The sequence below is a fragment of the Caulobacter hibisci genome (assembly GCF_016135805.1).
Classification (GTDB): Bacteria; Pseudomonadota; Alphaproteobacteria; order Caulobacterales; family Caulobacteraceae; genus Caulobacter; species Caulobacter hibisci.
Map to the genome: position 1 here is coordinate 1 of NZ_JADWOX010000004.1, position 113,179 is coordinate 113,179.

General features: G+C 67.8%; 96 protein-coding genes and 1 pseudogene (1 of these 97 cut by a window edge). 52 read left to right on the top strand and 45 right to left on the bottom strand.

Annotation, left to right across the window (positions count from 1 at the left end; all coding sequences use genetic code 11):
* Positions 1-372: 372 nt before the first annotated feature.
* Complete coding sequence (gene aspS / locus I4Q42_RS07740; RefSeq protein ID WP_198575495.1) at positions 373-2,211, top strand: aspartate--tRNA ligase; 1,839 nt, start codon at positions 373-375, stop codon at positions 2,209-2,211.
* Positions 2,212-2,290: 79 nt separating this feature from the next.
* Here aspS and I4Q42_RS07745 read toward each other — a convergent pair whose 3' ends face one another.
* A complete protein-coding gene (locus tag I4Q42_RS07745; protein ID WP_198575496.1) occupies positions 2,291-2,788 on the bottom strand; it encodes a pentapeptide repeat-containing protein in 498 nt (165 codons plus the stop codon).
* 83 nt (positions 2,789-2,871) lie between these two features.
* Positions 2,872-5,604 (bottom strand): TSCPD domain-containing protein, encoded by a 2,733-nt coding sequence (locus I4Q42_RS07750; RefSeq protein ID WP_198575497.1) that lies wholly within the window; start codon positions 5,602-5,604, stop codon positions 2,872-2,874.
* A gap of 222 nt (positions 5,605-5,826) precedes the next feature.
* On the opposite strand from I4Q42_RS07750, the gene I4Q42_RS07755 reads away from it, so the two are divergent.
* Both I4Q42_RS07755 and I4Q42_RS07760 read left to right on the top strand, forming a co-directional pair.
* The gene (locus I4Q42_RS07755) at positions 5,827-6,222 is read left to right on the top strand and encodes an NADH:ubiquinone oxidoreductase subunit NDUFA12 (protein WP_198575498.1); all 396 of its coding nucleotides are present in this window, start codon (positions 5,827-5,829) and stop codon (positions 6,220-6,222) included.
* 1 nt (position 6,223) lies between these two features.
* Entirely contained in the window at positions 6,224-6,883 is a 660-nt protein-coding gene (locus I4Q42_RS07760; protein ID WP_198575499.1) for a DUF2155 domain-containing protein, read from the top strand.
* Here I4Q42_RS07760 and aat read toward each other — a convergent pair.
* The 4 genes from aat to I4Q42_RS07780 all read right to left on the bottom strand — a co-directional run bounded on the left by aat (position 6,820) and on the right by I4Q42_RS07780 (position 9,943).
* The gene (gene aat, locus I4Q42_RS07765; RefSeq protein WP_198575500.1) at positions 6,820-7,473 is read right to left on the bottom strand and encodes a leucyl/phenylalanyl-tRNA--protein transferase; all 654 of its coding nucleotides are present in this window, start codon (positions 7,471-7,473) and stop codon (positions 6,820-6,822) included. The genes I4Q42_RS07760 and aat overlap by 64 nt on opposite strands.
* Before the next feature lie 131 nt (positions 7,474-7,604).
* Entirely contained in the window at positions 7,605-8,948 is a 1,344-nt protein-coding gene (gene accC, locus I4Q42_RS07770; RefSeq protein ID WP_198575501.1) for an acetyl-CoA carboxylase biotin carboxylase subunit, read from the bottom strand.
* Between the two features lie 5 nt (positions 8,949-8,953).
* Complete coding sequence (gene accB / locus I4Q42_RS07775) at positions 8,954-9,460, bottom strand: acetyl-CoA carboxylase biotin carboxyl carrier protein (protein ID WP_198575502.1); 507 nt, start codon at positions 9,458-9,460, stop codon at positions 8,954-8,956.
* 39 nt (positions 9,461-9,499) lie between these two features.
* On the bottom strand, positions 9,500-9,943 hold the full coding sequence (locus I4Q42_RS07780) for a type II 3-dehydroquinate dehydratase (protein WP_198575503.1): 444 nt from the start codon (positions 9,941-9,943) through the stop codon (positions 9,500-9,502).
* Positions 9,944-10,021: 78 nt separating this feature from the next.
* Between I4Q42_RS07780 and thiS the strand changes: the two genes are divergently transcribed.
* The 3 genes from thiS (at position 10,022) to I4Q42_RS25930 (ending at position 11,481) form a co-directional block, all read left to right on the top strand.
* Positions 10,022-10,222: a sulfur carrier protein ThiS gene (gene thiS / locus I4Q42_RS07785; RefSeq protein ID WP_058346516.1), complete on the top strand. Its 201-nt coding sequence runs from the start codon at positions 10,022-10,024 to the stop codon at positions 10,220-10,222.
* A gap of 232 nt (positions 10,223-10,454) precedes the next feature.
* Positions 10,455-11,270, top strand: coding sequence for a thiazole synthase (locus I4Q42_RS07790; RefSeq protein ID WP_198575504.1), 816 nt, complete (start codon positions 10,455-10,457; stop codon positions 11,268-11,270).
* Positions 11,271-11,343: 73 nt separating this feature from the next.
* A complete protein-coding gene (locus tag I4Q42_RS25930; RefSeq protein ID WP_232792967.1) occupies positions 11,344-11,481 on the top strand; it encodes a hypothetical protein in 138 nt (45 codons plus the stop codon).
* A gap of 62 nt (positions 11,482-11,543) precedes the next feature.
* Here I4Q42_RS25930 and I4Q42_RS07795 read toward each other — a convergent pair whose 3' ends face one another.
* The 3 genes from I4Q42_RS07795 to I4Q42_RS07805 form a co-directional block, all read right to left on the bottom strand.
* On the bottom strand, positions 11,544-12,296 hold the full coding sequence (locus I4Q42_RS07795; RefSeq protein ID WP_198575505.1) for a DsbA family protein: 753 nt from the start codon (positions 12,294-12,296) through the stop codon (positions 11,544-11,546).
* A 26-nt stretch (positions 12,297-12,322) separates the two neighbouring features.
* Positions 12,323-13,735, bottom strand: a complete 1,413-nt coding sequence (locus tag I4Q42_RS07800; protein ID WP_198575506.1) for a M48 family metalloprotease — start codon at positions 13,733-13,735, stop codon at positions 12,323-12,325.
* A 154-nt stretch (positions 13,736-13,889) separates the two neighbouring features.
* Positions 13,890-16,634 (bottom strand): Rne/Rng family ribonuclease, encoded by a 2,745-nt coding sequence (locus I4Q42_RS07805; protein WP_198575507.1) that lies wholly within the window; start codon positions 16,632-16,634, stop codon positions 13,890-13,892.
* 542 nt (positions 16,635-17,176) lie between these two features.
* Between I4Q42_RS07805 and I4Q42_RS07810 the strand changes: the two genes are divergently transcribed.
* From I4Q42_RS07810 to prfB, 3 genes are all read left to right on the top strand, one after another.
* Entirely contained in the window at positions 17,177-18,373 is a 1,197-nt protein-coding gene (locus I4Q42_RS07810; RefSeq protein ID WP_198575508.1) for an N-acetylmuramoyl-L-alanine amidase family protein, read from the top strand.
* A gap of 245 nt (positions 18,374-18,618) precedes the next feature.
* Complete coding sequence (locus tag I4Q42_RS07815; RefSeq protein ID WP_198575509.1) at positions 18,619-21,000, top strand: penicillin-binding protein 1A; 2,382 nt, start codon at positions 18,619-18,621, stop codon at positions 20,998-21,000.
* Between the two features lie 119 nt (positions 21,001-21,119).
* Positions 21,120-22,242 (top strand): peptide chain release factor 2 gene (prfB, locus tag I4Q42_RS07820; protein ID WP_198575510.1). Its coding sequence is split into 2 segments (ribosomal slippage): positions 21,120-21,188 and positions 21,190-22,242, totalling 1,122 coding nucleotides; the frame shifts between segments, so codons are not numbered across the junction.
* A gap of 80 nt (positions 22,243-22,322) precedes the next feature.
* On the opposite strand, the gene I4Q42_RS07825 is transcribed toward prfB, so the two are convergent.
* The 4 genes from I4Q42_RS07825 to tyrS all read right to left on the bottom strand — a co-directional run bounded on the left by I4Q42_RS07825 (position 22,323) and on the right by tyrS (position 26,051).
* Positions 22,323-22,820: a bactofilin family protein gene (locus tag I4Q42_RS07825; protein WP_198575511.1), complete on the bottom strand. Its 498-nt coding sequence runs from the start codon at positions 22,818-22,820 to the stop codon at positions 22,323-22,325.
* Positions 22,801-23,952: a M23 family metallopeptidase gene (locus tag I4Q42_RS07830; RefSeq protein ID WP_198575512.1), complete on the bottom strand. Its 1,152-nt coding sequence runs from the start codon at positions 23,950-23,952 to the stop codon at positions 22,801-22,803. The genes I4Q42_RS07825 and I4Q42_RS07830 overlap by 20 nt, the downstream gene beginning before the upstream one ends.
* 226 nt (positions 23,953-24,178) lie before the next feature.
* Positions 24,179-24,643, bottom strand: coding sequence for a peroxiredoxin (locus tag I4Q42_RS07835; RefSeq protein ID WP_198575513.1), 465 nt, complete (start codon positions 24,641-24,643; stop codon positions 24,179-24,181).
* A 76-nt stretch (positions 24,644-24,719) separates the two neighbouring features.
* Entirely contained in the window at positions 24,720-26,051 is a 1,332-nt protein-coding gene (tyrS, locus tag I4Q42_RS07840) for a tyrosine--tRNA ligase (protein WP_198575514.1), read from the bottom strand.
* A gap of 193 nt (positions 26,052-26,244) precedes the next feature.
* Here tyrS and I4Q42_RS07845 point away from each other — a divergent pair, with 193 nt between their 5' ends.
* On the top strand, positions 26,245-27,348 hold the full coding sequence (locus I4Q42_RS07845) for an anhydro-N-acetylmuramic acid kinase (RefSeq protein WP_198575515.1): 1,104 nt from the start codon (positions 26,245-26,247) through the stop codon (positions 27,346-27,348).
* Between the two features lie 148 nt (positions 27,349-27,496).
* Here the strand turns inward: I4Q42_RS07845 and I4Q42_RS07850 are convergent, their stop codons facing one another.
* Together I4Q42_RS07850 and I4Q42_RS07855 are read right to left on the bottom strand one after the other, a co-directional pair.
* A complete protein-coding gene (locus tag I4Q42_RS07850) occupies positions 27,497-28,777 on the bottom strand; it encodes an NAD(P)/FAD-dependent oxidoreductase (RefSeq protein WP_198575516.1) in 1,281 nt (426 codons plus the stop codon).
* Positions 28,778-28,943: 166 nt separating this feature from the next.
* Entirely contained in the window at positions 28,944-29,597 is a 654-nt protein-coding gene (locus I4Q42_RS07855) for an alpha/beta hydrolase (RefSeq protein WP_198575517.1), read from the bottom strand.
* Between the two features lie 195 nt (positions 29,598-29,792).
* On the opposite strand from I4Q42_RS07855, the gene I4Q42_RS07860 reads away from it, so the two are divergent.
* The 9 genes from I4Q42_RS07860 to I4Q42_RS07900 are packed head-to-tail and all read left to right on the top strand — an operon-like array spanning position 29,793 to position 36,788.
* Positions 29,793-30,245, top strand: a complete 453-nt coding sequence (locus tag I4Q42_RS07860; RefSeq protein ID WP_198575518.1) for an Rrf2 family transcriptional regulator — start codon at positions 29,793-29,795, stop codon at positions 30,243-30,245.
* On the top strand, positions 30,242-31,378 hold the full coding sequence (locus I4Q42_RS07865; RefSeq protein ID WP_198575519.1) for a cysteine desulfurase family protein: 1,137 nt from the start codon (positions 30,242-30,244) through the stop codon (positions 31,376-31,378). The genes I4Q42_RS07860 and I4Q42_RS07865 overlap by 4 nt, the downstream gene beginning before the upstream one ends.
* Positions 31,378-32,847, top strand: a complete 1,470-nt coding sequence (gene sufB / locus I4Q42_RS07870) for a Fe-S cluster assembly protein SufB (protein ID WP_198575520.1) — start codon at positions 31,378-31,380, stop codon at positions 32,845-32,847. The genes I4Q42_RS07865 and sufB overlap by 1 nt, the downstream gene beginning before the upstream one ends.
* Positions 32,844-33,041 carry an Imm27 family immunity protein gene (locus I4Q42_RS26580; protein ID WP_198575521.1) on the top strand — a complete coding sequence of 66 codons (198 nt, stop codon included), beginning with the start codon at positions 32,844-32,846 and terminating at the stop codon, positions 33,039-33,041. The genes sufB and I4Q42_RS26580 overlap by 4 nt, the downstream gene beginning before the upstream one ends.
* Entirely contained in the window at positions 33,041-33,790 is a 750-nt protein-coding gene (sufC, locus tag I4Q42_RS07880; RefSeq protein ID WP_198575522.1) for a Fe-S cluster assembly ATPase SufC, read from the top strand. The genes I4Q42_RS26580 and sufC overlap by 1 nt, the downstream gene beginning before the upstream one ends.
* Positions 33,787-34,812 carry a Fe-S cluster assembly protein SufD gene (gene sufD / locus I4Q42_RS07885; RefSeq protein WP_198575523.1) on the top strand — a complete coding sequence of 342 codons (1,026 nt, stop codon included), beginning with the start codon at positions 33,787-33,789 and terminating at the stop codon, positions 34,810-34,812. Before sufC ends, sufD begins: the two co-directional genes overlap by 4 nt.
* Entirely contained in the window at positions 34,809-36,029 is a 1,221-nt protein-coding gene (locus I4Q42_RS07890) for an aminotransferase class V-fold PLP-dependent enzyme (RefSeq protein ID WP_198575524.1), read from the top strand. The genes sufD and I4Q42_RS07890 overlap by 4 nt, the downstream gene beginning before the upstream one ends.
* A 4-nt stretch (positions 36,030-36,033) precedes the next feature.
* Positions 36,034-36,384: an SUF system Fe-S cluster assembly protein gene (locus tag I4Q42_RS07895; RefSeq protein ID WP_198575525.1), complete on the top strand. Its 351-nt coding sequence runs from the start codon at positions 36,034-36,036 to the stop codon at positions 36,382-36,384.
* Positions 36,385-36,395: 11 nt separating this feature from the next.
* Positions 36,396-36,788, top strand: coding sequence for a HesB/IscA family protein (locus I4Q42_RS07900; protein WP_198575526.1), 393 nt, complete (start codon positions 36,396-36,398; stop codon positions 36,786-36,788).
* An 86-nt stretch (positions 36,789-36,874) separates the two neighbouring features.
* Here I4Q42_RS07900 and I4Q42_RS07905 read toward each other — a convergent pair whose 3' ends face one another.
* From I4Q42_RS07905 to I4Q42_RS07920, 4 genes are read right to left on the bottom strand one after another with little or no spacing between them, the layout of a single operon-like run.
* Complete coding sequence (locus I4Q42_RS07905; protein ID WP_198575527.1) at positions 36,875-37,432, bottom strand: CDP-alcohol phosphatidyltransferase family protein; 558 nt, start codon at positions 37,430-37,432, stop codon at positions 36,875-36,877.
* Between the two features lie 22 nt (positions 37,433-37,454).
* Positions 37,455-37,814 carry a hypothetical protein gene (locus I4Q42_RS07910; RefSeq protein WP_198575528.1) on the bottom strand — a complete coding sequence of 120 codons (360 nt, stop codon included), beginning with the start codon at positions 37,812-37,814 and terminating at the stop codon, positions 37,455-37,457.
* Positions 37,815-37,819: 5 nt separating this feature from the next.
* Positions 37,820-38,608 carry a lysophospholipid acyltransferase family protein gene (locus I4Q42_RS07915; RefSeq protein WP_198575529.1) on the bottom strand — a complete coding sequence of 263 codons (789 nt, stop codon included), beginning with the start codon at positions 38,606-38,608 and terminating at the stop codon, positions 37,820-37,822.
* A 13-nt stretch (positions 38,609-38,621) separates the two neighbouring features.
* Positions 38,622-39,182 carry a TetR/AcrR family transcriptional regulator gene (locus tag I4Q42_RS07920; protein WP_198575530.1) on the bottom strand — a complete coding sequence of 187 codons (561 nt, stop codon included), beginning with the start codon at positions 39,180-39,182 and terminating at the stop codon, positions 38,622-38,624.
* Between the two features lie 108 nt (positions 39,183-39,290).
* Between I4Q42_RS07920 and I4Q42_RS07925 the strand changes: the two genes are divergently transcribed.
* The 3 genes from I4Q42_RS07925 (at position 39,291) to I4Q42_RS07935 (ending at position 44,123) form a co-directional block, all read left to right on the top strand.
* Positions 39,291-40,265 (top strand): glycosyltransferase family 9 protein, encoded by a 975-nt coding sequence (locus I4Q42_RS07925; protein WP_198575531.1) that lies wholly within the window; start codon positions 39,291-39,293, stop codon positions 40,263-40,265.
* Complete coding sequence (locus tag I4Q42_RS07930; RefSeq protein ID WP_198575532.1) at positions 40,265-40,651, top strand: DUF6165 family protein; 387 nt, start codon at positions 40,265-40,267, stop codon at positions 40,649-40,651. The genes I4Q42_RS07925 and I4Q42_RS07930 overlap by 1 nt, the downstream gene beginning before the upstream one ends.
* Before the next feature lie 268 nt (positions 40,652-40,919).
* Complete coding sequence (locus I4Q42_RS07935) at positions 40,920-44,123, top strand: TonB-dependent receptor (RefSeq protein WP_198575533.1); 3,204 nt, start codon at positions 40,920-40,922, stop codon at positions 44,121-44,123.
* A gap of 131 nt (positions 44,124-44,254) precedes the next feature.
* Here I4Q42_RS07935 and I4Q42_RS07940 read toward each other — a convergent pair whose 3' ends face one another.
* Together I4Q42_RS07940 and I4Q42_RS07945 are read right to left on the bottom strand one after the other, a co-directional pair.
* The gene (locus I4Q42_RS07940; RefSeq protein WP_198575534.1) at positions 44,255-45,058 is read right to left on the bottom strand and encodes an enoyl-CoA hydratase/isomerase; all 804 of its coding nucleotides are present in this window, start codon (positions 45,056-45,058) and stop codon (positions 44,255-44,257) included.
* A gap of 152 nt (positions 45,059-45,210) precedes the next feature.
* Entirely contained in the window at positions 45,211-46,272 is a 1,062-nt protein-coding gene (locus I4Q42_RS07945) for a GGDEF domain-containing protein (protein ID WP_198575535.1), read from the bottom strand.
* 180 nt (positions 46,273-46,452) lie between these two features.
* Between I4Q42_RS07945 and I4Q42_RS07950 the strand changes: the two genes are divergently transcribed.
* Positions 46,453-47,910 carry a coniferyl aldehyde dehydrogenase gene (locus I4Q42_RS07950; RefSeq protein ID WP_198575536.1) on the top strand — a complete coding sequence of 486 codons (1,458 nt, stop codon included), beginning with the start codon at positions 46,453-46,455 and terminating at the stop codon, positions 47,908-47,910.
* Positions 47,911-48,092: 182 nt separating this feature from the next.
* Here I4Q42_RS07950 and I4Q42_RS07955 read toward each other — a convergent pair whose 3' ends face one another.
* The 8 genes and pseudogenes from I4Q42_RS07955 to I4Q42_RS07990 form a co-directional block, all read right to left on the bottom strand.
* On the bottom strand, positions 48,093-48,365 hold the full coding sequence (locus tag I4Q42_RS07955; protein WP_198575537.1) for an aa3-type cytochrome c oxidase subunit IV: 273 nt from the start codon (positions 48,363-48,365) through the stop codon (positions 48,093-48,095).
* A gap of 104 nt (positions 48,366-48,469) precedes the next feature.
* Positions 48,470-50,077 carry a DEAD/DEAH box helicase gene (locus I4Q42_RS07960; RefSeq protein WP_198575538.1) on the bottom strand — a complete coding sequence of 536 codons (1,608 nt, stop codon included), beginning with the start codon at positions 50,075-50,077 and terminating at the stop codon, positions 48,470-48,472.
* A 350-nt stretch (positions 50,078-50,427) separates the two neighbouring features.
* Positions 50,428-50,838 (bottom strand): plasmid stabilization protein, encoded by a 411-nt coding sequence (locus I4Q42_RS07965; RefSeq protein WP_232792968.1) that lies wholly within the window; start codon positions 50,836-50,838, stop codon positions 50,428-50,430.
* Between the two features lie 29 nt (positions 50,839-50,867).
* Positions 50,868-51,392, bottom strand: a complete 525-nt coding sequence (locus I4Q42_RS07970) for an SRPBCC family protein (protein WP_198575539.1) — start codon at positions 51,390-51,392, stop codon at positions 50,868-50,870.
* Positions 51,393-51,453: 61 nt separating this feature from the next.
* Positions 51,454-52,685: pseudogene (locus I4Q42_RS26585) on the bottom strand (RNA polymerase sigma factor).
* Between the two features lie 351 nt (positions 52,686-53,036).
* On the bottom strand, positions 53,037-55,178 hold the full coding sequence (locus tag I4Q42_RS07980) for a TonB-dependent siderophore receptor (RefSeq protein ID WP_198575540.1): 2,142 nt from the start codon (positions 55,176-55,178) through the stop codon (positions 53,037-53,039).
* A 183-nt stretch (positions 55,179-55,361) separates the two neighbouring features.
* Positions 55,362-56,222 carry an endonuclease/exonuclease/phosphatase family protein gene (locus tag I4Q42_RS07985; protein ID WP_198575541.1) on the bottom strand — a complete coding sequence of 287 codons (861 nt, stop codon included), beginning with the start codon at positions 56,220-56,222 and terminating at the stop codon, positions 55,362-55,364.
* Between the two features lie 9 nt (positions 56,223-56,231).
* Positions 56,232-56,990, bottom strand: a complete 759-nt coding sequence (locus I4Q42_RS07990) for a DeoR/GlpR family DNA-binding transcription regulator (RefSeq protein WP_198575542.1) — start codon at positions 56,988-56,990, stop codon at positions 56,232-56,234.
* Positions 56,991-57,178: 188 nt separating this feature from the next.
* On the opposite strand from I4Q42_RS07990, the gene I4Q42_RS07995 reads away from it, so the two are divergent.
* From I4Q42_RS07995 to I4Q42_RS08020, 6 genes are all read left to right on the top strand, one after another.
* Positions 57,179-59,986 (top strand): TonB-dependent receptor, encoded by a 2,808-nt coding sequence (locus I4Q42_RS07995; RefSeq protein ID WP_198575543.1) that lies wholly within the window; start codon positions 57,179-57,181, stop codon positions 59,984-59,986.
* Positions 59,987-60,157: 171 nt separating this feature from the next.
* Positions 60,158-61,558: an alkaline phosphatase PhoX gene (locus tag I4Q42_RS08000; protein ID WP_198575544.1), complete on the top strand. Its 1,401-nt coding sequence runs from the start codon at positions 60,158-60,160 to the stop codon at positions 61,556-61,558.
* 300 nt (positions 61,559-61,858) lie between these two features.
* On the top strand, positions 61,859-63,550 hold the full coding sequence (locus tag I4Q42_RS08005; protein WP_198575545.1) for a Mu transposase C-terminal domain-containing protein: 1,692 nt from the start codon (positions 61,859-61,861) through the stop codon (positions 63,548-63,550).
* A gap of 11 nt (positions 63,551-63,561) precedes the next feature.
* Positions 63,562-64,467, top strand: coding sequence for a TniB family NTP-binding protein (locus tag I4Q42_RS08010; RefSeq protein WP_198575546.1), 906 nt, complete (start codon positions 63,562-63,564; stop codon positions 64,465-64,467).
* Positions 64,464-65,480 (top strand): TniQ family protein, encoded by a 1,017-nt coding sequence (locus I4Q42_RS08015; RefSeq protein WP_198575547.1) that lies wholly within the window; start codon positions 64,464-64,466, stop codon positions 65,478-65,480. Before I4Q42_RS08010 ends, I4Q42_RS08015 begins: the two co-directional genes overlap by 4 nt.
* A 90-nt stretch (positions 65,481-65,570) precedes the next feature.
* A complete protein-coding gene (locus I4Q42_RS08020; RefSeq protein ID WP_198575548.1) occupies positions 65,571-65,924 on the top strand; it encodes a hypothetical protein in 354 nt (117 codons plus the stop codon).
* 43 nt (positions 65,925-65,967) lie between these two features.
* Here the strand turns inward: I4Q42_RS08020 and I4Q42_RS08025 are convergent, their stop codons facing one another.
* On the bottom strand, positions 65,968-66,375 hold the full coding sequence (locus I4Q42_RS08025; RefSeq protein WP_198575549.1) for a MerR family transcriptional regulator: 408 nt from the start codon (positions 66,373-66,375) through the stop codon (positions 65,968-65,970).
* Positions 66,376-66,443: 68 nt separating this feature from the next.
* Between I4Q42_RS08025 and I4Q42_RS08030 the strand changes: the two genes are divergently transcribed.
* From I4Q42_RS08030 to I4Q42_RS08095, 14 genes are all read left to right on the top strand, one after another.
* On the top strand, positions 66,444-67,166 hold the full coding sequence (locus I4Q42_RS08030; RefSeq protein ID WP_232792969.1) for a cation transporter: 723 nt from the start codon (positions 66,444-66,446) through the stop codon (positions 67,164-67,166).
* A gap of 104 nt (positions 67,167-67,270) precedes the next feature.
* A complete protein-coding gene (locus I4Q42_RS08035) occupies positions 67,271-67,540 on the top strand; it encodes a hypothetical protein (protein WP_232792970.1) in 270 nt (89 codons plus the stop codon).
* Between the two features lie 56 nt (positions 67,541-67,596).
* Positions 67,597-68,823: a TolC family protein gene (locus I4Q42_RS08040; protein WP_198575551.1), complete on the top strand. Its 1,227-nt coding sequence runs from the start codon at positions 67,597-67,599 to the stop codon at positions 68,821-68,823.
* An 8-nt stretch (positions 68,824-68,831) separates the two neighbouring features.
* Positions 68,832-70,055: an efflux RND transporter periplasmic adaptor subunit gene (locus tag I4Q42_RS08045; protein ID WP_198575552.1), complete on the top strand. Its 1,224-nt coding sequence runs from the start codon at positions 68,832-68,834 to the stop codon at positions 70,053-70,055.
* Positions 70,045-70,503: a hypothetical protein gene (locus tag I4Q42_RS08050; protein ID WP_232792971.1), complete on the top strand. Its 459-nt coding sequence runs from the start codon at positions 70,045-70,047 to the stop codon at positions 70,501-70,503. Before I4Q42_RS08045 ends, I4Q42_RS08050 begins: the two co-directional genes overlap by 11 nt.
* Positions 70,500-73,742, top strand: coding sequence for a CusA/CzcA family heavy metal efflux RND transporter (locus tag I4Q42_RS08055; protein WP_198575554.1), 3,243 nt, complete (start codon positions 70,500-70,502; stop codon positions 73,740-73,742). Before I4Q42_RS08050 ends, I4Q42_RS08055 begins: the two co-directional genes overlap by 4 nt.
* Before the next feature lies 1 nt (position 73,743).
* On the top strand, positions 73,744-74,085 hold the full coding sequence (locus I4Q42_RS08060; RefSeq protein ID WP_198575555.1) for a DUF190 domain-containing protein: 342 nt from the start codon (positions 73,744-73,746) through the stop codon (positions 74,083-74,085).
* 68 nt (positions 74,086-74,153) lie between these two features.
* A complete protein-coding gene (locus I4Q42_RS08065; RefSeq protein WP_198575556.1) occupies positions 74,154-75,053 on the top strand; it encodes a cation diffusion facilitator family transporter in 900 nt (299 codons plus the stop codon).
* Positions 75,050-75,517, top strand: a complete 468-nt coding sequence (locus I4Q42_RS08070; protein WP_198575557.1) for an SRPBCC family protein — start codon at positions 75,050-75,052, stop codon at positions 75,515-75,517. The genes I4Q42_RS08065 and I4Q42_RS08070 overlap by 4 nt, the downstream gene beginning before the upstream one ends.
* A gap of 48 nt (positions 75,518-75,565) precedes the next feature.
* On the top strand, positions 75,566-75,913 hold the full coding sequence (locus I4Q42_RS08075; protein ID WP_198575558.1) for a DUF190 domain-containing protein: 348 nt from the start codon (positions 75,566-75,568) through the stop codon (positions 75,911-75,913).
* Between the two features lie 16 nt (positions 75,914-75,929).
* Positions 75,930-77,957 (top strand): heavy metal translocating P-type ATPase, encoded by a 2,028-nt coding sequence (locus I4Q42_RS08080; RefSeq protein WP_198575559.1) that lies wholly within the window; start codon positions 75,930-75,932, stop codon positions 77,955-77,957.
* 155 nt (positions 77,958-78,112) lie between these two features.
* Positions 78,113-82,111: a DUF4365 domain-containing protein gene (locus I4Q42_RS08085; protein WP_198575560.1), complete on the top strand. Its 3,999-nt coding sequence runs from the start codon at positions 78,113-78,115 to the stop codon at positions 82,109-82,111.
* A 141-nt stretch (positions 82,112-82,252) separates the two neighbouring features.
* Positions 82,253-84,565, top strand: coding sequence for a P-loop ATPase, Sll1717 family (locus I4Q42_RS08090; protein ID WP_198575561.1), 2,313 nt, complete (start codon positions 82,253-82,255; stop codon positions 84,563-84,565).
* A 99-nt stretch (positions 84,566-84,664) separates the two neighbouring features.
* Positions 84,665-85,681 (top strand): tyrosine-type recombinase/integrase, encoded by a 1,017-nt coding sequence (locus I4Q42_RS08095; RefSeq protein ID WP_232792972.1) that lies wholly within the window; start codon positions 84,665-84,667, stop codon positions 85,679-85,681.
* A gap of 17 nt (positions 85,682-85,698) precedes the next feature.
* On the opposite strand, the gene I4Q42_RS08100 is transcribed toward I4Q42_RS08095, so the two are convergent.
* The 8 genes from I4Q42_RS08100 to I4Q42_RS08135 all read right to left on the bottom strand — a co-directional run bounded on the left by I4Q42_RS08100 (position 85,699) and on the right by I4Q42_RS08135 (position 96,085).
* Positions 85,699-85,944, bottom strand: coding sequence for a hypothetical protein (locus tag I4Q42_RS08100; protein WP_198575562.1), 246 nt, complete (start codon positions 85,942-85,944; stop codon positions 85,699-85,701).
* Between the two features lie 230 nt (positions 85,945-86,174).
* Positions 86,175-86,876 carry an IclR family transcriptional regulator gene (locus I4Q42_RS08105; RefSeq protein WP_198575563.1) on the bottom strand — a complete coding sequence of 234 codons (702 nt, stop codon included), beginning with the start codon at positions 86,874-86,876 and terminating at the stop codon, positions 86,175-86,177.
* A gap of 10 nt (positions 86,877-86,886) precedes the next feature.
* The gene (gene rhaT, locus I4Q42_RS08110) at positions 86,887-87,942 is read right to left on the bottom strand and encodes an L-rhamnose/proton symporter RhaT (protein WP_198575564.1); all 1,056 of its coding nucleotides are present in this window, start codon (positions 87,940-87,942) and stop codon (positions 86,887-86,889) included.
* A 6-nt stretch (positions 87,943-87,948) separates the two neighbouring features.
* On the bottom strand, positions 87,949-91,221 hold the full coding sequence (locus I4Q42_RS08115; RefSeq protein WP_198575565.1) for a glycosyl hydrolase: 3,273 nt from the start codon (positions 91,219-91,221) through the stop codon (positions 87,949-87,951).
* A 52-nt stretch (positions 91,222-91,273) separates the two neighbouring features.
* Positions 91,274-91,483: a hypothetical protein gene (locus I4Q42_RS08120; protein WP_198575566.1), complete on the bottom strand. Its 210-nt coding sequence runs from the start codon at positions 91,481-91,483 to the stop codon at positions 91,274-91,276.
* 4 nt (positions 91,484-91,487) lie between these two features.
* The gene (locus I4Q42_RS08125) at positions 91,488-92,807 is read right to left on the bottom strand and encodes a glycoside hydrolase family 1 protein (RefSeq protein ID WP_198575567.1); all 1,320 of its coding nucleotides are present in this window, start codon (positions 92,805-92,807) and stop codon (positions 91,488-91,490) included.
* Between the two features lie 39 nt (positions 92,808-92,846).
* Positions 92,847-93,785 carry an alpha/beta hydrolase gene (locus tag I4Q42_RS08130; protein ID WP_198575568.1) on the bottom strand — a complete coding sequence of 313 codons (939 nt, stop codon included), beginning with the start codon at positions 93,783-93,785 and terminating at the stop codon, positions 92,847-92,849.
* Positions 93,785-96,085 carry a TonB-dependent receptor gene (locus I4Q42_RS08135; protein ID WP_198575569.1) on the bottom strand — a complete coding sequence of 767 codons (2,301 nt, stop codon included), beginning with the start codon at positions 96,083-96,085 and terminating at the stop codon, positions 93,785-93,787. Before I4Q42_RS08135 ends, I4Q42_RS08130 begins: the two co-directional genes overlap by 1 nt.
* Positions 96,086-96,376: 291 nt before the next feature.
* On the opposite strand from I4Q42_RS08135, the gene I4Q42_RS08140 reads away from it, so the two are divergent.
* The gene (locus I4Q42_RS08140; RefSeq protein ID WP_198575570.1) at positions 96,377-97,282 is read left to right on the top strand and encodes a LysR family transcriptional regulator; all 906 of its coding nucleotides are present in this window, start codon (positions 96,377-96,379) and stop codon (positions 97,280-97,282) included.
* Positions 97,283-97,379: 97 nt separating this feature from the next.
* Here I4Q42_RS08140 and I4Q42_RS08145 read toward each other — a convergent pair whose 3' ends face one another.
* Positions 97,380-97,583 carry a hypothetical protein gene (locus I4Q42_RS08145; RefSeq protein ID WP_198575571.1) on the bottom strand — a complete coding sequence of 68 codons (204 nt, stop codon included), beginning with the start codon at positions 97,581-97,583 and terminating at the stop codon, positions 97,380-97,382.
* A gap of 64 nt (positions 97,584-97,647) precedes the next feature.
* Positions 97,648-97,785, bottom strand: coding sequence for a hypothetical protein (locus I4Q42_RS08150; RefSeq protein ID WP_198575572.1), 138 nt, complete (start codon positions 97,783-97,785; stop codon positions 97,648-97,650).
* A 267-nt stretch (positions 97,786-98,052) separates the two neighbouring features.
* Between I4Q42_RS08150 and I4Q42_RS08155 the strand changes: the two genes are divergently transcribed.
* The 7 genes from I4Q42_RS08155 to I4Q42_RS08185 all read left to right on the top strand — a co-directional run bounded on the left by I4Q42_RS08155 (position 98,053) and on the right by I4Q42_RS08185 (position 104,268).
* A complete protein-coding gene (locus I4Q42_RS08155; protein ID WP_198575573.1) occupies positions 98,053-99,300 on the top strand; it encodes an amidohydrolase family protein in 1,248 nt (415 codons plus the stop codon).
* On the top strand, positions 99,300-100,112 hold the full coding sequence (locus I4Q42_RS08160; RefSeq protein WP_198575574.1) for an alpha/beta hydrolase family protein: 813 nt from the start codon (positions 99,300-99,302) through the stop codon (positions 100,110-100,112). Before I4Q42_RS08155 ends, I4Q42_RS08160 begins: the two co-directional genes overlap by 1 nt.
* Positions 100,112-101,656: a bifunctional 3-(3-hydroxy-phenyl)propionate/3-hydroxycinnamic acid hydroxylase MhpA gene (gene mhpA, locus I4Q42_RS08165; RefSeq protein WP_198575575.1), complete on the top strand. Its 1,545-nt coding sequence runs from the start codon at positions 100,112-100,114 to the stop codon at positions 101,654-101,656. Before I4Q42_RS08160 ends, mhpA begins: the two co-directional genes overlap by 1 nt.
* A complete protein-coding gene (locus tag I4Q42_RS08170) occupies positions 101,644-102,096 on the top strand; it encodes a GlcG/HbpS family heme-binding protein (protein WP_198575576.1) in 453 nt (150 codons plus the stop codon). The genes mhpA and I4Q42_RS08170 overlap by 13 nt, the downstream gene beginning before the upstream one ends.
* Positions 102,097-102,106: 10 nt before the next feature.
* Positions 102,107-102,982: a VOC family protein gene (locus I4Q42_RS08175; RefSeq protein WP_198575577.1), complete on the top strand. Its 876-nt coding sequence runs from the start codon at positions 102,107-102,109 to the stop codon at positions 102,980-102,982.
* Between the two features lie 33 nt (positions 102,983-103,015).
* Positions 103,016-103,858, top strand: a complete 843-nt coding sequence (locus I4Q42_RS08180) for a fumarylacetoacetate hydrolase family protein (RefSeq protein ID WP_198575578.1) — start codon at positions 103,016-103,018, stop codon at positions 103,856-103,858.
* Between the two features lie 167 nt (positions 103,859-104,025).
* Positions 104,026-104,268, top strand: coding sequence for a hypothetical protein (locus tag I4Q42_RS08185; protein WP_198575579.1), 243 nt, complete (start codon positions 104,026-104,028; stop codon positions 104,266-104,268).
* Between the two features lie 126 nt (positions 104,269-104,394).
* Here I4Q42_RS08185 and I4Q42_RS08190 read toward each other — a convergent pair whose 3' ends face one another.
* The 3 genes from I4Q42_RS08190 to I4Q42_RS08200 form a co-directional block, all read right to left on the bottom strand.
* Complete coding sequence (locus tag I4Q42_RS08190) at positions 104,395-104,823, bottom strand: DUF2147 domain-containing protein (RefSeq protein ID WP_198575580.1); 429 nt, start codon at positions 104,821-104,823, stop codon at positions 104,395-104,397.
* A gap of 160 nt (positions 104,824-104,983) precedes the next feature.
* Entirely contained in the window at positions 104,984-105,463 is a 480-nt protein-coding gene (locus I4Q42_RS08195) for a protein activator of alkane oxidation PraB (protein ID WP_198575581.1), read from the bottom strand.
* 204 nt (positions 105,464-105,667) lie between these two features.
* A complete protein-coding gene (locus tag I4Q42_RS08200) occupies positions 105,668-108,619 on the bottom strand; it encodes a TonB-dependent receptor (RefSeq protein WP_198575582.1) in 2,952 nt (983 codons plus the stop codon).
* A gap of 192 nt (positions 108,620-108,811) precedes the next feature.
* Here I4Q42_RS08200 and I4Q42_RS08205 point away from each other — a divergent pair, with 192 nt between their 5' ends.
* Complete coding sequence (locus I4Q42_RS08205) at positions 108,812-110,488, top strand: FAD-binding dehydrogenase (protein ID WP_198575583.1); 1,677 nt, start codon at positions 108,812-108,814, stop codon at positions 110,486-110,488.
* Positions 110,489-110,491: 3 nt separating this feature from the next.
* Here the strand turns inward: I4Q42_RS08205 and I4Q42_RS08210 are convergent, their stop codons facing one another.
* Complete coding sequence (locus I4Q42_RS08210) at positions 110,492-112,219, bottom strand: AMP-binding protein (protein ID WP_198575584.1); 1,728 nt, start codon at positions 112,217-112,219, stop codon at positions 110,492-110,494.
* Positions 112,216-113,179, bottom strand: the 3' portion of a protein-coding gene (locus I4Q42_RS08215) for an acetyl-CoA C-acetyltransferase (RefSeq protein WP_198575585.1). Its footprint extends 323 nt past the window's final position; 964 of the gene's 1,287 nt are visible here — the last part of the coding sequence; the start codon falls outside the window, past its right edge; its stop codon occupies positions 112,216-112,218. The genes I4Q42_RS08210 and I4Q42_RS08215 overlap by 4 nt, the downstream gene beginning before the upstream one ends.

A 113,179-nucleotide genomic window follows, 5' to 3' on the forward strand; every position in this document is an offset into this window, starting at 1 on the left:
TGGCTTCGTCGAAACGGTATTCAAAACTCACATATCCGGGCGCAGCCCGGACGCCCCGCGCCCTCTCCATCCCCTCAGCGGTTCACCGCGTGAGCATGAGAAGTCGCGCGTCTAAGGAACCTCCCCCCGTGGGGGAGGCGGCCGAAGGCCGGTGGGGGGACGTTCTCAGCTTCCGAGGCGTCGGCCAATTTCGCACCAACTCCCCCCCACCGATCGCTGCGCGATCGCCTCCCCCACAGGGGGAGGTTCCTCGCGAGTGGCACCACCTTCTCCCGCAAGGGGAGAAGGATGAAACTCGCCAGAATCCTTGACATAAACGCCCCCGCATGCGCCTTTCCGCGCCTTGCAAATCAACGCGTTTCAAAGCCTTTCATGACCACGATGCACGCCTATCGCACCCATAACTGCGGCGCTCTTCGGGCCAGCGACACCAACGCCAATGTGCGTCTGTCGGGCTGGATCCACCGCAAGCGCGACCACGGCGGCCTGGTCTTTATCGACCTGCGCGACCACTACGGCCTGACCCAGCTGGTGCTGCACCCGGAGACCCCGGGCTTCGCCATCGTCGAGCGCCTGCGCGCCGAGAGCGTCATCCGCGTCGATGGCCAGGTCGTGGCCCGCGACGCCAGCGTCGTGAACCCCAACCTGCCGACCGGCGAGATCGAGATCCGCGTCACCGACGTCGAGGTGCTATCGACCGCCGACGAGCTGCCGCTGCCGGTCTTCGGAGAGCCGGACTATCCGGAAGAGATCCGCCTCAAGCACCGCTATCTCGACCTGCGCCGCGAGACCCTGCACAAGAACATCGTGCTGCGCTCGCGGGTGATCCAGTCGATCCGCAACCGCATGTTCGCCCAGGGCTTCAACGAGTTCCAGACGCCGATCCTGACGGCCAGCTCGCCGGAAGGCGCGCGCGACTTCCTGGTGCCCTCGCGCCTGCACCCCGAAAAGTTCTACGCGCTGCCCCAGGCGCCCCAGCAGTTCAAGCAGCTGCTGATGGTCTCGGGCTTCGACCGCTATTTCCAGATCGCCCCGTGCTTCCGCGACGAAGACCTGCGCGCCGACCGCTCGCTCGAGTTCTACCAGCTCGACGTCGAGATGAGCTTCGTGACCCAGGAAGACGTGTTCGCGGCCATCGAGCCGGTGATGCACGGCATCTTCGAGGAGTTCGGCTCGGGCAAGCCGGTCTCGCCGATCAGCGAGGCCCACACCTTCACCAACGACTTTGGCCAGACCTTCGAGCACAAGGGCTTCGAGCGCCTGACCTATGCCCAGTCGATGGCCTGGTACGGCAGCGACAAGCCGGACCTGCGCAACCCGATCAAGATGGCCGACGTCTCCGAGCACTTCCGTGACGGCGGGTTCGGCCTGTTCGCCAAGATCCTCGGCGCCGACGCCAAGAACGCCATCTGGGCCATCCCGGCCCCGACCGGCGGCAGCCGCGCCTTCTGCGACCGCATGAACAGCTGGGCCCAGGGCGAAGGCCAGCCGGGCCTCGGCTACGTGTTCTGGTCGGAAGACCAGGGCGCCTGGGGCGGCCCGATCGCCAAGAACCTGGGTGAACCCACCCAGGCCCTGATGGAAAGCCTGGGCCTGGGCCAAGGCGACGCCGCCTTCTTCGTGGCCGGCGATCCAGCCGTGTTCGCCAAGTTCGCGGGTCTGGCCCGCACCCGCGTCGGCACCGAGCTGAAGCTGGTCGCCGAGGAGCAGTTCAAGTTCTGCTGGATCGTCGACTTCCCGATGTTCGAGTGGAACGAGGACGAGAAGCGCGTCGACTTCTCGCACAACCCGTTCTCGATGCCGCAAGGCGGTCTGGAAGCCCTGGAAGGCCAGGATCCCCTGACCATCCGCGCCTTCCAGTACGACATCGTCTGCAACGGCTACGAGCTGTGCTCGGGCGCGATCCGGAACCACAAGCCCGAGATCATGCTCAAGGCCTTCGAGCTGGCCGGCTACGGTCCTGAAGTGGTCGAGGAGCAGTTCGGCGGCATGCTCAACGCCTTCCGCTTCGGCGCCCCGCCGCACGGCGGTCTGGCCCCCGGCATCGACCGCATCGTCATGCTGCTGGCCGAGCAGGTCGCCATCCGCGAAGTCATCGCCTTCCCGCTGAACCAGCAGGGCCAGGACCTCCTGATGAACGCCCCGGCCAACGTGCTCGACAAGCAGCTCAAGGAACTGCACATCCGCACCGCCCCGCCGATCAAGGTGTAAGGCGGTCTACAACGCTCAAAAAGGAAGCCCTCCGGCCGCAAGGCTCGGAGGGCTTCTTCGTTTTGGAAGGGAATAGGGCTTAGCGGCAGCGCGGGATCGACAGGCCGCGCGGCAGGGTCGTCGAGGCGTCGCCGCAGGCGCGGTTCAGCTGGGCTTGCGAAAGGCCGACGGCCCGGTCCATCTCGGCGCCTGAGAAGTTGACGCCCGACAGGTCGGCGCCGGCGAAGCTGGCCCCTTCCAGATAGGCGCCGACGAAGGTGGCGTTGGTCAGGTTGGTCCGGGCGAAGCTGGCGCCGCCGAACACGCCGCCATAGGCGTTGACGTCGCGCAGGTCGCCGCCGGTGAAGCGGGTGCGGCCCATCACCGCCAGCGACAGGTCGGCCTGGCGCAGGCGGGCGCCGGCCAGGTTCTTGCCCTTCAGGGTCAGGCCCGACAGGTCGGCCTGGAAGAGGTTGCACTTGGGGCAGTCGGCCCCGCGGCGCACGCGCTCGATCTGGCCGGCGTTCTGCGCCAGGGCGGGACCGGCCAGGGCCAGGGTCGACAGCGCGGCGGCGGCGAGGAGGGCCTGCGGTTTCATTTCGGCACGCGTCCTTGGCGAAGAGAGGGGCCACATACGAGGCTTGCCGTCATCGCAGCAAGCCCCGCGCCAAAAACTGGGCGTCAGCCGCGCGGAGAAGGCCGCTCGGCCTGGCCGTTGCAGCTTTCGCAGACCACCAGCCCGCCCTTGCGGCTCAGGGCGACGTCGCCGCAGGCCGGGCAGATGTCGGCCTGGTCGGCCGCCGCGTTGGTCTTGGCCTCTTCGCCCTTGCGGCGTCCGAAGGCGGCGAAGACCAGATTGTCGGGCGTGGCGCCGCGCGAGAAGCCCTTGGAAATGAACTTCGAGGCGGGCAGGGGCGCGGGATCCTCGGTCTCGCCCTCGGCTTCGGCGGTGGTCTTGCCCCGGCCCAGGCCGTCGGCGTCGAACTCCTGCGGGTCGCCGTTGGCCAAGTCGTCGCGGCCCAGATAGGAGACGCCTAGTTCACGGAAGATATAGTCGAGGATCGAGGTCGCCGACTTGATCGAGTCGTTGCCCGTCACCGGCCCGGCCGGCTCGAACTTGGTGAAGACATAGGCGTCGACGAACTCGTCCAGCGGCACGCCGTGCTGCAGACCCAGCGACACGGCGATGGCGAAGTTGTTCATCAACGACCGGAAGGCGGCGCCTTCCTTGTGCATGTCGATGAAGATCTCGCCGACCTCGCCGTCCTCGTATTCGCCGGTATGCAGGTAAACCTTGTGACCGCCGACGGCCGCCTTCTGGATATAGCCCTTGCGGCGGTCGGGCAGCTTGCGGCGCTCGCGCCGGCGCTCGACGACCTTCTCGACCACCCGCTCGGTGACGATCGGCTCCGGCGGCCGGGCGCGCGGCGCTTCGGCGGGGGCTTCGGGCAGGGCGAGGGTGAAGCCGACCGGGGCCTTGGCGCGCGACAGCCGCAGGGCGCGGACGCCGGCGCGGGCGGCCGAGGCTTGCAGCCGCAGCAGGTCGCTGGGGCGGGCGTCGAACGGCGCGACCAGGGCCAGCGGCGACGGCGCGCAGGCGAAGGCCTCGACGGCGGCCGTGAAGGCGATGCGGTCGGCCTGGCTCGGCGCCTCGAAGGCGCGGAACAGGGCCTGGGCGTCCGGCGTCAGGGCGGGGCAGTCATGAACCTGTCCGGTCCCGACGGCGTGAGCTTGCGCCGCGGCGATGATCTCCGGCGCGAAGCCGGCGAAGGCCAGGGTGTCGAACGCCGCATCGGCCAGGGCCTCGGCGGGCGCGCCCAGAACGTCGCTGAGGAAATCCGCGCCGACGACGGCGGGAGCGAAGGCCGCGCGCAAGTCGCCGGTCGAACGCAGGGCCGCTTCGGCCAGGCCGATCTCGTGGCCGGTGAAGCCGACGGCGGCCAGGGCGCGATGGTCCAGGCCCGGCGCGTCTTCCAGCGAGCCGGCGCCCAGGGCGTGCAGCCGCGCGGCGTCGAGATCGCCGCCGACGGCGAGCAAGGCGGCTTGCGCCGCGCCCGACAGTTGGCGCACGGCCACGCCGTCGAGGGTCTCGGCTGCCTGAACGAGGCTCCAGGCGCCGTCCAGGCCCGGCTTGGCGCCCAGGCGCAGGGCGGTCTCGGCCTCCTCGAAGGCGGCGACGATCCCGGTCCCGCGCAGGCCATGGGCACGCACGGCGATCACGGCGTGTTCCAGCGCGGCGGCGGCCTCGACGGCCAGGGGCGCGTCTAGCTTGGCGGCCAGAGCGGCGCGATCGGCGAGGGCGGTCGTGATGCGCTGACGATCGGCGGTGAAGCTCTCGGCGGCGCCGAGGGCTTGGGCGACCTCGGCCGAGGCGGCCAGGGCCTCGCCGGCGGCCAGGGCCCACAGCGCGGCGGCGGCTTGCTGTCCGGCGAGCGTGGCGGGCGACAGGCCCTGGGCGAGCAGCCAGTCGCCGACGCCGGCCAGGCTCAGCGCTACGGCGCCGTCGGCGGGACGTTCCAGTTCGAGGGCCACTGTCCACAGGCGAACGACGTGGCGGAAGCCCGCCGCGTCGAAACCTTCGTCGCCGAGGAAGACGGCGGCGTTGACGGCGACCCGGGCGGCCGCGCCGGCGGACAGGTGATCGGCGTCGGCGGGCGACAGGGCCAGCACCAGGGCGCCAGTCTCCCAACTGGCTCGTGCGGCCAAGGCCGAGGCGTCATCGCCGGCGGCGACGTCGGCCGGTTCGGCCAAGCCTAGAAGCGGTGTCGGACGGGCCGGCTCGCGCAGCGGCGTGGAGAAGCCGGCGGCGCCGGCCGAAGCGACGGCGTCGGCGATGCTGGCGTCGCTGGCGCCGGCCAGACGTGCGCGCTGGGCGGCGCGGGTCAGGGCGACGTTGCGGGCGGGATCGGCGCAGGCCCGGGCGTCGCCCTCGCAGCGCAGGACGGCGTCGGACACGGCGGTCAGGGCCGCTTCCAACTGGGCGGCGGCTTCCAGCGCCAAGCGGCCGGCGCGAGCCTGGCTGACATGCTCGGCGGCGGCGGCGCGGAACTCGATGGCCGAGATCGGCAGGGGCGCGGGCAGGGGGGGGGCCGCCCCGGCGGGCGCTGCCAGACCGGCGAGCAGGCTGTCGACCAGATCTGCAGCGAAGGCGCGGGCGTCGTTTTCCGAGGCGAACAGGCCAGCCTCGCGACCGGCCTTGGCCAGGCGCGCGGCATAGCGCTCGGGGGCGCCGTCCAGCGCGATTTCCGGATCGGCTTCGCCCGGCGCGGCCGTGTCGGCCCAGTCCAGCCAGGCCTCGACGCGCGCGTCGGTCCAGCCCAGCGGAGCCAGGGTTTCGACGAAGCGGTCGGGCCGCTCGATCTCGCGCAGGTCGATTTCCGGCGCTTGGCCGGTGAGGAGTCGTTCAAAGCGCATGGGCCGATTCCGCGGCGGGTGCTTCGTCATGGTGTCAACCCTAAACCGTGGGTCGGTAACCATCAATAGATGTTGGGGCTGTCCACACGCCTGTCCACAACATCTTGAAGTCGCGTGTCGCGTCGCCTCGGCTGGACGCTGGCGGCGCGGCGACCTATAGTCCGCCCGCTTCGCGCCGCGCTTTTTCGGTCGCGAAGGCCTTTGCCAGATGGATGCCGCGCAGTGCTGAAAGCGATCTTCACGTGGTGGAATGGTGCGACCCTGGGTCAGCGCTTCCACATTTCCCGTCGGGGCGTGTTCGTGGGTCAGGACGAATTCGGCAACCGCTACTTCGAAGCCCGGGACAACAAGGACAGCTACGACGACCGCAAGCGTCGTTGGGTGATCTATGACGGCTATGCCGAGGCGTCCAAGGTTCCGCCCGATTGGAGCGGCTGGCTGCACTACACCTTCGACGAGCCGCCGACCGAAGTTCCGCTGAAGCGCCGCGCCTGGGAGAAGGACCACCTTCCGAACCTGACCGGCACCGTCCACGCCTGGCGTCCGAAGGGCGCCATCGGCCGCGGCGGCGAGCGCGCCGTCGCCACCAGCGACTATCAGTCCTGGTCGCCGGAATAAGATGAGCCTCAAGCGGCGCAGCCTGCAGGGCGCGGCGATCCTGGTCGCCGCAGTCCCGTTCGCCGTCGGCGCCGCCTGGGCGCTGCAGGCCGCTCCGCAGCAGGCGCGGCAGGTGCAGCAGCCGCCCGTGGCCGTGACGCCGCCAGCGGCCCAGCCGGCTCCGGTCGCTCCGGCGCCCAAGCCGGTCCAGCAGGCCGCGCCGACCACCGTCGCGCCGCCGCCCGAGCCTTCGCCGCCGCCGGCCGCCGAGCCCGTGCCGGCCAAGCCCGTCGCCACCGCTCCCGCCAAGCCCGTCGAGCCCGCCAAGCGCGGCCGCTATGGCGTGGCCATCATCCAGGCGCTGGACAAGGTCACGACCGAGACCATGCGCTTCGAGGTCCCGGTGGGGCAGCCGATCCGTTACAAGACACTGGTCTTCACGGTGCGGGCCTGCGAGGCCACGGCCGCCGACGAGGTCGCGCCCGACCAGATCGCCTACCTGACCATCGACACCCAGCCGAAAGCCCTGCCGGGGCGCGCCGCGCCGCCCGGACGCCAGGTGTTCAAGGGCTGGATGTACGCCAGTTCGCCGGGCCTGAACCCGCTAGAGCATCCGGTCTATGACGCCTGGCTTATCGCCTGCAAGACGTCGGCCCCGGTCGCGGCCGGTCCCAGCAAGTAGAAGTCGGATTCAGCCAGCAGGGCCTTGGACAGCCGTCGCTTGTAGTCGGCGCGCGAGATCTCCTGCGTGCCGAACTGCGCCAGGTGGTCGGTGATGAACTGGGTGTCCAGCAGCTTGTAGCCGCCGACCAGCAGCCGGCCGACCAGGTGCACCAGCGCCACCTTGCTGGCGTCGCGGGCGGTAGAGAACATGCTCTCGCCGAAGAAGGCCGCGCCCAACGAGACGCCGTAGAGCCCGCCGACCAACTGCCCGTCCTTCCAGCACTCGACGCTGTGGGCGCGGCCGGCGGCGTAGAGCATGCCGTACATCTTCTGGATCGGGGCGTTGATCCAGGTCTCCAGCCGTCCGGGACGCGAGGAGGCGCAGGCCTCGACCACGGCGTCGAAGGCGGTGTCGACGCGGACCTCGAAGGGCTCGCCGCGGACGGTGCGGGCCAGGCGACGGGGCACGTGCATGGCCTCGAGGGGCAGCACGCCGCGCCATTGCGGGTCTATGAGGAAGAGGCGCTCGTCATGGCGAGCGTCGGCCATGGGAAAGACGCCGCGTTCGTAGCAGGCGACGAGGTCGTCGAGGCCGAAGGCGTCGTCCATGGGCGGTTCAGTCGATCCTTGAGCCTTCAGAGCGTGATGGCCGCCGAAACCGGCATTCCCTTTCGGCGATCACGCTCCGAGCGTCATCCGCCGGCTCCCGGTGTGCGGGAGCCGGCGAAGACATTAAGGCCTCAGCCCTGCGACTTGATCCAGCGTTCCAGCCAGTGGATGTCGTAGTCGCCGGCCAGGATGTCGGGCTGCACCAGGAGGTCCTGGAACAGCGGGATCGTGGTCTCGATGCCGCCGACGACCATTTCGCCCAGGCAGCGCTTGAGTCGCGCGATGCACTCCTCGCGGTCGCGGCCGTGGACGATCAGCTTGCCGATCAGGCTGTCGTAGTAGGGCGGGATCGCATAGCCGGTGTAGATCGCCGAATCGAGGCGAACGCCCAGACCGCCGGGGGCGTGGAAGTCCGTCACCGTGCCCGGCGAGGGCGTGAAGGTGCGGGCGTTCTCGGCGTTGATGCGGCACTCGATGGCGTGGCCTTCGAAGACCACGTCTTCCTGCGTGAACGACAGCGGCAGGCCCGCGGCGATGCGGATCTGCTCGCGTACCAGGTCGATGCCGGTGATGGCTTCGGTGACTGGGTGTTCGACCTGCAGGCGGGTGTTCATCTCGATGAAGAAGAACTCGTCGTTCTCCCACAGGAACTCGATGGTGCCGACGCCGAGGTAGCCGATGGCCTTGACCGCATCGACGACGATCTTGCCGATCTTGGCGCGACCTTCGGGCGACAGGGCCGGCGAGGGGGCCTCTTCCAGCACCTTCTGGTGGCGGCGCTGCAGCGAGCAGTCGCGTTCGCCCAGGTGCACCACGTTGCCGTGGCTGTCGGCGATGACCTGCAGCTCGATGTGGCGCGGCTTCTGGAGGTAGCGCTCCATGTAGACCGTGTCGTCGCCGAAGGCGGCGCGGGCCTCGGCGCGGGCGGTGGCCACGGCCTCGGCGAGGTCTTCACGGGTCTGGGCGACCTTCATGCCGCGACCGCCGCCGCCGGAGGCGGCCTTGATCAGGACGGGGAAGCCGATCTTGTCGGCGGCCTCGAAGGCCTCTTCCTCGGTCGAGACGCCGCCGTCCGAGCCGGGAACGACCGGGATGCCGGCGTCCTTCACGGCCTGCTTGGCGGTGATCTTGTCGCCCATCATCCGGATGTGCTCGGGCTTGGGACCGATGAAGGTGAAGCCGTGCGCGCCGACGATCTCGGCGAAGCGGGCGTTCTCCGACAGGAAGCCGTAGCCCGGGTGAATCCCTTGCGCGCCCGTGATCTCGGCCGCGGCGATGATCGACGGGATGTTGAGATAGCTCTTGGCGGCCGAGGCGGGGCCGATGCAGACGCTTTCGTCGGCCAGGCGCACCCACATCGAGTTGCGGTCGGCCTCGGAGTGGACCGCCACGGTGGCGATGCCCATTTCCTTGCAGGCGCGGTGAACGCGGAGCGCGATCTCGCCCCGGTTCGCGATCAGGATCTTGTCAAACATGATCGTTACTCGATGACGACGAGCGGCTCGCCGAACTCGACGGGCTGGGCGTCGGCGACCAGGATCTCGACGATCTTGCCAGCCTTGGGGGCGCTGATCGGGTTCATGGTCTTCATGGCTTCGACGATCAGCAGGGTCTGGCCGGCGTTGACCGTGTCGCCCACCTTGATGAAGGCGTCGGCGCCCGGCTGCGGCGAGAGATAGGCGGTGCCGACCATCGGCGACTTCACCGCGTCGCCACGGACGGCGGCGGGCGCCGGGGCGGCGGCTGGGGCTTCGGCGGCGGGCGCGGCCGGGGCGGCCAGCGGGGCGGCGACAGCGGCCGGCGCGGCCTGGACGTAGGTGGCGACCGGGGCGGCGGTCAGTTCGCGGGCGACGCGGATCTTCAGGCCGCCGTGCTCGACCTCGATCTCGGTCAGGCCGGTGTCCTTCAGGATGTCGGCCAGCTTGCGAACCAGGCGGGCGTCGATCGACGGGGCTTCGACCGTCTCGGGGGCCTTCGGATTGGACATTGACTCGTACCTTATGGTTCTGGGCCGGGAGCGCGGACGTCAGTCGGCGCTGATCAGTCCGGCGGCGGCCTCGATGGCCAGTTCATAGCTTGCAGCGCCGAAGCCCGAGACCAGGCCCGTCGCGGCAAGCGAAACGAAGGTGTGGCGACGGAACTCCTCCCGCGCCGCAGGGTTCGACAGGTGACACTCGATGACCGGGATGTTCAAGGTCTTCAGGGCGTCGAGGAGGGCGATGGAGGTATGTCCATAACCCGCCGGATTGATCACGAGCGCGCTGGCCTCGGTGCGAGCCTCCTGCACCCAGTCGATCAGCACGCCTTCGTGATTGCTCTGCCGGAACACGACGGAAAGCCCCCTGGCCGCGGCCCGCGCTTCGCAGCGCTTGCGCACGTCGTCCAAGGTGTCCTTGCCGTAGATCTCGGGCTCCCGCGTTCCCAACAGGTTGAGATTGGGCCCGCTCAGCACATGGATCGGTTTGACCATTCGGCTCCGCCGTCGATTCCGGAGGTCTTGTATAGCCGGTTCCCTCGCGTCACAAGCATGCCTCGCTTCGGAGGTGAGATGAGACTTCTACTGAACGGCGAAGACCGCCAATTCGACGGCGTCGCCAGCATCGCCGATCTGGTGGCCGCCCTTGGCCTGGACGCGCGCAAGGTGGCGGTCGAACGCAACCTCGAGATCGCCCCGCGCTCGCTCTATGCGGATACGGCGCTGGCGGACGGGGACCGGATCGAGATCGTGACGTTCATCGGGGGGGGGTGATTTCCAGGTCCTTCTCCCCTTGCGGGAGAAGGTGGCGACGAAGTCGACGGATGAGGGGTTTCTAGGATGGGAGACGCTCCGCCCCGCCTGACCACTGCACGCGGCTTTGAGATCTGAGAGACCCCTCACCCGACCTGCTTCGCAGGCCACCCTCTCCCGCAAGGGGAGAGGAAACGGGTGGCGGAACCTCTACGGATTTGAATCCGCGCCTGCCCAGGCGTAAACCGGCCGGATGAACGCGCACGTCTCCCCCGAATCCGCCGCCCCGGCCGCTGAGGCTGAAGAAACCTGGACCGTCGCCGGCCGCACCTTCCGCTCGCGCCTGATCGTGGGCACCGGCAAGTACAAGGACTATGCGACCAACGCCGCCGCCGCCCGCGCGGCCGGGGCCGAGATCGTCACCGTGGCGGTGCGCCGGGTGAACCTCACCGATCCGAACCAGCCGCTGCTGGTCGACTACGTCAAGCCGAGCGAATTCACCTATCTGCCTAACACCGCGGGCTGCTTCACCGGCGAGGACGCCGTGCGCACCCTGCGCCTGGCCCGCGAGGCCGGCGGCTGGGACCTGGTGAAGCTGGAGGTGCTGAGCGACCCCAAGACCCTCTATCCGGACATGGAAGAGACCCTGCGCTCGCTGAAGCTGCTGGTCTCTGACGGCTTCCAGGTGATGGTCTACTGCTCGGACGACCCGGTCTACGCCCGCAAGCTGGAAGAGGCCGGCGCGGTGGCGATCATGCCGCTGGGCGCGCCGATCGGCTCGGGCCTGGGCATCCAGAACCGGGTGAACCTGCGGATCATCGTCGAGAACGCAGGCGTGCCCGTGCTGGTCGACGCCGGCGTCGGCACGGCCTCGGACGCGGCCATCGGCATGGAGCTGGGCTGCGACGCCATCCTGATGAACACCGCCATCGCCGAGGCCAAGGACCCGATCCGCATGGCCAAGGCCATGAAGCATGCGGTGATCGCCGGGCGGGAGGCCTATCTGGCCGGGCGGATGCAGAAGCGGCTCTACGCCGATCCGAGCTCGCCGCTTGGCGGGTTGATCTAGCTTAAGCCAAAGTTCCCCAAATCTCGTCATCCCGGAAACGGCGAAGCCGTTATCCGGGACCCAGGGGCGGAGAGTGCAGCAGTCGGGTTCTTCGCCCAAGGAATTGCAGGCGTTCCGCGGCGGCCCCTGGGTCCCGGCTCTTCGCTTCGCTGCGGCCGGGATGACGATGGAATTGTTGGATGAAGAGGGGGCCAAACTCAGCGGCGGCTGAAAACGGCCCCCCTCCGTCCGCTTCGCGGACACCTCCCCCAGAGGGGGAGGATCTAAAGGGCCTCACCCCTTTTTCTTGGCAGCCATCCGCGCTTCCTCGATGGCCAGCTTCAGCGCCTGCATGTCGGCGCCGGGGATCATCTTGTCGCCGACGATGAAGGCCGGGGTGCCTTCGATGTGGAGGGCCTGGGCCAGGCCCTGGACGTCCTGCAACTGCTGGGTGACCGTCTGGGCCTGGCCGTCGGCCTTGGCCTTCTCGACGTCAACGCCGGCGGCCTTGGCGATGCGGGTCACGGCGGCCTCGTCGAGGCTCTTCTCGGCCATCATGCCCTTGTAGACGGCCAGGGTCTTGCCCTGCTGCTGGGCGCCGATGGCCATGCGGGCGGCGATCTCCGAATCAGGGCCGAAGATCACGAACTCCTTGAAGACGAAGCGGACGTCGGGGTTCTTCTCGATGATCTCGACGATCTGCGGCGCGGCCAGCTTGCAGTAGCCGCACTTGTAGTCGAAGAACTCGGTGACGGTGATCGTCCCGTTGGGATTGGCCACGAAGTCGCGCGGATCGCGCTCGATGGCCTGGCGGTGCTGGGAAATCGCGCCCAGCGACTTGGCCCGGGCCTCGGCCTCCTGCTTCTCCTGCAGCTTGGCGCTGACTTCCAGCAGCACCTCGGGGTGCTCAAGCAGATAGGCGCGGACCTTCTTGCCGAAGGCTTCATCGACCTTCGGGGGCGCGCTTTGCGGCTGGCTGCAGGCGGCCATGCCGGCCGACAGGACGAGACCGGCGACGGCGAGGGCGAGAGGACGGCGAGGGGACATTCAGATCTCGATATGACAGGCGGGGGTCAATTCAGGCCTTCCTTGGCGAGCGCCTTGAGGTCCTGGTCGCTGGGCTTGGAGGCCAGCACGATGTCGGTGGCGCGCCGCCACTCGGGGGTGTCTTTCCGCAGCAGCTCGCGAGCGCGCATGGCGAACACCCGGGCCTCGCGCACGGCGCCCAGGTTGAAATACTGCTCGGCGGTGGCCAGGCGGGCGTCGCCGTCCTTGCCCTGCTTGTCGTAGGCCTGGGCCAGCAGGCGCCAGGCGACGGCGTTGTCGCCTTCATTGACCAGGGCGCGCTTCAGCTCGCCGACGCCTTCCTCGATCTTCTTGGGGTCGTCGAGGCCGATCAGGGTCTGGCCCAGATTGATGCGCAGCAGGGCGGCGTCGGGCTTCAGCGCCACCGAGCGGCGCTGGGGCTCCTCGGCCTGGGGCACGCGGTTGAATTCGAACAGGATCTGGCCCTTGAGCTCCCACAGATAGGGGTTCTTCTCGTTCTCCGAGATCAGGGCGTCGAGGATGCGCAGGGCCCGGTCGGGCTCCTTCATCTGGTAATAGGCGATGGCGCGAGCGTAGCGAGCCGGGAAGCCGCGGTCGCTTTCCTTGTACTTGATCAGGGCCGTCTGCGGGTTGATGAAGCCCTCCAGCTTGGCCTTCATGATCTCGTGCTCGGCCAGCTCGTCGGGGCTGTCGACGGCGTCGTAGTGCGGCAGGCGCTCGACCTTGGCCCGTAGCGCGTCGATGCGGTCGGACGACAGCGGGTGGCTGCGGAAATAGGCGAAGCGCCGCGACTGGTCGAAGACCTCCTGGTAGCGGAAGTTGTCGAAGAACTCGACGAGGCCGCGGCCCGACTGGCCGGTGGTCTCCAGGAAGTTGGCGCCGGCCTGGTCGGCCCGGGATTCCTGTTCGCGGCTGTAGCCCAGGGCGCCCAGGGTGCCGAAATAGCTGGCGTTGCCGAACAATACCGCGCCGGCGTCGGGCGCGCCGGCCAGGGCGGCCAGGACGCCCAGGCCCATGGTCAGGATCATCGGCTTGAGGCCGGCCTTCATCATCTCGTCGGAGCGCAACGGGTGGGCGCCGGCCAGGTGCCCGGTTTCGTGGGCGATGACGCCCTTCAGCTGGTTGGGCGTCTCGGTCTGCAGGATCAGGCCGGTGTTGAGGCCCATCATCAGGCCCTGGGTGGCGAAGGCGTTCAGTTCCTTGTCGCCGACCAGCAGAATGCGCACGGTCTTGGGATCGAGGCCCGCCGCCGCATAGATCGGGTCGGCCTCGCGGTGCAGGATCTCTTCGATCTCGGTGTCGCGGATCAGCGACATGCCGTCCTGGGCGTGGGCCGCGCTGATCGGGGCCAGGGTCGCGGAAAGCGTCGCGGTCAGGAGCGCCAGGGCGGAAAGGCCGGCGCCGAAGGTCTTGCCGACCGCCCTCGTGCGGGACGTCATCGATGGTCTCCTGGTCGCGCCCCCGCGCCGTCCGGCAGACTAACGCGCTTCGAGTGGACTTCGCAAAGGCGAGGCTTGTCTAGGCGTTGGATATAGGCGCGAACCGCGGCGACGCCATGGCGCCGCCGCGGTCGTTTTGTTGCCGATCCGTCGATCAGCCGCGACGCCACCAGCCGCGCTTGGGAGCGGCCGGCGGGGTGGTGATCTCGGCCGGGTCGGGCTCGGCGGGCGCCGGGGCCGGTTCGGGCTCGACGGCGGCCGGTTCCGGCGCGGCGACGGCTTCGACGACGGGCTCGGGAGCCGCTTCGACGACCGGTTCGGCCACCGGTTCAGGGGCGGCCTCGACGGGCGCTTCGACAGGCTCGGCGGCGATCGAGGCGGTTTCCGCGACGACTTCGGCCAGGGCTTCGGTCGGAGCGTCGGCGATCGCGGCTTCCAGAGCCTCGGTCGCTTCCGCGCCTTCGCCGGCGCCTTCAGCGGCGCCCTTGCGGCCGCGGCTGCGCGAACGGCGCGGCTTCTTGGCGGGAGCGGCTTCGGCGACTTCCGGCAGTTCGACCCAGACGTCGGCGGGCGGGCCCTCGATCACCGGCGGCTCGAGCACCAGCGGGGCGACGTCCTCGACGGCGACCGGAGCGATCGGCGTCTCGGCGGCCGGCTGGCGGTCGCGGCCACGACGGCGGTCGCGGCGCTCCGAACGCTCGGGGCGGTCCTGGCGCTCGGGACGCTCGGCGGCTTCCGGACGGTCCTGGCGCTCGGCGCGCTCGGGACGCTCGGTCCGTTCCGGACGCTCGCCGCGGTCGCGACGGCCTTCGCCGCCACGGGCTTCCAGGGCTTCCGGATCGTGCCAGACATACGGGTTGTCGCCGAACGGGACGCGCGGACGGGTCCAGACATAGGCGTCGGCGGTGCGATCGCCGTCCTCGCGACCGCCGCGACGGCCGCCACGGCGACCCCGACGGCGGCGGCGGCGGCGCGATTCCTCATCGTCGCCATCGACGTCGCCTTCCGCGTCGAACTCGGCCTCGGCGTCTTCGCCGGCGGCCTCTTCGGTGGTCTCTTCCTCGTCGCGACGGCCACGACGGCGGCGCTTGTTGCGACGACCGCCGCGCTCTTCGTCCGAGCGGGCCTTGCGCGGGGCTTCGTCCTCGTCCTCGTCCTCTTCGGACTCGTCGGAGACGATCTCTTCCTCGTCTTCGTCCTCGTCCTCGAACACTTCGTCGAAGGCGGGATCGGGCTCGTAGGCGACCGGCGGCGGGGTGAAGCGCTCGCCCAGCTCGGTGCGCTCGATCTCGTGCTCGGCCTGACGCAGGCCGTCATCGACCAGCACGGTCACGAACAGGCCGTGGGTCTGCTGCAGGCGCAGCAGGTAGGCGCGCTTTTCGTTGAGGATGTAAATGCCGACGGCGCGGCTGACCTTCAGCACCACCGAGCCGCTGCCCTTCAGGGCCTCGATCTCGACGGCGCGCAGGGCGGCCAGGGCGCTCGATTCGACCGAGCGGACGCGGCCGGTGCCTTCGCAGTGCTCGCAGACGTGGGTGGTGCCTTCCAGCACGCCGGTGCGGCGACGCTGGCGGCTGATCTCCATCAGGCCAAAGCCCGAGATCTTGCCCATCTGGATGCGGGCGCGGTCGTCCTTGAGGGCGTCCTTGAGGACCTTCTCGACCGTGCGGTTGTTCTTGCCTTCATCCATGTCGATGAAGTCGATGACGATCAGGCCGGCCAGGTCGCGCAGGCGCAGTTGGCGGGCGGCTTCTTCGGCCGCTTCGATGTTGGTCTTGAGGGCCGTGGCCTCGATGTTGCGCTCGCGCGTGGCCTTGCCCGAGTTGACGTCGATGGCGACGAGGGCCTCGGTCTGGTTGATCACCAGATAGCCGCCGGAGCGCAGCGGCACGACCGGGGAATAGATCTGGGCCAGATGGTCCTCGATCTTGTGCTTGACGAACAGCGGCGCGGCTTCCCGGTACGGGAACACCTTCTTGGCCTGGCTGGGCATCAGCATGCGCATGAAGTCGCGCGCTTCCTTGTAGCCGGCCTCACCCTCGACCCAGATGCCGTCGAGGTCCTTGTCATACATGTCGCGGATGGCGCGCTTGACGAGGTCTTCCTCCTCGTAGATCAGCGCCGGCGCGACCGAGTGCAGCGTGTTGTCGCGGATGTTCTCCCACAGACGCAGCAGGTATTCGTAGTCGCGCTTGACCTCGGCCTTGGTGCGCTTGGCGCCGGCCGTGCGGACGATCAGGCCCATGCCCTGCGGCACGTCCAGGCTCTGCACGACGCTCTTGAGGCGCTTGCGATCGGTGATGGCCGTGATCTTGCGGCTGATGCCGCCGCCGCGGGCGGTGTTGGGCATCAGGACGCCGTAGCGGCCGGCGAGCGACAGGTAGGTGGTCAGGGCCGCGCCCTTGTTGCCGCGTTCTTCCTTGACGACCTGGACCAGCATGATCTGCCGGCGGCGGATCACTTCCTGGATCTTGTACTTGCGCATCAGGCGGCGCTTGCGGCGCGCCAGTTCTTCTTCGACGTCGTCGTCTTCGTCGTCGATGGCGTGATCGTGGTCGTCCTCGTCGTCACCGCCCGAGGCGCGGCGCGAGACCGGAGCGTCATCCTCGTCGTCGTGCGAATCATCGCGCATCAGCGCTTCGCGGTCGGCGACCGGGATCTGGTAGTAGTCGGGGTGGATCTCGTTGAAGGCGAGGAAACCGTGACGGTTGCCGCCGTATTCGATGAACGCAGCCTGGAGGCTGGGTTCAACGCGGGTCACCTTGGCGAGATAGATATTTCCTCGAAGTTGCTTGCGGGTCTGGCTCTCGAAATCGAATTCTTCAACCCGCGAACCGTCCACCACCACCACACGCGTCTCTTCGGCGTGGGCGGCGTCGATCAACATCTTCTTCGACATATAGGGAATCTCCACGGCGCGCGGCGGACGCGAGGCCCGGGCGCCGATATGAATGAGGGGCGCGCGCATCGCAGACCGCGACTTCGCCGGAGCGAAGTTCGAAGGGCGGTTGCCAGAGGCGATCGGGTGCGGCGCAGCCCATGGGGTTTCGTTTGTTTCCTTTGACGCGCCGGATGGCGCGGATCGGATGACGCGTCGTCGCCGGGAGCGGCGAAAGGCCCGACGCGGGGCCCTTGTTGGGCTCGGGTTGCCGAGACATCGTCCCAGGCCGGCCGTCGCCCGCAAACTCAAAGTCCGGCGGCTCCGGCGTGGGGGACGCATGGGGCGCGTCCGACATTTGGGAACCGCTCACGCAAAGCGCTGCGTCTGACGACGTCGCTCAGCGTACGGCGCCACTCTAGCAAGAACGCAATGCAAATGAAAAGCGCCGTGGAGCACGCGGCGAAATTGATGAAAGAAACGGTTTCCTTAACGGTTTTGCTACCCGTCCATGGAGATATGGCTAATTGCTTTTGTCGTGAGCGCCACCAGGCTGGGCGGGTATGCGTAAGGTCGTCATCGGAGCTGCGAGAACGGGTTGGGCGAAGGCGGCATTGATCGTCGGCGCGCTGGCGCTCGCCGGCGTGGCCGTGGCGACCGTGCAGGGCCCCGCGCCGGCCGCGGGCGTGCAGAAGGTCCGCTTCGGCGGCGACCGCGCCGAGACCCGAGTCGTCATCGACCTGGACCGCGCGGCCGTCGGCAAGCTGATCGGCGACGGCGAAGCCGCCAACCGCATCATGGTCGGCCTGCCCAACGTCACGGTTTCGGGCGACCTGCAGGGCGCGGGCCACGGCCTCGTTGACCGCTGGGTCATCGACGAAGCCGGCGGCGGCGCACGCCTTTCCCTCGATCTTTCCTCGAAGGCCGTCGTCAAGCGCCGCTTCCTGCTTCCGCCGGCCGACGGCGCGACGGCCTATCGCTATGTCATCGACCTGGCCGCCAGCGATCCGGCTTCGGCCACCGCCGCGGTCATGCGCCCGACCACCGTGTCGACCCCGGCCAAGCCCTCGGGCCTGAAGCTGAAGAAGACGATCGTCATCGACGCCGGCCACGGCGGCAAGGATCCGGGCTCGGCCGGCGCCAACACCAACGAGAAGGACGTCACCCTGGCCGCGGCCAAGGCGCTGAAGACCAAGCTGGAAAAGACCGGCCGCTTCAATGTCGTCCTGACCCGCGACACCGACACCTTCATCCCGCTGGAATCGCGCGTGCAGATCGCCCGCCGCGCCGATGCGGACCTGTTCATCTCGCTGCACGCCGACTCAGGGCCCGATGTCGGCACCCGCGGCGCCAGCGTCTACACCCTGTCGGAAAAGGGCGCTGAGCGCGCCGCCCGGGTGCTGGAGAAGGACGACTGGCTGATGAAGGCCAGCCTGCCGGGCCGTGACCGCGCGGTCGGCCAGATCCTGCTGGACCTGTCGCAGCGCGCCACCAAGAACCGCTCGGCCGCCTTCGCCGAGACCCTGCTGGAAAAGGTCGGCGACGAGACCGTGCTGCTGCGCCGCAGCCACCGCGACGCCGGCTTCATCGTGCTGCTGGCTCCCGACGTTCCGGCCGTGCTGCTGGAAATGGGCTTCATGACCAATGTCGAGGACGAGAAGCTGCTGAAGAGCGCTTCGGGCCGCGAACGCCTGATGGGCGCGGTCGCCGGCTCGATCGAAACCTACTTCGCCGCCCAGACCCGGATGGCGGCCCGCTGAGGGGCGCAGGCGTTCGGCTTCGATCGCGCACTTCTTGTAGAAGTCATCGCCCGCTTCATGCGGGCGACCCAAGTCGACCCAGCTATATCCCTGACACCCCGCTTGGGTCGCCCGGACAAGCCGGGCGATGACCTTTTGGAAGGGGCAAGCAGCGGGCAGGGGCGTTGGCGCCTCGCCCGATGCGGGTTACAGCCATCCTTGAATGATTTGAGCGCGCGACCCTCGCGCGGCTCGACGGAGGCCGTGTGGACTTGAAGCCCGCCGAAAGATGGATCGCCATAGCCGGCGTCGCGGTGCTGTCGACGATCGCGGTGGCGGGGTTCGCCATCGCCATCTACGCCGCCTGGCTGTTCCACGACATGCCCGACGCCGGCGAGCTGCAGGACTACCGTCCGCCGACCGCCACGCGCGTCTATGCCTGGGACGGCACCCTGATCGGCGAATACTCCAAGGAACGCCGGATCTTCGTTCCCTACGACCAGATCCCGCCGCAGCTGGCTCAGGCCTTCATGGCCGCCGAGGACCGCAACTTCTTCAAGCACGGCGGCGTCGACGTGGGCGGTTTCTCGCGCGCCATGCTCAAGAACGTCGGCAACGCCATGCGCGGGCGGCGGCTGGAAGGCGGCTCGACCATCACCCAGCAGGTCGCCAAGAACGTGCTGCTGACCAGCGACGCCACGGTTGGCCGCAAGTTCAAGGAAGCGATCCTGGCCCGCCGCCTGGAACAGTCGCTCGACAAGCAGCAGATCCTCGAGCTGTACCTGAACGAAATCTGGCTGGGCTATCGCTCGTTCGGCGTCGGCGCGGCCGCCTACAACTATTTCGGCAAGTCGCTGCCCGAGCTGTCCCTGGCCGAATGCGCCTATCTGGCGGCCCTGCCCAAGGGGCCGGACAACTACCATCCGATCCGCAACAAGGCCAAAGCGAAGGCCCGCCGCGACTGGATCCTGGGCCAGATGGCCGAGCTGGGCTGGGTCAGCCGGGCCGACGCCGACAAGGCCATCGCCGAGGACCTGGTCGTGCAGTCCGCGCCTAAGCGCGCGGCCTATCGCGACGCCGACTACTTCGTCGAGGAAGTGCGCCAGCGGGGCATGGCCACGCTGGGCCCGCGCCTGAACGAGGGCGGCTACTACATGCGCACCACGCTGGATCCGACGCTGCAGACCGCGGCGCGGGTTTCGCTGATGGACGGCCTGGAGCACTACGATCGCCGCCACGGCTGGCGCGGGGCCTGGGGCCATGTCGAAAGCCTGGACGAGGGCTGGGAGAAGGCCGCCCAGGCCAAGCGCCCGCCGGCCGAGCGCCGGGGCTGGCGCGCGGCCGTGATCACCTCGGCTGGCGGCGGCGTGCGCCTGATCAAGGACGAAGGGCAGGGGGCCCTGGCCGGCGAGGACATCACCTGGGCCAAGGCCGGCAAGGGCCTGAAGGTCGGCGACCTGGTGTTCGTTGAGCAGGTGGAAGGCACCTCGACCTATCGCCTTAAGCAGGTTCCGGCCGTCAACGGCGCCCTGGTGGCCATCGAGCCCTATACCGGCCGCGTGGTGGCCCTGGTCGGCGGCTATTCGTTCTCGCTGTCGAACTTCAATCGGGCGACCCAGGCGATGCGCCAGCCCGGCTCGTCGTTCAAGCCGTTCGTCTACGCCACGGCCCTGGAGAACGGCTACACGCCCGCCAGCGTGATCCTGGACAGCGCCATCACCTTCAAGGGCGCCAACGGCCAGGACTGGAGCCCGGAGAACTACGAGAAGAAGTTCTACGGCGCCCTGCCGCTGCGCAAGGGCCTGGAGCGGTCGATCAACGCCATGACCGTGCGCCTGGCCCAGGGCGTGGGCATGAAGAAGATCATCGACATGGCCAAGAAGACCGGCGTGGTCCAGGACATGTCGCCGGTGCTGGCCATGGCCCTGGGGGCGGGCGAGACGACTCCGTTCAAGATCACCTCGGCCTATGCGCCGTTCGCCAATGGCGGTCGCCGCATCGAGCCGCACCTGATCGAGCTGGTGCAGGACCGCGAGGGCAAGGTGATCTTCCGCGCCGACAAGCGCGACTGCCCGCGCTGCACCGCCGGTTTCGGCGGCGACGAGAGCCCGCGGGTCACCGCGCCCGGCGAGCAGGTTATGGACCCGGTCACGGCCTATCAGGTGACCTCCATGCTGCAGGGCGTGGTCCAGCGCGGCACGGCTGCCTCGGTCAGCCAACTGGGCTATCCGCTGGCCGGCAAGACCGGCACCACCAATGAGTACCGCAGCGCCTGGTTCATTGGCTATTCGCCCAACCTGATCGTCGGCGTGTTCGTCGGCTATGACGACAACCGCTCGCTGGGCGAGGGGGAGACGGGCTCGCAGGACGCCGTGCCGGTGTTCATCGACTTCATGAAGGTGGCCCTGAAGGACCAGCCGAAGACCGAGTTCAAGCCGCCCAAGACCGCCAAGTTCGCCATGGTGCGCGGCGTGCGCGAGGCCTTCCGTCCGGGCACCGAGCCCAAGGTGGCGGTCCCGGCCGCGACCGGCGGTCCGGTCTCCTACGGCGACGCCTGGCCCAACGGCGTGCCGACCGGCCAGCCTTCGCCGTCCGAACAGCCGCCCAGGCAACAGCCGAAGCAGCCGGACATCAGCGGGCTTTACTGACGATAGAATCCGGCGCGGTTGCGCCGACTCATTCTTGAAGCAAGTGGAGCCGGCGCGGTTGCGCCGACTCCGGGCGCGGGCTATGTCCCGCGCCCTTACTTTAGTCACGGAGTTACGTGATGAGACCGGATGTCGAGGCCGCCGCGGCCGACATCGAGCAGTCCGTTGGACTGCTCAGGAGGCGTCTTTGACTGGGATGTCGCCCTTAGAAAACTCGATGAACTGAACGCGCGGGTCGAAGACCCGACGCTGTGGGACCGTCCGTCCGAGGCTCAGGCCGTCTCCCGCGAGCGCGCCAACCTGGCCGCCAAGGTCGAGGCGGTGCAGAGCATCATCCGCGACGTCAAGGACGCGCTCGAATACGCCGAGCTTGCTGAGATGGAGTCGGACGAGGACACCCTCAACGACGCCCGCGCTCAGCTGAAGGCCATCAAGGAACGCGCCGCCCGCGCTGAACTCGAGGCCCTGCTGTCGGGCGAGGCCGACGGCAACGACGCCTATATCGAAATCAACTCGGGCGCCGGCGGCACCGAGTCGTGCGACTGGGCGGGCATCCTGCTGCGGATGTACACCCGCTGGGCCAACGCCCACGGCATGACCACCGAGCTGGTCGAAGAGACCGACGGCGATCAGGCCGGCATCAAGTCGGCCACGCTGCTGGTCAAGGGCGCCAACGCCTATGGCTGGCTGAAGACCGAGGCCGGCGTGCACCGCCTGGTGCGCATCAGCCCCTATGACAGCAGCGCCCGGCGCCACACCTCGTTCGCCTCGGCCTGGGTCTATCCGGTCATCGACGACACGATCGAGATCGACATCAATCCGTCCGATGTGCGCACCGACACCTACCGGGCTTCCGGCGCCGGCGGTCAGCACATCAACAAGACCGACTCGGCCGTCCGTCTGACGCACATTCCGACCGGCATCGTGGTGGCCTGCCAGGCCGGCCGCTCGCAGCACCAGAACCGCGACGAAGCCTGGAAGATGCTGCGCGCCCGGATGTACGAGGCCGAACTTCAGAAGCGTGAAGCCGCCCAGCAGGCGCTGCACGACCAGAAGACCGACATCGGATGGGGTCACCAGATCCGCTCGTACGTCCTGCAGCCGTACCAGATGGTCAAGGACCTGCGGACCAACGTCGAGACCTCCGACACCGCCGGGGTTCTGGACGGCGACCTAGACGCCTTCATGGGCGCCTCGCTGGCCCAGCGGGTCGGCGCGACCCGGGACGCTTCCGAGGGCTGAGGCCCTCGGGCGCCGCCTGAAACGACGAACGCCCCGGAGCGATCCGGGGCGTTTTTCTTTGTGGCTCAGGCTTGGCGGCTTCAGCCGACCGGCCGCGCCGTCAGGGTTAGGTCGGCGACCGGCGCCGGAGCGACCGCTACGGGGGCGACCTGCGGCGGGGCCTGACGCTGGAACTTCAGGCTACGGCCCTGGAAGAAGGCGCCGGTTTCCATGGCCAGCTGCTCGTGGGTGATGTCGCCGTCGACATAGGCCGTGCCGTAGAGGCGCACCTGCTTGGCGGTGACGGCGCCGACCACGCGCCCGCGCACTTCCACGACCTCGGCGTAGACGCCGCCCTCGACATGGCCGGTCTCGCCGACGGTCAGGCGGCCGACGCGGACGTCGCCGCGCACCACGCCGTCGATCTGCAGCTCGCCGTCGCCGTTGACGCCGCCCTCGATGGTGATGTCCGACGAGATCAGCGAGGCCACGCGAGGCGGGGCCTTGCGGGCCGTCTCGACCGGCGGCGCGGCCGGCGTCAGGGGCAGGGGCTCAATCTGGGGCGGGGTGCGCGACCCCTTAACCGGCTTGCTGAACATACTCGCCTGCCTTGAGGAAACGGTTGGGGTTCTGGGCGCGTCCGTTGACCCAGACCTCGTAATGGAGGTGCGGGCCGGTGGAGCGGCCGGTGGAGCCCATGGCGCCGACGCGCTGGCCGATCGAGACGCGCTGCCCCACGCGCACGGCAATGGCCTGCAGGTGGGCGTAGCGGGTCTTGAAGCCGCCGCCATGGTCGATCTCGACGGTGTTGCCGTAGCCCGAGCGCACGCCGGTGAACGAGATGACGCCCGGGGCCGTGGCCATGATCGGCGTGTAGAAGGCGCCGGGGAAATCCAGGCCCGAATGGAAGGCTGGGCGATGGGTGAACGGGTCGAAGCGGACGCCGTAGCTGCTCGACAGGGCCGGGTTCGAGGTCGGCCGGTAGAAGGGCAGGCGCTGGGCGGCGCTGGACAGCGAGCGCATGTCCGACATGTCGCTGGCGGCGCGATGGATGCGCGAGGCGAACTCCTCATCGACGTCGAGCACGGCGGCCAGGGCGCGGGGGTCCTTGGCCTCGATCAGCGGGCCGCCCAGGGCTGCGCCGCGGCCGGTGAAGCTGCCGGCGTCGAGGCCGGCCATGCGCATGGCCAGGCGCAGGCGCTCGGCCCGGCTCTTGGCAAAGCCTTCGGCCGCGTCGATCAGGCGCTCCTGGTCCATGCGGGTGGCCTGGATGCGCTCGACCGGCGAGGCGTCGGCGAGGACGGGCTTGTTGACGGCCAGCGCCTGGGCGGCGCCGGGCGCGCCCTTGAAGTCGCTGACCAGCATGGCCAGGGCCGCGTGGCGCTTTTCGACCGACAGGGCCAGTTCGTCGAGCGAGCCGCTGGTGGCCGACAGCTGCGCGACGGCGCTGTTCAGGCGCGCCTGACGGTCGGCGTTGAGGCGCTCGTAATAAGCTTTTTGCTTGAGAACGAGCTGGTCGCTCTCGCTGACGGCCAGGGCGTTGACCATCATCGCCGCGGTGCACACGCCCATCCACAGGGCCGCGCCGGCGACGCCGGCCGCGCAGGCCAGCTGCTTCTTCGTGGAAAGCACGTATCCGCGCATCTCGCCGCCCGAGCGGACGTACAGATGCCGTTCCGGAAACAGACTTTCGAGGGTCTTACGCAGGCGTTGGAAACGCGCGATCGCCATGGCCTAGGAAACCCCCGTTTTCAAGGTCCTGGCGATATGCAACGAGAAAACGGGAACGTGCAAGACTCTTCGCACCTGCGAAGGTGCGGAAAGGTCAAGTTTCGACCATGCGTCCGTTCCGATTAACGCCGCATGAACGGATTGGCTACACGCGACGCGGGAGTCGTTGCGGAAAAGCGAGGCCTTGCGGCGCCGGCGCCACAGTATCGCCGGTCGCGTGGACGCCTCAGCCCTTCAGGGCCTGGGCCGACTTCAGCACCGCCTTGACGTGGTTGGGCACTTTCACCTTGCGCCAGACCTCGCGGACCACGCCTTCGCGGTCGATCAGGAAGGTCGAGCGGTCGATGCCCATGTACTTGCGGCCGTACATGCTCTTCTCGACCCACGAGCCATAGGCCTCGACGGTCTCGCCCAGGGTGTCGGCGGCCAGCTCGACGGTCAGGTCGTGCTTCTTGCGGAATTTGCCGTGGCTGGCGGCGCTGTCCTTGGAGACGCCGACGATCACGGCGCCGGCCTTGGCGAACTCCTCGACCTCGGCCGAGAACTGCAGGGCCTGCGAGGTGCAGCCGGTCGTGTCGTCCTTCGGATAGAAGTAGAGCACGACGGCCTTGCCCTTCAGGCCGGCCAGGCTGACGCGGCCGGTGTCGGTGGGCAGGTCGAAGTCGGGGGCCTTGTCGCCGGGGCTCAGCATCGCACTCTCTCCAACATTACTTAGGCCAACATCAAACGGGCCCCGGACCGGCCGAGCCGGACCGGGACGCTACATCTCAGACCGGCTTGACCAGCACGATCTTCTTCTTGCCTTGGCTCAGCTTGACCACGCCGTCCACGAGGTCGGCGTTGGTCACCAGGCGGTCGCCGTCCTTCTCCTGGGCGTCGTTCAGGCGCAGGCCGCCGCCCTGGGCCAGGCGACGGGCCTCGCCGCGCGAGGCGGTCAGGCCGATGTCGGTGGCCAGCACCGCCAGGGCCACGCCCTCGGCGAGCACCGAGGCGGCGATCTCGACCGTCGGCAGGTCGGCCGACAGCTGGCCCTGCTCGAAGGCCTTCTCGGCCGTGGCGCGCGCCGTCTTGGCCGCCTCCTCGCCGTGGACCAGGCGGGTGGCCTCGTCGGCCAGCACCTTCTTGGCGTCGTTGATCTGGGCGCCCGGCAGTGCTTCCAGCTCGGCGACCTTGTCCAGCGGCAGGTCGGTGAACAGCTTCAGGAAGCGGCCCACGTCGGCGTCCTCGGTGTTGCGCCAGAACTGCCAGTAGTCGTAAGGACTCAGGGCGTCGGCGTTGAGCCAGACGGCGCCGGCGGCGGTCTTGCCCATCTTGGCGCCCGAGGCTGTGGTCAGCAGAGGCGTGGTCAGGCCGAAGGCGGCCTTCTGGTCGACGCGGCGGGTCAGCTCGACGCCGTTGAGGATGTTGCCCCACTGGTCCGAGCCGCCCATCTGCAGCACGCAGCCGTACTTGCGGTTCAGTTCCAGGAAGTCGGTGGCCTGCATCAGCATGTAGTTGAACTCGAGGAAGGTCATCGGCTGCTCGCGCTCGAGCCGCAGCTTCACCGAGTCGAAGGTCAGCATGCGATTGATCGTGAAGTGCACGCCGTAGTCGCGCAGGAACTGCACGTAGCCGAGCTTCGAAAGCCACTCGTCGTTGTCGACCATCACCGCGTCGGTCGGGCCGTCGCCGAAGGTCAGGAAGTTGGCGAACACCTGCTTGATGCCGTCGATGTTCGACTGGATCTGCGCGTCGGTCAGCAGCGGGCGCTGGGTGTCCTTGAAGGTCGGATCGCCCACGCGGGTGGTGCCGCCGCCCATCAGGACGATCGGCTTGTGGCCGGCCTGCTGCAGGCGGCGCAGCATCATGATCTGGATCAGGTGGCCGACGTGCAGGGACGGGGCGGTGGCGTCGAAGCCGATGTAGGCGGTGATGGCGCCGGTCGCGGCGGCCGCATCCAGCTCGTCCGGATGGGTGATCTGGTGGATGTAGCCGCGGCTCTGCATCGTCTGCAGGAATTCGGACTTGAAGCTCTGCGGCGCGGCGGACATGGCTCGACTCTCTGTATCGCTGGCCCGCGCGTCTAGCACGGGCGAGGGGCTCTGTGGCGAGGGTTTCATCGGTAGTCTCCTTCGGCGTTCGCCGGAGACGTCGTCGAAGGGGAGGGGACGCATCGCCGGCCAGATGGCGGTGCGTCGACATGACCGGTCGTGCGCCCGCTAGATCAGCGGGCGATAATAGGCTCGGGTACGGAGGGCCTTGGCGGTCATGGGGTCTAGCTAGCCGACCGGCGGCGTGGCAGTCAACGGACCCATGCGTATTCTGGGATTCATGACCGGCACCTCATTGGATGCGGTCGACATGGCGGTGCTCGACACCGACGGCGAGACGATCCAGGGCTTTGGGCCCGCGGGCGAGCGCAAGCTGCGCGAAGAGACCCGCGACCTGCTGCTGGTGACCACCGAGATCGCCCGCGGCTGGCCGCGCGACAGGCCTGAGCCGGAGATCTTCGCCGAGGCCGCCCGCGCCGTCGCCGACGAGCACCTGTGGGCCGCCGAAAGCTTCCTGGCCGAGCACGGCCTGTCGTGGAGCGAGTTCGACCTGCTGGGCGTGCACGGCCAGACCGTGCTGCACGAGCGGCCGACGCCCGATCGGATCGGCCGGACCGTGCAACTGCTCGACGCCGAGCGCCTGGCCAAGGCGACGGGACGACCCGTGGCCTTCGACTTCCGCACCGCCGACGTGGCTGCGGGCGGGCAGGGGGCGCCGCTGGCCCCGATCTATCACCAGGCCCGCGCCCTGGCCTCCGGCCTGGCCGCGCCGGTGGCGGCGCTGAACATCGGCGGGGTGGCCAACATCACCCTGGTCGAGGCGGACGGCACGCTGCTGGCCTTCGACACCGGCCCCGGCAACGGCATGATCGACCTGATGTTGCAGGAGCGGGGCCTGGGCCGCTTCGACGAGAACGGCCGACTGGCCGCGGCGGGCAAGGTGGACGAGGCGATCCTGCAGCGGTTCCTGGCCAGCAGCTACTTCGCCGGTCCCGCGCCCAAGTCGCTGGATCGCTACGACTTCCCGCTCGACCTGGTCGAGCCGCTGTCGGCCGAGGATGCGGCGGCCACCCTGGTGGCCTTCACCGCCGAGGCTGTGGTCAAGGCCTTCGACCACGGCGCGCGACCCAGCGCCCTGATCGTCTGCGGCGGCGGGCGTCGAAACCCGCAGATCATGAAGGTGCTGACCGAGCGCTGCCCCGTGCCGGTGAAGACTGCCGAGGACTACGGCTGGCGCGGCGATGCGATCGAGGCCGAGGCGTTCGCGTATCTGGCCGCCCGCACGGCGCGGGGGCTGCCGATCAGCTTCCCGGGGACGACGGGGGTGGGAGCGGCGATGACGGGGGGCAGGATCGTCAATCCGTGATCCTTCTCCCAGAGGGAGAAGGTGGCGCGAAGCGCCGGATGAGGGGTTAGGGACTGAAGACGGCGTGCCGGCACGCCGGTTGATGGCGTAACCCCTCACCCTCCCACGCTGCGCGTGGGCCCCTCCCTCTCCCTCTGGGAGAGGGGACCTAGTGCAGCTTTAGCCGCCCCGCCACGCGCTGTTGCAGCAGCCGCGCCAACGCCAGCAACGCGGTCTTGGTCACGCCGAGGATGGCCTTGTGGTGGGCCAGGTGCAGCGAGACATAGAACCACTTGGCCACCAGGCCCTCGATGAAGAAGTTGGGGCCGCCGAGGCCGCCCATCAGGGCGCCGACGCCCTTGTTCTCGCCCAGCGACACCAGCGAGCCGAAGTCCTTGTAGACGTAGGGCTCCTCGACCCGCGCCTGGCGCAGGCGGGCGAGCAGGACCTTGGCCAGGTAGCTGGCCTGCTGGTGGGCGGCCTGGGCGCGGGCCGGCACCAGCTTGCCGTCCTTCCACGGGCAGGCGGCGCAGTCGCCGAGAGCCCAGATGTCCGGCGCGGAGCTTTCCAGCCGCTCGTTGACGACGAACTGGTTGAGGCGGTTGGTCTCCAGGCCCAGCGCCGCATTGCTGTCGGCGGCCTTCACCCCGGCCGCCCAGACGATCAGGTCGGCGGGGATGTCGCCATGGCTGGTCTCCAGGCGGTCGGCGTGGACGGCCAGCACCTTGGCGCCGGTGCGCACCCGCACGCCCTTGCGCTCCAGGGCGACGGTCGCCTGGGCCGAGGTCTTGTCGGGCAGGCCGCCCAGGATGCGCGGCGCGGCCTCGACGATGGTGATGTCGAGGCGGAAGCGCTGCTCGGCGCCGAGGGCGTCCAGAAGCGCGCGATGGGCTTCCAGCAGTTCGGCCGATAACTCGACGCCCGTGGCGCCGCCGCCGACGATGGCCACGCCCATGGTCCGCTCGGGCGCGAACGAGGCCTTCATGAAGGTGGCCAGCAGGCGGGTGTGGAAGGCCTCGGCGTCTTCGGTGCGCTCCAGCAGGTGGGCGGTCTCCGCGCCCGGCGTGCCGAACAGGTTGGAGCCGCTGCCGATGGCCAGCACGCCCCAGGTGAAGGTGATCGAGCGCTCGGGCACCAGCACGCCACCGTCCGGCGAGGCGATCGGCTTCAAGGTCAGGCGCTTGGCGGTCGGGTCCAGCGCGGCCAGGTCGCCGAGCAGGAAGCTGAAATGGTTGGCGCGGCCGAGGATCGAGTAGGACAGGCCTTCCTGGTGAACGTCCAGCGTGCCGGCGGCCACCTCGTGCAGGGTCGGCTTCCAGATGTGGAAGCTGGAGCGGTCGATCAGCAGGATCCGCTCCTTCCCGGCCCGGCGCCCCAGCTTGCGGCCCATCTGCGCGGCCAGTTCCAGCCCGCCCGCGCCGCCGCCGACGATCACGATGTCATAGTGCATGGGCCGGCCGCTCCGATGATAGCGATAACGGTGGTTTTAGGGGGTGATGTCGAGTCTGTCTCGCAGATGCGAGAGGTGAAGCGCCGTCAGGGAAGGGCGGAAACGAAAAAGCCCGCCCTCGTCGCCGAGAGCGGGCTCTAAATTCCAGGCAGAAAGCCTCCAACCCCTACGGGATCGGGTTGGCTTCCAGGCGCTTGTCGAGATAGCCGCCGACGGCCTGCTCGACGCTGGGCAGGTGCTCGGCCCAGAAGTGGGTGGCCTTGTCGACGACTTCGTAGTCGATGACGATGCCCTTCTGGGTGCGCAGCTTGGAGACCACGCGCTCGACCTCGACGGGCGGCACGACGGTGTCGGCGCCGCCGGTCAGGATCAGGCCCGAGGCCGGGCAGGGGGCCAGGAAGCTGAAGTCGTACATGTTGGTCGGCGGCGACACCGAGATGAAGCCGTCCGTCTCCGGGCGGCGCATCAGCAGCTGCATGCCGATATAGGCGCCGAAGCTGTAGCCGGCGACCCAGGTCTGGGCGGCGGCCGGGTTGTTGGACTGCAGCCAGTCCAGCGCCGTGGCCGCGTCGGCCAGTTCGCCGATGCCGCTGTCGAATTCGCCCTGGCTGCGGCCGACGCCGCGGAAGTTGAAGCGCAGGGTCGCGAAACCGCGCTTCATGAACAGGTGGTACAGCTGCACCGACACCGGGTGGTTCATGTGGCCGCCGGCCTTGGGGTGCGGGTGCAGGATCAGCGCGATGGGCGCATTGTCCGTCTTGCCCGGCGAATAACGGCCTTCGATGCGGCCCGCTGCGCCGGTCAAAATCACGTCAGGCATTCAGTTCCCCGTCACAAAAAGGGGCGACGACGGGTGTCCTCCCGCACCGAAAAGGCGCATGGAATACTTGACCGCCGCGCTTGGTCTTCCTAAATCCGCATCGCGTAGCGGCGCCCTGACGGGCGCGGCGCGAAGTCGCGGCTTGTAGCATACGCAAATGCGGTTGCGCGGGGAATCTGCAAGGGAGAGCGCCTGATGCGCCTGAGCACGAAGGGACGTTACGCCGTGATGGCCATGACCGACCTCGCCCGCAAGCAGGACGAGGCGGAGGGCCGCGCGGTGGCCCTGGCCGAGATCGCCGCCCGCCAGCAGATTTCGCTTTCCTATCTCGAACAGCTCTTCGCCCGTCTGCGCCGCAAGGGGCTGGTGGTCAGCGCCCGCGGTCCGGGCGGCGGCTATCGCCTGGCGGCCGACGCCCGCGCGACCCGAATCTCCGACATCGTCATGGCCGTGGATGAGCCCCTGCGCGCCACGCGCTGCGGCGTGGGCAAGAGCGGCCACAAGGGCTGCATGGCCGGCGGCGCCAAGTGCCTGACCCACGACCTGTGGGAAGAGATGGGCCGCCAGATCCATAGCTACCTGGCCTCGGTGACCGTCGCCGACGTTCTGGAAGGCCGCCTGCGGCCCGAGGAGAAGGTCGCGGCGTGACCAGCAAGCCCGCCACCTATCTGGACTACAACGCCACCGCCCCGATCCGCCCCGAGGCGCGGGACGCGGTGCTGCGCGCCTTTGAGCTGGCCGGCAATCCAAGCTCGGTGCACGCGGCCGGCCGCGCCGCCCGCGACGTGGTCGAGACGGCTCGCAAGGCGGTCGGCGAACTGGTCGGCGTGGTCGCCGGCTCGGTCACCTTCGTCAGCGGCGGCACCGAAGCCAACGTCCTGGCCATCGACAGCGCCGTCGCTTCGGGCGTCAAGCGCATCGTGGTCAGCGCCATCGAGCACGACGCCGTGGTCGAGACCGCCGCCGCCAGCGGCGTTTCCGTCTCCGTGCTGCCGGTCGATGCGGACGGCGTCGCGGATCTCTCCAAGCTTTCCGAACTGCTGGCGGGCGAGGGCCGGACCCTGGTCTGCCTGATGCTGGCCAACAACGAGACGGGCGTGATCCAGCCGGTGGCGCAGGCTTCGGCGATCGTGCGCGCAGCCGACGGCCTGCTGCATGTCGACGCCGTGCAGGCGGCCGGCAAGATCGCCATCGACTTCTCCGCCCTCGGCGCCGACACCCTGGCGCTGTCGGCCCACAAGATCGGCGGCCCGCAAGGCGTCGGCGCGCTGGTCGCCGGCACGCGGGCCAATGTCGTGCGTCGCCAGCATGGCGGCGGCCAGGAGCGGGGCCGCCGTGCGGGCACCGAGAACGTCGCGGGCATCGCCGGCTTCGGCGCGGCTGCGGTCGCCGCCCTGCGGGACTTGCCCCAGGCGGCCGATCAGGGCATTTGGCGCGACGCCTTGGCCCAGCGGGTCAAGGACGCTGGCGGCGTAGTGCTCGGGGAGGGCGCTGCTCGCCTGCCCCAGACTCTTTGTTTGGCCGCCGAGGGCTTCGCCTCGCAGGTCCAGGTCATGAACCTGGATCTCGCCGAGGTGATGGTCAGCGCCGGCAGCGCCTGCTCGTCGGGCAAGGTCAAGGCCAGTCGCGTGGTCGAGGCCATGGGCCGCTCCGATCTCGCCCCCTTCGCGCTGCGCGTCAGCGGCGGTTGGGCGAGCACGGAAGCGGATTGGATTGTGTGCGGCGACGCCTGGCTCGCCGCCTGGAAGCGTATCGGCGCCCGTCGCCGGGAGGTGGCTTGATGGCCGCGGTCAAGGAAACGATCGACACCGTCGCCGCGCTCGAGAAATACGAGCACGGCTTTACGACCGATATCGACCAGGAGTTCGCCCCCAAGGGGCTCTCCGAGGACATCGTGCGCTTCATCTCGGCCAAGAAGGACGAGCCGGCGTGGATGCTGGAATGGCGCCTGGACGCCTATCGTCGCTGGCTCGAGCTGGATGAGCCGGACTGGGCCAAGGTCAGCTACCCGAAGATCGACTACCAGGACACCTACTACTACGCCGCGCCGAAGACCAAGGAAGGGCCCAAAAGCCTGGACGAGGTCGATCCCGAGCTGCTGGCCGTCTACGAGAAGCTGGGCATCCCGCTGAAGGAGCAGGCCGTGCTGGCCGGCGTCGAAGGCGCGCCGCGCTACGCCGTGGACGCGGTGTTCGACAGCGTGTCGGTGGTTACCACCTTCAAGAAGGAGCTGGCCCAGGCCGGCGTCATCTTCTGCTCGATGAGCGAGGCAATCCGCGAGCACCCGGAACTGGTCAAGCAGTACCTGGGCAGCGTCGTGCCGACCTCGGACAACTATTTCGCCTGCCTCAACAGCGCTGTGTTCAGCGACGGTAGCTTCGTCTACGTGCCGCCGGGCGTGCGCTGCCCGATGGAGCTGTCGACCTATTTCCGGATCAACGCCAAGGATTCCGGTCAGTTCGAGCGCACCCTGATCATCGCCGACAAGGGCGCCTACGTCTCGTACCTGGAGGGCTGCACGGCCCCGATGCGCGACGAGAACCAGCTGCACGCGGCCGTGGTCGAGCTGGTTTTGCTGGACGACGCCGAGATCAAGTATTCCACCGTCCAGAACTGGTACCCGGGCGATCCGGAGACCGGCAAGGGCGGCATCTACAACTTCGTCACCAAGCGCGCCGACTGTCGCGGCGACCGCTCGAAGGTGTCGTGGACCCAGGTCGAGACCGGATCGGCCATCACCTGGAAGTATCCCTCCTGCGTTCTGCGCGGCGAGGGCTCGTCGGGCGAGTTCTACTCGATCGCCGTGACCAACGGTCATCAGCAGGCCGACACCGGCACCAAGATGATCCACCTGGGCGCCAATACGAAGTCGCGGATCGTCGCCAAGGGCATCAGCGCCGGCAAGTCGACCAGCACCTATCGCGGCCTGGTCTCGGCCCACCCCAAGGCCAAGGGCGCGCGCAACTTCACCCAGTGCGACTCCTTGCTCATCGGCAAGACCTGCGCGGCCCACACCGTGCCCTATATCGAGGCCCGCAACGGCCAGTCGGTGTTTGAGCACGAGGCCACCACCACCCGCCTGTCGGACGACCAGCTGTTCTACTGCCAGCAGCGCGGCCTTTCGCAGGAAGAGGCCGTGGCCCTGCTGGTCAACGGCTTCGTCCGCGACGTGCTGCAGCAACTGCCTATGGAATTCGCGGTGGAGGCTCAGAAGCTGGTGGCGATCAGCCTGGAAGGAAGCGTCGGGTGACGGCTTCGGCGCCTTGGGACGGATTTATACAACTGGCGACCGCCGAAGGCGGATGGTCGGTGCTCTATCGCGACCCGAAGGATCGGAGCCTTTGGGAGCGTACCTATCCGCACAGCGAAATGCATGGCGGAGGCCCCGCCCAATTTGAACCGGTCGCTGAAGACGAAGCTTTGAGAAAGTACGGGCGAAGCTAATGCTCTCTATCCAAAACCTCCACGCCCGCGTCGAAGCCAAGCCGATCCTGAAGGGCGTCACGCTCGAGGTGCCGGCCGGCGAGGTGCACGCCATCATGGGTCCGAACGGCGCCGGCAAGTCGACGCTGTCCTACGTGCTGAGCGGCCGCGGCGGCTACGAGGTCACCGAAGGGACGGCGAGCCTGAACGGCGAGGACCTGCTGAGCCTGGAGCCCAACGAACGGGCGGCCAAGGGCGTGTTCCTGTCGTTCCAGTATCCGCTGGAGATCCCCGGCGTGCCGGCCCTGACCTTCATCCGCACGGCCGTCAACGCCCAGCGCCGCGCCCGCGGCGAGGACGAGATCGCCGCGCCGGCCTTCCTGAAGCTGGCCAAGGAAAAGGCCGCCGCGCTGAAGATCGACTTCGAGATGCTCAAGCGCGGCCTGAACGTCGGCTTCTCGGGCGGCGAAAAGAAGCGGATGGAAATCTTCCAGATGGCGATGCTGTCGCCGAAGTTCCTGATCCTCGACGAGACGGACTCGGGCCTCGACATCGACGCCCTGAAGATCGTCTCGGAAGGCGTCAACGCCTTGCGTTCGCCTGAGCGCGGCATGCTGGTGATCACCCACTACCAGCGCCTGCTCGACTACATCAAACCCGACCGCGTGCACGTGCTGGCTGCCGGCCGCATCGTCGCCTCGGGCGGCCCGGAACTGGCCCTGCAGCTGGAAGCCGAGGGCTACGACAAGTACGCCGGGGCTGCCGCGTGAGCCTTTCCACCGCCCTGAAGACCGGCGACGTCACGGTCCTGCCGTCGCGCCGCGACGAGGACTGGCGCTGGACCGACCTGCGCGGCCTGATCCGCGTGCTGCCCGAGCCCGCGCCGAAGTTCGACGGCGAGGTCGCGGCCGGTCCGTTCGCGGGCCTGGCCGACGGCGAGATCCTGTTCGTCAACGGCCGCCATGTGGCCACGAGCGGGCAGGGCGACGTCATCGCGCTGCGCTTCGTGGCGGCGACCGACAAGGCCTCGCAGGCCGCGTCCTATGCGGTCGTGGTCGAGCCAGGCGCCAGCCTGACCTTGCTGGAAAGCCATGAAGGCCGCGCCGCCGGCTACGTCTCCGACGTCTCGCTCGACATCGCCGTGGGCGAGGGCGCGAGCCTGACGCGCATCGTGCTGGTCGGGGACGAGGCCGAGGCGGTGAACGTCGTCACCGCCCGGATCGACCTTGCCGCCGGCGCGAGCTTTTCCCAGACCGTCCTGACCGGCGGCGCCCGTCGCCAGCGGTTCGAGACCCATGTCGCCCATCCGGGCGCCCATGCCGAGGCTCGGCTGGACGGGATCTATCTGCTGAACGGCCAGCGCCATGCCGACCAGACCACCGTGGTCACCCATGGCGGCGTCGACGGCGTCACCAGCCAGCTGACCAAGGGGATGGTCGCCGACCAGGCCCGCGGCGTGTTCCAGGGGCGGATCATCGTCCAACCCGGCGCCGACCAGACCGACGCGCGGATGGGCCATCATGCCCTGATCCTGTCGGACAAGGCCGAGATCGACGCCAAGCCCGAACTGCTGATCTTCGCCGACGACGTCTCCTGCGCCCATGGCAACACCATCGGCGCCCTGGACGAGGAAGCGGTGTTCTACGCCCGCCAGCGCGGCATTCCCGAGCTGGAGGCCCGCGCCATGCTGACGGAGGCCTTCGTCGGCGAGGTGGTCGAGCGCATCGAGCACGCCGGCGCCCGCGAGATCGCCGCCGCCTGGGTCGCCAAGCAGCTGGGGCGCAGCGAATGACGACGACCTTCGACGTCGAGGCGATCCGCGCCCAGTTCCCGATCCTGTCGCGCACCGTGCACGGCAAGCCGCTGGTCTATCTGGACAGCGCCGCCAGCGCCCAGAAGCCCGACGCGGTGCTGGACGCCATGATGGGCCTGGCCCGCACCTCCTACGCCAACGTCCATCGGGGCCTGCATACGTTGGCCAACGAAACGACGGAAGCCTATGAAAAGGCGCGTGAAACCGTCGCCCGCTTCATCAACGCCGACGTAAACGAGATCGTCTACACCAAGAGCGCCACCGAGGCGGTAAACCTGGTGGCCGATACCTTCGGGCGTTCCCTGAAGGCCGGCGACGAGATCATCACCTCTGAGATGGAGCACCACGCCAACATCGTGCCGTGGCACTTCCTGCGCGAGCGCTACGGCGTCGTGCTGAAGTTCATCCCGGTGCTCGACGATGGCCGGCTCGACATGGAGGCTTATCGGGGCCTGCTGTCGGAAAAGACCAGGATGGTCGCCGTCACCCACATGTCGAACGTGCTGGGCACGGTCAACGACGTGGCGGAGATCGTGCGCCTGGCCCACGCGGCCGGCGCGCCGGTGCTGCTCGACGGCTGCCAGGGCGTGGTCCACACCAAGGTGGACGTCAAAGCCCTGGACGTCGATTTCTACGTGTTCAGCGGCCACAAGCTGTACGGCCCCACCGGCATCGGCGTGCTGTATGGCAAGGCCGAGCGCCTTGCCGCCTTGCCGCCTTACCAGGGCGGCGGCGAGATGATCGGTTCGGTCTCGCTCGACAAGATCACCTATGCCGACCCGCCGCACCGCTTCGAGGCCGGCACGCCGGCGATCCTCGAGGCCATCGGCCTGGGCGCGGCGATCGAGTGGCTGAACGGCATCGATCGCGATGCGGCCCTGGCCCACGAGCACGCGCTGTACGACCGGGTCGCCGCGCGCCTCGAAGGCGTCAACGGCATCCGGATTCTCGGCACGGCGCCCGGCAAGGGCGCGGTGATGAGCTTCGTGCTGGAAGGCGCCCACGCCCATGATGTGGCCCAGGTGCTGGACCGCTACGGCGTCGCCGTGCGGGCCGGAACCCACTGCGCCGAGCCGCTGGCGAAAAGGTTTGGGGTGACGTCGAGCGCCCGGGCCTCTTTCGCCCTATATAACACTGAGGCCGAAGCCGACGCGTTCGTGGACGCGCTGGACAAGGCCCGCAGCTTCTTCAGTTGAGCGCATGACCGACCAAGCCCCCGCCGCCACGGCTCTTTCGCAAGATGAGCTGAACAGCCTGACCGACCAGCTGATCGAGAAGCTGAAGACGGTGTTCGACCCGGAAATCCCGGTCGACATCTATGAGCTGGGCCTGATCTACAAGGTCGACGTCAGCGACGACAAGGACGTGGCCATCGACATGACCCTGACCGCGCCGGGCTGCCCGGTGGCCGGCGAGATGCCGGGCTGGGTCAAGGACGCGGTCATGGAGATCGACGGTATTCGCTCGTGCAATGTCGACCTGACCTTCGACCCGCCGTGGGACCCGTCGCGGATGAGCGACGAGGCCAAGCTGCAGCTGAACATGTTCTGAGGACAGAGCCCATGGAAGCCGCCGTCACCGCCCGTCCGCGTCGTCCGCGCCCCAAGGTCGTCACCCTGACCGAGGCCGCCGCCACGCGCGTGAAGGAGATCATGGATAGGGCCGACCAGCCCTATGCCGGTCTGCGCGTGGGCGTGAAGAACGGCGGCTGCGCGGGCCAGGAATACGTCTTCGAATACGCCAAGGAGAAGGGGCCCATCGACGAGGTCGTCGAGGACAAGGGCGTCACCATCCTGATCGAACCGAAGGCGGTGCTGTTCCTGATCGGCACTGAGATCGACTACGAGATCACCAAGCTGTCGTCGAAGTTCGTGTTCCACAATCCGAACGAGACCGACGCCTGCGGCTGCGGCGAGAGCGTGACGATCCAACCGGCGCCCGAGCCGAACGACTGATCCAAACCCTCTCCCAGAGGGAGAGGGAGGGGCCCAGGCGATAGCCTGGGAGGGTGAGGGGTTACGCCGTCTCAGCCCCTAACCCCTCATCCTCCCACGCCTTTCGGCGCGGGCCCCTCCTTCTCCCTTTGGGAGAAGGTGAAATGCGAGGCCGCCCGGCGCGCATAGATCGTCACGGTGACGACCGACAACGCCGCGCTCGCCGCCAGCACCCAAAGTCCGACAGGTTCCGACCCGATCGGCGCCAGCAGCAGCGACACGCCCAGGAAGTTCAGCGCGATCTTCGGGTGCTCCAGCAGCGGATAGTTGAAGTCCCGTCCAGGCTGCGCCTGCTGCAGGCCGGCGACGAAGAAGTTGCGGGCGATCAGCAGCAGCGGAACCACGATCCAGGCGCCCGGAAAGGCGCCGGCGGCCATCAGGGCGCCAAGGCTGACCAGGGTCAGCAGGCGATCGGCCAGCAGATCGAACATCGCCCCGAAGGCCGAGGTCAGGCCGAACCGCCGGGCGATCCAGCCGTCGAGCACGTCGGTCAGGCCCGCGCCGAGGAATAGCGCCAGGGCCGCCCAGCCGGCGTCGGCCATCACGGCCCAGGCCAGGAAGGGCAGGGCCAGCAGGCGAAGCGCGGTCAGCAGGTTGGGCAGCATGGGCGCGTTCTTTCCATGATCCTCAGATCCACAGGCCCGTCATCTGCATGGTTCCCAACAGAGCCAAGAGTGCGGCCAGCAGGGTCTGCAGGAGCGCGAACAACGTCGCCAGAAGGCGAAAGCCTCGGACCGCCACGATCGTCGCCAGCGAAATCACCGGGGCGCTCGCCGCCAGGGCCCAGAGCACATAGATCGTCCAGGCCGGTCTTGGATCGCCCGAGGCGGGGGCGACCGCGAAGGACGCCACCCAGGCCAGAGCGGCCAACATCGCCGCGGCCGGCGTCGCCAGCACTATCCCCTTGGCGGGATGGGCGCCCAGGTTGTGGGCGATGAGCAGCACCGCCAGCGCGGCAAGCGTCTCAATCAGGACGAGCGCGAGCATGGCGTTCAGGCCGCCGCTTCGGCGGGATCGCTGGCGACGTTCTTCCTGCCGTTCCATTCGACCAGCACCGACGGCTTCACCGGTTGGCCCGTGGCCTCGGCGATCAGCTCGTTGGTGCGGCCCTCGACCGTGATCTCCAGCAGCTTCATGAACTCGATCTTCTGCAGGTCGCGGGGCAGGGCGGGCAGGAATTTGACGGTGGCGCGGCCGGGGGTCTTCTTCTTTTCCTGCTGCTTCCAGAAGCAGCCGAGATTGGTGGCCGCCGGGATCACCGGCAGGTCGAAGTCGCGGCTCATGTGATAGACGCCGGTGCGGTAGCGGAACCGCTCGCCGGGCGCGGCCAGGTGGCCTTCCGGATAGATCAGGATGCGGCGGCCCTCGGCGGCGACCTGGGCGGCGCTCTTGGACAAGGCGGCGCGGGCTTCCGGTCCGCCGCAACTATCGACGACGATGGCCCCGAACTTCTTGAGGATCCCGCCCAGCAGCGGAAACTTCTCCAGATGGTCGCCGGTCACGAAGGACAGGTTGTCGAGATTGGCGAACATCACGAAGCCGTCGCCCCAGCTGTGGTGCTTGGCGGCGATGATGAAGGCGCCCTCGGGCAGGTTTTCCCGACCCTTCACCTCGACCTCGACCCCAGCAAAGACCCGCAGGGCCCACAGCATGCGCTTGGAATAGAGTCGCAGGGCGAAGGTCACCGGCCGGCGGCCCGGCAGCAGGGCCGAGAAGGCCGCCGACAGGCCGTAGAAGATCGACAGCACCCAGTAGTAGGCGTTGAAGAGCGCGCTGCGCATTCGTGCGGGTCCTCTAGCGGGCCTTGAGCACGGCCAGGACGGCCGCGGTCATCAGGGGGGCGTGGGCCGACAGCAGGTCTTCGCCCAGGCGCCCGTAGGCGCGGTTCTGGGCGGTCTGGGAGATCACGCCCAGGGCCATGGCGGCGATGACGCGCGGGTCGCCCGGCGGCAGTTCCATCTTCAGCATGGCGTGCTTGATGATCGTCTCGACCAGGGTGACCGGGTCGCGGCCGTCTTCCTGGTAGTAGGGCAGGAAGTGGTGCAGCTGTAGCAGGTGGAACGAAAACAGCGTCCAGTCCTCGTCGGCGGCCGTGCAGTAGGCGCGCACCAGGGCGGCGGCCTTGGCGTCGATGCCGTGCACCGCGCCGGCCTCGGTCTCTATCAGCTCGGAGAGGCGCCGGTGGGCCGACATGAACAGGCCGACGGCCAGCTCGTCCTTGCTCTTCCAGTGGCGATAGATCGCCCCTTCGGAGACCTCGGCGCGGGCGGCGATCAGCTTGGTAGTGGTCGCGTCCACGCCGCTGGCGGCGAAGATCTCGAGGGCGGCGCGTTCGATGCGGGGTTTGGCGCTCATGGGACCGACGTTACCTCAAATCGCGAAGCTTGCAAGTAAATGCTCACATACGTTGTTGCGGCCAAAGCCGACGATTGACGGAGGAGCCGGGCGCGGCCATGCACGGCCATGGTCCAGACGGTTCTGATCTATTCCATGGGCGAGGTGATCGGCGACGGCCTGATCAAGCTGCCCTTCATCGCCGGCCTGCGCGCGGCCTTTCCCGATGCGAAGATCACCTGGTGCGCCGCCAAGGGCGAGACGGTCTATGACGGACCGCTGAAGCGGGTCGTGGCCGGCTATGTCGACGAGATTCTCAAGGACGGCGTCACCGGCGCCGGCGCGCTGGACGTGCTGCCGTGGGTCAAGCCGTTCGGCGGCCGGACCTTCGACCTCGTCATCGACACCCAGGAGAACCTGCGCCGCAGCCTGGTCGCCAAAAGGGCTGCCGAGGGGCGGTTCGTCTCGGCCGCCATGGAGGCGCGCAAGAGCGACTGGCCGGCGGCCGTGGTCGACCGGCTGGCGCTGCTGCTGAGCCTGGCGACGGGCGGGCAGGGGGCGTTGCAGCCCCTGGCCCTGACCGAGACCGACGCGCTGTCGGCGGCGAAGGCCTTGCTGCCCGACGGTCCTGTCTATGTGGGCCTGGCGCCGGGGGCCGGCGGTCAGGAAAAGCGCTGGCCGCTGGAGCGCTATCTCGACCTGGCCCGCGACCAGCAGGCGGCAGGGCGCACGCCGGTGTTCTTCTTCGGACCCGACGAGGCCGCCGACGCGGCGATCGCGCGGGCCGAGGTTCCGGGGGCGCTGTTCCCCGAGGCCGACCGCGGTGACGGTTATCCGGCGGTGAAGGGGCCGTTGCTGGCCATCGCCCTGGCCGGACGGCTGTCGGCGGCGGTGGCCAACGACGCCGGGCCCGGCCACATGCTGGCGGCCGGTGGCGCGCCCTTACTGTCGCTGCAACTGAACCGCCGCAAGGCCGTCAAGTTCAAGCCCGCCGCGCGCCGGCTTGAGGTGCTCTGCGCGGAAGACTACGGAGAGGGCATGGCCGCCCTCCCAGCCGAGGCCGTGAAGGCCGCCCTCGACACCCTGATCGCCGGAGCTGCCTGATGTCCATCCTCGCCCCCATCTCCGCCGGCGAGCTCGTCGACAAGATCACCATCCTGCGGGTCAAGGCCGCCCGGATCGGCGATGCGGCCAAGGAGGCCAATGTCCGCAAGGAGCTGGCCCTGCTGGAGGGAATCGCGACCGAAAAGCTGACGCCCAGCGCCGAGCTGGACCGGCTGACCGCCGAACTTACCGAAATCAACGCCGCCCTCTGGGACATCGAGGACGGCAAGCGGGCCTGCGAGCGCCGCCAGGACTTCGGCTCGGAGTTCGTCGAACTGGCGCGCCGCGTCTACAAGGACAACGACAAGCGCGCCGCCGTGAAGCGCCAGATCAACGCCCTGACGGGGTCGGAGATCGTCGAGGAAAAGAGTTACAAGCCCTACTGATTGATCTGCGAAATCATAGCCTTACGCGGGCTATCTGAGCGTTTTCGAAGGGCGGCCGGAGCGATCCGGTCGCCCTTCGTCATGTCGAAGCCTAGCGTTTTCCTGCAAATCCCACATCGAACCGCGTTCGCTCGGCAACCTGGCGAAATCCGAAGCCAATGGCTCGCCGTTGATATGACACCGGTTACCGCTGCTGGCGGCGACCGGAGGGCGGCGCGGAGCACACGGGCCCCCTCTCGAAGGAAACGACAGGGAGGGGGAGGCTTCCATGCTTCACACGACATTCGAACGTCGCGCCGCGGCGCGCCTGTGCGCGGCCGCGTCGGTGCTGGCCTTGAGCGCCGGAGCGGCTCACGCGCAGGAGACGGCCAAGGCTTCGGGCGGCCAGACCGTCGAGACCAACGCCGTCGAAGAGGTGGTCGTCACCGGCTACCGTGCGGCCTTGCAGAGCGCCATCAGCGTCAAGCGCAACGCCAATGTGATGGTCGACGCCATCAACGCCGAGGACATCGCCGACTTCCCGGATGCCAACCTGGCGGAATCCCTCCAGCGCCTGCCCGGCGTCTCGATCGACCGCGAGAACGGGGAAGGGCGCACCATCACCGTTCGCGGTCTGGGCAGCGACTTCACCCGCGTGCGGCTGAACGGGCTGGAGGCCCTGTCGACGGCGGCGGCTACAGACTCGGGCGCCAGCCCCAACCGCTCGCGCGGCTTCGACTTCAACACCTTCGCCTCCGAGCTTTTCAACTCGCTGAAGGTCCAGAAGACCGCCTCGGCCGAGACCGACGAGGGCTCGCTGGGCGCGACGGTCGATCTCCAGACGGGCCGACCGTTCGACTTCAAGGGCCGGTGCCTGGCCCTGTCGGTGCAGGATTCCTACTACGAGAACGGCGGCAATCACGTACCGCGCATCGCCGGCCTGGTCTCCGACCGCTGGAACGACACCAAGATCGGCGACCTCGGGGCGCTGTTCTCGCTGGCGTACAATTCGCGCAAGCAGACCATCGACAGCTATCAGCGCCAGGCCGGCCAGAGCGACCTGCTGTACCGCAACGCCACCCACACCGGCGCGACGACGGCGGCCACGGGCTTCGCCACGGTGGCGGAGGGCTCCAGCGCCGACGCCCTGGCCCAGATGAACGACCTGACGGTGATCCCGGCCCTGGCGACCCTGAACCATGCCGAGCTGCAGCAGGAACGCATCGGGGCCACGGCGTCGTTCCAGTGGCGGCCGACCCCGAAGACCACGGTGACCACCGATCTGGTCTATTCGCGGCTGTGGCAGGACCAGACCAACTACCAGCTTCAGACCGTCGGCCTGAACCGCAACAACACCAAGACGGTGACCTCGGGCGGCAAGACCTATTCGACCTACAACGCCTCGACGGCGGCGGCGGGCGTGCAACGCCAGATCCTGCCGTACTGCACCAGCCAGACGGCGACGGCCTATCGCGACGCCATCGACTGCGGGACCGACCTGAACGGGACCTCGCTCGTGTCGGGCGCGAGCTACAGCTACAATCCCAACAACCTCGAGCCCTACGACTACTATTACAAGTACGGCTACAACGGGCCGACGGGGACGGCGGGCGTGCTGGGCGCGATCCAGGCCCTGGTCGGCCGGCCGGCGACCCAGGTGCTGGAAGCCCACGTCAACGACGCCAACCAGGCCGACTATCTGGTCATGGACAATGTCGACGTCCGCTCGGCCGCCGATGAGAGCTACTACACCACCACCTTCCAGCAGGCCTCGTTCAACCTCGCCCACGAGTTCACCGACCGCTTCACCCTGAACGCCACCTATGGCCTGTCGCGCTCGCGCACCCAGAACACCGGCCTGCTGGTCGAGTTCAACCACATGGACGCCGACGGGGTGGTCTATGACGAGCGTGGCGGCGGTTCGATGCCGATCCTGAAGTTCGGTTTCAACGTGGCCGACCCGACCCAGTGGGACACCGTCAAGGGCTTCTCGGCCCTGCGCCACTACGAGCGCTATGTCGACAACCGCTACCAGACCGCCAAGGTCGACCTGAAGTACGAGTTCGACGACGACCTGGTCTGGCGCGGCGGCGTCAGCCGGCGGATCTACGACTTCGCCACCGCCCAATACCAGCGCCTGTCGACCGAGACCCTCAATCCGACCCTGCTGGAGGCCGGGACCTCGACGGCGGCGATGAGCAAGCTGGTGGAGTGGGGCGCGGGTCTCGACGTCTCGGCCGGCACGCCGACCAGCTTCATCGTGCCCGACATCGACAAGTTCCGCAGCCTGTTCGGCTTCGACTGCAACTGCGTCAACAAGTGGGGCGACTGGCGCCTGTCGTCGAAGTCCAACCCCGGCAACGCCTATGCGGTGACCGAGACCGACACCAGCGTCTACAACCAGTTCGACTTCCGCAGCGGCCTGTTCGACCGCACCCTGCGCGGCAACGTCGGGGTGCGCTACGCCCTGACCGAGGTGGAGTCGAACGGCTATTCGACCTCGGCCCGGGCGTTGACGGCGACCAACCAGTACCACGACCTCCTGCCGTCTCTGAACCTGGCCTATGAGGTCAGGGACGGCATGCTGGTGCGCTTCGGCGCGGCCAAGGTGATGGCGCGGCCGCAGTTGGCCAATCTGTCGCCGGGCATCTCGTCGCTGAGCACCTCGCTGCCGTCCGGCTCGGCGCCGTCGGTCACCCTGGGCAATCCGGACCTCAAGCCGTTCCGGGCCACCAACTACGACCTGTCGTTCGAGTGGTACTTCGCGCCGGGCGCGCTGTTCTCGGCGGCGATCTTCACCAAGGAGATCGCCAGCTTCCCGCAGAACATCACCCGCTCGGGTCCGCTCAGCGCCGTGCTCGACAGCACCAGCCTGGCGGCGGTGAAGGACGCCCTCACCAACGCCGCCCTGCTGGCCTATATCGCCGCCGACGGCGACTGGACCATCCGCCAGTATGTCGATGCGCCCGGCGGCCGGATCTTGGGCGTCGAGTTCAGCTACCAGCAGAACCTGACCTTCCTGCCCGCGCCGTTCGACAAGCTGGGCGTCCAGGCCAACTACACCCACCTGGAATCCAAGCTCGGCTACATCCTCAACCCCGACAAGGCCGACGGCATCGTCGAGGGGCCGTGGCTGGGCGCTTCGCCCGACGCGGTGAACTTCACGGTCTATTACGACGCCGACAAGTGGACGGCCCGCCTGTCGAGCGCCTATCGCGCGGCCTACTACACGACCTATCCGCTGGCCTCGGGCACCTGCGCGCCGGGCGACTGCTCCTCGCCCTACGTCAACGACTTCGGCGGCTCCAACGCCACCTTCAACCTCGACGGCTCGGCGACCTACACGGTCAACAAGTTCATCACCCTCAATGTCGAGGCGCTGAACCTGACTAACCAGAAGACCGAGCGCTGGGCCTATGACGCCAACCACCTGGTCACCAACTATGGCTCGACCGGGCGCAGCGTCTCGGTGGGGTTCAGGCTGAAGTACTGAGGGCGGCTACCCCACCTTGAAGTCATCGCCCGACTTGTTCGGGCGACCCAAGCGGCCTGTCGGGGTGCGGTGGCTTCAGCTTGGGTCGCCCGCATGAAGCGGGCGATGACCTCTAAAAAAGAGTGGCCGCATCACCGGCCCTTGAAGGCTGCCGGGCGCTTTTGCAGGAAGGCGCTGACGCCTTCGATGAAGTCCTCGGTCTTGCCGGCGGCGCGCTGGGCCTGGCGTTCGGCGTGGAGCTGGCCGATCCAGTCGGCCTCGAGACTATCCCACACAAGCCGCCGGATCGCGCCCAGCGAGGCGGGGCCCTCGGCCAGGGTGCGGGCCAGCTCCAGGGCGGTTGGCATCAGCTCGGCGTCGGGAACGCAGCGGTTGACCAGGCCCCAGTCGAGGGCCTTGGCGGCCGGGATCTTGTCGCCCAGCAACATCATCTCCATGGCCCGGGCCTTGCCCACCAGGCGCGGCAGCAGCCAGGTCGAGCCGCCGTCGGGCACCAGGCCGATGCGGCGGAAGGCCTGCAGGAAATAGGCGCTCTCGCCGGCCACCACGATGTCGCCCAGCAGGGCCAGGGAGCAGCCGATGCCGGCGGCCGGGCCGTTGACGGCGGTGACGATCGGCAGCGGGAAATCGCGCAGCAGCGTGACCAGCGGATTGTAGACGCTCTCCAGCGCCGCCCCGGCGTCGGGCTTGCCGTCGGGGTCCATCGGCCGGCCGGCGGTGGCGCCCGCCGACAGGTTGGCGCCCGAGCAGAAGCCGCGGCCTTCACCGGTCAGCACCACGGCGCGGGCCTCGACCTGGCCTGCCGCAACGACGCTGAAGGCATGGGTCAGTTCACGGGCGACCTCGGGGCTGGCGGCGTTCAGCGAGGCGGGATCGGAAAGGGTGATGACGGCCACGCCGCCTTCGGTTTCCAGCTGGATCTTCTCGTAGGCCATCACATCCTCCGGGCGTCTTTTCGCGCCTGGAAGCCAGCTAGGCGCGCCTGTCCCTGGGGAACGCAAGGTGGATCGCGCAAAAGAAAGGAGCCCGCCGATCGTGAGATCGACGGGCTCCGGCACGCGGTTCTCTGGAGAAGAACGCGTATCTCTTAGGCCGCGTTGGCCGATTCCGGTTGGGTGTCGGCGGCGGTGACGCGGTTGCGGCCGCCGCGCTTGGAGGCGTAGAGGGCCTTGTCGGCACGTTCCATGACCGAATGGGCGGTCTCGCCCTTGCGGCGCTCGGCGAAGCCCGACGACAGGGTGATGGCGCCCAGGTCCTCGTTGGTCGAGCGGCGCTTGAGCATGCGCGAGGAGACCTCGACGCGGATCTCTTCGAGCGTGGCGTTGACGATGCTGGCGGCTTCGCCCGGGAAGATCATCGCGAATTCCTCGCCGCCGTAGCGGGCGGCGAAGCGGGGCAGGGCGGCGACGCGGCCGATGACGCTGGCGACGTAGCGGATGACCTGGTCGCCGGTCTGGTGACCCCAGGTGTCGTTGAAGCCCTTGAAGTGGTCGATGTCGAGCACCGCCAGGCAGATGGCCGAGCCGTGCTCGTCGGCCTCGGCGCAGGCGCGCTCCAGCTCTTCGTCGAAGGCCTTGCGGTTGGCCAGGTTGGTCAGGCCGTCGGTGGTGGCGTCGCGGCGCACCTGCTCGAGGTGTTCGCGCAGGCGGTCGACCTCGGCGGTGGACTCGGCCAGGCGGGTTTCCAGCGCCTTGTTTTCCTTGGCCACCCGGCGGGTGGCGTCGGTCAGGCTGGTGACCACGGCCTTGATGCTCTCGACGCCCGTCGGGCCGTCGAGGTCCTTGGACACGCCGGCCAGGGTCTTGCCGAAGGCGGCGTTGGTCTTCTGGGCGTTCTGGATGGCCTTCGAAACCGATTCCAGCTCCTTGGAGAGCAGGTCGCCGGCGTCGCGGATCTGTTCGTTGAGGCGCGCCTTGGGCAGGTAGGCGGCGGCCAGCTCTTCGCTCAGCATCTCGGTGATGGGTTCGCCCATCGAGATGAGGCGCATGATTTCGCGCGCCAGGGCGCCTTCCGGATCGGCCACATAGTGGGTCCAGAGCTCGAAGTTCAGCGCGGTCGGCCAGATCTGGTGGCGTTCCATCAGGTCCAGGGCCCGACGGGCGATCTTGTAGGCTTCAGGGCCGCGCAGCGTGGTCTCGACGTCCGACATCTTTCATTCCCCCGTTCGGTTCCGGTTCGCCCGGCGCCGATCGCTTGCGGGGAAAGCATAAGCTCAAGAGTTCAAACGAGCGGTTAAGGCCAGGGAAGGTCGCTTGCGCCCGTCACAACTTCAAAGCATCCTGAACATTGATAAGATGAGCCGACTGGCCGTTTTCGGGAGAGACGCCGCATGAACGCCCCCGCCAATATCGGTCCGGAAGCCGTCAAGGCCGGTCTGGAAACCCTGCTGCAGAGGCAAAAGGCCGCACATCTGCGCGACGGCGCGCCCCTGGCCGGGCGGCGCATTGAATGGCTCGACCGCTGCATCGGCTTGCTGGTCGATCACCAGGACGACATCGCCAAGGCGGTCAGCGACGATTTCGGCGTGCGCTCCAAGGACGCCACGGCCCTGACCGACGTGGCCGGCTCGATCGGGCCGTTGAAATTCGCCCGCGACCATCTGCGCCAGTGGATGAAGACCGAGAAGCGCCGCACGACGCCGGCCCTGCTGGGCGTGTTCGGAGCCAAGGCCGAGGTGCGCTGGCAGCCCAAGGGCGTGGTCGGGATCATCAGCCCCTGGAACTTCCCTATCAACCTGACCTTCGCGCCGCTGGCCGGCGTGCTGTCGGCCGGCAACCGGGCGCTGATCAAGCCGTCGGAGTTCACCCCGGCGACGTCCGAGCTGATGAAGGCGATGTTCGCCAAAGTGTTCGACGAGGAAGAGATCGCCGTCGTCACCGGCGGTCCCGAGATCGGCCAGGCCTTCTCGGGATTGGCCTTCGACCACCTGCTGTTCACCGGCGCGACCTCGGTGGCGCGCCACGTGATGCGGGCGGCGGCCGAGAACCTGGTGCCGGTGACCCTGGAGCTGGGCGGCAAGAGCCCGGTGATCCTGTCGCGCGGCGCCGACCTCGACACCGCCGCGGCCCGGGTGATGGCCGGCAAGACGCTGAACGCGGGCCAGATCTGCCTGGCGCCCGACTATGTGCTGGCCCCGGCCGAGGACGTCGATCGCTTCGTCGAGGCCGCCAAGGCCGCGGTCGCCAGGAGCTTCCCGACCCTGAAGGACAATCCCGACTACACCGCCCTGGTGGCCCAGCGGCACTACGACCGGGTGAAGGGCTATGTCGACGACGCGGCGGCCAAGGGCGCCAAGGTGGTCGAGCTCAATCCGGCCGGCGAGGACTTCGCCCAGCAGGAACACCGCAAGATCCCGCCGACCCTGATCCTGGAGCCCACCGACGAGATGACGGTGATGCAGGACGAGATCTTCGGTCCGCTGCTGCCGGTCAAGGGCTACAGCCGCATCGAGGAGGCGATCGCCTACGTCAACGCCCACGCCCGGCCGCTGGCCCTCTACTGGTTCGGGACCGACGAGGCCGAGCGCGAAACGGTGCTGAACGGCACCACCAGCGGCGGGGTTACGGTCAATGACGTGATCTTCCACGTCGCCCAGGAAGACCTGCCGTTCGGCGGCGTCGGCCCGGCCGGCACGGGCGCCTATCACGGTCACGACGGCTTCCGCGAATTCAGCCACCGCAAGGCGGTGTTCCACCAGCTGAAGAAGGACATCGGCCCGATGCTGGCCCTGCGTCCGCCTTATGGCGGGGCGATCCGGAAGTATCTGGCGGGCCAGATCAAGCGCTGACGTAAATCCTTCTCCCCTTGCGGGAGAAGGTGTCATCCGAAGGATGACGGATGAGGGGTCTCTCAGAACTTTGACGCCACGCCCAGACTGACCGCTGTCGCAGCGGGCACGTCTTTCGACCCCTCACCCGACCCGCTTCGCAGGCCACCCTCTCCCGCAAGGGGAGAGGGACGCCTCTAGTCTCAACGCCCCTCGGTCCAGAGATCCAGCGGCTGGCGCACCTCGTGCCGGATCACCGCGTAGTAGCCGGCCACGGCCAGCAGCACGCCGACCACGGCGCCGCCCAGGAACCCCGCCGGCGTGGCGAACCACAGGATCAGGGTGGTCAGCGCCACCGCCAGGCCGACGATCGCCCAGCGGATCAGGATGCTGAAGCCGTGATAGGTGCGCTCATGGCTGAGCAGGTCGGGATCGGACTGCGACGGTGAAAATCGGCACGGCGTTAAGTCGGCCATGGCGGTTCCTCCAGGGGAAGTCGCGCGGAGCCGTGGGCGGGCAAAAGAAAAGCCGGCGGCTCCGTGGAGCACGCCGGCCATTCTACGCCTCAAAGAGCGATCCGTCAGTCCTGGACCTTGGCCAGTTTCGGCGGCGCGCGCATCAGGAAGGCCGGGATGTCGTTGCCGAAGCCGACCACGCGGCGGTCGTCGTCGTCGTCGCGGGCGCGAACCGGCTGGACGCCGCGCACCGGCATCGGCGGACGCTCGCGCGAGGGGCGGGCGGCCGGAGCGGCTTCCTCGACCGGCGCGGCCTCGACCACGGCGGCGGGGGCGCGATCACGGTCACGGGTGCGCTCACGGCGCGGCTTGCGCTCGCGTTCCGGACGCTCCGAACGTTCGGCGCGTTCAACGACGGGGACTTCGGCGGCGGCCTCGACGGCGACGGCTTCGACGACTTCGGCCTCGGCCGGAGCCTCGCCGCGCTCACGACGGCCGCGGCCGCCCCGTTCGCTGCGCTCGCCGCGTTCACGGCCCGGACGCTCGCTGCGACCACGGCCGCCGCGGCCGCCTTCGCGCGGAACGGTGACCGCATTGCTGTAGTCGAGGTCGAGCACTTCTTCGTCCGGCGTCGAGCCGATCAGCTTGACGACCTTGTCGAAGCCCTTGTCGTCCGACGGGGTGACCAGCATGTAGGTGATGCCGGTGCGGCCGGCGCGACCGGTGCGGCCGATGCGGTGCACATAGTCGTCGGCGTGGTGGGGAACGTCGTAGTTGAAGACGTGGCTGACGGCCGGGATATCGAGGCCGCGGGCGGCGACGTCCGAGGCCACCAGGATCTTCAGCGCGCCCGAGCGGAAGTCCGCCAGGGTCTTCATGCGCTGGCTCTGGTCGAGGTCGCCGTGGATGGCGGCGGCGTCGAAGCCGTGCACCTTCAGCGACTTGGCGACGATGTCGACTTCGGTCTTGCGGTTGCAGAAGACGATGCCGGTCTCGATGCCGGCCTTCTCGATCAAGGCCCGCAGCGCCAGTCGCTTGGCCTTGGGGTCGGAGGAGGGCACCTTGACCAGCAGCTGGGTGATGTTGGCGTTGGTCGTGGCCGGCTTGGCGACCTCGATCCGCACCGGATCCTTCAGGAACTGCTTGGTCAGCCGGGTGATTTCCGGCGGCATGGTGGCCGAGAAGAACAGGGTCTGCTTCTTCGGCGGCGTCATCTTGAAGATGCGCTCGATGTCCGGGATGAAGCCCATGTCGAGCATGCGGTCGGCTTCGTCGACGACGAGGAACTGCACGCCCGTCATCAGCAGCTTGCCGCGCTCGAAATGGTCGAGCAGGCGGCCCGGGGTGGCGATCAGCACGTCGACGCCGCGATCAAGCTTCTTTTCCTGGTCGCCGAACGAGACGCCGCCGATCAGCAGCGCCCACGAGAGCTTGGTGCCCTTGGCGTACTTCTCGAAGCTGGAGGCGACCTGGTCGGCCAGTTCGCGGGTCGGGGCGATGACCAGGGCGCGCGGCATGCGGGCCTTCGCGCGGCCCGACTGCAGCTTGTCGATCAGCGGCAGGGTGAAGGCGGCGGTCTTGCCGGTGCCGGTCTGAGCGATGCCCAGCACGTCCTGGCCGGCGAGGGCGACCGGGATCGCCTGGGCCTGGATCGGCGTGGCGGTCGTATAGCCGGTGTCGGCGACCGCCTGGAGGGTCGTGGGCGAAAGCCCGAGGTCGGAAAATTCTGTCATTTCACGCTGGTCTGAACTCGGAGCCGCCCGTGCTTGGGCGAGCGGGCGGCGCGGATTCGCCAGACCTGCTCCGAAGGTGGGGATAAATAGGCGCAATGGCCGCAAAGTCAATCTTCGCGGGGCCTGCCCGTCGAAGTGGGGCGTGGAGCGCTGGAGGTCAAGAGCGAGCGCCGCCCCGATCCTTCCCCCGAAGGATCAGACCAGGACACCGGAGCCGTCGGCAAGTCCTGGCGGGGCGGCGCTCCGCTCGGCGCCGCCAAAGGGGAGGAAGACGGCGCTGAGAAATCACTACTGGATTGGTATGGATTCGCGCGCGTCAGTTTTTCTAAGGGTGCTGTCAGCCGGCCGACCTAGTGCTCGGCGTGCTGATCGGCGTTTCGCTTTCGCGTCGCCGCAGCTTTTCTGGCGGAGGCCGACCGGTCGGCGGCGCTGCGGCTGGCCCAGGCCTCGCCGCCTTTCCGCCCGCCCTTGTGCGCGGCGGGGTGGCCTGTGTCTTTGCCGCGCCCCGAACCGCCCGGCTTCTTGCCGCCGCCGTCGTCCTTGTTGACCGTCGCCCATGCCCGGCGCTCGGCTTCCTTTTCCGAGACGCCGCGGGCCTCGTAGCCATCGGCGATGTGCTCGGCCTTGCGTTCCTGCTTGTCGGTGTACTTGCCCTTGTCGCCTTGAGGGATGGCCGGCTCCTGTTGCTCGCACCGTTGCTTATCAAGGAAAACCCGCGGCTCGGGCGACGGTTCGAACTTCAGCAGGAGGAAACGGGCCATGGCGGGCTCCTGGAGCGAGTGTGCGAAGACTAGGAACGCTCGACGGCCGTCTTGAGATTGAACAGACCAGTCTCGAAGTCGCGGCCGAGCATCCTGTCCATGTTGAACACCAGGCCCACCAGCCGCGAGATGTAGGGCGCGGGACCGTACATCGCCCAGGTCACGCGGGTGACGTCGCCTTCCGGAACGGCGGTGAACAGGGCGGTGTTGCTGGCCTTGAAGGGCTTTTCGAAGTCGAGGGCGATGCGGGCCTGCCGGTTCGTGATCTCGTCGATGCGCATGCGGCCGGTTCCGGCTTTCTGGCCTGCCCAAGCATAGGTCGCGCCGACGCCGCGTTCGGCCCCGCCATAGGTGCGGGCCAGGTTGGCGTCCAAGCTCTCGTAGGGCGACCAGGCGCGCCAGGCCTTGAAGTCGGAGATGTGGGCCAGCACCGCCTCGGGCGGGGCGTTGACCAAGATCGAGCGCTCGACACGGAAGGTCGGCGGACGCAGGGCGGCCGCGACCAGCAGGCCGGCTAGGCCCAGCACGACGACGACGGCGATGATCTTCAGCATCGAAAACTCCCCTTGTGCGAGGCCCATCACCAGGCCCTTCGCGACGAGGACGTTCGAACGGTCAGGCTCCCGACACCGGCCCGCCGATTTTCTCGGCGTCCGCCTGAAGGCGGTCGAGCTGCTGGCGGATATAGACGGCCTCGGCCGCGCCGCCGGCCAGGGCGATGGCCTTGCCGAAGGCCTCGCGGGCCTCGTCGGCGCGGCCCAGTTGCTGGTTCAGCGCGCCGCGCAGGCCGTGGAAGTGGAAATAGCCGGCAAGCCGTTCCTCCAGCGGAGCGATCATCGCCAGGGCCGCCTCGGGACCGGCGACCTTGGAGACGGCGACGGCGCGGTTGAGCGTGACGACGGGGGAAGGCGTCATCCGCTCCAGCACGGCGTAGAGCTGGTCGATCTCGCGCCAGTCGGTGTCCTCGGGCCGCGCGGCGCGGGCATGCAGGGCGGCGATGGCGGCCTGCACCTGGTAGGGGCCAGGCTGGCGGCGGGGCAGGGCCTCGTCGATCAGGGCCAGGCCCTCGGCGATCATCGCCCGGTTCCACAGCCCCTGATCCTGGTCCTCGAGCAGCACGACCAGGCCGTCGGCGTCGAGCCGGGCCGGCGTGCGGGCGTGCTGAAGCAGCATCAGGGCGGTCAGGCCCATCAGCTCGGGCTCGTCGGGGAACAGGCCGCTCAGCAGCCGCGCAGCCGGACGGCCTCGTCGCACAACGGCCGCCGGGCGTCGGCCTCGACCCCACCGGCCGAATAGCCCTCGTTGAAGACGAGGTAGAGCATGGCCATGACGATCAGCAGCCGCTCGGCGCGCTGCGTCGGGCTGGGCGCCTCGAACGGGACGTCGCCCTTGGCGATGCGGGTCTTGGCGCGGGTGATCCGCTGCTCCATGGCCGCCTCGCCGACCAGGAAGGCGCGGGCGATCTGGCGCACCGACAGGCCCGAGACGATACGCAGGGCCAGGGCGATCTGCTGGGTGGCCGGCAGGTCGGGATGGCAGCAGACGAACAGCAGCCGCAGGATGTCGTCGCGCCAGTCGGCGCCGTCGATCCGCTCGGCCGCGGCGCTCTCGGCGTCGTCGAGTCCCGATTGCAGGTCCGTCAGCACCTCGTCGGAGGGCAGGGGCGCCTGGCGGCCTCGGCGGCGAGCCGCGTCGACGCCGCTGTTGCGGCCGACCAGGATCAGCCAGGCGGTGGGGTCGCGCGGCGGCCCCTTCTCGGGCCACGACTTCAGGGCTCGCAGGCAGGCGTCCTGATAGGCCTCTTCGGCGGTGTCGAGATCGCGGAAATAGCGCAGCAGGGCGGCCATGGCCCGCGGGCGGGCCGAGACCAGGGCCGCGTCGATCCAGTCGGGGTCGGCTATCGGCGCTCTCCGCCACGGCGCCGAGCCGCTCGACCCTCTGCTCCCAAAACAGATGCGCCATCAGGCTGCGCCATTCGATCCTCGCACGACGCCCGGGCCGATGCGCCAGCGTCGTCCTGCCTCTGATAGCAGAGAATGGCCTCGGGCATCGCGGCGCCTCCCGCGGCCCTGCGCCGCCGGTCAAGGACGCCCGCCGACCGCGCCCGCCGACATCGCCGACACGAAAAAAGCCGCCGGGGCGAACCCGGCGGCTTGTTCGGCTGGATCGTCAGGGGGCGAGTGCGCCTCCCTCGGTTCCTAGAACGCGTACTTCAGGGCGACCGTGTAGTTGCGCGGCGCGCCATAGCGGTATTGGTCGAAATAGCTGATCTGGGTGTAGTAGGTCTCGTCGAACAGGTTATCGACATTGGCCTGGACCGACAGGCTGTCGTTGATCTTGTAGCGGGCCATCAGGTTGACCAGCGCGAAGGCCTTCTGGTCGATCTCGGAGGCGCCGGAGACCGCGTAGATGTCGTCGCGCCAGTTGACGCCGCCGCCGACGGTCAAGCCGTTCAGGGCGCCGTCGAAGTCGTAGGTCGAGAACACCGTGAAGCTCTTGCGCGGCTGGTCGGTGTTGACCTTGGCGCCGGTGGCGTCTTCGACCTCGAACTGGGCGTAGTTGGCGCTGACGTTCCAGCCCTGTGTGATGCGGCCCAGCACTTCCAGCTCGAAACCGACGCTTTCGGCGCCGTCGACCGCGACATAGGCCTGCTCGGTCGGGTTGCCTTTCACCTTGTCGCTGGTCTCTTCGCCCAGGCCGTCCTGCTGGATCTTGAAGACCGCGATGGTCGACTGGAGCTTGTCGCCGAAGAACGCGCTCTTCAGGCCCAGCTCATAGGCCTTGCCGGTGACCGGATCGAGCACCGAGCCGCTGATGTCGCGATAGTTCTGCGGCTGGAAGATTTCCGTGTAGCTGGCGTACAGGCGGTGCGTCGGGGTGAGGTCGTAGAGCACGCCGACATAGGGAACGACGACGTTGTCCGACGAGTAGTTCTCCTGAACGCCGCCGTTGATGCCGCTGCGCTTCCAGGCCGAGATCCGGGCCCCGCCGACCACCTTCAGGGCGTCGGTGACGTTGAGGCGGGTGGCGGCGAAGAAGCCGCTCTGTTCCGTCTCGTTGTCGGTGTATTGCGTCGGCGTCGTGGCGAAGTCCGGCTTCGGGAAGTTGCCATCCCAGCTGTAGAGGCTGGTCGCCGGCAGGAAGGCGTTGGCGCCGCTGGCCTGGTAGTAGACCACGTCCGACTTCTGGACGCTGCGCAGGGCGCCGATCGTGAAGTCGTGTTCGCGCCCGAACAGCGAATAGTCGCCGTGCAGCTGGATGTCGAAGCTGTCCTGGGTCGTCTCGCCCTTGCTCTTGTAGGGCCAGGTGGCCAGGCCGACGCCGGTGGTGCGGTCGATCACGCCGTACAGGTAGAGCAGCTGCGAATCCTGCTCGTTGATCAGGCGGTTGTAGTTGAACGACAGCGTCCAGTCGTTGGCGAGGGTGTGCGTCAGGTTGGCGAAATAGTTGGTGTTGGTCGTGTCCCAGTACGACCAGTTCGCCGCCGTGTTGGTCGAGATCGGCAGGTTGGTGCTCGTGCCATCGGTGAAGTGGCTGGGCAGCGAGCCCCAGAAGGACGCGTTCGTCGTGGTGACCTGCTGGCTGGCGCCGACGCGCAGCAGCGTAGAGTCGGTCAGGTCGGCCTCGACCACGCCGTAGAGCACGTGCTTCTCGGTGGTCTGGCGGTCGAAATAGGTGTCGCCCTGCTCGTACTTGGCCACGAAGCGGCCGCGGATCGTGCCATCCTTGATCGCGCCCGAGACGTCGGTCTCGAGACGGCGGCGGTCCCAGCTGCTCAGCGAGCCGGTGACCGAGCCCTTGAACTCGCGGGAGTCGGCGTGCTTGCGCACCAGGTTGATCGAGGCCGAGGGATCGCCGGCGCCGGTCAGCAGGCCGGTGGCGCCGCGCACGATCTCGATACGGTCGTAGATCGACACGTCGGCGACCGTCTCGCCGCTATCGCCGGCCAGGCTCCACGACAGCGGCACGCCGTCGATCTGGTAGTTCTTGATCTCGAAGCCGCGGGCGTTGAACACGTTGCGCACGTCGTCGACCTCGACCATCGACACGCCGGCGGTGTTGCGCACCACATCGGCGATCGTCGACAGGTTCTGGTCGAGGATGCGCTGGGCGGTGATCACGGTCACCGACTGCGGCGTCTCGCGCAGGGTCAGGCCCAGGCCGGTGGCCGTGTCGATGCGGCTGTTGATGGTGTAGGAGCCGGTCACGACCACGCCGTCGACATCAGTGTTGTCGGCCTGTTGCGTCGCCGGCGCGCTCTGGGCTGCCGTTTGGGCGAAGGCCGGCGAGGCCAGCGCGATGAAAGCGCCGCCAGCCAGCAGCGTGGTCTTCAGGAACATGAGCAACCCCTCGATCGCGCCGTATCCGTCGCGCATGGGGTGCGGGAACGGCGCCAGAAATTCCGACTGCCGATCATCACGGCGATACGGAGCCTGTAGCGGTCAGGGGGTGTGAATGCAAACTACTCGCAATTGCGAAGATCGGCCGCGGACGCCTTTTTGGTGAGATCGGCGGCTTTTGCGCTATCGGGGCTCACTTTGAGGCGCGGGCTGTGACAGTTCGGCCACGATCGGGAAGTGGTCCGAGATCACGCCGGCCGCCGTCGTATCGGTCAGGGTGGCGAAGCGCCGGACGGCGAGGCGGCGATCCACGAACAGGAAGTCGATCGCGCCCTGGCCGGCGCGCGGCCGCGGCTGGAAGTCGTTGAAGGTGCCCTCGGGGCCGAACCGCGTCGCCGCCGCCGCCCGGGCGTCGACATAGGGCGCGCCCGGCGCCGTCAGCAGCCGGTGGGGCGGATCGGCCGGTCCGCTGTTGAAGTCGCCCAGCGTGATCAGCGCCGCGTCCGGCCAGGCCGGCAGGTCGAGGATCTGGCGGGCGCAGCGCTCGCGCGAGACGGCGCCGACATGGTCGAGATGGGCGTTGCGGATGTCGATCAGCGTCCCGCTGCGCCGATCGCGCAGCACCACGCGGGTGAAGGTGCGGGGCAGGGCGGCGTCATAGGCCTTGCTGGGGCGATCGGGCGTAGGCGAGCACCAGTGGGTCTGGGCCGCCAGCCGCTCGAAGCGGTCGGCGCGATAGAAGACGGTCGTGGTCTCGCCCTCGCCCGCGCCGTCGTCGCGGCCGACGCCGTAGTGGTCGTAGCCGGGCAGGGCGGCGTCGAGGTCCTCGACCATCGGCGGCAGGGCCTCCTGCACGCCCAGCACGTCGGGGCCGACGAAGCGGATCTGGTCAGCCATCGGCCCGCGGCGGGCGCGCCAGTCGGGCGCGTCGTTGGGATTGTCGTAGCGGATGTTGTAGCTCATCACCCACAGGCTCGCCGTCTCCGCGGCGGCGGGCGAGGCCAGGACGAGGCTGAGGGCCAGGGCGAGGAAGCGAGCGGTCATGGCGCGATCCTAGGGCGCGACGACGACAGTCGTGCGGGCGAACATCTGGGCGAACGCATCGTCCAGCGGCTGGTCGGTGACCAGGATGTCGACATCGTCGGCCGTGGCGGTGCGGATCAGGCCCAGGCGGCCGAACTTGCTGTGATCGGCGGCCAGCAGCACGCGGTCGGCGCTGGCATAGGCGATGCGGCTCATCGCGGCCTCGCGGGCGTGGCGGTCCATCAGCCCGTGGTCGGGATGGATGGCGCTGACGGTGAGGATGGCCAGGTGCGGCGTGAACTGGGCCAGATAGGCCTGGGCGGCGTGGTCGGAAAAGGCCTTGTAGTCGTAGTCCAGCTCGCCGGCCGCCAGGAACAGGGTGTTGCCGTTGCGGCCGCCCAGGGTCTGGGCGACGGTCAGGGAATTGGTGATCACCGTCAGGTCGCGGCGGGCGGCGGCCAGGGCCTTGGCCACGAAGCAGGCCGTGGTGCCGGCGTCGATGAAGATCGTGTCGCCGTCGCCGACGAACTCGGCGGCCGCCTGGGCGATCCGCGTCTTCTCGGCGACGTTCTCCTGCATGCGGCGATCGAAGGGGCCCTCGGCGGCCACGGCGGACAGGCGCACCGAGCCGTGGGTCCAGACCACCGAGCCCTGGGCTTCCAGCACCCGCAGCTCGCGGCGGATGGTCTCTTCGGAGACCTCCAGTTCCTGGGCGATCTGGACGAGGGCGCGGCTTTCGCCGGGACGCAGCCGCCCCAGGATCTCGCGTTGACGGTCTTCGCGCTTCAAACCCGGCTTCCTTCTGGCGAGGGCGTTGGCGGGACATGTGATGGATTTGCGAGAAATATGCGAGATAAATGTGGGAATGATGTGATCTAGTTTTGCATTTTGTGAATTTTCCGCAGAAATGTCACAGAAGCGTATTGCGCCATCCGTACGAGGCCCCCGTCGCCGAACGCGACTCCAAGAGGGGCCACATGCAATCGTTCACCGCCGTTCCGTCGCGCGTTTCCAAGCGCCTCAGCTTCAAGGCCATCCTGCTGGCGAGCGCCATGCTGGCCGCCGCCGGCGCCCAGGTCGAAGCCGCCCCCCTGGCGGCGGAGACGCCCGCTGATCCGACCGAGATCGACTCCGTCGTCATCGTCGCCAACCGCAACGACGCCGCACAGGCCCAGCTGAAGGCCGCGACCGCCGTCTCGGTGCTGTCGGCCGAGGACCTGGAGCACACGGCCGTCCACAACGTCGCCGAGGCGCTCGGCATGATGCCCAGCGTCAACGTCATGAACACCGGCTCGTCGTTCTTCGGCGGCATCGACGGGGCGTCGCGAGGGGAGGGGATGTTCGTCTCGATCCGCGGCCTGAACGCCGAGTTCAACGTCAACATGATCAACGGCGTCACCGTGGCCCAGGGCATGCCCTACAGCCGCCAGGTGCAGCTGTCGCTGCTGCCGCCGTCGGGCCTGCACACCATCGTCCTGAACAAGACCTCGACCGCCGACATGGACGGCGACGCCATCGGCGGCACGGTCGATTTCCGCACGCCCTCGGCCTTCGATTTCCGCGACGGCTTCAACGGCTCGGTGACCGCCTCGGGCCGTCTCGAGAGCCGCGCCCGCGACTATGGCGACGAAGGCCTGGGCGGCGGCCTATCGGCCGAGTGGGCGCACCGATTCGGTCCCGACCAGACCTTCGGCCTCTACGCCAGCGCCTTCTACGACAAGCGCAACTACGCCAACAGCGAGATGGCCGGCGTCATGGCCGCCACCAACGACGGCGGCTGGAGCTATCTGGTCCGCGATGCCGCGGGTAACAGCTATCCGGGCCTGGATCCCGAGAAGAACATCACCCAGACCGGCCTCAACGTTGGCGTCTCCAACGGCTACACCGAGCGCTGGGGCGGTAACTTCACGCTGGAATGGCGTCCGGGCGACACGCTGACGGCCTATCTGCGCGGCTCCTACGCCTTCGCCAAGACCGAGCAGAACTCGACGCTCAGCCAGTTCGTCAGCGCCAGCAAGAGCTACAAGGAAACCGTCGCCGGCAGCGGCCGCTACAATCTCAGCGTCGACGCCATCTCGACCCGCGTCTGGTACGAGACCAACCCGGAAGAGGCCGACCTCGGCACGCTGCAACTGGGCGCCGACAAGACCCTGGGCGCCTGGACCCTGTCACCGCAGATCTTCTACAGCGAGGGCGACAACGACCGTCCCAACCACATCGAGGCCTCGGTGCGGATCAACCAGAGCGACCGCTACAACAACGGTTCGAACCGCGCGCTGGGCGGCCTGTCGATCGGCTATTCCGACGACCTGCCGCGGCCGCTGTTCACCCAGGCCATTTACGACGACCTCAACAACGCCAATACCGCCCTGCTGGCCCGCCGCGCCGGCCAGCTGACCGAGCAGTTCAGCGGCCAGGAGAAGTACGGCTTCAAGTTCGACGCCAAGCGCGTGTTCGAAGGCGGTTCCCTGCAGTGGATCAAGCTGGGCGGCAAGTACGTCGACAGCCACCGCCGGGTGACCAACCGCGACTGGACCAACGACCACTTCGCCAACCTGCTGGGCCAGGGCGGCGTCACCTGGCAGAGCCTGGGCATTGCCACCAGCTATTACGACCAAGTGTTCCCGGGCGAATACACCTGGCGCGTGCCGAAGGTGAACCATCAGGCCCTGGTCGATTACTTCTACAAGTACAAGACGGCCGCCAGCTTCGACACCTGCGGCTCGGACTTCACCAACAACATGAACTGCAACACCCAGAAGGGCGACGAGGCTGTGGCCTCGCTCTACGCCACGGCCAACTACAGCTTCGGCGACGTCGAGGTGGTTCCGGGCCTGCGCTACGAGCACACCAAGATCGACAACACCTACTGGGTGATCCCGAGCACCAGCGGCGCCGCTGAGCAGACCGGATTCTGGAGCTTCAACAGCACCGAATATAACGAGGTGCTGCCCAGCGTGTTCGTCACCTGGCGGCCCAACGACGCCACCGTCTATCGCGGCTCGGTCTGGACCTCCTACACTCGCCCGGCCTTCATCCAGCTGGCCGGCGGCGAGCGACGCCAAACGGGCGACGACGGCAAGGTCACCATCACCCGGGGCAATCCCGACCTGAAGCCGATCCGCGCCATCAACCTGGACCTGTCGGGCGAGTGGAGCAGCGGCAAGGGCGGCTACGCGATGTTCGGCGGCTTCTACAAGCACCTGTCGAACTACATGTACGACAACGGTTCCAGCTCGGTGAATTCCGACCACTACGCCGAGGACGGCAAGACCACGGTCTACGTCCCGACCAACGGCGGCGACGGCGACGTCTACGGCCTGGAACTGCAGCTGCGCCAGAAGTTCACCGAACTGCCGGGCCTGCTCAGCGGCCTGGGCGCGGGCGTCAACGTCACCCGCCAGTGGACCAGCGTCGACCTCGGCGACGGCGTCGACAACCGCATCCAGAACGCCCCTGACTGGGTGGCCGACGCCCAGCTGTTCTACCAGAAGGGCGGCTTCAGCCTGGACGTGATCTACCACTACACCGGGGCGTACGTGGCCTCGTACGACGTGCTCGGCACGGCGGCCGACGGCTGGGACAACCTGTGGGTCCGTCCGCTGCGCAGCGTCGACCTGCACGTCGGCTACGCCTTCGACAACGGCCTCAAGGTCGACCTGTCGGTGGCCAACCTGCTGAAGGACTACAGCTATTGGTCGCACATCGGCGAGCACAGCCTGGCCCTGTCGGACGTGGTCGACTCCGGCCGCACCACGCTGCTGACCGTCAAGAAGACCTTCTAACAACACGCCTTTCCAGGCGTCGTCGTTCCCCCAACGCCTGGAGCCAGGCCCGCCGGACACCCTCCCGTCCGGCGGGCCGATCCCCCGACGCCCAGTCGGCGATCCGCCGTCGCGGCGGCGTCATCGAAACGTGAAAGACAGTCCGTTCCCGGACTCGACGAGGTGGTTCCCATGGCTCTTTCCCGCAGGCTCTTCCTCGGCGCGGCCGCCACCAGCCTGGCCTTTTCCGGCTTTTCCGCGCGCGCCCAGGACGATGCGCCGGAGCTGGAGACCTATCTCAACGAGGTTGAGGGCTATGGTCCGCTGGTCCCTGATCCCAAGGGCATGCTCGACCTGCCCAGGGGCTTCCGCTACCGCGTCATCGCCCAGGTCGGCGAGACCATGAGCGACGGCCTGCTGGTGCCGGGCAAGGGCGACGGCATGGGCTGTTTCGGCGTCGACGCCGACCGGGTGCTGCTGGTGCGCAACCACGAATTGTCGGTGACCGACCACGACTACGGCCCCTACGGCCTGGGCATGCGCTATATCGACAAGGTCGATCGCAGCAAGGTCTGGGACTTCCACAACGGCGACCTGCCGCTGGCCGGCGGCACGACGACCCAGCTCTACAATCTCAAGACCGGCCAGACCGAGCGCCAGCACCTGAGCCTGGCCGGCACCATCATCAACTGCTGCGGCGGCGTTACGCCCTGGGGCTCGTGGCTGAGCTGCGAGGAGACCACGCTCGACGCCGGCCTCGAGGTCGGCAAGAGCCACGGCTACGTCTTCGAGGTGCCCAGCGCCCATGTCGGCCTCGTCGAGCCGGTGGCCCTGACCGCCATGGGCCGCTTCCAGCACGAGGCCGCCTGCATCGATCCGCGGACCGGCGTGGTCTACATGACCGAGGACGTGGCCGACGGCCTGTTCTACCGCTTCCTGCCCAACGACCGCCGTAACCTGGCGGCCGGCGGCCGCCTCCAGGCGCTTGGCCTGATCGACGCCCCCGAAGGGGGCGACACCCGCAACCAGGTCGAAAAGTCGTTCGCGCCGCGCAGCTGGAAGAGCGTGCGCTGGATCGACCTTGACGGCGTCGACAATCCGCACGACGACATCCGCCGGCGCGGCCACAAGGCCGGGGCGGCGATCTTCTGCCGGGGGGAGGGGCTCTATTTCGGCCAGGGCGAGCTCTATTTCGCCTGCACCTCCGGCGGCCCGATCGGCGCCGGCCAGCTGTTCCGCTACGTGCCCAGCGCCCTCGAGGGCCAGGCCGGCGAAACCGACCAGCCCGGACGCCTGCAGCTGTTCGTCGAGAGCGGCAACGGCCGCGTCCTGGACTACGCCGACAACCTAGTGGTCGCGCCCTGGGGCCACGTCATCGTCTGCGAGGACCGCTATTCGGAAACGCTGCGCAACCACCTGCGCGGCGTCACGCCCGACGGCAAGGTCTACACGCTGGGCCGCAACGTGTTTCCCGGAAACTCCGAACTGGCCGGTGCCTGCTTCTCGCCGGATGGGACAACGCTGTTCGTGAATATCCAGAACCCCGGCATCACCGTGGCGATCTCCGGACCCTGGGCGTCGGCCAAGCTGTAGAGCCGGCGCCAGCGAACGAGCCTGGCCGGCGCGGTGCGAAAGGCTGCAAGGCTGCCGGGAGTCATGTTGTCACGGGTCACAATAGTTGTCCCCAAAGCGGCGGTTAATGTCCGTCAAACGGGACAATAACTGTTCGGGTCGCGAGCCAACAATTGGGTTCGTTAAGGTTCCTGTCCGCCGAAGCGAGCCCCGAAAAACGTCAAAGTTTTTGTCCCAGCGCTAGGACCGAGATTTGGTGACTTGATGACCTAGGCACGCGAGCGTAAGCGGCATTTGGTTAATGGCGATAGGAGTCGCCGTTTGCCAAAGCTGTCATCCGAAGATTATGAGAGCAGCCTCCGTAGCCGGTTCAAAATCGCGCTCGCGTTCGCGCAGGGCGACATCGGCGTTGGGGAGCACCACGCAGCGGCCACAGCGCTCAAGATCTCACCCAAGACTCTACAGCGCGATATTAAGCGCGCGTCAGAGCAGACGACATTTGACGCTTGGCGCCCCGGAAAGCGCGGGCCGGTTAAAGGCACACGGCGCGTGGCGCCGGAAGTATTCGCGGTCGTGGAAGAGCACGTCTATGCGAATGCATCGACAAAGTTGAATGTCGCGAAGCTGGGCCGCGACGTTGACCACACTCTTCACAACAGAGGTTTCACCGCGCTTGATGTTCCGGCTTCATCGACGCTCGAGCGCTTGGTTAAAGACATCGAAGCGGCTGATCCCGCGCACTTCGCCAACCGGCGGCATGGCCGCGAAGGCCGGCGCGCTCATAGCCTCCAGATCGGGTCGTTGGTGACGACGCGGCCGTTGGAGATCGTCTGCATCGATCACACGCCGCTCGATCACCGCACCTTCGCGCTTGGAGACGAGGAGGTGGCCATTAAGCCCACCGGCACGGCAGCCCTAGACGTTCATACGGGGGTCTGCCTTGCTGCGTTCGTCTCCCTGTTTCCGCCAAACTCGACGACCGTCGCCCTTGCCATGGCGCTGAGCGCGATTTCGAAAACTGAGAGCCTCCGCGCCTACGGCATTCCTGGGGAGTGGGAGGCGGGTGGTCTGGGTGAAACGCTCTATGTCGACGGCGGGGCGGACCTGAAATCGAACGCCGTCCAGTGGGGATGCGACAGACACAACATCAAGCTACGGGTCGGTTGGCCAGGAAGGCCCGAGCGGCGCGCTCGCATGGAAAGGCTTTGGGGCACCCTTTCCAGTGAGGTTCACAGTTGGGAGGGCACGACGCTCTCCAACACGGTGGAATTGAACCGGCACGGCGGCCAGAAACCCGCGATGTGGGACCTCGAAGAAGTCCAGCGCCGCTTCCTTATCGCCGCGATGGAGTACAACAACGAGACCTACGGCGGGCCCAAGATCCCGCCGATCATGCAATGGCGTGATCAGTGTTCGCTCGCGGCTGTCAATCGACGCATCCCACGGGATCCGAGCCAGGTTTTCATCGACTTCTTGCCGTATAAGACTGCTGCGATCACGTTCGAGGGCATCAGGTTCGCCAATTGCTTCTTCCGATCGGGCGAACTGGCGAAGCTTCGCTACGAGGGCGTTGATTCCACGACGATCCGGTATGATCCACGTGACTTAAGTCGTCTTTGGATAGCCGGCGATCGCGGCTACGTGGCGATACCGAGAAGCTACCCAAAGAGCGCGCCGAAAGAACTTTTTGCGCTTCGTCACTGGGGCAAACGACAATCCCAGATCGCGCAAGAAAAGAAGGACTCGGAACTTCTACGCCAACTTGCCGCCGCTAAAACGAGGCGGGTGCCACTGAGCGGCCAAACGTATCCCCCCGAAATTGTTCAAGAAGCTGTCTCCGTACTCAAGGAGTGGCGTGAGCGCGAGCAGGCCCTGGCTCTGCCGCCGACACCACTTGCAACGTCGCAGGGACCTGACGCGCCCCACACGCCAGACGGAAATCCGGGTGATCAACCAGGCTCGGCGCTGGCGCCGAACTTCTCCATCCCAACCTTCAAGCCTCGTCTCAAATAGTGGAGGCGCCAGTGCGTCCAAACATCATCCCCCAGGCTGCGCGCCTGCTCAACGCCTCAAATGCGGCCCGCTTTTCGTTTATAGAGCGCGACAAGGTGATCGAGACGCCGAATTTCACGCTCATCCAGAATCGACTAGCCGAGCTTGAGGCCCACCATCGGGTCATCCGCCCGCCCAACCTCGCTATCGTCGGCGAGTCTGGCATAGGCAAGACCCACGCGCTCACCGATTTCGCAGACCATCGACCGCCACGCCGGTCCGCGGAAGGGCGATTGAAGGTTCGGGTGCTGCACGTCCAGTACCCGCCGCTTCCGGACAATCGCTGGCTGGCCGGATCCATGGCGAGCAAGCTGGGCTACCAGCTGGCTTTGCCGCGCGGCGAGATGGCGGTTTTCGAGCTCCTGGTCGACCTCCTCGAGGACGCCTCCACGCGTCTCATCATTGTTGAAGAACTGAACCAGCTCGCCGAGTGGCCTCGCTCGGAAGTCCGCGAATTTCACGGCATCATCCGTTGGCTATCGAACGAGTCTAAGGTCCCGATGGTGTTGTCAGGGACTGAGGAGGTGCTTGACCTGATCGACGGCGATGTCCAGCTGAGGCGACGGTTCGAACGCCTCATACTTTCGCCCTGGAAGCTGGACGAAGCCTTCGCGGGCTTCGTCAGCGGCTACCTACAAACCATACCGCTGCGTAATGAAACGGTGATCGATCGCAGCTTTATTGAAAGGCTGCACGAGGCCGCGGAGGGGATCACCGATACGACGGTCAAAGTGCTGCAAAATGCGGCCAAGCACGCGATCCTGGACGGCGCCGAAAAGATCGAGGCGCGCCACATCCAAAAAGACGCGACCCAACCGCCACCATCCACCGGCAAACGGCAGGTCGCGCGGCGAACCAAGCGCCGGCGCCTCAGGTGAGGGGGGCTTTTGCCTACGCGCCCCCCCTCGCCAACGACGAACTGCTCGGGTCGTGGATTCACCGGGTCGCGATCGGGCACGGCGTGAGCGGCAGCGCGTTTCTGCAGGGGGAGGTCGAGGACGTCGACTGGACGGCCGACGAGAACTTACTGCGCTGGCTGGCGCGTGGGTCGGGCCGATCGGTCATCCAGCTGCGATCGTGCACTCTCTCGCACCGCGTGCCCAAAGCTCAGAGGACCGACTTCGCTATGGCGTCGGGGCAGGTGTTTCCCGGCTGCCACGCCTACTGCCCAGGTTGCGGCGTCAGGGATCGCGAAGATCACGGCGAAGCCGTTCAGCGCCAAGCGAACGCTGGCCTGTGGCGCATTGCCTGTCCGGAGCATGGCTTGCTGTTGGACGGCGTCGACGACGAAGCGGAGTTGGAACCGGCGCCCCGGCGCCATAGCCGTCCCTGGTTGGAGGGGCGGCTACCGGTGGCCCGATCACGACGGGCGCCGGCGTTTGTGTTTGCTTTTGAGCGTGCGGTGAGGGCCGCCAGAGCGGGCCGGAGAACAGGCCGCTTCTGGATGATTGAAGCGCCGGAGGAGTTTTTGGCTTTGGCTCGAACGATCGCCAACCTCGCGCTGGTTCGCGCCGAATACGGTGTTCGCGGAGAGTGCGCTGCGGCCGCTCTGGTGGGCGGGCGGTTGGCCTTGCGGATCGGCGTCGATTTCTTCGATCCCCAGTGCCTTGACCGAGTCTCTACCCGGGCTCGCGTGCATGCGCTGACAGCGACCGCCATGCTCATGTTGAGCCCGAGCGGCGTCACCAGGCTCGACGTCGCCGGTTGGCCGCCCCTCCAGCCGCTTCTGGAGTCTCGGCGTCCGCCCAAAACGGCCTGGGAAGCTGCAGGCGCTGCGTGGGATTGGGATGTCGTGGAGTTGTTGCTGCCGCTGGCCGGCGACTGGCCAGCTGAGCTGAAGGAACCGGTTGAAGTGATGGTGGCGCTACGGAGAAACTATCTGGCCAGCTGATCCCTTAGCCACTGGTCGCGCCTTCCTGCCTGTCGCCTAAATTTGGCGATTTCGCTTGATCGTGGAACCTGCCCGACTCAGAATCGGGTCATGCAGCAGCAGGCAAGACGAGCGTCATTTGCAGACGAGGGGCGTGTCGCCCTATCCGTTCGGCTCCCGCGCGCCATGCATCGACGTATGCGCGAAATCGCCCTGCGCCGAGACGTCAGAGTCAACGATCTCTACCAAGACACCCTGCAGGAGTACATCGAGAGCGGTCAGGTGCGGCCGGCTCTGCTATTCTCGCCACCCGCGAGCGCGCAGCCCGTGACGCTCTGGCTGGCGCCTGAGTTCATGGCCAAGTTTCGCACGACGATAGAGCGGCACGATTGGTTACCGGGCAGCCTAGTGCTGACAGCTGTCGTGGAAGCGTTCGGTCTGGAAGATCTGTCGGTCGCTGGATGACCGGTTGGAGCAGAGGCCAGGCGTCAGTTTCTCTGCGCACGTCCTAGGCTGCCGCGGGCGAACCGGCCAACGCCTCAATCACCCGGCAATCAGCGGCCCGTCCGTCACAGGTCGCGGCCACCATCCGCCGCAGTTCGACACGCAAGGTTTCTAGTTGGGCGATCTTCGCCTCGACGTCGTCGAGCTGGCGGGAGGCCAGTGCATTGGCTTCGCCGCAGGGGCGCTCAGGATTGTCGGAAAGGTCAAGGAGGTTGCGTATCGCCTCAACTGAGAAGCCGAGCTGGCGCGCGTGGCGGATGAACGCCAGACGGCGGACAGCGGTCTTGTCATAGACGCGCCGATCTTTGGCAGTCCGGATCGGCTCCGGCAGCAGCCCAATCTCCTCATAGAAGCGAATGGTCGGGATCTTTACGTCCGAGGCCTTGGCCAACTGGCCAATCGATAGGGTCATTGAATTGTCTCCTCGGACGCAAATAGGCCCTTGATCCTCTAGTGGCTAGAGGATGCATGGGTGGCGCCATGAGCGACTCTTGTTCCAGTAAGTCAGTCGCCTTGAGCTGCGGTTGCGGCGCCGAGGTGAAGTTCGACGGCGCCACCCCAGCCTATCGCCGCGCCTTGGGCTGGGTGATCGCGATCAATCTTGTCGGCTTCGTCGTCGTGCTGATCGGGGGCTTGATCCAGGGCTCGGCGTCCTTGTCAGCCAACGCCCTGGACTTCCTGGCCGACAGCGCCACCTACACCATCAGCCTGTGGGCAATCGGGCGCTCTGTGGGCGTTCGCACGGCCGCGGCGCTTTTCAAGGGCGTCAGTCTCGGCGCGGTCGCCCTGTCTGTTGCCGGCTTCGCCGCCTGGCGGGCCTGGAGCGGCGCGGCGCCCTCCGGCGAGGCCATCTCGGCCCTAGGACTGTTCGGCGCCCTCGCCAATCTGGCCGCCGCGGGGCTGCTCGTGCGCTACCGCGACGGCGACGCCAACGTCCGGTCGGTCTGGCTCTGCACCCGCAACGACCTGATCCAGTGTCTAGCAGTCGCCGCCACCGGCGGCCTGGTGTGGCTAACCGGCTCGCGCTGGCCAGACCTCATCGTCGGCCTGCTGCTGGCCGGTGTCTTCCTGAGCTCGGCCTACCAGATCATCCGCCAGGCCCGCGCTGAACACCGCGCCGCTCTGGCCCCCACACGACCGGCCAGCTCCCAGCCAGACCGTGATCATGTAACGCATTCCCACGCCTCGCGGCGGACGCTATAGGGCAGGTGATGACAGGCTTGATGACATGGTTCCGGCAGGCGGGAGGCGCTTTAATCGCCTGTCTTCTGCTTGCCCTCGTTGTCGCGCCCACCCTCGACACAGCTATGTGCGCCACCGACGGCGAGCGGTCATCCGCGACCAGCGTCCAAGTCGTCGATCAAAGCGTCGACGTCGATCATAAGAACAGCAATGATCACGATGGCGGCGCGGATGTTTGCATCCACGGCCATTGCCACCACGCCTCGCCCATCATCGGCGGCGAAGGCCTGCTGTACAGCGCCCGCGATCCACTGACCTCGCACACCGCGCCGCGGAACCTCGGCGTTCCGCCGTCTTCCGCCCCGGACCGCCTCGAAGAGCCTCCTCGCGCCTGACCCGGCCGCGCTTACGCGCGTGTTCGCCTTCGTCAGAACGCAAGTAGGGATCTCCCATGCCATCGCTATCTGCCTGGCCCGTCGCCTTCGGCGCGGTCCTAGGCCTCGTGAGCCTCGGCGCGCCCATCGGCGCGGCCGCTGCTCCGGTGACGCTCGCCGCCGCGCTTGAACGCGCTCAGGCTCAGTCACCACTCATCACCTCGGCCCAGGCCGCCCTGGCCGCCGCCCAAGGACGGGCTCGCCAAGCCGGTTTCGCACCCAACCCTGAAGCCAGCCTTCAAAGCGAGAATATCGCTGGCTCTGGACCCTATGACGGGTTTTCCAGCGCCGAGACGACGTTCTCGATCGGTCAACGGCTTGAACTGGGCGGCAAGCGCCGTACCCGCGCGGCGGCCGCCCAGGCCGAGGTTGAGGCCGCGGTCGTGCGCGTCGCCATCGCCCGCGCGGACCTGACCCAAGAGGTGAAGGCCCAGTACGCACAGGCCCTTCAGGCCGATGCCCGCGTCGCTTTGGCCCAGGAGGCCGCCGAGCGGGCGCATGATCTGGCCGGCGTCGCCGCCACATTGGTCGAAGCCGGGCGCGAGCCGCCGCTGCGGGCTCTGCGCGCCAGGACCGCCAGCGACGAAGCAGAAGCCGCTGTCCTAGCGGCGCAGGCCCAGGCCGCCGCGGCCCGACGCGCCCTGACGAGCCTTTGGGCCGACCCAGATCCGCAAATCGAACTGGTTGAACCCTTAGGGACGCCGGCTCTGCCCGCTGTGATCGATCCGACAGCCTCCCTGGATGTCCGATTGGCGCAGGCCGAGCGCGCCAGCGCCGAGGCTGCGATCGATCGTGAGCGGGCGGCGGGCAAGCCCGACCTGACCGTCCAGGCCGGGGTTCGCCGCTTCGAGCAGACGGGGGACCAGGCGCTGATCGTCGGGTTCACCGCACCCATCCCGATCCGCGACCGGAACCAGGGCAACGTCGCGGCCGCCCGGGCGGACGCCAACGCCGCCGAGGCGCGTGAGCGCCTGGCGCTGGCGCGGTCGGTCCGCGCGGTGCGTGACGCCCAGGCCTCGCTCAAGGCCGCCGAGGCCAGGCTCGAAGTGCTTTCCAGCCGGACGGTTCCGCAGGCTCAGCAAGCCGTGGACCTGGCGCGCCAGGGCTTCCAGGCCGGGAAGTTCTCTCTGCTCGACGTGCTGGACGCCCAGGCCGCCCTGTCGGCCTCTCGCAACGACCTCATCGCCGCGCGCCTTGAGCGCGCCACGGCGCTGGCCGCGCTCGAACGCGCCGCCGCGCAATAGGACCTGACATGACCAGAACCACTGACAAGACCAAGCTGCTGGCCGCCGTGGCGATCAGCAGCCTGATTGCAGCCAGCGCCGGCGCCCTGATCGGCCGCTCGCTTCTGGCGCCGAAAGCTCCCGCCCAAGCAACGTCCGTGAAGGCCGAGCAACGCGAAGAGGGCGAAGCGGGCCACGCCGAAGGCGAGGCCAAGGCCGGAGAGAAGGAAGAAGAAGGCCATATCGAAATGAACGCCGAGCGGCTTGCCGCGTCCGGCATTCGAGTCGAGACGCTGGCGACGGGCGGGCTCTCGGCCGGCATCGTAGCTCAGGCCTCCGTGGTGGGATCCCCGGACGGCGCCGCGACGCTGGCGGCCCGCGCCGACGGCGCCGTGGTGCGGATCAACAAGCGCCTGGGCGACACCGTCGCGGCCGGCGAGGCCCTGGCCTCGATCGAAAGCCGCGACGCGGCGGCCATCAGTTCCGAACGGTCAGCGGCCGCCGCCAAGGCTACGGCCGCCCGCCAGGCCTTCGCCCGCGAAAAGCGCCTGTTCGACGCCAAGATCACGGCGCGTCAGGACTTGGAAGCCGCTCAGGCCGAGGTCGCGATCGCCGAGGCCGAGTTGCGCCGCGCTTCCAGCGCCGGGGCCGCCGCCGGCGTGAGCGCCAATGGACGGTATGTGATCGTCTCCAGCCCCATCTCCGGGAAGATCACCGCCGCGCCGCTGGTCCTTGGATCGTACGTAACGGCGGGCACGGAACTCTTCCGGGTCGCTAATCCCCGCAAGATCGAGGTCCAGGCTTCACTGCCCGCCTCGGACGCCGCCCGCATCGCGGCCGGCGACCAAGCGCTGATCGAGACTTCGCAAGGCACGATTCCCGCCCTCGTCCGGTCGATCACGCCAGGCGTCGACGTCGAAAGCCGCGCGGCGACCGCCATCCTCACCCTGGCGCAAGGCCAGGCGGGCCTTGTTCCCGGCCAGGCGGTGCGCGTTCGGATCGTTCCGCGCGGCGCAGCCGCCACGGATCGTTTCTCGGTCCCCGAAGAGGCGGTCCAATCGGTCGAGGGCGCGGACAGCGTGTTCGTGCGCGGCCAGGACGGCTTCACGGCCCGTCCGGTCAAGATCGGCCGGCGCGGCGGCGGGCGCATCGAGATCCTGTCGGGCGTCAATGCCGGCGAGCAAATCGCCGGCCAGGGCGCGTTCCTCCTGAAGGCTGAACTTGGCAAGGGGGAGGCCGAGCATGGGCACTAAGCGCGCGATCATGAAGCCTCTCTTCATCGTGGCCGGCGCCTTCGGGGTCCTGGCCCCCTTGGCCCTGATCGCGACAACCGCGCAGGCGCAGGGGCGTCTGAAACCCCAGCCCATCTTCGCGCTGCTGAGCCAAGGCCATTTGAAGGTCCTGACGGCATCCGCTTGGAGCGAGCTTGACGGGTTGAGCGTGTCCGGACTTGTTCGCCGCGCGCCGCTCTGGAAAACCAATGTTACGGGACACCTCGACATCGAGGCCTTCGACCAGGCAGGCCGTCGTTTGGGTTCGACGTCCGCTGTCTGGCGCGGCTCGCTCGGATCAAGCGGTCACAATGAGGCCGCCCGCTACAACGCTCGCCTTGCGGGCGTGAACCCGGCCGAGGTGATGCGCGTCGCGGTCACCTACCATCCCGTCGCGCACGCGGCCGAGCCTATGGAGGCCGCGCGATGATCGGCAGGATTCTCGATTTTTCCGTCCGCGCGCGCTGGGCGGTCATCGGCGTGGTGGCGTTGATAGCCGCGCTGGGCGTTTACAACCTGGTCCGGCTGCCGATCGACGCGGTGCCCGACATCACCAACAAGCAGGTGCAGATCAACACCGTCGTTCCGGCCTTGGCTCCGGCCGAGGTCGAAAAGCTGGTCACCTTCCCGGTCGAAACCGCCATGTCCGGGATCCCCGGCCTGGAAAGCACGCGCTCGATTTCCCGCAATGGCTTTTCCCAGGTCACCATCGTCTTCAAGGAAAACACCGACCTCTATTTCGCCCGCCAGCAGGTCTCCGAACGTCTGACCGGGGTTGGCCAGACCCTGCCCGAAGGCGCCCAGCCCGCCATGGGTCCGATCTCGTCGGGTCTGGGCGAGGTTCTGATGTGGACGGTCGCCTACGACCATCCCGGCGGACGCGGCGCCAAGGTCAAGGACGGCGCGCCCGGCTGGCAATCTGACGGCGCCTATCTGACGGTGACGGGCGAGCGGCTTACCGACGCCACCGCCCAGGCGGCCTATCTGCGCGAGGTGCAGGACTGGATCGTCCGGCCGCAGATGCGCGGCGTGGCGGGGGTCGCCGGCGTCGACTCGATTGGCGGCTATGAAAAGCAATTCGCTGTCCAGGCCGATCCCGCGCGCATGGCGTCCTATGGCGTCTCATTTAGCGAGCTCGGCAAGGCGCTGGAGGCGGCGAACATCGCCGTGGGCGCTAACTTCATGGAACGCGGCGGCGAGGCCTATCTGGTCCGCGCCGATGCGCGCGTGCGCAACATCGACGAGATCGCCAACGCCACGGTCGCCATGCGGCAGGGCGTCTCGATCCGGGTCGCCGATGTCGCCACCGTCAAGGTCGGCGGCGGCCTGCGGACCGGCGCGGCTTCCGAGAACGGCGAAGAAGTGGTGGTCGGCACCGTCCTGATGCTGACAGGCGAGAATAGCCGCACCGTGGCCGGCGCCTCGGCCGAAAGGCTCAAGGAGATCGCCAAGAGCCTGCCGCCCGGGGTGAAGGTGCAGATCACCTATGATCGCTCCAAGCTGGTCAACGCCACCATCAAGACCGTCGAGAAAAACCTCGTTGAAGGCGCCTTGCTGGTCATCGTGGTGCTCTTCCTGCTCCTGGGAAACTTCCGGGCGGCCTTGATCACCGCCTTAGTCATCCCGCTGTCGATGCTGATGACGGCGATCGGCATGAACAGGCTCGGCGTCTCGGGCAACCTGATGAGCCTGGGCGCGCTGGACTTTGGCCTAATCGTCGACGGTGCGGTGATCATCGTCGAAAACAGCCTGCGCCGCCTGGCCGAACGCCAGCACCATGAGGGCCGGCTGCTGACCCTCGACGAGCGTCTTCGCGAGACCCGCGAAGCGGCCCGCGAGATGATTTCTCCGACCGTCTACGGCCAGGCGATCATCCTGCTGGTCTACGCGCCGCTGCTGACCTTCACGGGGGTGGAGGGCAAGACCTTCTCGCCGATGGCCATCACCGTGATGCTGGCCCTGGCCGCGGCCTTTGTGCTGTCGCTGACCTTCATCCCGGCGATGATCGCGCTGCTCATTCGCGGCAAGGTCGCCGAGAAGGAAGTGGCCATGGTCCGCTGGACCAAGGTTCGCTACGAGCCGCTGCTGCGCAAGGCGGTCGCCAAGCCCTGGCCGGTGATCGGCGCGGCCGTGGGTATGTTCGTCCTGGCCATGATCACCTTCTCGTTCCTGGGCCGGGAGTTCACGCCCCAGCTCGATGAGAAGGACCTGGCCGTCCAGGCCCTGCGGATCCCGTCCACGTCCCTGGAGCAGTCGCTGCGCATGCAGCGGCAGATCGAACGGACGCTCGCGGGCTTCCCCGAAGTGGAGTTCGTCTATTCCAAGACCGGCACCGCCGAGGTCGCCAGCGATCCCATGCCGCCCAACGCATCGGACAGCTTCATTATCCTGAAACCCCAGGACGAATGGCCCAACAAGAAGGAGAGCAAGGCGCAGCTCGTTGCCCGCATGGAGGAGAAGCTTGAGGGCCTGACCGGCAACGTCTACGAGTTCAGCCAGCCGATCCAGATGCGGTTCAACGAACTGATCGCCGGCGTGCGCGGCGATGTGGCGATCAAGGTCTACGGCGATGACCTGGACGCCATGACCGCCAGCGCCGGCCAGATCGCCAAGGCGCTGCAGAGCGTCAAGGGCGCGGCCGACGTCAAGGTCGAACAGACCTCGGGCTTTCCGACCCTGGATGTGTCGCTGGACCGCGACGCGATCGGGCGTTTGGGCCTGACCGTGGAAGAGGTCGCCGACACGCTGGCGGTGGCCATGGGCGGACGCGAGTCCGGCCTGGTGTTTCAGGGCGACCGGCGCTTCGACATCGTCGTGCGTCTTCCCGACGCCACCCGAAACGACTTGGACGCCGTCGGCGCGCTGCCAGTGATGCTGCCTGAAAGGGCAGGGGGCGGCGCGCGCCTGTCGGTGCCGCTGCGTGACGTGGCCCGGTTCTCCTACTCGGAAGGCCTCAACCAGGTCAGCCGGGAGAATGGTAAGCGCCGGGTCGTGGTGCAGGCCAATGTGCGCGGCAACGATCTGGGCTCGTTCGTCGCCGACGCCCAGGCCAAGGTCGATGCGCAGGTCAAGCTGCCGGCCGGCTCCTGGGTCGAGTGGAGCGGACAGTTCGAGAACCTCAAGGCCGCGCAATCGCGCCTGGCCCTGGTCGTTCCACTCTGCTTCCTGCTGATCTTCGCCCTGCTTTACATGGCGTTGGGGGGCTTCGCCCCGGCCCTGGCGGTGTTCTCGGCCATCCCCCTGGCCTTGGCCGGCGGGGTGTTTGGCCTAGCGCTGCGGGGCATCCCGTTCTCGGTCTCGGCTGCGGTCGGGTTCATCGCGCTATCGGGCGTGGCCGTGCTCAACGGCCTGGTGATGATGACCGCCATTCGTCAGCGCCTCGCCCAGGGCTTCGACCTGGAAAAGGCGATCATCGACGGGGCCATGGAACGATTACGCCCGGTGATGATGACCGGTCTGGTCGCCTCCCTGGGCTTTGTGCCCATGGCCCTGGCCACCGAGACCGGCGCGGAGGTCCAGCGCCCACTGGCCACCGTGGTCATCGGCGGCCTGATCACCGCCACCGCCCTGACCTTGTTCGTCCTGCCGGCGATCTGCCGTTTCGTCCTGCGCAAGACGCCCAAGGCCTCGGTGGAGCGTTCCGCGCCGTCCCAAGAGCAAGGAGCCTAAGATGACCCCCGGGCAAGCACTGCTGCTGCGGATCTACACCGACGAAAACGCCATGACCGGCGATCGGCGCTTCTTCGACATCCTGGTCGAACGGGCCCGAGCGATGGGATTGGCCGGCGCGACCGTTCTGCGGGGACTGCGAGGCTTTGGGGCCTCCAGCACCCTGCACGGCGGCCAGCCCTTCGATCTGGCGCCCAACCTGCCGGTGGTGGTGGAGATCGTCGATGAAGAGGCCGCGCTCAAGGCCTTCATCGACACCCTGACCCCAAATGACGAGGTGGGGCTGGTGACCTTGGAGAAGGTCGAAGTGGTCCGCTACGGCGGCCATCGACGCGGCTTCTGACGTCTTGTCGGCGCGTCGCCGATCGCGGCGCGCCGGACCCTTTTTCCCTGAATGACGGAGATCCGCCCATGGGCGCGGAACACGGACACGACCACACCGGCGGCCAGACCAACGGCAAGATGCTGGCCATCGCACTGGGCCTGACCTCGACCTTTCTGATCGCTGAGATCGTCGCCGGCATTCGGTTCAACAGTCTGGCGCTGCTGTCGGACGCCGCGCACATGTTCACCGACGCCGCGGCCTTGGCTGTGGCCCTGGTGGCCATCAAGATCGGCGCGCGCAGCGCCGATGATCGCCGAACCTTCGGCTATCGCCGTTTCGAGATCATCGCCGCAGCCTTCAACGCCGTCCTGCTGTTTGGCGTGGCGATCTACGTCCTAATCGAGGGTGTCAAACGGATCGTCGACCCCGAACCGGTCCAGTCGACCGGCATGCTGGTGGTCGCCGTCCTGGGTCTGGTCATCAACCTGATCGCCATGCGCCTGCTCAAGGCCGGCAAGGACAAAAGCCTCAACGTCAAAGGCGCCTATCTCGAAGTCTGGGCCGACATGCTCGGCTCGCTGGGTGTCATCGTCGGCGCCCTCGTCATCAAGCTGACCGGCTGGCGGTTCGTCGATCCGATCGTGGCTATCGCGATCGGGCTGTGGGTGCTGCCGCGCACCTGGTTGCTGCTCAAGAACGCCACCCAGATCCTGCTCGAGGGCGCGCCGAGCGGCGTCGATCTGACCAAAATCCGCGCGACCATGGCGGCCACGCCTGGCGTCGCCTCGGTCCACGATCTGCATGTTTGGGTGAGCGGCGCCGACCAGCCCAGCTGCACCGCGCATCTGGTGCTCGCCCCGGGCGCTGATTTCGAGGTCGTGCGCCTGGCCGTGGCCGGGCGGCTGCAGGACGACTTCGATCTGCATCACCTGACGCTCCAGACCGAACGCGCGGCCTGCGCCGGCCAGGAAGAGGTCCATTCATGACACCTTCCGAACCGCAAAATGCGCTCACCCTGACGACCCGCCAGGTCCTCGCCGTAAAACCCCAGGCAGTTTTCAAACTGCTCACCGACTTTCCCGCCTACGGCGCCTGGGCCCCGTTTCTGACGCTCGCGCCGGCCGGAAAACATGCCGAGGCGGGCCAGCTGGATTTCCGGATTCGGGTCGGCAAGCTGCCGATCCCCATCTCAATGGCGGGTGAGATCGTCACCCAACAGCCCCCGCGCCTGATCGCCTGGCGCATGGGCGGCTATGGCATCCGACTGCTTGAGACCTTCCGTCTCGATCCGGTTCCGCAAGGCGCTCGCGTCATCCACACCGTTCAGTGCGTCGGCGGGCTCAAGGGCGTCCTCGGGGAAAGCCTGCTTCGCACCTATGGCGGCGTGATGCGCCAGCTCGACGTGGCGCTCGCCCGTCGCCTGACCAAACCCCGAAAGATCCACCGTTGATGCGTTCCGCGCATTCATCCTCAAGACCGCTTAGCCAAGGAGCGCCCCATGGCGTCTGATCGCCTTCACCTGTTGCGGGTTTATACCGACGCGGACGCGATCCTGGAGGGGCAGCCTTACGCGCAGGCGCTCCTGGCTCGGGCCCGCACGCTGGGCGTCGCCAACGGCGCGATCCTGCAGGTCATCGATGCTTACGGGGACGCGGGCATCGTGCATGGCGCCAAGGCGGTCGATCTGGCGCCCCGCCGGCACGTCATCGTCGAACTGGTCGATGAAGAACCTCGTTTGCGGGGGTTTCTGGACAGCCTGGGCCAGGGCGAGGAGGTCGGCCTAGTCACCCTTGAAACCATCGCGATCGTCGCGCACGGCGGCCACCGCCATCACGCTAAATCCTGATCTTGGAGACGCCGACATGGCCACCACCCAGCCGCACTCCGAGACGAGCGACCAATCCGGGCACGACCACAGCGACCATGACCCCGGCGACGCCGGCGGTCATGGTCACACGCACGGCGGGATATTCGGGGAACGCACCGAGCTGATCTTCGCGATCGGTTCGGGCGTCGCCCTGGCGGCGGGGTGGTTGATTAGCCTGCGCGCGCCGGGCCTGGCGCCGCTGATCTGTTTCCTGATCGCCTATGGGCTGGGCGGGTACTTCACGCTGAAGGAGGCCATCGAGAACCTGCGCAAGCGTCAGTTCGAGATCGACAGCCTGATGCTGGTGGCGGCCGCCGGGGCGGCGGCCCTGGGCCAGTGGGCCGAGGGGGCGCTACTGCTGTTCCTGTTCAGCATCGGCCATGCGCTGGAGCATTTCGCGATGGGCCGCGCGCGTCGCGCCATCGAGGCCCTGGCCAAGCTGGCGCCGGAGCGCGCCAGTGTTCGGCGGGGCGACACCGTGGTCGAGGTGCCTGTCGAGGACCTGCAGATCGACGACATCGTGCTGGTGCGCCCCAATGAGCGGATCGCTTCTGATGGCGTGGTCGTCGCCGGGGACAGCAGCGTCGATCAGGCTCCGGTAACCGGTGAGAGCGTACCGGTCGATAAACGGCCGGTTTCCGACCCGGCCTTGAGTTTCGAGCGCGCTAGCGCCGAGCACCGGGTGTTCGCCGGCACGATCAACGGGGCGGGGGCGCTTGATGTTCGGGTGGCGCGCAAGGCGTCCGAGACCACCCTGGCCCGGGTCGTCAAGATGGTCGCCGAGGCCGAGGCCCAGCGTTCGCCTACCCAGCAGTTCACCGACAAGTTCGAGCGGATCTTCGTGCCGGCGGTGCTGATCGGGGTCGGTCTTCTAATGCTCGCCTTCCTGGTCATCGACGAGCCGTTCAGCGTCAGCTTCTACCGCGCCATGGCGGTGCTGGTCGCCGCCAGTCCCTGCGCCCTGGCGATCTCGGTGCCCAGCGCGGTCCTTAGCGGCGTGGCTCGGGCCGGTCGCGGCGGCGTCCTGGTCAAGGGCGGCGGCCCCCTGGAGAATCTGGGGACCCTCAGCGCCATGGCCTTCGACAAGACCGGGACCCTCACGGAGGGCAAGCCGCGCGTGACCGATGTGCAGCCGATCCAGGGCGTTGAGGAGCGTGAGCTACTCGCCGTGGCGGTCGCCGTCGAGGCGCTGAGCGACCACCCCTTGGCCGCGGCGGTCGTGCGTGATGGGGGCGAACGTCTGGGCGACCACACGCCGCCGGTCGCTGAAGGGGTCAACAGCCTGACCGGCAAGGGCGTGCAGGCGAAGGTGTCGGGTTCGGCGGCGATCATCGGCAAGCCAGGCCTGTTCGACGGCAAGGACGCGCCGGTCATGACAGACGCCGTGCGCACTCTGGCCGAGGACCTGGAGGCGCAGGGGCGGACGGTTATGGTCGTCCATCATGGTGACCGCTTCCTGGGCGTCTTGGGCTTGATGGACACGCCCCGGTCGGCCGCCAGGAACGTCATCCAACGGCTCCGAAAGCTGGGGATCAAGCGCATCGTCATGCTGTCGGGCGACAACCAGACCGTCGCCGACGCCGTGGCCAAGGAACTGGGCCTGGACGAGGCGCGGGGCGGCCTGATGCCCGAGGACAAGGTTGCGATCATCAAGGAGCTGGCGGCCAAGGAAGGCAAGGTCGCCATGGTCGGCGACGGCGTCAACGACGCGCCGGCCATGGCCAACGCGACCGTCGGTGTGGCCATGGGCGCGGCGGGATCGGACGTGGCGCTGGAGACGGCCGACGTCGCCCTAATGGCCGACGATTTGAGCCATCTGCCATTCGCCGTCGGTCTCAGCCGGCAGACCAGCTGGATCATCAAGCAGAACCTCTGGGTCAGCCTCGGCATGGTGGCGGTGTTGATCCCCGCCACCCTCTTTGGCCTGAAGATCGGCGCAGCCGTGGTGTTCCACGAAGGCTCGACGCTCCTGGTGGTAGCAAATGCTCTGCGACTGTTGGCCTACCGAGATAGGACGGCGTGAGGCGGAAATAGACGTCGTACGCCGACCTGCGGGGGTGACGCGAGCCTCGCCCTCCGAGGCCGGTGGGGACGAGTTGGCAGGATTGCGTCGTAGGCAGGGAATCGGAGCTAAATGGGTTTTTGGCCCGATGATATTCACTTGGATTTCCATCCCTCATGGGTGCTCTGACCTACAGTCCGATGGAGATCAAAGGGGTCCTCGCGGTCGAGGCCTTCTTCAACAACGTGCTGGGCTGGATGTATCGCCGCCTGACCGAGCATGATTTTGGGATCGATGGTGAAGTTGAGCTGACTGACGCGGCCAGTCAGGCCACCGGCATTTTGCTCAAGGTCCAGGTAAAGTCGGGCCCGTCCTACTTCGAAAAGGGCGACGCCCAGCACATCTGGTTCTACCTCCCCACCGAGAAGATGGACTATTGGGACGGCCACTCCCTGCCGGTCCTGCTGGCGCTGCACGATCCCGACAGCGGTCGCACCTATTGGACGCGGGTGTCCAAGGGCACGGCGCATCAGACGCCTAGCGGCTGGCGCATCAATGTCCCCCGCGACCAATTTTTCGCCAAGTCCAGTAAGGCCGCCCTTGAAACGATCGCGCGCGAGCGGGTCGGGCAGGGCGGGGGAAGCCAGGCGATCCTGCCCACCAGTGACCCGCCGACGGCGTCCTCTCTAGCCGAGGCGGTGCGTAAGGGCCCTGCCGAGCCAGCGACGGAACAGGCCCCCGCCAAGGTCACCGCTGGCCCCCAGGGCGCGCCTCTGGACGAGCGCCTGCTCAACAAGGCCGACCCGCTGGCGATCGAAGCCGCGCTCGAGGCGATGTCTTGGAAGCAGGTCCTGAGCCTGGCCGCGGCGCATCTGGGACGGAGCGGCGGCGCGCCGGCCGGCCCCCGGGGCGCCGAAGACCCCGCGCTCCACGCCCGTATCGATACGCTCCGCGATCTTGACCGCGCAGGTTCGCCCCGGGTCGCTTACGAGCAGCTGCAGAGCCTGCTCGAAACGATCGATCGCACCGCCACGCCTCACGCTCTCTTTCGAGCTCAGTCGAATCTGGCTTCCGCAGCTTTGGACCTCGGCCGGGTCGAAGAGGCGGCGGCGAACTGGGAGGCGGCCTATGAGATCGAACCCACCAATTCCCACGCGATCGCCACCCTGGGCCTGGCGCGACTGATTCAGGGACGCATACCCGAGGCGCGCCAACTGGCTGAGCAAGCGATGTCGGGCCCGGCGCCCGAGAAGGCCGGCGTGTCGGTGCTTTTTCAGGCGTTGGCCCGTGACGAGACCTGGGACGGCGATCCAGAGGCCCTGATCCCTGACGCGCTCCGCTCGACCTTGGACGCTGACCTGGGTCGCGTTGAGTTTAAGCGTCGGCGGCGGGATCCCAGCTGGCGGGAAGCGGCGATCGAGGCGGCAAGGCGCCATCCCGACGAGGAGGTGTTCCGCTACAGCGCCGCCCACGCGGTCTTGGACATGGCCTCGCCGTTCCACGATCCGGCTCACCCCATCGATCAACGCGTTCATCGGCCCAACCTGGAGGCGGCGGCCAAACTTCTGGCTGAGCGGGCGGACGCTTGGCTGCGCGACGACTACCAGGATTTGTACGAACTTGAGGCGTACGCCAACAACGCAGCGGTGGCTTATCGCCTGCTGGGCGAGTTCGACCAGGCCAGAGCCCTGATCGACCGCACCCTGGCTGTTCATCCCGGGATGTTGGGGCTGCGCAAGCTGCAGGGCGTCATCGAGGCCATGGACGGCGACAAGGGGCGCGCCATAGAGCTGCTGTCGCTTGTCCCACAGGACGGTGAAGCCCAGCTCTATCGCGCGGAGCTCATAAGCCAGGACCAACCGCAAGAGGCGCTGACGGCGCTGCTGGCCATCCCCGATGAGATAGTTCCGGTCGAGCACAAGACGACCCGCTGGCTGATTATCGGCTCCATCGCGTTGCGGCTGCGCGATCGGGCCACCCTGGATCGCGCCAGCGCCCAGATCGCTCTTGATGCACCTCGCGCGCTCTTCGCGGACGTCTTCGAGATCGAGTGGGATGCACGGCACGGCCTTGATCACGCCGAGGTGCAGCGCCGCCTGCTCGACGTCGCCAGCCGGCTCGACGACGACACGACCCTGACCATACGCGCGTCGTTGGCCGATCTGCTGTGCCGCCACCAACTCTACTTCGAGGCGTCCGAGTGCCTCGAAGGCTATGTTGGTTTTTCTCAGCCCGACGAAGTCACGCTGCTCTACTTGCGCGCCCTGGCGTCCTCACGTCGTGACAAGCGCTTCCTGGCGGCGATCTCGCAAGCCAGCGACCTGGTTCGCAACGATCCCGCGGTGATCCGCATCGTCGCCTTGCACGCCTATAACGCCGGTGAGTTGGCCACGGCGGAAGTCGAGGCGCGCAAACTTGTCAAGGCGCAGGATGGCGAGCTTGAGCCAGTACTCCTTCTTCTGGACGTCCTGGCCCGGCGCGACGAGCGCCGCGCGATCGCCAAGGTCATGTCGCGCGACCTGGAGGGGCTGAGCGCCGACGGCCTGGACGAGCGCCTGAAGCTGGCCCGCTACCTCTTTGTCTTTGGCGATCGCGATCGGGCCCTTCGCTACTCCTATTGGCTTTCCTGGCGCTATCGGGACGACCGCCGCGCCTTGATGGCGCAATGTTTCCAGACGCTGGAAGCCACTCGCGTGGGAGCGCAGACCTCCTACGACGCCCGGATCGCCGCTGAAGACGTCTGCGTCGAAATTCGCACCGAGGACGAGACGATCCGCTTTGTCATCGAGCCCGATTCAAGGCTGCGGCAGCTGAGCGACCGGGCTTGGGAGCCCAGCCATCCGTTGGCCCAGGCGGCGCTTGGCAAGGCTGTCGACGACCAGGTCGAACTTCCCGATGGCGAGACCGGCCAGATCGTCTCGATCACCCACAAGTTCATCTCCCGCATGCAAGAGGCCGTCCAGACCCTGCATCGGCGCTTTCCCGACAATGCGGGCTTCCAGAAGTTCAAGGTCGATCCGGACGGGCCCGGCGGGTTCGACAAGTTCTATGCGAAGTTGAAAGAACAGACGGCGACGGTGGACGCCGCGCTTGAGGATTACAAAGCCGGACGGGCCTTGCTCAGCATGCTGGCTATGCAGCTTGGCTCGACGGCCCTGGACGTGGTCGAGGGCATGAAATTTGACGGGCCCCGGCTCGTCAACGCCGCAGGCTCGATCCCTGAGCGCCAGGCCGCCGGCGACGCGCTGACCGCAAGCGCTGGCAAGGGTTTCGTGATCGACACGGCCACCTTCTGGTGTTTGTGGCGCCTGCAGGCCGTGGATGCGGTCGTCCAGGTGCTGGGGAAGATGCACGTGTCCTCGGCGATCTTCGACGAGCTAGCGACGCGGCGGGACTACCTCGAGCCTCACACCCAGGACGGGCTTCAACAAGTTGGCCATCGGGACGGCCGGCCGACCCTCACTGAGACGTCCGCCGAAGCGATCCGCAACGGCATCGCTCTTGTCGAAGACGCCATCGCTTGGCTGAAGGCCAACGCTCGGGTCTGTCCGGCCCACACTCCCGAAAGCTTGCCCGACAACATCGCCCGAACCGTGGGTCAGATGCGCTTCCACTTCCTAGATGAGCTGTTCATCGCGCTCAACGAGGACCTGCTGCTGGTGTCGGACGACCTTCGGCTTCGCACTATGGCGAGCGAACTGGGCGTTGCGCGCGCTGCCTGGACGCAGTGGACTCTCGCCTTCGCGGCCGAGCAAACCGCGGCGACCCTGGACCAGTATATCGACTGGTCAGCCCAGCTGGTGGCAATGGGGCACATCTACATCGCCGTCACACCAGATCTCCTGCTGCGCGCCCTCCGGTGGGACGAGAAGGAGGGCATCGCACGCTCGCCCACCGGCCGGTTCTACTGGCTCGTGCGGGCGCTCGGCGGGGCCAGCGCCGAACCCGTCTCGCACCTGCGTGTGCTATGCGCGGTGATCGGAGTCCTCTGGCGGCGCCGAGAGCTGCTTTCGGTCCGGGAGTTCGCCACGGGCCTGCTGCTGGAACGGCTGGTGGTTGAACGCGACGATTCCGCCATCCTGATCAACGCCGTTGGCGAGGTCTTCGAGCGGGAGCCAAGGGTGCTGGCCTATATCACTGGGTGGCTGCGGGGCCATTTCCTGGCCCCATGGTGATCCGTAAGGCATGCGCTCTGCGATGACCGTACACGCTCTCAAGGACCTGATCACGCTAAGTCCTGGTAGCCGTAGCGCAGCGGGGCTAGCTTCACCTTTACGATTAGAACGCCTACCGTTGCGCGAGTCGCTGGAGTGACCATGTCGGACAAACGCTCGGCGTTCTACGCCTTCCCGTCCAACCCTGCGGAAGTCGGCCAGAGTATCCACAGTGCAAAGGGGATACTGGCCCAGCGCGCGCCCGACATGAATCTCCATCTCTGGCTGGAGAACGATATATCAGGCCGTGCGCTGACCGATCCGATCTTCCAGAAAATCAGCGAAGCCGATTATCTGGTCGCCGACATCACCGCCCTGAATTTCAACGTTACTTTCGAGATCGGCTACGCCATTGGCCTGGGCAAGCGCATCTTCCTGACACGGTCCAAGGTTTTCAGCCGCCAGGGCGAACTGGCCAACCGCATCGGCATCTTCGACACCCTTGGGTTCCAGGAGTACGCCAATGAGCAGGACCTAGCGACACTCCTAGCAGGAACAGGCAAAGACGGCGCGCTCCCGATTGGAACCAAGGTCAACTCCAAGGCCCCGATCTACGTTTTGCAAACGCCTGTGCCCAGCCAGGCGATGTTGGCCATCACTGGCCGCATCAAGAAAAGCCGCTTTCAGTATAAAGGCTTTTTGCCACAGGAGGAGCCGCGGTTGTCGGCCGTGAAGGCGGTCGACGACATATCCGCAGCGCTGGGCGTCGTCGTTCCGCTATTGCCGGCCGATTACCAAGACGCCGAGGTGCATAATATCAGAGCAGCGTTTGCCGCCGGGGTCGCTATCGGCCTTGGCAAGGCGACTTTGATTTTGCAGCCCGTGGGTGGACCCGCCCCGCTGGATGTCCGCGATCTCGTCAAAAGCTACAAGCATCCGGACGAGATCGGTGACCACATCGCGGAATTGGCGCTCCAGGTCACCGAGCGAATCCAGGAAGTCGATCCTTTGCCCATTACCAAGGGCAACCTGCTGGCTGAACTGTCCATCGGCGATCCTACGGCCGAAAACGAACTACAGACGCTGGCCGCTTACTACGTGCGAACCGATCAATACGGGCGGGCCTCGCGTGGCGAAGTCAACATGGTCGTGGGCCGCAAAGGTGCGGGCAAAACGGCACTGTTTTGGCAGCTTACCAACCAGAAACGTAGCAACGTCCAGAACATTGTCGTCGACCTGAAACCGCAGGGTTATCAGCTTATCCGACTCAAGGAAGATGTCCTCGACTTCCTCGCCGAAGGTGCCCGCAATCACCTGATCACGGCATTTTTCGAATATGTCCTATTCCTTGAAATCGCCTACAAGCTTCTTGAGAAGGACAAGGATAAACACATCCGCGACGGTCGGCTCTACAAGCCGTACCAAGCACTCAATGAGGTCTATCGTGGTGGCGATGCTGGTGAAGGCGACTTCTCGGAACGACTTCTAAACCTGTCGCAGAAGCTCGCATCCGAGTTCAAAGCGAAACGGTCGGGCGAGTCTGAGCAGCGGTTGACGGCAGCTGAAGTCACAGAGCTCGTTCACAAAAACAACATTCGCGAAATACGATCGGCAATTTCTGATTATCTCGAATTCAAGTCCGAGACATGGGTTCTATTCGACAATCTCGACAAGGGGTGGTCCGCCCAAGGCATTGGAACCGAGGATGTGCTCATCCTGCGTTGCCTTATAGATGCGGCACGCAAGGTTCAGCGCGAACTTCAAGGCGATGGTCATGAATTCCATTGCATCGTTTTTGTCCGCAATGACGTCTATCAATTGCTAGTCGAGCGCTCGGCCGATTACGGAAAAGAAAGTCGCGCGGTTCTAGATTGGTCTGACGCTGATTTGCTGCGCGAAATGATGCGCCGCCGGCTCGTGCGCAATGGCATCCCGGAAAACACACCGTTCGAGCGAGTGTGGTCTGAAATATGCCTAAGCCACTACGAGGGCGAAGAAACTTCGCAGTATTTCATTGAGCGGTCGCTCATGCGCCCCCGGAATCTATTGAAGATTCTGGGTCACGCACTTGGTTTTGCGGTCAATCTGAATCGCGCTCGAATTGAAGAGGCCGATATCGAGAAAGGTATGCGAGCCTATTCGCTCGATCTGATCACGGAAGCGGACCAGGAGCTGACCGACATCCTGGGCAAGGAAACCAACCTTATCTATCATTTCATAGGGGAGGGGGTCGAATTTCGAAAGGACAAGCTAGAAGCGTTGATTTCCAGCGCTGGTATCGATGGTGCTGATGTTCTGAAGGTGATCGAGTTCCTCCTCTATTTCGGCTTTATTGGCGTTCGTATCCGCGATGCCGAGCCGAAATACATCTACACCGTCGGATATGACATGAAGATGTTGAAGGTGCTGATCGAGAAGGCCGGCGACGCTGTCGTTTACCTGCTCAATCCTGCATTTCACCCCGGACTGAACTGAGCGGCCTCCGCAAGCCCATGCGGTCGCTCAAATCCCGCGTTCATCATACATAATGTCCTTTATGTATGGTGATAGGATGGTCCAGCGCGGGTAGGGCGCTTGCACGATCTCAGGTGGAAAATGGAATCCGATGCGACCGAAGAGCGAACGAGTGTGGTCGCTCTTGCGGATCCGGGTCGAAGCTTCGTCGTACCGTCCATCGTCGCAGACACCAGCGACGATGCCGGCGAGCGCTTCTTTGAGTTCTTCGCCGCCACGATCCGGAACGCCAACACGCGCGGCGCCTACATGCGGGCGGTCGAGCATTTCCTCGGCTGGCGAGGCGTGGCGGACCTGGCGTCCCTAGGCGACATCCGGCCGCTGCATATTGCCGCCTATATAGAAGAGTGTCAGGTCCTGTTTTCAGCTCCGACCGTCAAACTCCGGTTAGCGGGCCTGCGGAGCCTTTTCGACTGGCTGGTGCGAACCGGCGTGATGGCCAGCAATCCGGCGACCTCGGTCCGCGGCCCCAGCCACGACGTGCAGCGCGGCAAGACGCCGATCCTGGCCGCCGACGAAGCCAAGCGGCTGATCGCCAGCATTCCGGACGACACCCCGGTCGGTCTGCGCGACCGGGCGCTTATCGCCCTGATGACCTACAGTTTCGCTCGGGTGTCGGCGGCCACCGGCATGAACGTCGAGGACTTGATCCAGACGGCCGGCCGTTCCTGGGTTCGGCTCCACGAGAAGCGCGGAAAGGTTCACGAACTGCCGGTGCATCACAAACTGCTCGACCACCTGGACGCCTACCTGGCCGTTGCGGGTCATCGCGATCAGCCCAAGGCGCCGCTATTTCGCACGGCGCGCGGGCGATCAGGGCAATTGGGTCTGCAGCGGCTCAGTCGACACGACGCTTACGCGATGGTCCGGAGGAGGGCGCTGGCGGCCGGTGTTGTGGCCAAGATCGGCAACCACTCGTTTCGAGGCACTGGCATCACGACCTTCCTCCTTAACGAGGGCACCCTGGAGCTGGCGCAGGAGATGGCCAATCACTCGAGCCCGCGCACGACCAAGCTCTACGACCGTCGGCGCGACGGGATCACACAGGACGCGATCGAGCGGATACGCATCGAGTAGCCATGCAGCGACCGCGGCTATCCGAGGCCTTGCTCTTTGATCACCGCTAGAATTTCGGCGGCGTCTTCAACTGACATGGTGTCGAGACTGACGGCGCGTCGCGGATCCGGTGCCAGCTCCGAGAGACGGGCAAAGCGCCTGGCTGACATGACGACGAAACGATCGACGCCATCGCGCCCCAGTATCACAGGCTCGTCCGAGGCCAATGGGACTGCGCTCGTTATGGCGTCCACGAGCTCGGGGTTGTCGTACCGCTCAGTCATGTGGGCATTTTTCAGCGACCGGGCCACAGCACAAGCCCTAAGGCGTCTTGCGATCGGGCGGTCAGAAACTTTGACGCTCACAGACCATCAAATCTGACGGTTCTGGGGACAGCAACCAATGGGGTCATCAATTATGACCCGTGACACATGTGTCACGATCGAAAAGTCGAATAACATTTCTTCTGATAATATTCCTTAGGCGATAAATGTGAAGACCGACATCTAGAGCCCTATTCGCCGCCGATCCTGCGGCTGAGGGCCAGGCCGGCCTGCCGGACCAGCGCGCGGACGTCTTCGAGGCGGGCGTCGTCCAGATACTGCGGAATGGTCGACAGGCTGATGGCCGCGACGATCGCGCCGGCGGCGTCGCGCACGGGCGCCGAGATGCAGACGATGTCGTCGCCGCCGATATCGCGGTGGAAGCCCAGACCATGGACGCGGGCCCGGCGCAGGATGTCGCGCCATTCTGGCGTCTCCTGATCGTCGACGGCGTCGAGCATCAGCGCCTGGCCCATGGCCGTCTGGCGCAGCCGGTTGCGGGCGCCAACGCCGTGGCGGACCACAAGCCGCCGCGTGCCCGGCGACTGGGCCACGTAGATCACCTCGTCGCCGTCGCGCACGCCCAGATTGGCCGCATCGCCGGTGTCGCGGGTCAGGCGTTCCAGGATCGGCTGGGCCAGCCTGGGCAGATCCACGGCGCGCGCGGCGCTGGCGCCCAGGGCGAACATCCGCGGTCCCAGCCTGTAGCCCTGGCCGCCGGCGTCCAGGTGGCCGCGCTCGGCCAGCAGCGCCGCCAGGCGATAGGTCGTGCTGCGGCTCAGCGACAGGCGCTCGGCGATCTGCGCCGGGCTGACGCAACCGGCCGCCACGGCCTCGAGGATGTCGAGGCCGCGATGCAGCGTCTGGGAGAGTTTGTGCGACGCGTCCGTCATTCGACCGCTCCTAGACCGCCAGGGCGTTGCCGAGGCCGATGACCACGGTCGAGCCGACCAGAACGGCGATACCGGCGATCACCAGGCCGCGGGTCTTCTTGCTGGCGGCGGCCCATTCCTTCAGGGCGAAGCCCCACAGGGTCGAGAAGATGATGATACTGGCCATGTGCAGGGTCCAGCTGGAGAAGCCGAACCGCCCCATCTGGCTCTCGCCCATGGTGTAGAAGAAGAACTGCAGATACCAGGCCAGGCCGCCGAGCGCGCAGAGACCGAAGTTGAGGGCCAGCGGGGCGCCGGCCCCCTGCCGTCGTCCCAGCCATTCACCGGCGCTGCGGTTCTTGAGGATCAGCCCGCCGCACCAGACCAGGTTGGTCGTCAGGCCGCCCAGCAGCACCACGCACAGCACCGGCAGGCCTTGCCACAGCACGCCCGTGCCGTGCTCCAGCGACAGCTTGCGGATCGGCTCGCCGGCCGCCAGGCCGAAGGCGAAGCAGGCGCTCATGATCCCGGAGAACACCGCGACCGCCAGGCCCTTCTTCAGATTGAACTCGCTGACGGCGGCGGTCTTGGCCTCGTTCGACAGCTCGGCCTCCTTGGCCTTGCCGGCCAGGGCCACCAGCACGATGCCCAGCAGGGTGACGACCACGCCGGCCAGGATCACCCGGCCGCTGGTGTTGCTGAGCAGCTTGTCGGCGAAGGTCCCGTCGAACAGCGGCGGAACCAGCGTGCCGAAGGCGGTCGTCAGGCCCAGGGCCACGGCCATGCCCAGCGACAGGCCCAGATACCGCATGGTCAGGCCGAAGGTCAGGCCGCCCAGGCCCCACAGGGCGCCGAACAGCCAGCACCAGAACAGGGTCTCGCGCGGCGTGGCGGCCAGAACGGCCAGCAGGTCCCTGGTCTGCAAGGATGCGAACAGCCACGGCGCGACCAGCCAGCTGACGATGCCGCCGGTGAGCCAGAAGATCTCCCACGACCACTTCCGAATGCCCTTGTAGGGCACGTAGAAACTGGCCGACGACAGGCCTCCCAGCCAGTGGAAGACGAGCCCGAGAAGCGGGTTGCCCATACGCGGTTACTCCTGGCGCTCGACGATCAGCTTGGCCGGCTCGAGCAGGCCCGACGGCGACAGCGGCGCCTGCGGCGGATAGGGATCGAAGCTGGTGAAGGCCTTCTGGCCCGCGAAGCCGGGCTGCTTGTCGCCGATCAGCCGGTTGGGCCACAGGTTGACGACCTTGACCTCGAGCCTGTTGTCGCCGGCCTTCAGGGCGTCGGTGACGTCGACTTCGAACGGCGCCTTCCAGAGCACGCCCAGGTCCTTGCCGTTGACGCTGACGCTGGCGAGGTTCTTGACCGCTCCGAGGTCGAGCACGACCCGAGCCCCCTTCCCCGCCTTCGGGGCCTTGAAGCTGGTCGCGTAGGTCGCCGTCCCGGAGAAGTAGCGCACGGCGGGGTCGGCGTTCTCGGTCCAGGAGCCGGGCTTGACGTCCTTCAAGGTCGGCCCTTGCGGGAAGCTGAGGTTCCAGCCGCCGTCGATCGTGGCGGCCACGGTGCGGACCTTGGCGGGGACGGCGCGCTCGGCCGGGCCGGGCTTGCGGAACACCACGAACACCGCGTCCTGGGCGCCCAGGGTCAGCGGCACGGTCGTGCGGCCGCTGGCGGTCTTGTAGCTGGCCGGCGCTATCGAACCGGTGTCGGCCCGCCAGATCTCGGCCTCGCGGCCGCTGGCGCGGAAGCTGACCGAGGCGGTCCTGGCGTCGCCGGGATTGGAGACGAAGTACAGATCCCCATCCGGCAACTGGCGATGCACGAACCGCAGGCCCGCGCCGCCGTCATCGAGGTCGGGGCCGACGCCGGCCAAGGCCGCGCCGAGGTCGGGGCTGACGCCCGTGAACACCTGGTCGGCCAGTCGCTGGAACTCGGCCGGATCGTCCGACAGGCTGGGCGTGGCGAGCGGCTTCACGCCGACGATCGGCACGCCCGCCGCCTTCAGCGCCGCCAGCTTGCGCAGCACCGGCACGGTCATCCGCTTCACCGCCGGATCGATGGCCAGCACGCGGTAGCGCATGCCCGAGGGCATGGCGACCTGGCCGTCCTTGGCCTCGACCAGGTTCACCAGGGCGTCGCCATTGACGAAGTCGTAGGCGTGGCCGGCCGGCACGGCGGGCAGCCGCTTGCCGTAGAGCTCGGTGACATTGCCGTCCTCGCCGTAGAACCAGGCGACGTCGGCCACGAACCGGCCCTGCTGAAGCAAGAGCGAACTGCGGCCCAGATAGTCGATCCAGGGCCTCGCCTGCTCGGCCCAGGTCTCCTTGCGGGTGAACCATTGGCCGAAGATGGCCAGGGTCATGCCCGGCCCAGCCGTATCGACCGGCTGGTGGACCGAGGTGTGGAGGATGAAGCGGTTGAGCCCGTTGGCCATCATGGCGTCGGCGGTGGGCTTCAGCTTGGCCGGGTCGTAGCCGAAGGGGCTGCTGGCGCTGGTGAACGACTCCGCCGCCACCAGGTTCTGGCCGTAGAGGTGGGCCACGGACGCACTCTCGCGAATATCGGCGTCGTAGCTGAAGGGATCGTTGGTAACCGGCACCTCGGTCCAGGTCGCGCCCATTGGCACGTCGGCGCTCTTCTTGACCTGCATGCCGTCGCCGACGAAGGCGCGGCCAGTCTCGTGGGACTCGCCATAGCGCTTCATGCCCCGCGCATGCAGGGCGTCCGACAGCGCGCCGTAGTGCTCGTCGGCGATCAGGTCGCCGATGGTCTTGCGGAAGTCCCACAGGAAGGCGTCGCTGGCCGCGGCGCTCTCGACCACCCGGCCCGACAGCACCGGCAGCCACGGCCGCGGATCATAGCCGCGCCGGGCCTGGAACTTGGCCAGCATCGCCTCGGTCCAGTTGGCCGAGCCGGCTTCCCAGCTGTCGGTGACCAAGGCCTGGACGCCGCGCTTGCCCATCAACTCGGGGCCGACCGCCTTTTCGTATTCACCGAGATAGGCGTCGGCATAGGCTCGCACGTGCTCGGCGCTCAACTTGTCGACCTCAAGGCCGGTCGCGGCGTCGGAGGCCGGGCTGTTCTGGCGACCGGTCAGCGAATAGCCGTAGCGCAGCACCATCCATTTGCCGGCTGGCGGGGTCCAGTCCAGGGTCCCGTCGGGCTTCAGGCGATCGGTCAGGTCGACCACGTCCGCGCGGCGAATGACGGCGTCGGCGTCGATTTCGGGGGTCGCCTCCACGCCCAGGCCCTGGGCGGACGACCAGCCGGCCTTGTCCTCGAAACGCTGAACCCGCGCGGCGGCCTCGAAGGCCACTTCGCTGATCTTGTGGGTGGTCGGGGCCGGCACGCCAAACATGGCCGAGGCCGGATCGGGCTTGCGCGGCAGGAAGACGACGCGGAAGTAACGGGCCTTGGTCGCGGCGAAGGCCACGGTCTGCTGAGGCGCGCCGTGCACCGGCAGGTCCCTCAGGCGCCTGAACGTCTTGCCATCGTCGCTGGCTTCGATCCGGCCTTCCGGCGCGGTGGCGCCAAACTCGCCGAAGCCGCCCGCGTGGGCCGCCGCCAGGCGCAGGGCCCGCAGGGTCTGGGGCCGGCCGAAGTCGAACTGGATCCAAGTCTCCTTGTCGGGCGCGAAGGACAGCTCGACCGGCTTGACCAGATCGCCATCGTCCAGAACCGCAGTGTCGATGGGGTTGCTGGCGGTGATCGTCGCGGCCGCGACCGGGGCCTGCTCGGCGGCGGGGATGCGATAGGCGACGACGGCGCTGTCCCGATAGAGGGTGGGCGAGACGCCCTTGACCGCCGCCATGGCCGAACCGCCGCCCGGCACGGTCTGGAACGGCCCGGTGATCGAAGGCGGCGCGGGCAAGGGCTTGGCGAGCTTGCGGCCGCCCTCGACCACCGTCTCGCTCCAGACCAGCTTCTTCATCGCCTGCTGGGGCGTCACCCACGGACCGCCTGTCTCGCTCCAGCCAGGCGATCCGGCGATGGCGAACTCGAAGCCGTCGGCGTCAGCTGTTTCCACCGCGTGCTTGAAGGCCGCCCGCCACTCCGGCGTCATGAAGGCCAACGGCTTGTCGACGATCTTGGGGGTGTTGAAGGGACCGGCAGGTTCGTTGAACGAGGCGTCGAAGTTTTGCACCCCGGCCAGGCCGATGCGCTTCATCCAGGCCAGATCCTTGTCGATCCCGTCCTGGGTGATGTTGCCGTTCATCCAGTGCCACCAGACGCGCGGCCGCGCCGTGTTCGGCGGATCGGCGAACCCCTTGGCCAAGTCGTCTTGCCGGGCCAGGGCCGGCGATCCGGCGAGCATGGCGGCCAGGGCCGCTCCGGCGATCAGGCGGTGAGCCAGGGTCATGGGCAGGTACTCCGTGGGCGGCCACACGCCGGCCGCCCGAACAAGGGTCGGATCAGGCGGCGGAAGCGGCGCGACGGGCCTTCAGCCCCTCGACCAGCAGGGCCATGAAGCCCCCGAAGAAGCCGCTGAACAAGCCGCTGATCCCGTTGCCGAAGGCGTTGGCCAGGGCGTGCGGCGGAAGCGGGACGACATAGCCGACGGCGGCGCTGATCACCGCGCCGATGACGCCGCCGATCAGTCCGGCGATGAGAGCGTTCTTCATGGCCTCAGATCCGGTTGGCGCGGGCGATCTGGCCCAGCAGAATGGCGCTGGGCTTGGGCGTGCGGGCCTGGGTGGCGCGGTCGACCGCAACGATGCCGAATTTCGGCCCGTAGCCGAACACCCACTCGAAATTGTCCAGCAGCGACCAGTGGACGTAGCCCTTCACCGGGATTCCGTCGTCCATCGCCGCCTTCAGGCCTTGCAGCGCGATCTTGATGTAGGCCACGCGGCGCGTGTCGTCCTCGATCGCGACGCCGTTCTCGGTGACGTAGATCGACTTGCCCGAGAGGGCGTGGGCGTAGCGCACGGTCTGGCCCAGGGCCTGGGGCGAGAACTCCTCGCCGGTCTGGGTCAGCTCGGCGCCCTGTGGCGGCTGCATCTGGCCCTTGGCGTCGATCAGGGCGCGGCTGTAGGTCTGCACGCCGACGAAGTCGCCGGTCTCCTTGATGGCCTTCAGCCACGGGTCGTAGCACTGGGCCCGCTTCTCGTCGCGCCGGCTGTTCTCGCCCACGGCATGGTCGTCCAGCATCGCCAGGGTGGCGCCGACCGGGAAGTCGCCAGGACCGGCCTTGATGGCGGCGTAGCCCTGCTTGTGGGCCTCGATCAGGTTGGGCAGCATCACGTCCTGGCGACCGAACTGGGCGCTGGAGAAAAGCGGCGTGCCGCAGGCCTTGGCCGCGTCGACCATCGCCTGCTTCATCTGGTCGAGGATGAACGGCGGCAGGATCCACTGCAGCAGCAGGCCGATATTGGGTTCGTTGAAAGTGGCGGCCCCGCCGGCCAGGTCGCCTACGCCCTTGACCGCATAGGCGCAGTAGCGCGCGAACAGGGCCGGACTTTCCGGGTTCTCCCAGCCGCCCTGGGCCGCGAACCAGCGCGGCACGACGAAGTGGTTGAAGGTGATCAGCGGCGTGACGCCGTGCTTGCGGCAGGTCAGGGCGACCCGGCGATAGTGCTCCAGCTCGGCGGCCGAGAACTGGCCCTTGGCCGGCTCGATCCGCGCCCATTCCAGCGAGAAGCGATAGGTGTTCAAACCCAGCTTCGCCAGGAGGGCGATGTCGGCCTCGTAGCGGTGATAGTGGTCGCAGGCGTCGCCCGACGGCTCCATGAACGGACTGGGCTTCAACTGCTCCAGCAGCCAGGTGTCGCTGTTGACGTTGTTGCCTTCCACCTGGTGGCCGGCGGTGGCCGCGCCCCAGAGGAAGCCCTTGGGGAAGTCGCCCGAACCGGCGGCCATGGCCGGGGCGGCGACCGGAGCGGCGGCCGCGGCGACCCCCGCGGTCAGCAAAGCCCGGCGGGAGAAATCTGCGTCACGGAAAGGCATCGAAGGCTCCGGAACTCGAAACTGGAAACTGGGAAAAGATCAGGCGGCGGGCTTGAGCAGGCCGCGGGCGGCCATCCAGGCGTAGAACTGGTCGATCCAGAGGTCGCTGGTCGTGCCCCGCTTGTGCAGGCCAAAACCGTGGTCGCCCTTCTCGTAGACGTGCATCTCGACCTTGCCGCCGGCCTTCCTCCAGGCCTGGACGAGGCCGTAGTCGGTGTTGCCGAACAGCGGATCGTCATTGGCAATGGCGGTGAACATCGGCGGCGGATCGGCCGGCGGGCTCACCGTGTTCATCGGACCGTAGATCGGGGCGATGAAGTCCGGACGGGCGTCGGGCGCATTGCGCAGGGTCGCGCCCAAGGTGGTCATGGCCCCGGCCGAAAAGCCCATCAGCCCTACCCGCTTGGGATCGACGCCCCACTCGGCGGCGCGTGAGCGCACCAGGCGCAGGGCCTGCTGGGCGTCGTCGAGAGCCAGGGGCTGGCTGATCGGCGGGGCCTTGTCTGCCCCGGCCCTGGCCGCCGCGCCGAAGCGCGCGCCCAGCACCTTCAGCGTCTCCTGGTCGTCGTCGGGCGTCGGGTCCAGGCGGTACTTCAGCACGAAGGCGGCGATCCCGTGATCGGCCAGCCACTGGGCGACCTTCTCGCCCTCCCACTCCATCGACAGCAGCATGTAGGCGCCGCCGGGGGCGACGATCACCGCCGCGCCCGTGGCCTTGTCCTTGGCCGGCAGGTACGGCGTCAGGGTCGGCTTGGTGACGTTGCGCACGGCCACGCCGTCGATCAGGTAGTTCCAGTGCTCGACCTGGGTCGCGCCCTCCGAACCCGGCGCGACGCCGGGCCAGAGGGGGATCGCGCCAGGCTGCGGCGGCGCCGGGATCGTGCGGACCTCGACGCGCTGCGGGATGCCTTGGGCCAAGGCGCTCCCGGCGAACGCGGCGAGAGCCGCGCCCACCAGAAGGAAAAGCCTGCCCCGCATCAGAAGTGGCCTTCGAGGGTCACGCCGACGGTGCGCTCGGCCTCGCGGGTGCGCCAGTTGATGTAGCCGTCATAGCCGCTCTGGAACGGCAGGGTGATGATCGCCGCATTGAAGTCCTGCTTGAGCAGGTTGCGGGCGAACACCCCGACGCGCCACTGGCGGTCTTCCGGACCGATCCCGGCCGAGACGTTGAGCACGCCGTAGCCCTTCTGGATGGTGTTGGGATTGCCGACGCTGTTCTGGGTCTTGGTGCGGTAGGAGTAGTTGGCCGCGGCGTCGAAGGTCAGGGCGTCGGTGATCGCGTGCTCGTAGTTGGCGCCGAACACGGCGGTGACCTTCGGCGCGCCGGCCAGGGTCTGGCCCTTGGCCTGGTAGACATAGGTGCCGTTGGTCAAGGTGCAGCCGGCGTAGCCCGCCAGGATCAGGTTGTTCGGGCAGCTGGTGATGTAGTCGGTATATTTGGCGTCGGAATAGGTGGTCGAGGCGTTCAGCTTCAGCGAACTGCTGACCCGCAGGTTGGCCTCGATCTCGAAGCCCTTTGCCGTCAGGCCGCCGGCGTTCTCGGTGACGAACTCGTTGTTGCGCAGCACCGCCGTCTGCAGGTCGGTGTACTTGTCGTAGAAGAGGTTGCCGTTCAGCGTCAGGCGGCGATCCAGCAGGGTCGTCTTGGCGCCGATGGTGACGTCGTCGACCGTCTGCGGCGCGACATTGGTCTTGGTGCCGCTGAGCGCCGAGAAGGTCACCGTCGGGCCCAGATAGCCGCGGGCGACGGTGCCGAAGATCAGCACGTTGTCCGAAGGCTTCCAGTCCAGGCCGATCCGGCCCGAGGGGCTGGACTTGGACGTCGAGCCGGTCTGCAGGGCGCGCGGCGCATAGGGCACAGTGGTCCCGCCGGCGGTCAGGAAGGCCGGCAGCGACGGATCGAGCTCGGACCAGTTGGAGGCCTCGACCTTGTCCTTGGTCATCCGTGCGCCGCCCAGCAGGCTGAGGGTGTCGCTCAGCTTGTAGCGGCCGTCGATGAACACCGCGGCGCTGTCGGTCGTGGTCTTGCCGTGGTTCAGGCCCGCGGTGATCGACACAACCGGGGCGGTGCTGTAGGGCGTGGCCGGGCGCAGCTGGGCGCTCTCGCCGGTGTTCTCGGTCTTCAGGCGCGAGACGAACAGGCCCGCGACATAGCTGAGGCGGCCGCTGCTGGGCGAGGTCAGGCGGAATTCCTGCGAGGCCTGGGTCTTGATCTGTCCCCGCGCCTGGGCGGTGAACTTGGCCTGGGGCGAGCCGTCGATCGAATAGTTGTACGGATCATCCTCATAGCCGCGATAGGCGCTCAGCGAGGTCAGGGTGTACTCGCCCACGTCCCAGTTCAGCTCCAGCGAGGCGCCGTAGTTGGTCGTGCCGAGAGTGCCGCCGCCCTCCTCGATCGACTTGTCGTTCGAAGCGCCGGCCGTGACGCCCAGGGCCGACAGGCTGGTGAACGGAGCCAGGAAATTGGCGTCGGTGGTGGGGGCCTTGTTCAGGGTCCACAGCTGGCCCGGGCCCTTCTGGCGTTGGCGCGAATAGTCGCCGATGAGGTAGGCGCTGAAGGTGTCGGTCGGCTTCCAGTAGAGCTTGCCGCGGGCGCCGTTGTTGTGGATGCCGCCCCAGTCCTCGTTGCGCACCACGTTGTGGACGTAGCCGTCATAGGCCTTGTCGTAGACGAAGATGCCGACGGCCAGGGTGTCCGACAGCGGTGCGGTGACGCCGCCGTGCACGTCGCGCTCGTTCAGCGAGCCGTAGGAGGCGAAGAAGTCGCCTGTGGCCTGGGTCAGGCTGGGCTTGCGGGTGGTGATCGAGATGACGCCGCTGGAGGCGTTCTTGCCGAACTGGGTGCCTTGCGGGCCCTTCAGCACCTCGACGCGCTCCAGGTCGCCCAGGCTGTCGACCGGCGAGCCGAACGGCACCACGACCCCGTCGACGACCAGGCCGACCGGCGATTCCGAGCTCGAGGTGAAGCCGCCGGCCGAGCCGACGCCGCGCAGGCGGAAGCCGGAGTCGTTGGGGGTGGTGCCAAACTGCACGCCGGCGACCGAATACTGCAGGTCGGTGATCGCCTTGCCGCCGGTGGCGGCCAGCTGGTCGCCGCTGACGGCCGAGACGGCCAGCGGCACGTCCTGCAGGCGCTCGGAGCGGCGGGTGGCGGTGACCACCACTTCCTCGATGGCGATCGGCGATTCCGTCGTGCCGGCTTCCTGCGCACGCGCCGCGCCGCCGATGGCGACGCTGAGGCCGGTGGCGGCCAGCAGGCTGAGCTTGAATCCGTTCATATGGGGTCTCCCCTTCCCTCGGACCGGCTCGTTGGCCGATCTCGTTTCCATGTCCCTATTCGCCGGCTTGTCGCCGGACGTCGTCTTGAGCTTCACGTTAGCGAGGGGTGTGGGGCGCGACGAATTCAATCGTTGAACACGACCTATCACCCAGGATTATGCGGGACTGCATTTCATATTGTGAAACTTAGATCGCACTTGCCGTAACGCCGCCACGCGGTCTAAGCGCTGGAGGACCAGGGTCCGACAGAAGGCCCGGCGACCCGAGCCCGGGTCTGAGGAGGAGCCGCGATGCGCTTTCACAATCTCGACCTGAACCTGCTGGTGGTCCTCGACTCCCTGCTGCAGGAGCGCAGCGTCAGCCAGACGGCCCAGGCCCTGAGGCTCACCCAGCCGGCGATCAGCAACGCCCTTTCCCGTCTGCGCCAGCATTTCGAGGACGACCTGCTGGTGCAGGTCGGCCGCAAGATGGTCCCTACCCCCTTCGCCGAAAGCCTGGCCGGGCCGGTGCGCGAGGCCCTGGACGGCCTGCGCCGGATCGTCGTCAACCGCTCGGAATTCGATCCCGCCGCCGCCGACCGCACCTTCACTTTCGTGTGCTCGGACTACGTGTTCAACGTCCTGATGACCGGGGCCATCCGCAAGCTGGTCACCGTCGCCCCGCGGCTCAAGATCGTCGTGCTGCTGACCTCCGACCAGAGCGCGGCCCTGCTGGGCGAAGGCAAGATCGACTTCATGATCTCGCCCGAGCGCAAGTGCGACCCGGGGCATCCTAAGAGCCCGCTGTTCAGCGACCGCTTCGCCTGCATCGCCTGGCGCGACAATCCGCTGGTCGGCGCCAGCCTCAGCCTGGAAAAGTACCTGGAGCTCGAGCACGTCTCGGTGACGCTGGGCCCGCACAACCCGCCGCATATCGAGCAGGAATCCCTCGACGCGCAAGGCGTGGAGCGCAACATCGTCGTCCACGCCCCGACCTTCAACTGCGTGGCCGAGATCGTGGTCGGAACCAACATGATCGCCACGGTCCACGCCCGCAACGCGGCCATACTGGCCAAGCGCCTGCCGTTGAAGATCTTGGCGCCGCCGGTCGAGATCGCGACCTTCACCGAGTTCCTTCAGTGGCACAAGAACAAGGAAACCGACGCGGGCACGCTGTGGCTGCGCGACTTCCTGATCGAGCACGCCCAGAGCCTCTAGGGGCTCCAGGCGGTTTAAAAGGCCGTGGGCGTCCTGGCCTGTACGAGGCGAAGACTGCGATCGACGACGGCGCCGGAGGCGGTGAAGTCGATCGTCCTCATCTCCATGCACCGAGGATGCTCTCGTCGAAACGGATCCATCGCAGCCTCACGCCGCCATCGGGTCGCTGCAGCCGCGCGGCCGGCGCCCCGTAGAGCGCCATGGCGTCGGCCATCGTGGCCGGCTCGGCCTTGGGCGACGCATGGGGACCTGGCGCAGCCCCCTGAAAAGCCGCCGCGACTAAAATCACCGGAACGAGCATTTCCGCCTCCGCGCATCCTCAGCGAGAATTTAGGCGCGAAACACGAAAAGGCGAAGCGGCGATCTCAGCTCGCCAGGCTGATCAGCATCTTGAGCAGCACCGCCGCCGCCGTCAGGCCGCCGATGATCGTCGTGAAGCAGAAGAGGCTGCTGGTCAGCCCGTGCGCGCGCCGAGGGCGACGCGAGACCATGTCGATGGTCATGTCCTGTTTCCTCCCAAGACCGCTCTGTCGGCGGCGTATGGGAAGAGCTTCCTCGCGATACTGACGATCCGCCAATTCAATCGCTGAATGGCGACCATAAGCCGCATCAAGGCGTCCCTGGCTCGGCGGCCCCATCATCGCCGGTGATGCGAGACATTCCCCGATTGAATTTTTTCCGGCCGGTCCCCTCCCCGTAAATGGCGGCAAGGGGCGCGGCGCATCATCGACCGCCGCCCGCGAACAAGAATCGACAGGGTGGAACCACACGTGGCGCGTACGCTCATCACCAACATCCAGATCTTCGACGGTTCGGGCCGCGCGCCCTTCTCCGGCGAGGTTCTGATCGAGGACAACCGCATCGCCCGCGTGGCGGAGACGGCGTCCGAAGGCCGCATCGAGGCCGCCGACGCCACCGTGATCGACGGCGCCGGGGCCACCCTGATGCCGGGCATGGTCGAGGCTCACGCCCACCTGTCCTGGCCCTCGTCGATCGAGCGCTTCATCCCCGACTTCGTGCTGCCGCCGGAAGAACAACTGCTGGCCACAGTACGCAACGCCCGGGTGCTGCTGGAGAGCGGCTTCACCAGCGCCTATTCGGCCGGCGCCCTGGGCGAACGCATCGAGGTGGTGGTCCGCAACGAGATCGACGGCGGCTGGACCCCCGGCCCGCGCCTGCGCGCCTCGACCATCGAGCGCAGCCCCGAAGGCGACCCGATCGCCACCGGCGACATCCATCACGGCCGCGGCGCCGACGCCATGAAGGCCTTCGTCAAGTTCTGCAAGGAGATCGGCATCGACCAGGTCAAGCTGCAGATCAGCGGCGAGGACGCGCTGCTGCCCGGCAGTTCGCAGCATATCCTATATACCGAGGAAGAGGCCCAGGCGGCCGGCGAGCAGGCCCGCGAAAGCGACATCTGGCTGTCGGCCCACACCCAGGCCAGCGAGGCGATCAAGATGGCCCTGCGGGCTGGCGTGCGGGTGCTCTACCACTGCACCTACGCCGACGCCGAAGCCCTCGACCTGCTGGAAGCGGCCAAGGACGAGATCTTCGTGGCGCCCGCCATCGGCGTCATCGTCGCCACCCTGGAAGCCAAGCCGCCGCCCCACATCGACATGACGTCGATGAAGGAAGCCGCTGTTCCGGTTATAGAATTGTCCAAGAAGCTCATCCCCGAGCTTAAGCGCCGAGGCATCCGGGTTCTGCCCGGCGGCGACTACGGTTTCCCGTTCAATCCGAACGGGACCAACGCCCGCGACCTGCAGCACTTCGTCGACCTGTTCGGCTACACCCCGACCGAGGCCCTGGTGGCCGCCACCAAGCTGGGCGGCGAGCTGATGGGCCGCGCCCACGAGCTCGGTTTGGTCGAGCCGGGCTATCTGGCCGACCTGCTGCTGGTCGACGGCGACCCGACGCAGGACGTCTCGATCCTGCAGCGCCGCGACCGCCTGCTGATGATCATGAAGGACGGCAAGATGCACAAGGCGCCGGCGCAACCGATCGCGCGAGCCGCCTGATGACCCTGCGTTCCGACATCGTCTTCGGCGCGGCCGGTTCGGCCGAGCTGAAGGGCGACCTCTACCTGCCCGACGCCCCCGGCCCGCACCCCGTGCTGGTTGCCGCCCCCGGCGGCGCCTGGCTGCGCAACGACAAGGCCCAGCTGGCCCGTTGGGGCAAGCACCTGGCCGCCCAGGGCTACGCCGTCTTCGCCATCGACTACCGCCGCTCCACCAACGGCAAGTCGTTTCCCGGCAACGTCCAGGACGTGGTCGAGGCCGCGCGGCTCCTCAAGCGCGAAGCCGCGTCGCTGGGCGTCGACGCCGACCGCATCGGCCTGCTCGGCGCCTCGGCCGGCGCGCACCTGACGGCCCTGGCCGCCCTGGCCCAGGGCCAGCCCTGGCTCTATGGCGAGACCGTCCAGTTCAAGACCCTGGTCGCCGTCTACGGCGTCTACGACCTGTTCGCCCACTGGCAGGCCGATCTCGACAAGAACGCCGCCCTCGGGACCGATCCGACCCACCGCATGCTGGGCGTGGACCCTTACGAGGACCCGCAGGCCTATGTCGCCGCCTCGCCGCTGCGTCACGTGCGCTACGATCGCAACGCCCTGAAGGTGCTGGTGATCTGGGGGCAGAACGACCACGACATCGCCCCGGCCCAGTCCGAGGCCTTCGCCCGCGCCCTGCGCCAGGCCCGTTTCTTCGTGCGCACCCTGCCCGTGCCCGACGCCGGCCACTTCTGGTTCAGCGAGGAAGAGGTCGACACGCCCCACACCGCCGCCGGCCGGGTCGCCCCCGCCATCGTCCGTTTTCTCGACAAGCACCTGTGATGACCTACGACGTCGCCATCGTCGGCTGCGGCCCCGTCGGGGCCCTGGCCGCCAATCTCCTGGGCCAGGCGGGCCTCAGCGTTCTGGTGCTCGAGCAGGAGCGCGATCCGCATCCCCTGCCCCGCGCCGTCCACCTCGACCACGAGATGATGCGCATCTTCCAGGGCGCGGGCCTCGTCGATCGCCTGCATCCGCTGATGCGCGAGACGCAGGGCCACCTGCACATCGGCGCCGACGGCGGGGTGATCCGCTACATGGGCACGGCCGGCCAGGCCAAGCGCTTCGGATGGGCCAACGACTACTTCTTCTACCAGCCGGAGCTGGAAGCGCAGTTGCGCGACGCCCTGGCCCGCTTTCCGGCCGTGACCCTGCGCCTGGGCGCCAAGCTGGAAAGCCTGACCCAGGACGACGCCGGCGCCGACCTCGTCCTGGCCGGCGGCGAAACCCTGCGGGCCCGCTGGGTGATCGCCTGCGACGGGGCCCGCAGCGCCGTGCGCAAGAGCCTGGGCGTCAAGCTCGACGACCTCGACTTCGAAGAGCCCTGGCTGGTGGTTGACGCCGAGGTCGACGGTCCGATCGTCTTCCCCGACATCCCCGGCCTGCCGGCGGGCGCCGACCTGCAGCAGCTGTCCGTCATGCTGTGCGATCCGCGCCGTCCGGCCACCATCGTACCGGGCCGTGGAAATCACCGCCGCTGGGAGTTCATGCTGCTGCCCGGCGAGGACGACCAGGCGATGATGGCGACCGAGCAGGTCGAGGCTCTCATCGCGCCGTGGGTGGAGGGCTCGACCTACCGCCTGGTGCGCGCCGCCACCTATCGCTTCCACGGCCTGGTCGCCGAGCGCTGGCGCGTGGGCCGGGTGTTCCTGGCCGGCGACGCCGCCCACCAGACCCCGCCGTTCTTCGGCCAGGGCATGTGCCACGGCCTGCGCGACGTCTCCAACCTCGCCTGGAAGCTGCCCCTGGTGATCGCCGGCCTGGCCAATGAGGCCCTGCTCGACACCTACCAGCCCGAACGCGACCCGCACGTGCGCGGCGTGATCGGCGCGGCCGTGAACGCGGGCCGCTACATCTGCCAGCTCGACCCCGCCAAGGCCGCCGAGCGCGACGCCCACATGCGCGAGGTCATGGCCGCCGCCAAGCCTGGAACCACGGCCGCCGACCTGATCCCCGCCTACCAGGCCGGCGTCGCCCGGCCCGGCTCCGGCGAACGCTTCATCCATCCCCGCGTCGGCGGCGTGCTGCTCGACGACGTCCTGGGCGAAGGCTTCGCGGTCATCGCTCGTGAACCCGTCGCGTCATCGCCGGCCTTCGCCCACATCGGCGGTTCGATCCACGTGATCGGCCAGGGGCTCGACGACGCCGACGGCGCGCTTGCCGCCTGGCTCGACGCCAAGGGCGCGGCCGCCGTGCTGCTGCGGCCCGACCGCTACGTCTACGGGGTCGCCGAAACGGCCGACGCCCTGCCCGCCCTGATCGACCAGCTTCGCGCCGACCTGTCCCTGAAGGTCGCAGCGCCCGAGGAGACCGCATGTCCCGTCTGACCCTGGAGGCCGCCTCCATCATCGTCGACGCCGCCCTGGCCCAAGCCCGCCGCGACGGCTACCAGCCGCTGGCCGTGGCCGTGCTCGACGCGGGCGCGCATCTGGTGGCCCTCAAGCGCGAGGACGACGCCAGCCTGATGCGGCCGCAGATCGCCGTCGCCAAGGCCACCGGCGCTCTGGGCATGGGCTACGGCAGCCGCGAACTGGCCAAGCGCGCCAACGCCGCCCCGGTGTTCTACTCGGCCCTGTTCGCCATCAGCGGCGGGGCCATGGCCCCCTCGCCCGGCGGCGTGCTGATCCGCGACGAAGGCGGCCGGATCATCGGCGCGGTGGGCATCAGCGGCGACACCGGCGACGCCGACGAGGCCTGCGCCATCGCCGGCGTCATCGCCGCCGCCCTCACCCCCGATCCCGGCGGCGCGCCTGCGCCGCAAGCTTAGAGTGTCCCCCATGCGCCTTCGCAGCATCGAACTGAATTTGCCCGACACCGCCGCGGCCGCCGACTTCCTGACCGGGACCTGGGGCCTGGCCGACGCCGGGTCGGCGGGCGAGACACGCTACCTGCGCGGCTCGGGGACCTTCCCCTATCTCGTGGCCATGACCGAGACGCCGGGACCGTCGGTGCGCTGCACCACCTTCGTCGGCGAGGAGGCCGAGGTTGAAGCCATCGCCGCCAAGGCCCGCGCCGCCGGCGCCCCGGTGGTCGAGACGGTCTCCGAAGACCTCGGCGGTGGACGGGGAATCCTGGTCCAGCTGCCCGAGGGCGAGGTCTTCCGCTTCCTGCACGACGCGGCCCTGGCCGAGCCGATCGAGGGCCGCGAGCTGCCGGTCAAGCTGACCCACGTGGTGATGAACGCCGCCGACGCCGAGGCTACGGCCGACTTCGCCGAGGCGGCCCTGGGCTTCAAGGTCTCCGACCGCACCAAGGGCATGGTGTTCGTGCGCTGCAACGCCTCGCACCACTCCACCGCCTTCGCCCGCGCCGGCTTCACCTCGCTGAACCACATCGCCTTCGAGATGGCCGACCTGGACGCGGTGATGCGCGGCGTCGGCCGCCTGCGCGACACCGGCGCGGTTCCGGCCTGGGGCCCTGGCCGCCACGGCCCGGGCGACAACGTCTTCGCCTATTTCATCGCCCCTTTCGGCGCGGTCGTGGAGTTCTCCACCGCCGTCGAGGTCATCCCCGACGACTACAAGGTCGGCGCCCCCGAGGACTGGACCTGGCCCGAGGGCCGCATCGACCAGTGGGGCCTGTCGGGCAAGGACTTCGCCGCCCTGACCCAGGCCGAGCGCACCTTCGGGCACGCAGCCCTCCCGACCGCCTAGACGCAACGCACTCCAAGAGTTGAGACGAACCTCATGAAACTGATCAGCTTCCTGCGCGGCGGCGTCGCCTCCTACGGCGCGATCCAGGGCGACCGCGTCGCCGACTTCGGGGCCATCGCCGGTCCGGACGAGCACGACCTCGTCGCCGCCCTGCGCCTGGACGCCATCCCCGCTCTGGCCGCCGAAGCCGCCTTCGACGTGCCGGTCTCCGAGATCCAGCTGCTGCCGGTCGTCACCACGCCGGGCAAGATCTTCTGCGTCGGCCACAACTACGAGACCCACCGCCAGGAGACCGGCCGGGCCAAGGTCGGCCACCCATCGATCTTCACCCGCTTCGCCGACACCCTGACCCCGCACGGCGGCCCGATCGTGCGACCCAAGAGCTCGACCAGCCTCGACTATGAGGGCGAACTGGCCATCGTCATCGGCAAGGGCGGCCGCCACATCAGCGAGGCCGACGCCATGAGCCACGTGGCGGGCTTTGCCTGCGCCAACGACGCCTCGGTGCGCGACTGGCAGTGGCACACCCAGCAGTTCACGCCGGGGAAGAACTTCCCCGGCACCGGCGGCCTTGGCCCCTGGCTGGTCACGCCCGACGAGATCGACGACCTGAACGCCGTCACCGTCACCACCCGCCTCAACGGCCAGCAGGTGCAGCACGCCAGCCTGGCCGACCTGATCTTCCCGCTGCCGACCATCATCGCCTACCTGTCGGGCTTCACCCCGCTGTCGCCGGGCGACCTGATCCTGACCGGCACCCCGGGCGGCGTCGGCGCCAAGCGCGAACCGCCGCTGTGGATGAAGGCCGGCGACGTCGTCGAGGTCGAGATCACCGGCGTCGGCCTGCTGTCGAACACGGTGGTTGATGAAGCTTGAGTCAAAGCGTGGCAGCCGAAAGTGTCAGCGGTTCCGGCGCCCGCCACGCTCCAGAGAGAGCGGAATGCGGCCTTAAGCCGCTGTTCAAGCGCGGTTAATCCTGGACGGCGCATCGTGGACTTCAAAGCCGGGGACCTGTTCCCCGGCCCTTTCCACGAGTGCCCGCCATGCTTCGTCGCAAGAAACAGCCCAAGATCACCTTCCCTGTCCGGGTCGGCGACACCGTCGAGGTCGTGCTCCGCTGCGGCCACCGCACGCGCGCCTCGGTGCTGTGCTCGCAGGCTGGTCTGGTGGAGCTGGCCTACCGCAAGGCCGACGACCGCTTCGGCCACGCCTTCGTCGACGCCGCCACCCTGCAGCCGGGCGAAGTTTCGCGCTGGGCGTTCTCGGCCGCGCGTCCGCAGGCCTAAGGGGCGGCAATATCCGGCTCCGTGAGTGATCCTCGCCCTTCGACAGGCTCAGGGTGAGGATCATTTCAGGCCAGGGTGATAGAAAAACCTCATCCTGAGCTTGTCGAAGGACGAGGTTTTCGCCCCCTAAGCCACCCGCGTCCAAACCTGCGTCTTGCACAGCAGGTTGCCCAACACGCAGCCCTTGGCCCTCAGTCGGCCGGCGTCGAGCACCAGCACCCGGCCCGAGAAGGTCATGTTGACGTCCGGCGCGAAGACCTTGCCGCGCCACTCGCCCTTGTCGCCGCGGGCGAAGTCGCGCAGCAGCTGCTGGCCCAGCAGTTCGTTGCCCGAGCCCTTGCGGGCGTCGGTCCGCGCCTCGTCGTTGGCCCAGACCACATAGCCGCAGACCTCGGGTCCGCACGGCTTGATCTCCACATGGACGCTGTCCTTGGGATTGCGCCAGACGCCGAAGATGTCGGGGCCCTGGAGCTGCGCCTGCGCCTGGAAGGGCGTGGTCGCGGCCAGCGCGACGAACGCTGCGACGCCCAGGCGTGCGAGCCGGGATAGAGACACGGGCGAACTCCCCTCCGACGCGTCCGCGCGCCGCTGATCCCGGCCACGGTCGGCTGGACCTCGCCTTGCGTCAAGCCCTCGCTCCGCAACAAGAAAAAGGCCGGGAACCCGAAGGATCCCGGCCAGACAGGGGTGGAGAGAAACTGCGCCCGATAGTGCCTTAGGACACGGTCAGCGAAGGCGAGCTGTTGAGCGTGCCGGTGATGGTGCAGCTGTTGGGCGAGCCCGGGATCGTGGCGCCGGTGAAGGTCACCTTGCCCGGCGAGCCGTTGACCCAGCTGGTGGTGATGTTGCCGCTGCAGCTGCCCAGGATCGAGGTGGCGCCGATGCCGACGACGGTGATCGAGGTGCCGCCGTTCAGCGTGATGCCCCACGGGAAGCCCGTCGGGAACACCAGGGTGCCGCACTGCCAGCTGCCGCCGCTGAACGAGCCGCTGGTGATGGTGGCCGAACCGCCGCCGGCCGGCACGGAGCCGGTCAGGGAGACGTTGCAGGTCACCGTCGTCGACTGGCTGAGGGTCAGCGTGCCGGTCAGGGTGAAGCTGGTGGGGTTGGGGGTGATGGTGGCGGCCGAGGCGGACCCGGCGAAACCCGCGGCGGCCAGGACGGCGGCGGCGAGAACAGAAGCGCTCTTCAACATGACGACTTCCTCCTGCTTGTTTTTACAACCTCTCATTGGAGGTCGATGGCGATGCAACTATCAAATTACATTGGAGTCAAAAGAAATAATTATAAAAAACAATGACTTATAATGTATTCATGACTGACCACGACGTCCCTCGGGGGGCGCCGGAAAAGGGCGCCGTCCCACGGTTGCGGGACGGCCAGTCGCCGAGGATCGGGCCTAGAAGCGCTTGGACACGCTGACCCCCACGAGGCGCGGATCGAGGGTGAAGACGTTGGCCGTCAGGCCCGTGTCGTCGCTGTTGGTGAAGGTGTCGGTGATCGGGGTCTTGTCGAACAGGTTCTTGACGTAGGCCTGGAAGACGAGCCCGGCGGTGGGGTTCTCCAGCGTCGCGGAGACGTTGACGTTGTCCCAGGCCTTCAGCCGGTCGTACTCGGTGTTGTAGACCCGCGCCCAGCTGCTGCCCTGGTAGTAGTAGTCGCCGCGCAGCGTCAGGCTCCAGTCGTCCTTGAAGAAGGTGTATTGGGCGCCGACATTGGCGGTCCAGTTCGGCGCGTTGGGCAGTTCGTTGCCGCTGAGGTCGGCCTCGAAGCCGCGGCCGCCGTTGGGGGCCTCGGTCAGCGGGTCGTAGGTGAAGCCGAAGAACCGCCAGAACGGCAGCGTCGAGGTGAAGTTCGGATTGAAGGTCCCCGTCCGCAGCGAGCCGCCGCACAGGGCCTGCAGGGCCAGGGTCTGCAGCTCCACCGGGAACGGCCGCGACAGGATGGTCTCGACATAGCGGGTGGGCGCGATGCAGTTGGACGGCACCTGCAGCCACGGCCGCAGCACCATCCAGTCGTCATTGCCCTGGGTGCGGTTCATGACGTCGATGGAGCCTTCGCCATCGGCGATCTTGGTGTTCAGGTAGCCGAGATTGGCGTCCAGGCGGAAGTTGCGGTTGGGCCGGAACACCGTCTCGAGTTCGACGCCCCAGGTGCGGGAGTCGAAGTTCTCGTTCAGCGAGATGCGGTCGACGATCTGCGACACCTGGTAGTTGGTGTAGTCGTAATAGAAGGCCGTAGCGTTCAGCCGCAGCGCGCCGCCGGCCAGGGTGTTCTTGGTCCCGATCTCGAAGGCGTTGACGTATTCAGGATCGAAGGTCTCGGCCAGCGGCTGGTACTGGATCACCGTCGGATTGATGTCGACGCGCGGCGGGTTGGCGCCGCCGCCCTTGTAGCCCCGCGAGTAGGAGGCATAGACCAGGGTCGCGTCGGTGAAGCTGAGCTCCGGTTTCCAGTCGAGCACCAGGCGGCCGGTGACCGCGTCCCAGCGCTGGTCGATATCGTCCAGGGCCGGATAGCCGCGGCTGACATAGCCGCCCGACGACGAGCCCGGACTGCCCCGGTCGGCGCCCAGCAGCAGCTGGCTCGGATAGGGCGTGCTGACCTTGTGGTCGTCTGTGTAGCGCAGGCCCGCCGTCAGCCGCCAATTGGGGGTGAGATCGTAATAGGCCTCGCCGAACACGCCCCACGAGCGGGTGTGGATGGCGTTCTTGCTGCGGAAGTAGTTGTGGCCGTCGCCCGCGAGGTTCTCCAGCGAGGTGGGATCCACATAGACGCACTCCTTGGGAGTGGTCGGCGTGCAGGGCGCGGTCTGGCGGCCCTGCTCGGTCGGCAGGGCGACGTCGACGTTGTAATAGTACTCGGCCAGGAACGTGAACACGTTGTTGAACACGAAGTAGTCGTCGGCCGACTTGAAGTCGATGTAGTTGGCCCCGAGGCTGAAGTTGAACCGGCCGTCGAAGGCCGACTGCAGGCGCAGTTCCTGGGTCCACTGGCGATTGTCCGAGCGGCTGAGATCGACCGAGATCATCCGGTTCGACGTGCCCAGCTGCGGGTCGGTGTAGTAGCCGCCCGACAGGAACGACTTGCCGACGATCGGCTGGCCCAGCACGTCGAACAGGCCATCGGTGCTGCTGAAGATCGGGTTGGAGACGAAGCGGTTGTAGTCCTGGGACGAGTAGTAGTCGTCCTTGGCGTAGGCCGTCTGCGAGATCAGCTTCAGCTTGTCGGTCAGGTCGAACTCGAGGTTGAACTGCACGACGTCGTTCTTGGCCCGGAACACCGGATCGTAGCTGGTGGCGATCTCGCGCAGGTCGCGCGACTGGGTCAGGCCGGCATAGGGGTCGGTCCCCAGCGGCACGGCGAACACCGTCTGGTTGGCCGCGTTCTGGCCCAGCGACACCGAGGCCAGGAAGATGTGGGCGAAGGCCCCGCCGTTGGGCACGCCATAGGCCGCGTCATTGTACAGCGACCCCGGCAGGCAGCCCTGGCTGAGGCGATTGCGGATCAGCGACGAGGTGATCGTCACCGCCCCGACCGTGGTCGGACCCGGATCGTTGGTGCACAGCTGCTTGCCGGTGCGCGAGCGATGGTCGTCTTCCTTGAAGTGCTCCCAGATCACGTTGCTGCGGAAGCGGTCGTTCGGCTCCCAGGCCGCCGACAGCCGGGTGGACCACAGGTCGCGGTCGTTGACCTGGGTGTCGTTGAAGGTGTTGTGGTCGAAGCCGTCGCGCTGGGTCGCCGCGCCCGCCAGGCGCAGGGCGAAGGTCTCGCCGATCGGCAGGTTGATCAGGGCCTGCATGCGGCGGCTGTCGTAGTTGCCGGCCTCGGCCTTGACGAAGCCCTCGAACTCCCGGCCCGGCAGGTTCGGGATCATGTTGACGACGCCGCCCGTGGCGTTGCGGCCATAGAGCGTGCCCTGCGGCCCGCGCAGCACCTCCACCCGCGCCACGTCGAGATATTCCTGCTCGAACAGCCGGTTGCGGATCAGCGGCGTGGAGTTGAAGCTGACGGCCACGGCGGGGTCGCTGCTGGCCGAGATCGCCTTGGTCCCGACCCCGCGGATCGAGAAGTTGTACATGCTGAAGTTGGCCTTCGAAAAGGAGACGTTCGGCACGGCCCGGACCAGTTCGGAGCCGCCCTCGATCTTCCGTTCGTTGAGCGCTTCCGAAGACAGGGCCGAGACGGCGATCGGCACCTGCTGGATGGATTCCTCGCGCTTCTGCGCGGTGACGATGACGTCCTCGACCTGGGTCGCCTCCTGCGCCAGGGCCGGTCCCGCCGCGACGGCGAGAGCCAGCGCCGACACGGTGACGGCCAGACGTGCGCGAACGCAGGCTGCTGAAGCCATGCCCTATCCTCCCCTGCCCCGGCCAGCTCTGCGTCTGGCCCGGTGAACGTTTCCCCCGCCCCTGATCAATCTCCGGGAAGCCTGGCGGCTCGGCTCCACGGTTGGGTTGTACGATCTATCTATTCACTCGCATGTCAATACATTACTTACATCGATGTTCAGTTACGCTGCGGCGTGTGGGAGGGGTGAGAAATGGAGGCTGACGTCATCGTCGTCGGGGGCGGTCTGGCCGGCCTGGTGGCCGCCGCAGAACTGGTCCGGGCGGGCAAGCGGGTCGCCCTGGTCGAGCAGGAAAACCAGGCCAATCTGGGCGGCCAGGCCTTCTGGTCGTTCGGCGGCCTGTTCCTGGTCGACTCGCCCGAACAGCGGCGGCTGGGCGTGCGCGACAGCCTGGATCTCGCCTGGCGCGACTGGCAGGGCAGCGCCGGCTGGGACCGGCTGGACGGCCCCTTGCCCGAGGACGAATGGTCGGTCCGCTGGGGCCGGGCCTATGTCGAGTTCGCGGCCGGCGAAAAGCGCGCCTGGTTGCGCCGGCACGGGATCAGCCTGACGCCGATGGTCGGCTGGGCCGAGCGCGGCGCGGGCCAGGCCATGGGCCACGGCAATTCGGTTCCCCGCTTCCACGTCGCCTGGGGCACCGGCACCGGCATCTCCGAGCCCTTCGCCGACCGCGCCCGCCAGGCCGCGACCGAGGGGCGGCTGAGTTTCCACCATCGCCATCGGGTCGACCAGCTGCTGGTCGAGGGCGGCCGGGTCACCGGCGTCTCCGGCGCGATCCTGGCGCCCGACGACGCCCCACGCGGCGCGCCGTCCAGCCGCGTGGCGGTCGGCGACTTCACGCTGAAGGCCGGGGCCGTGATCCTGGCCACCGGCGGCATCGGCGGCAATCACGACCTGGTCCGCCGCTACTGGCCCGAGCGCCTGGGCGCGCCGCCGGCCAGCATGATCACCGGCGTGCCGGCCTATGTGGACGGGCGCATGCTCGACATCGCCGGCGCGGCCGGGGCCCGGCTCGTGAACCGCGACCGCATGTGGCACTACGTGGAAGGGGTGCGGAACTGGGCCCCGATCTGGCCCCAGCACGCGATCCGGATCCTGCCCGGTCCCTCGTCGATGTGGTTCGACGCCCTGGGCCGGCGGCTGCCCTTCCCCGCCCTGCCCGGCTACGACACCATCGCCACCCTGCGCCACCTGCGCACCACGCCGGACCTGGCGCAGCACGACCACAGCTGGTTCATCGTCACCCAGAAGATCCTTGAAAAGGAATTCGCCCTCTCCGGCTCCGAGCAGAACGGCGACATCACCAATCGCCGGCGCCTGGCCCTGCTGAAGTCGCGCCTGGGCAAGGGCGCGCCGCCCGAGGTCGACGCCTTCAAGCGCCACGGCGCCGACTTCGTGGTCGCCGACACGCTGGAGGATCTGGTCGGCAAGATGAACGGCTTGACCGACAGCCCCCTGCTCGACGCCGCCCTGGTCCGCCGCCAGATCGAGGACCGCGACGCCCAGATCGCCAACCCCTTCGCCAAGGACCTGCAGGTGATCGGCATCCACAACAGCCGCCGCGCCCTGGGCGACCGCCTGGCCCGCACGGCCGCGCCGCACCGGATCCTCGATCCCGCCGCCGGGCCGCTGATCGGGGTCAAGCTGCACGTCCTGACCCGCAAGTCGCTGGGCGGCCTGCAGACCGACCTGAGCGGCCGGGTGCTGACCCCCGACGGCCGGGTGCTGGAGGGTCTCTACGCGGCCGGCGAGGCCTCCGGCTTCGGCGGCGGCGGCATGCACGGCTACAACGCCCTGGAGGGCACCTTCCTGGGCGGCTGCATCTTCTCCGGACGGCCGGCGGGCGTGGCGTCTGCGGGGGCGGTCTGAGCCTCAGCCCCGCAGCTCCCGCCGCAGCACCTTGCCCACGGCCGTCTTGGGCAGGGGCTCGGCGCGGAGCTCGACGAGGCGCGGGACCTTGTAGCCGGTCAGCCGCTCGCGGCACCAGGCGATCACCTCCGCCTCCGTCAGTTCGGCCGAGCGCGGCACGACCACCAGCTTGATCCGCTCGCCCTGCACCGGATCGGGCACGCCGACGGCGGCGACCTCGTCGACCAGCGGATGGGCGGCGACCACGTCCTCGATCTCGCTGGGATAGACGTTGAAGCCCGAGACCAGGATCATCTCCTTCAGCCGGTCGAGCAGCCGCACCCGGCCGTTGGCCTGCATCACCCCGATGTCGCCGGTGGCCAGCCAGCCGTCGGCCGACAGCACCCGGTCGGTCTCGTCGGGATGGTTCCAGTAGCCCTTCATCACCTGCGGCCCGCGCACGCAAAGCTCACCCGGCTCGTCGATCCCGCACCAGGATCCGTCCTCGCGTCGCATCCGCACCTCGGTCGAGGGCGTCGGCAAGCCCACCGTGCCGTCGAAGGCCATGGTTTCGGGCCGCTCCAGGTCGACATAGCCGATGCAGACGATCGGCGAGCATTCGGTCAGGCCGTAGCCCTCGATCACCGGACAGCCGGTGACGGCCTCCCATTCCTCGGCCACGGCGCGCTGGGTGGCCATGTCGCCGGCGATGGTCAGGCTCAGCTGCGAGAAGTCGCGGCCGCGGAAGGACTCGTTCTTCAGCAGGCTGGCGAACAGGGTGTTGAGGCCGGCCAGCCCCGCGAACCGCTCCTTGCGCAGCACCCATTCCACCCGTTTGGCGTCGCGCGGATTGGCGATCAGGATGTTGCGCCCGCCCACCCCGACGAACATCAGCAGGTTCGCGGTCAACGAGAACACATGGTAGAGCGGCAGCATCGTCACATTGCCCACCGCCTGGTCCGGGGGGATCTGGCTCATGATCCAGGCCCGGCCCTGCATGACGTTGGCCAGGATGTTGCGATGGGTCAGCATGGCCCCCTTGGCCACCCCCGTCGTGCCGCCGGTATATTGCAGGAAGGCTAGGTCCTGCGGGCGCACGTCGACCGGCTTCAGCCTCAGCCGCCGCGCCCGCCGCATCATCGCCGGCCAGCGCAGGGCGCCAGGCAGCCTCCATCGGGGGACCAGCTTCTCGACATGGCGCATCAGGGCGTTGATCGCCGCGCCCTTGGCCCAGCCCATCATGTCGCCCATCGACGTCACGACCACGTGGCGCAGCGCCGTGCCCTCGATCGCCTGCTCCAGGGTGCGGGCGAACATGTCCATGACCACGATGACGACCGCGCCGCTGTCCTCCAGCTGATGACGCAACTCGCGCGGCGTGTAGAGCGGGTTGACGTTGACCACCACGGCGCCGGCCAGCAGCGTCCCGAACAGGGCGACCGGATATTGCAGGCAGTTGGGCATCATCAGCGCCACCCGCTCGCCCGGCCGCACGCCGGCCGCCTGCAGCCAGGCGGCGAAGGCTCGGGCCTCCTTCAGCGCCCGGCCGTAGGTGACGCCGCTGCCCATGCTGACGAAGCCGGTGCGGTCGGCGAAGTGGGCCGCGTCGTGCTCGAACAGCTGGCCGACCGAGCGCCACCTGGCCAGGTCGTGGTCGATGGTCGCCGGCACGCCGGGCCGATAGGCCCGGGTCCAGAACCGCTCGGCCCACAGGCGGTCGGCGTCTTCCGAGGGGAGCGGCGCGCCGGTCATTTCTCGAGCACCGCCACCACGCCCTGGCCGCCGGCGGCGCAGATCGAGATCAGACCCCGCCCGCCGCCCTTGCGGTCCAGCATGGTCGCCAGATGGGCCAGGATCCGCCCGCCGGTGGCGGCGAATGGATGGCCTGCCGCCAGCGAACTTCCGTGCACGTTCAGCGTCTCGCGATCGATGGCGCCCGGCGCGCGCGCCAGGCCCAGCCGCGCGCGGGCGTAGCCGTCGTCCTCCCAGGCCTTCAGGGTGCACAGCACCTGAGCGGCGAAGGCCTCGTGGATCTCGTAATAGTCGAAGTCCTGCAAGGAGAGGCCCAGCTTCTCCAGCAGGCGCGGCACGGCGTAGGCCGGGGCCATCAGCAGGCCCTCGTCGCCGCCGACGAAATCCACCGCCGCCGCCTCGCCGGCCCGCAGGAAGGCCAGCACCGGCAGGCCGCGCGCCTTGGCCCAGTCTTCGCTGGCCAGCAGCACGGTCGAGGCGCCGTCGGTCAGGGGCGTGGAATTGGCGGCTGTCAGCGTGCCGTGCGTGCGGTCGAACACCGGCTTCATCGTCGCCAGCCTGGCCGGGTCGATGTCGGGCCGCAGGTTGTTGTCGCGCTTCAAGCCCCGGAACGGGATCACCAGGTCGTCGAACAGGCCGTCGTCATAGGCCTTGGCCATCCGCCGATGGCTGCGCACGGCCATGGCGTCCTGGTCCTCGCGGGCTATACCCCAGCGCTTGGCCATCAGCTCGCAGCTTTCGCCCATCGACAGGCCCGTGCGCGGCTCGGCGTTGCGCGGCGGCTCGGGACGGAACGGGGCGGTCAGGCCCGCGCCCGCCAGGGCCTTCAGCCGCCCGCCCGTGGTTTTCTCGCGATTGGCCGCCAGCAGCGCCTTGCGGAAGCCCTCGTTCAGCGCGATCGGCGCGTCCGAGGTCGTATCGACGCCGCCGGCGACGCCGACCTCGATCTGGCCCAGGGCG

What these genes read in the sequence shown, in the direction of transcription:
- I4Q42_RS08035 (WP_232792970.1), top strand. Translation starts at nt 67,271, where the DNA reads ATGTGCGCCACCGACGGCGAGCGGTCATCCGCGACCAGCGTCCAAGTC.
- I4Q42_RS08050 (WP_232792971.1), top strand. Translation starts at nt 70,045, where the DNA reads ATGGGCACTAAGCGCGCGATCATGAAGCCTCTCTTCATCGTGGCCGGC.
- I4Q42_RS07945 (WP_198575535.1), bottom strand. Translation starts at nt 46,272, where the DNA reads ATGTCGGACGTCGAGACCACGCTGCGCGGCCCTGAAGCCTACAAGATC.
- I4Q42_RS07905 (WP_198575527.1), bottom strand. Translation starts at nt 37,432, where the DNA reads ATGCTGCCCAACCTGCTGACCGCGCTTCGCCTGCTGGCCCTGCCCTTC.
- I4Q42_RS07900 (WP_198575526.1), top strand. Translation starts at nt 36,396, where the DNA reads ATGGAAGCCGCCGTCACCGCCCGTCCGCGTCGTCCGCGCCCCAAGGTC.
- I4Q42_RS07955 (WP_198575537.1), bottom strand. Translation starts at nt 48,365, where the DNA reads ATGGCCGACTTAACGCCGTGCCGATTTTCACCGTCGCAGTCCGATCCC.
- I4Q42_RS08185 (WP_198575579.1), top strand. Translation starts at nt 104,026, where the DNA reads ATGCTTCGTCGCAAGAAACAGCCCAAGATCACCTTCCCTGTCCGGGTC.
- I4Q42_RS08100 (WP_198575562.1), bottom strand. Translation starts at nt 85,944, where the DNA reads ATGACTGAGCGGTACGACAACCCCGAGCTCGTGGACGCCATAACGAGC.
- I4Q42_RS07745 (WP_198575496.1), bottom strand. Translation starts at nt 2,788, where the DNA reads ATGAAACCGCAGGCCCTCCTCGCCGCCGCCGCGCTGTCGACCCTGGCC.
- accB (WP_198575502.1), bottom strand. Translation starts at nt 9,460, where the DNA reads ATGTCCAATCCGAAGGCCCCCGAGACGGTCGAAGCCCCGTCGATCGAC.
- I4Q42_RS07925 (WP_198575531.1), top strand. Translation starts at nt 39,291, where the DNA reads ATGGTCCAGACGGTTCTGATCTATTCCATGGGCGAGGTGATCGGCGAC.
- I4Q42_RS08205 (WP_198575583.1), top strand. Translation starts at nt 108,812, where the DNA reads ATGGAGGCTGACGTCATCGTCGTCGGGGGCGGTCTGGCCGGCCTGGTG.
- I4Q42_RS07830 (WP_198575512.1), bottom strand. Translation starts at nt 23,952, where the DNA reads ATGGCGATCGCGCGTTTCCAACGCCTGCGTAAGACCCTCGAAAGTCTG.
- I4Q42_RS08200 (WP_198575582.1), bottom strand. Translation starts at nt 108,619, where the DNA reads ATGGCTTCAGCAGCCTGCGTTCGCGCACGTCTGGCCGTCACCGTGTCG.
- aspS (WP_198575495.1), top strand. Translation starts at nt 373, where the DNA reads ATGACCACGATGCACGCCTATCGCACCCATAACTGCGGCGCTCTTCGG.
- I4Q42_RS07965 (WP_232792968.1), bottom strand. Translation starts at nt 50,838, where the DNA reads ATGGCCCGTTTCCTCCTGCTGAAGTTCGAACCGTCGCCCGAGCCGCGG.
- I4Q42_RS08080 (WP_198575559.1), top strand. Translation starts at nt 75,930, where the DNA reads ATGGCCACCACCCAGCCGCACTCCGAGACGAGCGACCAATCCGGGCAC.
- I4Q42_RS07850 (WP_198575516.1), bottom strand. Translation starts at nt 28,777, where the DNA reads ATGCACTATGACATCGTGATCGTCGGCGGCGGCGCGGGCGGGCTGGAA.
- I4Q42_RS07750 (WP_198575497.1), bottom strand. Translation starts at nt 5,604, where the DNA reads ATGCGCTTTGAACGACTCCTCACCGGCCAAGCGCCGGAAATCGACCTG.
- I4Q42_RS07920 (WP_198575530.1), bottom strand. Translation starts at nt 39,182, where the DNA reads ATGAGCGCCAAACCCCGCATCGAACGCGCCGCCCTCGAGATCTTCGCC.
- I4Q42_RS08075 (WP_198575558.1), top strand. Translation starts at nt 75,566, where the DNA reads ATGGCGTCTGATCGCCTTCACCTGTTGCGGGTTTATACCGACGCGGAC.
- I4Q42_RS07950 (WP_198575536.1), top strand. Translation starts at nt 46,453, where the DNA reads ATGAACGCCCCCGCCAATATCGGTCCGGAAGCCGTCAAGGCCGGTCTG.
- I4Q42_RS08040 (WP_198575551.1), top strand. Translation starts at nt 67,597, where the DNA reads ATGCCATCGCTATCTGCCTGGCCCGTCGCCTTCGGCGCGGTCCTAGGC.
- I4Q42_RS07825 (WP_198575511.1), bottom strand. Translation starts at nt 22,820, where the DNA reads ATGTTCAGCAAGCCGGTTAAGGGGTCGCGCACCCCGCCCCAGATTGAG.
- I4Q42_RS08180 (WP_198575578.1), top strand. Translation starts at nt 103,016, where the DNA reads ATGAAACTGATCAGCTTCCTGCGCGGCGGCGTCGCCTCCTACGGCGCG.
- I4Q42_RS08145 (WP_198575571.1), bottom strand. Translation starts at nt 97,583, where the DNA reads ATGCTCGTTCCGGTGATTTTAGTCGCGGCGGCTTTTCAGGGGGCTGCG.
- I4Q42_RS07970 (WP_198575539.1), bottom strand. Translation starts at nt 51,392, where the DNA reads ATGCTGAAGATCATCGCCGTCGTCGTCGTGCTGGGCCTAGCCGGCCTG.
- I4Q42_RS07915 (WP_198575529.1), bottom strand. Translation starts at nt 38,608, where the DNA reads ATGCGCAGCGCGCTCTTCAACGCCTACTACTGGGTGCTGTCGATCTTC.
- I4Q42_RS08130 (WP_198575568.1), bottom strand. Translation starts at nt 93,785, where the DNA reads ATGCGGGGCAGGCTTTTCCTTCTGGTGGGCGCGGCTCTCGCCGCGTTC.
- I4Q42_RS08120 (WP_198575566.1), bottom strand. Translation starts at nt 91,483, where the DNA reads ATGAAGAACGCTCTCATCGCCGGACTGATCGGCGGCGTCATCGGCGCG.
- I4Q42_RS08045 (WP_198575552.1), top strand. Translation starts at nt 68,832, where the DNA reads ATGACCAGAACCACTGACAAGACCAAGCTGCTGGCCGCCGTGGCGATC.
- I4Q42_RS08000 (WP_198575544.1), top strand. Translation starts at nt 60,158, where the DNA reads ATGGCTCTTTCCCGCAGGCTCTTCCTCGGCGCGGCCGCCACCAGCCTG.
- I4Q42_RS08175 (WP_198575577.1), top strand. Translation starts at nt 102,107, where the DNA reads ATGCGCCTTCGCAGCATCGAACTGAATTTGCCCGACACCGCCGCGGCC.
- I4Q42_RS07780 (WP_198575503.1), bottom strand. Translation starts at nt 9,943, where the DNA reads ATGGTCAAACCGATCCATGTGCTGAGCGGGCCCAATCTCAACCTGTTG.
- I4Q42_RS08025 (WP_198575549.1), bottom strand. Translation starts at nt 66,375, where the DNA reads ATGACCCTATCGATTGGCCAGTTGGCCAAGGCCTCGGACGTAAAGATC.
- I4Q42_RS07910 (WP_198575528.1), bottom strand. Translation starts at nt 37,814, where the DNA reads ATGCTCGCGCTCGTCCTGATTGAGACGCTTGCCGCGCTGGCGGTGCTG.
- I4Q42_RS08090 (WP_198575561.1), top strand. Translation starts at nt 82,253, where the DNA reads ATGTCGGACAAACGCTCGGCGTTCTACGCCTTCCCGTCCAACCCTGCG.
- I4Q42_RS08115 (WP_198575565.1), bottom strand. Translation starts at nt 91,221, where the DNA reads ATGACCCTGGCTCACCGCCTGATCGCCGGAGCGGCCCTGGCCGCCATG.
- I4Q42_RS07845 (WP_198575515.1), top strand. Translation starts at nt 26,245, where the DNA reads ATGCGTATTCTGGGATTCATGACCGGCACCTCATTGGATGCGGTCGAC.
- rhaT (WP_198575564.1), bottom strand. Translation starts at nt 87,942, where the DNA reads ATGGGCAACCCGCTTCTCGGGCTCGTCTTCCACTGGCTGGGAGGCCTG.
- I4Q42_RS07835 (WP_198575513.1), bottom strand. Translation starts at nt 24,643, where the DNA reads ATGCTGAGCCCCGGCGACAAGGCCCCCGACTTCGACCTGCCCACCGAC.
- sufC (WP_198575522.1), top strand. Translation starts at nt 33,041, where the DNA reads ATGCTCTCTATCCAAAACCTCCACGCCCGCGTCGAAGCCAAGCCGATC.
- I4Q42_RS08170 (WP_198575576.1), top strand. Translation starts at nt 101,644, where the DNA reads ATGTCCCGTCTGACCCTGGAGGCCGCCTCCATCATCGTCGACGCCGCC.
- I4Q42_RS07985 (WP_198575541.1), bottom strand. Translation starts at nt 56,222, where the DNA reads ATGACCGCTCGCTTCCTCGCCCTGGCCCTCAGCCTCGTCCTGGCCTCG.
- thiS (WP_058346516.1), top strand. Translation starts at nt 10,022, where the DNA reads ATGAGACTTCTACTGAACGGCGAAGACCGCCAATTCGACGGCGTCGCC.
- I4Q42_RS07940 (WP_198575534.1), bottom strand. Translation starts at nt 45,058, where the DNA reads ATGGCCTACGAGAAGATCCAGCTGGAAACCGAAGGCGGCGTGGCCGTC.
- I4Q42_RS07895 (WP_198575525.1), top strand. Translation starts at nt 36,034, where the DNA reads ATGACCGACCAAGCCCCCGCCGCCACGGCTCTTTCGCAAGATGAGCTG.
- I4Q42_RS08060 (WP_198575555.1), top strand. Translation starts at nt 73,744, where the DNA reads ATGACCCCCGGGCAAGCACTGCTGCTGCGGATCTACACCGACGAAAAC.
- I4Q42_RS07935 (WP_198575533.1), top strand. Translation starts at nt 40,920, where the DNA reads ATGCTTCACACGACATTCGAACGTCGCGCCGCGGCGCGCCTGTGCGCG.
- I4Q42_RS07930 (WP_198575532.1), top strand. Translation starts at nt 40,265, where the DNA reads ATGTCCATCCTCGCCCCCATCTCCGCCGGCGAGCTCGTCGACAAGATC.
- I4Q42_RS08135 (WP_198575569.1), bottom strand. Translation starts at nt 96,085, where the DNA reads ATGAACGGATTCAAGCTCAGCCTGCTGGCCGCCACCGGCCTCAGCGTC.
- I4Q42_RS08160 (WP_198575574.1), top strand. Translation starts at nt 99,300, where the DNA reads ATGACCCTGCGTTCCGACATCGTCTTCGGCGCGGCCGGTTCGGCCGAG.
- I4Q42_RS07800 (WP_198575506.1), bottom strand. Translation starts at nt 13,735, where the DNA reads ATGACGTCCCGCACGAGGGCGGTCGGCAAGACCTTCGGCGCCGGCCTT.
- accC (WP_198575501.1), bottom strand. Translation starts at nt 8,948, where the DNA reads ATGTTTGACAAGATCCTGATCGCGAACCGGGGCGAGATCGCGCTCCGC.
- I4Q42_RS07790 (WP_198575504.1), top strand. Translation starts at nt 10,455, where the DNA reads ATGAACGCGCACGTCTCCCCCGAATCCGCCGCCCCGGCCGCTGAGGCT.
- I4Q42_RS08125 (WP_198575567.1), bottom strand. Translation starts at nt 92,807, where the DNA reads ATGCCTTTCCGTGACGCAGATTTCTCCCGCCGGGCTTTGCTGACCGCG.
- I4Q42_RS08030 (WP_232792969.1), top strand. Translation starts at nt 66,444, where the DNA reads ATGAGCGACTCTTGTTCCAGTAAGTCAGTCGCCTTGAGCTGCGGTTGC.
- I4Q42_RS07760 (WP_198575499.1), top strand. Translation starts at nt 6,224, where the DNA reads ATGAGCCTCAAGCGGCGCAGCCTGCAGGGCGCGGCGATCCTGGTCGCC.
- I4Q42_RS07855 (WP_198575517.1), bottom strand. Translation starts at nt 29,597, where the DNA reads ATGCCTGACGTGATTTTGACCGGCGCAGCGGGCCGCATCGAAGGCCGT.
- I4Q42_RS08070 (WP_198575557.1), top strand. Translation starts at nt 75,050, where the DNA reads ATGACACCTTCCGAACCGCAAAATGCGCTCACCCTGACGACCCGCCAG.
- aat (WP_198575500.1), bottom strand. Translation starts at nt 7,473, where the DNA reads ATGGACGACGCCTTCGGCCTCGACGACCTCGTCGCCTGCTACGAACGC.
- I4Q42_RS08065 (WP_198575556.1), top strand. Translation starts at nt 74,154, where the DNA reads ATGGGCGCGGAACACGGACACGACCACACCGGCGGCCAGACCAACGGC.
- I4Q42_RS07995 (WP_198575543.1), top strand. Translation starts at nt 57,179, where the DNA reads ATGCAATCGTTCACCGCCGTTCCGTCGCGCGTTTCCAAGCGCCTCAGC.
- mhpA (WP_198575575.1), top strand. Translation starts at nt 100,112, where the DNA reads ATGACCTACGACGTCGCCATCGTCGGCTGCGGCCCCGTCGGGGCCCTG.
- I4Q42_RS07890 (WP_198575524.1), top strand. Translation starts at nt 34,809, where the DNA reads ATGACGACGACCTTCGACGTCGAGGCGATCCGCGCCCAGTTCCCGATC.
- sufB (WP_198575520.1), top strand. Translation starts at nt 31,378, where the DNA reads ATGGCCGCGGTCAAGGAAACGATCGACACCGTCGCCGCGCTCGAGAAA.
- I4Q42_RS07980 (WP_198575540.1), bottom strand. Translation starts at nt 55,178, where the DNA reads ATGTTCCTGAAGACCACGCTGCTGGCTGGCGGCGCTTTCATCGCGCTG.
- I4Q42_RS08020 (WP_198575548.1), top strand. Translation starts at nt 65,571, where the DNA reads ATGCAGCAGCAGGCAAGACGAGCGTCATTTGCAGACGAGGGGCGTGTC.
- I4Q42_RS07860 (WP_198575518.1), top strand. Translation starts at nt 29,793, where the DNA reads ATGCGCCTGAGCACGAAGGGACGTTACGCCGTGATGGCCATGACCGAC.
- I4Q42_RS07960 (WP_198575538.1), bottom strand. Translation starts at nt 50,077, where the DNA reads ATGACAGAATTTTCCGACCTCGGGCTTTCGCCCACGACCCTCCAGGCG.
- I4Q42_RS07805 (WP_198575507.1), bottom strand. Translation starts at nt 16,634, where the DNA reads ATGTCGAAGAAGATGTTGATCGACGCCGCCCACGCCGAAGAGACGCGT.
- I4Q42_RS08195 (WP_198575581.1), bottom strand. Translation starts at nt 105,463, where the DNA reads ATGTTGAAGAGCGCTTCTGTTCTCGCCGCCGCCGTCCTGGCCGCCGCG.
- I4Q42_RS08085 (WP_198575560.1), top strand. Translation starts at nt 78,113, where the DNA reads ATGGGTGCTCTGACCTACAGTCCGATGGAGATCAAAGGGGTCCTCGCG.
- I4Q42_RS07810 (WP_198575508.1), top strand. Translation starts at nt 17,177, where the DNA reads ATGCGTAAGGTCGTCATCGGAGCTGCGAGAACGGGTTGGGCGAAGGCG.
- I4Q42_RS08140 (WP_198575570.1), top strand. Translation starts at nt 96,377, where the DNA reads ATGCGCTTTCACAATCTCGACCTGAACCTGCTGGTGGTCCTCGACTCC.
- I4Q42_RS08150 (WP_198575572.1), bottom strand. Translation starts at nt 97,785, where the DNA reads ATGACCATCGACATGGTCTCGCGTCGCCCTCGGCGCGCGCACGGGCTG.
- I4Q42_RS08105 (WP_198575563.1), bottom strand. Translation starts at nt 86,876, where the DNA reads ATGACGGACGCGTCGCACAAACTCTCCCAGACGCTGCATCGCGGCCTC.
- tyrS (WP_198575514.1), bottom strand. Translation starts at nt 26,051, where the DNA reads ATGAAACCCTCGCCACAGAGCCCCTCGCCCGTGCTAGACGCGCGGGCC.
- I4Q42_RS08055 (WP_198575554.1), top strand. Translation starts at nt 70,500, where the DNA reads ATGATCGGCAGGATTCTCGATTTTTCCGTCCGCGCGCGCTGGGCGGTC.
- I4Q42_RS08210 (WP_198575584.1), bottom strand. Translation starts at nt 112,219, where the DNA reads ATGACCGGCGCGCCGCTCCCCTCGGAAGACGCCGACCGCCTGTGGGCC.
- I4Q42_RS07795 (WP_198575505.1), bottom strand. Translation starts at nt 12,296, where the DNA reads ATGTCCCCTCGCCGTCCTCTCGCCCTCGCCGTCGCCGGTCTCGTCCTG.